At 69.0% G+C, this 92,689-nt stretch carries 87 protein-coding genes and 1 tRNA gene (1 of these 88 cut by a window edge); 33 read left to right on the top strand and 55 right to left on the bottom strand.

Annotation, left to right across the window (positions count from 1 at the left end; all coding sequences use genetic code 11):
* Positions 1-204: 204 nt before the first annotated feature.
* From NBE95_RS13000 to NBE95_RS12980, 5 genes are read right to left on the bottom strand one after another with little or no spacing between them, the layout of a single operon-like run.
* The gene (locus NBE95_RS13000) at positions 205-975 is read right to left on the bottom strand and encodes an enoyl-CoA hydratase-related protein (RefSeq protein ID WP_289895851.1); all 771 of its coding nucleotides are present in this window, start codon (positions 973-975) and stop codon (positions 205-207) included.
* A 6-nt stretch (positions 976-981) separates the two neighbouring features.
* Entirely contained in the window at positions 982-2,109 is a 1,128-nt protein-coding gene (locus tag NBE95_RS12995) for an acyl-CoA dehydrogenase family protein (protein WP_289895850.1), read from the bottom strand.
* Positions 2,106-3,287 (bottom strand): acetyl-CoA C-acyltransferase, encoded by a 1,182-nt coding sequence (locus NBE95_RS12990; RefSeq protein ID WP_289895849.1) that lies wholly within the window; start codon positions 3,285-3,287, stop codon positions 2,106-2,108. The genes NBE95_RS12995 and NBE95_RS12990 overlap by 4 nt, the downstream gene beginning before the upstream one ends.
* A gap of 11 nt (positions 3,288-3,298) precedes the next feature.
* A complete protein-coding gene (locus tag NBE95_RS12985) occupies positions 3,299-4,066 on the bottom strand; it encodes a 3-hydroxyacyl-CoA dehydrogenase (RefSeq protein ID WP_289895848.1) in 768 nt (255 codons plus the stop codon).
* A 9-nt stretch (positions 4,067-4,075) separates the two neighbouring features.
* Positions 4,076-5,743, bottom strand: coding sequence for an acyl-CoA synthetase (locus NBE95_RS12980; protein ID WP_289895847.1), 1,668 nt, complete (start codon positions 5,741-5,743; stop codon positions 4,076-4,078).
* 143 nt (positions 5,744-5,886) lie between these two features.
* Here NBE95_RS12980 and NBE95_RS12975 point away from each other — a divergent pair, with 143 nt between their 5' ends.
* Positions 5,887-6,873: an AraC family transcriptional regulator gene (locus tag NBE95_RS12975; RefSeq protein ID WP_289895846.1), complete on the top strand. Its 987-nt coding sequence runs from the start codon at positions 5,887-5,889 to the stop codon at positions 6,871-6,873.
* Here NBE95_RS12975 and NBE95_RS12970 read toward each other — a convergent pair.
* The 6 genes from NBE95_RS12970 to NBE95_RS12945 form a co-directional block, all read right to left on the bottom strand.
* Positions 6,870-7,811 (bottom strand): helix-turn-helix domain-containing protein, encoded by a 942-nt coding sequence (locus tag NBE95_RS12970; RefSeq protein ID WP_289895845.1) that lies wholly within the window; start codon positions 7,809-7,811, stop codon positions 6,870-6,872. The two genes, NBE95_RS12975 and NBE95_RS12970, sit on opposite strands and share 4 nt — an antisense overlap.
* Before the next feature lie 111 nt (positions 7,812-7,922).
* Positions 7,923-8,333 carry a type II toxin-antitoxin system VapC family toxin gene (locus NBE95_RS12965; RefSeq protein WP_289895844.1) on the bottom strand — a complete coding sequence of 137 codons (411 nt, stop codon included), beginning with the start codon at positions 8,331-8,333 and terminating at the stop codon, positions 7,923-7,925.
* Complete coding sequence (locus NBE95_RS12960) at positions 8,330-8,569, bottom strand: AbrB/MazE/SpoVT family DNA-binding domain-containing protein (RefSeq protein ID WP_289895843.1); 240 nt, start codon at positions 8,567-8,569, stop codon at positions 8,330-8,332. Before NBE95_RS12960 ends, NBE95_RS12965 begins: the two co-directional genes overlap by 4 nt.
* Before the next feature lie 84 nt (positions 8,570-8,653).
* Positions 8,654-9,760: a ParB N-terminal domain-containing protein gene (locus NBE95_RS12955; RefSeq protein ID WP_289895841.1), complete on the bottom strand. Its 1,107-nt coding sequence runs from the start codon at positions 9,758-9,760 to the stop codon at positions 8,654-8,656.
* Positions 9,757-11,061 carry an AAA family ATPase gene (locus NBE95_RS12950; RefSeq protein WP_289895840.1) on the bottom strand — a complete coding sequence of 435 codons (1,305 nt, stop codon included), beginning with the start codon at positions 11,059-11,061 and terminating at the stop codon, positions 9,757-9,759. The genes NBE95_RS12955 and NBE95_RS12950 overlap by 4 nt, the downstream gene beginning before the upstream one ends.
* Before the next feature lie 342 nt (positions 11,062-11,403).
* Positions 11,404-11,640: a hypothetical protein gene (locus tag NBE95_RS12945; RefSeq protein WP_289895961.1), complete on the bottom strand. Its 237-nt coding sequence runs from the start codon at positions 11,638-11,640 to the stop codon at positions 11,404-11,406.
* Here NBE95_RS12945 and NBE95_RS12940 point away from each other — a divergent pair.
* The 7 genes from NBE95_RS12940 to NBE95_RS12910 all read left to right on the top strand — a co-directional run bounded on the left by NBE95_RS12940 (position 11,545) and on the right by NBE95_RS12910 (position 17,639).
* Positions 11,545-12,219 (top strand): DnaA N-terminal domain-containing protein, encoded by a 675-nt coding sequence (locus tag NBE95_RS12940; RefSeq protein ID WP_289895839.1) that lies wholly within the window; start codon positions 11,545-11,547, stop codon positions 12,217-12,219. The genes NBE95_RS12945 and NBE95_RS12940 overlap by 96 nt on opposite strands.
* A gap of 94 nt (positions 12,220-12,313) precedes the next feature.
* A complete protein-coding gene (gene bioB / locus NBE95_RS12935; RefSeq protein ID WP_289895838.1) occupies positions 12,314-13,282 on the top strand; it encodes a biotin synthase BioB in 969 nt (322 codons plus the stop codon).
* The gene (locus NBE95_RS12930; RefSeq protein ID WP_289895837.1) at positions 13,279-14,400 is read left to right on the top strand and encodes an 8-amino-7-oxononanoate synthase; all 1,122 of its coding nucleotides are present in this window, start codon (positions 13,279-13,281) and stop codon (positions 14,398-14,400) included. Before bioB ends, NBE95_RS12930 begins: the two co-directional genes overlap by 4 nt.
* Entirely contained in the window at positions 14,397-15,017 is a 621-nt protein-coding gene (gene bioD / locus NBE95_RS12925) for a dethiobiotin synthase (protein ID WP_289895836.1), read from the top strand. The genes NBE95_RS12930 and bioD overlap by 4 nt, the downstream gene beginning before the upstream one ends.
* Positions 15,017-16,300, top strand: a complete 1,284-nt coding sequence (gene bioA / locus NBE95_RS12920) for an adenosylmethionine--8-amino-7-oxononanoate transaminase (RefSeq protein ID WP_289895835.1) — start codon at positions 15,017-15,019, stop codon at positions 16,298-16,300. The genes bioD and bioA overlap by 1 nt, the downstream gene beginning before the upstream one ends.
* Positions 16,297-16,899, top strand: coding sequence for a pimeloyl-ACP methyl esterase BioG family protein (locus tag NBE95_RS12915; RefSeq protein WP_289895834.1), 603 nt, complete (start codon positions 16,297-16,299; stop codon positions 16,897-16,899). The genes bioA and NBE95_RS12915 overlap by 4 nt, the downstream gene beginning before the upstream one ends.
* Entirely contained in the window at positions 16,896-17,639 is a 744-nt protein-coding gene (locus tag NBE95_RS12910) for a methyltransferase domain-containing protein (protein ID WP_289895833.1), read from the top strand. The genes NBE95_RS12915 and NBE95_RS12910 overlap by 4 nt, the downstream gene beginning before the upstream one ends.
* Here NBE95_RS12910 and NBE95_RS12905 read toward each other — a convergent pair.
* Genes NBE95_RS12905 through dld form a run of 7 tightly spaced genes read right to left on the bottom strand, consistent with a single transcriptional unit; the run spans position 17,636 to position 25,362 of the window.
* Positions 17,636-18,301, bottom strand: a complete 666-nt coding sequence (locus NBE95_RS12905) for a GntR family transcriptional regulator (protein WP_289895832.1) — start codon at positions 18,299-18,301, stop codon at positions 17,636-17,638. The two genes, NBE95_RS12910 and NBE95_RS12905, sit on opposite strands and share 4 nt — an antisense overlap.
* Positions 18,302-18,355: 54 nt before the next feature.
* Positions 18,356-18,925, bottom strand: a complete 570-nt coding sequence (locus NBE95_RS12900) for a 2'-5' RNA ligase family protein (protein ID WP_289895831.1) — start codon at positions 18,923-18,925, stop codon at positions 18,356-18,358.
* A 50-nt stretch (positions 18,926-18,975) separates the two neighbouring features.
* Entirely contained in the window at positions 18,976-19,632 is a 657-nt protein-coding gene (locus NBE95_RS12895; RefSeq protein WP_289895829.1) for an LUD domain-containing protein, read from the bottom strand.
* Positions 19,629-21,032 carry a lactate utilization protein B gene (locus NBE95_RS12890; protein ID WP_289895828.1) on the bottom strand — a complete coding sequence of 468 codons (1,404 nt, stop codon included), beginning with the start codon at positions 21,030-21,032 and terminating at the stop codon, positions 19,629-19,631. The genes NBE95_RS12895 and NBE95_RS12890 overlap by 4 nt, the downstream gene beginning before the upstream one ends.
* Positions 21,029-21,799 carry a (Fe-S)-binding protein gene (locus NBE95_RS12885; protein WP_289895827.1) on the bottom strand — a complete coding sequence of 257 codons (771 nt, stop codon included), beginning with the start codon at positions 21,797-21,799 and terminating at the stop codon, positions 21,029-21,031. The genes NBE95_RS12890 and NBE95_RS12885 overlap by 4 nt, the downstream gene beginning before the upstream one ends.
* A gap of 9 nt (positions 21,800-21,808) precedes the next feature.
* Positions 21,809-23,575 (bottom strand): L-lactate permease, encoded by a 1,767-nt coding sequence (locus tag NBE95_RS12880; protein ID WP_289895826.1) that lies wholly within the window; start codon positions 23,573-23,575, stop codon positions 21,809-21,811.
* Positions 23,563-25,362, bottom strand: a complete 1,800-nt coding sequence (gene dld / locus NBE95_RS12875; RefSeq protein ID WP_289895825.1) for a D-lactate dehydrogenase — start codon at positions 25,360-25,362, stop codon at positions 23,563-23,565. Before dld ends, NBE95_RS12880 begins: the two co-directional genes overlap by 13 nt.
* Before the next feature lie 216 nt (positions 25,363-25,578).
* On the opposite strand from dld, the gene NBE95_RS12870 reads away from it, so the two are divergent.
* The 12 genes from NBE95_RS12870 to recN all read left to right on the top strand — a co-directional run bounded on the left by NBE95_RS12870 (position 25,579) and on the right by recN (position 38,972).
* On the top strand, positions 25,579-26,352 hold the full coding sequence (locus tag NBE95_RS12870) for an FCD domain-containing protein (protein WP_289895824.1): 774 nt from the start codon (positions 25,579-25,581) through the stop codon (positions 26,350-26,352).
* A 61-nt stretch (positions 26,353-26,413) separates the two neighbouring features.
* A complete protein-coding gene (locus tag NBE95_RS12865) occupies positions 26,414-26,680 on the top strand; it encodes a hypothetical protein (RefSeq protein WP_289895823.1) in 267 nt (88 codons plus the stop codon).
* Between the two features lie 114 nt (positions 26,681-26,794).
* Positions 26,795-28,171, top strand: coding sequence for a GntP family permease (locus NBE95_RS12860; protein ID WP_289895821.1), 1,377 nt, complete (start codon positions 26,795-26,797; stop codon positions 28,169-28,171).
* A complete protein-coding gene (locus NBE95_RS12855; RefSeq protein WP_289895820.1) occupies positions 28,168-28,716 on the top strand; it encodes a gluconokinase in 549 nt (182 codons plus the stop codon). Before NBE95_RS12860 ends, NBE95_RS12855 begins: the two co-directional genes overlap by 4 nt.
* 246 nt (positions 28,717-28,962) lie before the next feature.
* Entirely contained in the window at positions 28,963-29,874 is a 912-nt protein-coding gene (gene murB, locus NBE95_RS12850) for a UDP-N-acetylmuramate dehydrogenase (protein WP_289895936.1), read from the top strand.
* A 118-nt stretch (positions 29,875-29,992) separates the two neighbouring features.
* Positions 29,993-30,916 (top strand): D-alanine--D-alanine ligase, encoded by a 924-nt coding sequence (locus NBE95_RS12845; RefSeq protein ID WP_289895819.1) that lies wholly within the window; start codon positions 29,993-29,995, stop codon positions 30,914-30,916.
* Positions 30,904-31,911 (top strand): cell division protein FtsQ/DivIB, encoded by a 1,008-nt coding sequence (locus NBE95_RS12840; protein ID WP_289895818.1) that lies wholly within the window; start codon positions 30,904-30,906, stop codon positions 31,909-31,911. The genes NBE95_RS12845 and NBE95_RS12840 overlap by 13 nt, the downstream gene beginning before the upstream one ends.
* Positions 31,912-31,932: 21 nt before the next feature.
* Positions 31,933-33,267: a cell division protein FtsA gene (gene ftsA / locus NBE95_RS12835; protein WP_289895817.1), complete on the top strand. Its 1,335-nt coding sequence runs from the start codon at positions 31,933-31,935 to the stop codon at positions 33,265-33,267.
* Positions 33,268-33,485: 218 nt separating this feature from the next.
* Positions 33,486-35,144 carry a cell division protein FtsZ gene (gene ftsZ, locus NBE95_RS12830; RefSeq protein WP_289895816.1) on the top strand — a complete coding sequence of 553 codons (1,659 nt, stop codon included), beginning with the start codon at positions 33,486-33,488 and terminating at the stop codon, positions 35,142-35,144.
* 238 nt (positions 35,145-35,382) lie between these two features.
* Complete coding sequence (lpxC, locus tag NBE95_RS12825) at positions 35,383-36,324, top strand: UDP-3-O-acyl-N-acetylglucosamine deacetylase (protein WP_289895815.1); 942 nt, start codon at positions 35,383-35,385, stop codon at positions 36,322-36,324.
* Between the two features lie 128 nt (positions 36,325-36,452).
* Complete coding sequence (locus tag NBE95_RS12820) at positions 36,453-37,295, top strand: outer membrane protein assembly factor BamD (protein ID WP_289895814.1); 843 nt, start codon at positions 36,453-36,455, stop codon at positions 37,293-37,295.
* A gap of 33 nt (positions 37,296-37,328) precedes the next feature.
* Positions 37,329-38,972 carry a DNA repair protein RecN gene (gene recN / locus NBE95_RS12815; RefSeq protein WP_289895813.1) on the top strand — a complete coding sequence of 548 codons (1,644 nt, stop codon included), beginning with the start codon at positions 37,329-37,331 and terminating at the stop codon, positions 38,970-38,972.
* Here the strand turns inward: recN and NBE95_RS12810 are convergent.
* The 5 genes from NBE95_RS12810 to NBE95_RS12790 form a co-directional block, all read right to left on the bottom strand.
* Positions 38,969-39,295 (bottom strand): hypothetical protein, encoded by a 327-nt coding sequence (locus NBE95_RS12810; RefSeq protein WP_289895812.1) that lies wholly within the window; start codon positions 39,293-39,295, stop codon positions 38,969-38,971. The genes recN and NBE95_RS12810 overlap by 4 nt on opposite strands.
* Before the next feature lie 81 nt (positions 39,296-39,376).
* On the bottom strand, positions 39,377-40,252 hold the full coding sequence (mmsB, locus tag NBE95_RS12805; protein ID WP_289895811.1) for a 3-hydroxyisobutyrate dehydrogenase: 876 nt from the start codon (positions 40,250-40,252) through the stop codon (positions 39,377-39,379).
* Positions 40,249-41,256, bottom strand: a complete 1,008-nt coding sequence (locus NBE95_RS12800) for an enoyl-CoA hydratase/isomerase family protein (protein WP_289895810.1) — start codon at positions 41,254-41,256, stop codon at positions 40,249-40,251. The genes mmsB and NBE95_RS12800 overlap by 4 nt, the downstream gene beginning before the upstream one ends.
* Complete coding sequence (locus NBE95_RS12795) at positions 41,257-42,402, bottom strand: acyl-CoA dehydrogenase family protein (RefSeq protein ID WP_289895935.1); 1,146 nt, start codon at positions 42,400-42,402, stop codon at positions 41,257-41,259.
* Between the two features lie 122 nt (positions 42,403-42,524).
* A complete protein-coding gene (locus tag NBE95_RS12790; protein WP_289895809.1) occupies positions 42,525-44,024 on the bottom strand; it encodes a CoA-acylating methylmalonate-semialdehyde dehydrogenase in 1,500 nt (499 codons plus the stop codon).
* A gap of 108 nt (positions 44,025-44,132) precedes the next feature.
* On the opposite strand from NBE95_RS12790, the gene NBE95_RS12785 reads away from it, so the two are divergent.
* The 4 genes from NBE95_RS12785 to NBE95_RS12770 all read left to right on the top strand — a co-directional run bounded on the left by NBE95_RS12785 (position 44,133) and on the right by NBE95_RS12770 (position 47,079).
* Positions 44,133-45,026: a LysR family transcriptional regulator gene (locus NBE95_RS12785; RefSeq protein WP_289895808.1), complete on the top strand. Its 894-nt coding sequence runs from the start codon at positions 44,133-44,135 to the stop codon at positions 45,024-45,026.
* 96 nt (positions 45,027-45,122) lie between these two features.
* The gene (locus tag NBE95_RS12780; protein WP_289895807.1) at positions 45,123-45,560 is read left to right on the top strand and encodes a CBS domain-containing protein; all 438 of its coding nucleotides are present in this window, start codon (positions 45,123-45,125) and stop codon (positions 45,558-45,560) included.
* A gap of 107 nt (positions 45,561-45,667) precedes the next feature.
* Entirely contained in the window at positions 45,668-46,165 is a 498-nt protein-coding gene (gene coaD / locus NBE95_RS12775) for a pantetheine-phosphate adenylyltransferase (protein WP_019353366.1), read from the top strand.
* Between the two features lie 53 nt (positions 46,166-46,218).
* Positions 46,219-47,079 carry a DUF2189 domain-containing protein gene (locus NBE95_RS12770; RefSeq protein ID WP_289895806.1) on the top strand — a complete coding sequence of 287 codons (861 nt, stop codon included), beginning with the start codon at positions 46,219-46,221 and terminating at the stop codon, positions 47,077-47,079.
* 47 nt (positions 47,080-47,126) lie between these two features.
* On the opposite strand, the gene NBE95_RS12765 is transcribed toward NBE95_RS12770, so the two are convergent.
* The 8 genes from NBE95_RS12765 to pyrC form a co-directional block, all read right to left on the bottom strand.
* A complete protein-coding gene (locus tag NBE95_RS12765) occupies positions 47,127-47,621 on the bottom strand; it encodes a polymer-forming cytoskeletal protein (protein ID WP_289895805.1) in 495 nt (164 codons plus the stop codon).
* The gene (locus tag NBE95_RS12760; protein ID WP_289895804.1) at positions 47,611-48,900 is read right to left on the bottom strand and encodes a M23 family metallopeptidase; all 1,290 of its coding nucleotides are present in this window, start codon (positions 48,898-48,900) and stop codon (positions 47,611-47,613) included. Before NBE95_RS12760 ends, NBE95_RS12765 begins: the two co-directional genes overlap by 11 nt.
* Positions 48,901-49,332: 432 nt before the next feature.
* A complete protein-coding gene (locus NBE95_RS12755) occupies positions 49,333-50,727 on the bottom strand; it encodes a helix-turn-helix transcriptional regulator (RefSeq protein WP_289895803.1) in 1,395 nt (464 codons plus the stop codon).
* Positions 50,728-50,788: 61 nt separating this feature from the next.
* Entirely contained in the window at positions 50,789-51,994 is a 1,206-nt protein-coding gene (locus tag NBE95_RS12750) for a multidrug effflux MFS transporter (protein ID WP_289895802.1), read from the bottom strand.
* A gap of 63 nt (positions 51,995-52,057) precedes the next feature.
* Complete coding sequence (locus NBE95_RS12745) at positions 52,058-52,420, bottom strand: DMT family protein (RefSeq protein WP_289895801.1); 363 nt, start codon at positions 52,418-52,420, stop codon at positions 52,058-52,060.
* Positions 52,417-53,916, bottom strand: a complete 1,500-nt coding sequence (locus NBE95_RS12740; protein WP_289895800.1) for a replicative DNA helicase — start codon at positions 53,914-53,916, stop codon at positions 52,417-52,419. Before NBE95_RS12740 ends, NBE95_RS12745 begins: the two co-directional genes overlap by 4 nt.
* A 234-nt stretch (positions 53,917-54,150) precedes the next feature.
* Complete coding sequence (locus NBE95_RS12735) at positions 54,151-54,822, bottom strand: orotate phosphoribosyltransferase (RefSeq protein WP_289895799.1); 672 nt, start codon at positions 54,820-54,822, stop codon at positions 54,151-54,153.
* Positions 54,819-55,862, bottom strand: a complete 1,044-nt coding sequence (gene pyrC, locus NBE95_RS12730; protein WP_289895798.1) for a dihydroorotase — start codon at positions 55,860-55,862, stop codon at positions 54,819-54,821. Before pyrC ends, NBE95_RS12735 begins: the two co-directional genes overlap by 4 nt.
* Before the next feature lie 139 nt (positions 55,863-56,001).
* Here pyrC and NBE95_RS12725 point away from each other — a divergent pair, with 139 nt between their 5' ends.
* Complete coding sequence (locus tag NBE95_RS12725) at positions 56,002-56,298, top strand: antibiotic ABC transporter (RefSeq protein ID WP_289895797.1); 297 nt, start codon at positions 56,002-56,004, stop codon at positions 56,296-56,298.
* A 78-nt stretch (positions 56,299-56,376) separates the two neighbouring features.
* On the opposite strand, the gene gap is transcribed toward NBE95_RS12725, so the two are convergent.
* The 6 genes from gap to NBE95_RS12695 all read right to left on the bottom strand — a co-directional run bounded on the left by gap (position 56,377) and on the right by NBE95_RS12695 (position 62,531).
* Positions 56,377-57,378 (bottom strand): type I glyceraldehyde-3-phosphate dehydrogenase, encoded by a 1,002-nt coding sequence (gap, locus tag NBE95_RS12720; RefSeq protein ID WP_289895796.1) that lies wholly within the window; start codon positions 57,376-57,378, stop codon positions 56,377-56,379.
* A gap of 234 nt (positions 57,379-57,612) precedes the next feature.
* Positions 57,613-57,756, bottom strand: coding sequence for a hypothetical protein (locus NBE95_RS12715; protein ID WP_019352124.1), 144 nt, complete (start codon positions 57,754-57,756; stop codon positions 57,613-57,615).
* A 115-nt stretch (positions 57,757-57,871) separates the two neighbouring features.
* Positions 57,872-58,924: a FliG C-terminal domain-containing protein gene (locus tag NBE95_RS12710; protein ID WP_289895795.1), complete on the bottom strand. Its 1,053-nt coding sequence runs from the start codon at positions 58,922-58,924 to the stop codon at positions 57,872-57,874.
* 60 nt (positions 58,925-58,984) lie between these two features.
* The gene (gene purB / locus NBE95_RS12705; protein WP_289895794.1) at positions 58,985-60,301 is read right to left on the bottom strand and encodes an adenylosuccinate lyase; all 1,317 of its coding nucleotides are present in this window, start codon (positions 60,299-60,301) and stop codon (positions 58,985-58,987) included.
* A 406-nt stretch (positions 60,302-60,707) separates the two neighbouring features.
* Positions 60,708-62,114 carry a type I glutamate--ammonia ligase gene (gene glnA / locus NBE95_RS12700; RefSeq protein ID WP_289895793.1) on the bottom strand — a complete coding sequence of 469 codons (1,407 nt, stop codon included), beginning with the start codon at positions 62,112-62,114 and terminating at the stop codon, positions 60,708-60,710.
* Between the two features lie 78 nt (positions 62,115-62,192).
* Positions 62,193-62,531 (bottom strand): P-II family nitrogen regulator, encoded by a 339-nt coding sequence (locus tag NBE95_RS12695; RefSeq protein WP_289895792.1) that lies wholly within the window; start codon positions 62,529-62,531, stop codon positions 62,193-62,195.
* Between the two features lie 153 nt (positions 62,532-62,684).
* Between NBE95_RS12695 and NBE95_RS12690 the strand changes: the two genes are divergently transcribed.
* The 3 genes from NBE95_RS12690 (at position 62,685) to NBE95_RS12680 (ending at position 65,796) form a co-directional block, all read left to right on the top strand.
* The gene (locus NBE95_RS12690; protein WP_289895791.1) at positions 62,685-64,202 is read left to right on the top strand and encodes an NAD(P)H-hydrate dehydratase; all 1,518 of its coding nucleotides are present in this window, start codon (positions 62,685-62,687) and stop codon (positions 64,200-64,202) included.
* Between the two features lie 72 nt (positions 64,203-64,274).
* Positions 64,275-64,359, top strand: a tRNA-Leu gene (locus tag NBE95_RS12685).
* Between the two features lie 243 nt (positions 64,360-64,602).
* Positions 64,603-65,796 carry a hypothetical protein gene (locus NBE95_RS12680; RefSeq protein WP_289895790.1) on the top strand — a complete coding sequence of 398 codons (1,194 nt, stop codon included), beginning with the start codon at positions 64,603-64,605 and terminating at the stop codon, positions 65,794-65,796.
* A 28-nt stretch (positions 65,797-65,824) separates the two neighbouring features.
* Here NBE95_RS12680 and NBE95_RS12675 read toward each other — a convergent pair whose 3' ends face one another.
* The 12 genes from NBE95_RS12675 to NBE95_RS12620 form a co-directional block, all read right to left on the bottom strand.
* The gene (locus NBE95_RS12675) at positions 65,825-66,907 is read right to left on the bottom strand and encodes a hypothetical protein (RefSeq protein ID WP_289895789.1); all 1,083 of its coding nucleotides are present in this window, start codon (positions 66,905-66,907) and stop codon (positions 65,825-65,827) included.
* 4 nt (positions 66,908-66,911) lie between these two features.
* A complete protein-coding gene (locus NBE95_RS12670) occupies positions 66,912-68,570 on the bottom strand; it encodes an FAD-dependent oxidoreductase (protein WP_289895788.1) in 1,659 nt (552 codons plus the stop codon).
* 94 nt (positions 68,571-68,664) lie between these two features.
* The gene (locus NBE95_RS12665) at positions 68,665-69,480 is read right to left on the bottom strand and encodes a class I SAM-dependent methyltransferase (protein WP_289895787.1); all 816 of its coding nucleotides are present in this window, start codon (positions 69,478-69,480) and stop codon (positions 68,665-68,667) included.
* A gap of 34 nt (positions 69,481-69,514) precedes the next feature.
* Positions 69,515-71,491: a polysaccharide pyruvyl transferase family protein gene (locus tag NBE95_RS12660; RefSeq protein ID WP_289895786.1), complete on the bottom strand. Its 1,977-nt coding sequence runs from the start codon at positions 71,489-71,491 to the stop codon at positions 69,515-69,517.
* A 241-nt stretch (positions 71,492-71,732) separates the two neighbouring features.
* Positions 71,733-72,518, bottom strand: coding sequence for an ABC transporter permease (locus NBE95_RS12655; RefSeq protein ID WP_289895785.1), 786 nt, complete (start codon positions 72,516-72,518; stop codon positions 71,733-71,735).
* An 18-nt stretch (positions 72,519-72,536) separates the two neighbouring features.
* Entirely contained in the window at positions 72,537-73,217 is a 681-nt protein-coding gene (locus NBE95_RS12650; RefSeq protein ID WP_289895784.1) for an ABC transporter ATP-binding protein, read from the bottom strand.
* Positions 73,217-74,587 (bottom strand): hypothetical protein, encoded by a 1,371-nt coding sequence (locus tag NBE95_RS12645; protein WP_289895783.1) that lies wholly within the window; start codon positions 74,585-74,587, stop codon positions 73,217-73,219. The genes NBE95_RS12650 and NBE95_RS12645 overlap by 1 nt, the downstream gene beginning before the upstream one ends.
* Before the next feature lie 12 nt (positions 74,588-74,599).
* On the bottom strand, positions 74,600-75,172 hold the full coding sequence (locus NBE95_RS12640; RefSeq protein WP_289895934.1) for a hypothetical protein: 573 nt from the start codon (positions 75,170-75,172) through the stop codon (positions 74,600-74,602).
* A 66-nt stretch (positions 75,173-75,238) separates the two neighbouring features.
* Positions 75,239-76,381, bottom strand: a complete 1,143-nt coding sequence (locus NBE95_RS12635; protein WP_289895782.1) for a hypothetical protein — start codon at positions 76,379-76,381, stop codon at positions 75,239-75,241.
* Positions 76,382-76,732: 351 nt separating this feature from the next.
* Positions 76,733-77,545 carry a glycosyl hydrolase gene (locus tag NBE95_RS12630; protein ID WP_289895781.1) on the bottom strand — a complete coding sequence of 271 codons (813 nt, stop codon included), beginning with the start codon at positions 77,543-77,545 and terminating at the stop codon, positions 76,733-76,735.
* Positions 77,546-77,735: 190 nt separating this feature from the next.
* Complete coding sequence (locus tag NBE95_RS12625; protein WP_289895780.1) at positions 77,736-81,170, bottom strand: pyruvate carboxylase; 3,435 nt, start codon at positions 81,168-81,170, stop codon at positions 77,736-77,738.
* Between the two features lie 95 nt (positions 81,171-81,265).
* The gene (locus NBE95_RS12620; RefSeq protein WP_289895933.1) at positions 81,266-81,715 is read right to left on the bottom strand and encodes a nucleoside deaminase; all 450 of its coding nucleotides are present in this window, start codon (positions 81,713-81,715) and stop codon (positions 81,266-81,268) included.
* A 108-nt stretch (positions 81,716-81,823) separates the two neighbouring features.
* On the opposite strand from NBE95_RS12620, the gene NBE95_RS12615 reads away from it, so the two are divergent.
* Positions 81,824-83,227 (top strand): pseudouridine synthase, encoded by a 1,404-nt coding sequence (locus NBE95_RS12615; RefSeq protein ID WP_289895779.1) that lies wholly within the window; start codon positions 81,824-81,826, stop codon positions 83,225-83,227.
* 135 nt (positions 83,228-83,362) lie between these two features.
* Here NBE95_RS12615 and NBE95_RS12610 read toward each other — a convergent pair whose 3' ends face one another.
* Together NBE95_RS12610 and NBE95_RS12605 are read right to left on the bottom strand one after the other, a co-directional pair.
* Positions 83,363-83,539: a hemin uptake protein HemP gene (locus tag NBE95_RS12610; protein WP_289895778.1), complete on the bottom strand. Its 177-nt coding sequence runs from the start codon at positions 83,537-83,539 to the stop codon at positions 83,363-83,365.
* Between the two features lie 190 nt (positions 83,540-83,729).
* A complete protein-coding gene (locus NBE95_RS12605) occupies positions 83,730-84,668 on the bottom strand; it encodes a zinc ABC transporter substrate-binding protein (protein WP_289895777.1) in 939 nt (312 codons plus the stop codon).
* Positions 84,669-84,748: 80 nt separating this feature from the next.
* Between NBE95_RS12605 and NBE95_RS12600 the strand changes: the two genes are divergently transcribed.
* The 4 genes from NBE95_RS12600 to NBE95_RS12585 all read left to right on the top strand — a co-directional run bounded on the left by NBE95_RS12600 (position 84,749) and on the right by NBE95_RS12585 (position 87,217).
* A complete protein-coding gene (locus tag NBE95_RS12600; protein WP_289895776.1) occupies positions 84,749-85,243 on the top strand; it encodes a Fur family transcriptional regulator in 495 nt (164 codons plus the stop codon).
* The gene (locus NBE95_RS12595) at positions 85,243-86,010 is read left to right on the top strand and encodes a metal ABC transporter ATP-binding protein (protein ID WP_289895775.1); all 768 of its coding nucleotides are present in this window, start codon (positions 85,243-85,245) and stop codon (positions 86,008-86,010) included. The genes NBE95_RS12600 and NBE95_RS12595 overlap by 1 nt, the downstream gene beginning before the upstream one ends.
* 6 nt (positions 86,011-86,016) lie before the next feature.
* On the top strand, positions 86,017-86,799 hold the full coding sequence (locus NBE95_RS12590) for a metal ABC transporter permease (protein ID WP_289895774.1): 783 nt from the start codon (positions 86,017-86,019) through the stop codon (positions 86,797-86,799).
* A 208-nt stretch (positions 86,800-87,007) separates the two neighbouring features.
* Entirely contained in the window at positions 87,008-87,217 is a 210-nt protein-coding gene (locus NBE95_RS12585) for a hypothetical protein (RefSeq protein ID WP_017999724.1), read from the top strand.
* Positions 87,218-87,544: 327 nt separating this feature from the next.
* Here NBE95_RS12585 and NBE95_RS12580 read toward each other — a convergent pair whose 3' ends face one another.
* The 4 genes from NBE95_RS12580 to NBE95_RS12565 all read right to left on the bottom strand — a co-directional run.
* Positions 87,545-88,213 carry a YjbF family lipoprotein gene (locus NBE95_RS12580; protein WP_289895773.1) on the bottom strand — a complete coding sequence of 223 codons (669 nt, stop codon included), beginning with the start codon at positions 88,211-88,213 and terminating at the stop codon, positions 87,545-87,547.
* On the bottom strand, positions 88,210-90,408 hold the full coding sequence (locus NBE95_RS12575; protein WP_289895772.1) for a YjbH domain-containing protein: 2,199 nt from the start codon (positions 90,406-90,408) through the stop codon (positions 88,210-88,212). The genes NBE95_RS12580 and NBE95_RS12575 overlap by 4 nt, the downstream gene beginning before the upstream one ends.
* Positions 90,409-90,501: 93 nt before the next feature.
* Positions 90,502-91,500 (bottom strand): hypothetical protein, encoded by a 999-nt coding sequence (locus NBE95_RS12570; protein ID WP_289895771.1) that lies wholly within the window; start codon positions 91,498-91,500, stop codon positions 90,502-90,504.
* Between the two features lie 127 nt (positions 91,501-91,627).
* A protein-coding gene (locus NBE95_RS12565; RefSeq protein ID WP_289895770.1) for an L-serine ammonia-lyase crosses the window boundary here: on the bottom strand, positions 91,628-92,689 show its 3' portion. The gene runs 321 nt beyond the window's last position; only the last 1,062 of its 1,383 coding nucleotides appear in the window; its start codon lies beyond the right edge, outside the window; its stop codon occupies positions 91,628-91,630.

Here is a 92,689-nt window from a genome sequence, read left to right as displayed (position 1 = left end):
TGGCCTTGGGTCATCGGGAAAGCAGAAGCGGATGATTCCGTCACCAGAATCGCTTGGGGATTCGCAGAGCCGCTTCGGCGGACAGCTTCGGGAATCCGGAATCGGCCGCGGGCCGACCGGGGCTTCGCCCCTGCCCATCCGGCCCGTGGACAGAGCCGGATGGCGTATTTGGAAAATACGGAAAAGCCAGTCGTCCCGCCGGGGTCAGTCGGCGTGGAACTCCGGCTTGCGCTTTTCCAGGAAGGCATTCATGCCCTCGCGCTGGCCGGACGTGCCGAACAGCCGGTGGAACAGCCGCCGTTCCCAGGCGACGCCCTCGGCCAGCGACAGCTCCTCGGCCCGCATCACCGCCTCGCGCGCCAGCCGCGTCGCCGGCCGCGAATAGCCGGCGATCTGCCGCGCCGCCGCCATCGCCTCGGGCACCACCTGATCGTCAGGCACCACCCGCGCCACCAGCCCGGCGCGCAGCGCCTCGGCCGCGTCCATCATCCGGCCGGTCAGATGCAGGTCCATGGACAGCGCCCGGCCGATCAGCCTGGTCATGCGCTGCGTGCCGCCCATGCCGGCGATCACGCCCAGCTTGACCTCGGGCTGGCCGAACTTGGCACCCTCGCCGGCGATGGCGAAATCGCACATCATCATCAGTTCGCAGCCGCCGCCCAGAGCATAGCCGTTCACTGCCGCGATCTTCGGCGTGCGGGTGGCGGCGAAGCGGTCCCAGGTCGAGAAGAAATCCGCCTCGACCATCTCCTCGGCGGTCTTTTCGGCCATTTCCGAGATATCGGCGCCGGCGGCGAAGGCGCGGTCCGAGCCGGTAACGACGATGGCGCCGACACCCTTGTCCGCATCAAGCGCCTCGGCCGCCGCCGTCAGTTCCTCGGCCAGCGCCGTATTCAGCGCGTTCAGCGCCTGGGGCCGGTTCAGGCGGATCAACGCCACGCGGCCCTCGCGGGTGATCTGGATCAGGTCTGCCATGGGTCCTCACAGGTTGCGGGCGATGACGAGGCGCTGCACTTCGCTGGTGCCCTCGTAGATCTGGGTCACACGCACGTCGCGATAGATGCGCTCGACCGGGTAATCGGCCAGATAGCCATAGCCGCCATGCAGCTGGATCGCCGCCGAACAGACCTTCTCGGCCATTTCCGAGGCGAAAAGCTTGGCCATGCTGGCCTCGGTCAGGCAGGGCTTGCCGGCCTCGCGCAATTGCGCCGCGCGCAGCACCATCAGCCGCGCCGCGTCGATCTGCGTGGCCATGTCCGCAAGCTTGAAGGCCACCGCCTGGTGCTCGATGATCGGCCGGCCGAAGGTGATGCGTTCCCGCGCATAGGCCAGGGCCGCCTCATAAGCGCCGCGCGCCATGCCGACCGCCTGCGCGGCGATGCCGATGCGCCCGCCTTCCAGGTTCGACAGCGCGATCCGATAGCCCTCGCCCTCCTCGCCCAGCCGGTTCCCGACCGGCACCCGCATCCCGCTGAACGCCAGCGCGCAGGTGTCCGAACTGTGTTGCCCCAGCTTGTGCTCGACCGAGACCACCTCGTAGCCCGGCGTATCCGTCGGCACGATGAAGGCAGAGATCCCCTTCTTGCCCGCCGCCGCATCCGTCACCGCAAAGACGATCACCACCTTGCCGTTCTTGCCCGAGGTGATGAACTGCTTCGCCCCGTCGATGACGTAATGGTCGCCCTCGCGCCGCGCCTTGCTGCGCAGGTTCGACGCGTCCGAGCCCGCATGCGGCTCGGTCAGCGCGAAGCCGCCGATCCATTCGCCGCTGGCCATCTTCGGCAGGAAGCGCGCCTTCTGCTCGTCGGTGCCGAAGCGCAGGATCGGCACGCAGCCGACCGAGCTGTGCACCGACATGATGGTCGAACACGCCCCGTCCGCCGCCGCGATCTCCTCCAGCGCCAGCGCATAGGCGACGGCGCCGGTCTCGGAACCGCCATGGTCCTCGGGCACCAGCATGCCCAGGAAACCCAGCGCGCCCATCTCGGTCAGCTCGGCGCGCGGGAATTCATGCGCGCGGTCGCGCGCAGCCGCACCGGGCGCCAGCCGCCCCTGCGCGAAATCGCGGGCGGCGTCGCGGATCTGCTCCTGTTCCTCGGTCAGCATCATTGCATCCTTTCGATGGCCACCGCCGTCGCCTCGCCGCCGCCGATGCACAGCGACGCGATGCCGCGCTGGCCGCCATGCGTCTCCAGCGCCGCCAGCAGCGTCACCAACACCCGCGCCCCCGAGGCGCCGATGGGATGGCCCAACGCGCAGGCGCCGCCATGCACGTTCACCGCATCATGCGACAGGCCAAGGTCGCGCATCGCCGCCATGGCGACCACGGCGAAAGCCTCGTTCACCTCGAACAGATCGTAATCCGAAAGCGCCGTGCCGGTGCGTTCCAGCAAGCGCCGGACCGAGCCGATGGGCGCGGTCGGAAACAGGCTGGGCTTGTCGGCAAAGGTCGCATGGCCAAGAATCCGCGCCCGCGGGGTCAGCCCGCGCCGCTCGGCTTCCGAGGCCCGCATCAAGACCAGCGCCGCTGCCCCGTCCGAGATCGAGGAACTGTTCGCCGCCGTCACCGTGCCGTCCTTGCGGAAGGCGGGCTTCAGCGTCGGGATCTTGTCCAGCCGCGCCTTGCCCGGCTGCTCGTCGGTATCCACCACGGTCTCGCCGCCGCGCCCCCTGACCGTCACCGGCGCGATCTCGCCCGCGAAATGCCCCGCGGCGATCGCCTTCTGCGCCCGGGTCAGCGACGAAATCGCGAATTCGTCCTGCGCCTCGCGGGTGAACTGATAGGCTTCCGCGCAATCCTCGGCGAAGGTGCCCATCAGCCGGCCCTTGTCATAAGCGTCCTCCAGCCCGTCCAGGAACATGTGGTCCATCACCTGGCCATGCCCCATGCGATAGCCCGTCCGCGCCTTCGGCAGCAGATAGGGTGCGTTCGACATGCTCTCCATGCCGCCCGCCACCACCACCTCGGCCGAGCCGGCCAGGATCAGGTCATGACCCAGCATCGCCGCCTTCATGCCCGAGCCGCACATCTTGTTGACGGTCGTGGCGCCGGCGCCCAAGGGCAGGCCCGCCCCCAGCGCCGCCTGCCGGGCCGGGGCCTGGCCCTGGCCGGCGGGCAGCACGCAGCCCATGATGATCTCGTCCACCGCCTGCGGGTCCAAGCCCCCCAGCGCGGCGCGGATCGCGGTCGCGCCCAGCGCCGCGGCCTCGACCCCGGCGAAATCGCCCTGGAAGCCGCCCATCGGCGTGCGGGACGCGCCCACGACGACAATCGGATCAGTAGCCATGATGAACCCCCTTATTTCGGTGCCATGCGCAGCGCGCCGTCCAGCCGGATGACCTCGCCGTTCAGCATCTGGTTCTCGACGATATGGCGCACCAGCGCCGCATATTCCTCGGGCCGGCCCAGCCGCGGCGGAAACGGCACATTGGCGCCCAGGCTGTCCTGCACCTCCTGCGGCAGCCCGGCCATCATCGGCGTGGCGAAGATGCCCGGCGCGATGGTCACCACCCGGATGCCGTGCCGCGCCAGTTCCCGCGCCGCCGGCAGGGTCAGCGCCGCCACGCCGCCCTTCGAGGCCGCATAGGCCGCCTGCCCGATCTGCCCGTCATAGGCCGCGATCGAGGCGGTATTGACGATCACCCCCCGCTCGCCGCCGGCGCCCGGCTCATTGCGCGACATGGCATCGGCGGCCAGCCGCAGCATGTTGAATGTGCCGATCAGGTTGATCTGGATGGCGCGGGCAAAACTCTCCAGCCCGTGCGGCCCGTCGCGCCCGACGATCTTCTCGCCCGGCGCCACGCCGGCGCAGTTCACCGCCACGTCGATCCGGCCGAACGCCGCCAGCGCCGCGGCCACCGCCGCCGCGCCCTGTTCGCCGCTGGTCACGTCGGTCCTGACGAAGCGCGCCGCCGCGCCCAGTTCCGCCGCCATGGCCGCGCCGGCCTCGGCGTTCACGTCCAGCAGCACCGCCCGCGCGCCCGCCTCCACCGCCATGCGCGCCACCGCCGCGCCCAGGCCGGAACCGGCGCCGGTGACCAGAAAGGTCTTGTCCTCGATCTGCATGATGCGTCCTCAGTTCCGGGCCAGTTTCTCGACTTCCGCCTTGCGCAGGATGAAGCGCTGGATCTTGCCGCTCGGCGTCTTGGGCAGGTCGGCGACGAAATCGATCATCCGGGGATAGGCATGGGCCGACAAGCGTTTCTTGACATGCTGCGCCAGCTCCTCGCGCAGCGCCTCGCTGCCCTCGACGCCCTTGGCCAGCACCACGAAGGCTTTCACGATCTCGGTCCGCTCGGGGTCGGGCACGCCGACCACCGCCGCCTCGATCACCGAGGGATGCTCGATCAGCGCGCTTTCCACGTCGAAGGGCCCGATGCGATAGCCCGAGGAGGTGATGACGTCATCCGACCGGCCGATGAAGCTGATCGAGCCGTCCGGCTCGAACTCCACGCTGTCGCCGGTGCGATAGTAACCGCCCGCCAGCGCCGGAGTCGCCTGGTTCAGATAGCCCGAGAACCACATCAGCGGCGAGCGCTTCATGTCGATGGCCAGCACGCCCGGCTGGTTCGGCCCCAGCTCGCGGCCCTCGTCGTCCAGCACCACGACGCGATACCCCGGCATGGCGAGGCCGGCCGAGCCCGGACGCACCGGATGTTCCAGCCCGTGATGGTTGTTCACGCACATGCCCATCTCGGTCTGGCCGTAATGGTCATGGATCGGCACCGACAGATGCTCGGCGAACCAGCGGATGATCTCGGGGTTCAGCGGCTCTCCGGCGGAACTCACCACCCGCAGCTGCGCCTTGACCCCCTCTGCCGGCGCGGGCCCCGCCGCGATCAGCAGCCGGTAGGCGGTGGGCGATCCGGCAAGGCTGGTCACCCCCATGCGCCTGATGATGCGATAGGTGGTCTCGGCGGTGAAGCCGCCCTCGTAGAAGATCGTCGGCTGGCCCAGCAGCAGCGGCCCGGTCAGCGCATAATAAAGCCCATAAGCCCAGCCCGGATCGGCGATGTTCCAGAACACGTCCGTCTCGCGCAGGTCGATCGCGTCACGCATATAGCCACCGAAGGCCAGAAGCGCCCGCAACGGCACCGGCACCCCCTTGGGCAGGCCGGTGGTGCCCGAGGTGGACATCATCATGAACAGGTCTTCGCCCCGGCGCAGCACCGGCTCGAACGCATCCGAAGCCGAGGCCAGCCCGTCGCGGAAATCGACATCCTGCGGCGCCAGCGCCTCGCCCTCGCCGCGCACCGTGGCGACCAGCGGGCAATCCTCGACCTCGTCCAGCTTGGGCCGCTGCGCGGTATTGGTGACCACCAGCTTGGCGCCGCTGGTCTTCAGCCGGTGCTCGATGGCCTTGGGACCGAAGGCGGTGAACAGCGGCTGATAGACCGCGCCCAGCCGCCAGGCGCCCAGCACCACCGCGACCAGCTCGACCGTGCGCGGCAGCAGCCCGGCCACCACATCGCCCGGCCGGACGCCCTTGTCGCGCATCAGGTTCGCCGCCCGCGCCGACATCTCGCGCAGCTCCTCGAAGCTGTATTCCGTCAGCGCCTCGTCGGCCGACAGGCAGCGCAGCGCCACCCGGTCCGCGCCGCAATGGCGGTCGCAGCATTCGACGCAGGCGTTCAGCCCGGTCTCCAGATCGCCGCGCAGCCCGGCAATGGCGTCCTCGATGCGGAATTGCGCCACGGCCTGGTCGTAACCGGGGCGCGACCGGGACAGGGTCGTTCCAGACATGTCTCTCCTCCTCACACTCTCCGCCCCCCTCATGCTTCAGGCGGGTGCGGCTCCTCGAGCTTGCCGGCAGCTTAGCGCCGGCTGCATTGCAAACAATGACATTCGCGGCCAGAATAACTGAACGTTTTTGCAATAGGGCCGCCATGGAGCGTCGTACCATCACCCCCGGCTTCGTCGAGGACGCGCTGGACTGCCTTCACCGCCGCGGCCTAGATCCGCGCCCGCTGCTTGCCGCCGCCGGCATCGACCCGGCGCTGGCCGAGCCGGTGTCGAACCTGCAATACGGCAAGCTCTGGCTCGCCATCGCCGACCAGATCCGCGACGAGTTCTTCGACGAGGCCGCCCGCCCGTTGCGCCCCGGCAGTTTCCAGTTGCTCTGCCATGCGGTCCTCAATGCCGGCACGCTGGAACGCGCCCTGCGCCGGGCGCTGCTGTTCCTGTCCGTCACCCTGGACGACCCGACCGGCACGCTGCGCCTGCGCGACGGCCAGGCCGAGATCCTGCTCAGCGACGCCGGCCCGCCGCGCCGCGCCTTCGCCTATCGCACCTATTGGCTGGTCCTGCTGGGGGTGATGTGCTGGCTGATCGGCCGCCGCATCCCGCTGATGCAGGTCGATTTCGCCTGCCCGGCGCCGGAAAACCGCCGCGACTATCACCAGTTCTTCGGTGCGCCGGTGCATTTCGACCAGCCCGCCAGCCGGCTCCGCTTCGCGGCCAGCTACCTGTCGCTGCCGACCATCCGCGACGAGAAGGCGCTGCAGGGCTTCCTGCGCGGCGCGCCGGCCAACATCCTGCTGCGCTATCGCCACGACCAGGGGCTTTCGGCCCGCATCCGCAGTCGGCTGCGGGCGGTGCCGCCCGAGGACTGGCCGGATTTCGACCGGATCGCCGCCGACCTGCGGCTGTCGCCCGCCACCCTGCGCCGCCGGCTGCGGGCCGAGGGCCAGGGCTTTGCCGCCATCCGCGCCGAGATCCGCCTGATGCACGCCCGTCAGCTTCTGCGTGACACCGATCTCAGCGTGGCCGAGATCGCCGCCCGGCTGGGCTATGGCGAACCCAGCGCCTTCCACCGCGCCTTCCTCAAGCTGGCCGGCACCACGCCCGCCGCCTTCCGCCGCGAGGCCGCCTAGCCCGCCAGCACCCACAGCCGGAATCGCCGGCCGCCGGTGATCTCGCGTGCCAGCCCCAGGTCGCGCATCCGCGCCAGCATCCGCTCGGCCGTGTCGCGGCTGATGCCGGCGCTGGCCTCCAGCATGGCCGCGTTCAGGATCGGATGGGCGACCAGCGCCTGGATCACCCGGGCCGGATTGTCGCCCTTGATCCCGGCCATCGCCGCATGCGCCCGGCCCTGCCACTCTGCGACCCGCGCCAGTTCGTGCCGGGCGTCCTGCAATCCGGCCGTCACCGCCGCCAGATGCCGGGCCATGCGCTCGGCCGGGGTGCCGGAATCGATCCAGACCGCGCGGCCGTGCCGGCCCAGCGGCACGAAACGCAGCGCCTCGCATCCCTCGGCCATGGCGCGCGCCGTCCAGACCGCCGGTTCGGCCAGCAGCTCGGGCGCCGACAGGCCGCAAAGCCGCCACAGCACCCGCAGCGCCGACGCCCGCAGCAGCGGCGCCAGCCCGGCGATCCCCGCCGCCAGCTCCTGGAACTCGGCCGCCGCCGCATCGAAATCCCGCCCGGTCGGCCGCGCCGCCAGCCGATCGTCCAGGCCCGAGACCTCGGCCCGGTGCAGGCCCAGAAAGCCGCGCAACGCCTGCGGATCGCCCTGCCCTTCCAGCCGCCGGATGCCCCAGCGCGCCAGCCGCATCGCCTCCAGGTCGGCGCCGGCCCGCGCCTCCATCAGGTCGCGGCCGATCTCCTCGCGCCGCAGGGGCGTGCCCTGCGCCCACAGCATCGCCTCGACCTCGATCAGCGCCAGCCGCCGGTTGGCGCCGGTCCGCGCCTCGGGCTCCAGCGCGGCGATGGCGCCGTCGAGCCGCCCCAGCGCGAAACCGGCCCGCGCCAGCGCCGTCGCCAAGCCGCCCTGCGCGGAAAGCCAGTCGCGGGCGTCAAAAAGCTGGTGCACGGCGGAATTTTCGTGATAACCTGGCGTGGAAGCGGAGCACATGTTTCCCGACCTGCGAAAGCATCTACCCGCAGAATAGCCCCTAAATGCGGATCACTGGAACCCCCGGTTTCACCTCTCGGGCGCGATCACCGTCAGCTTCGGGAAATAGCTCTGATAGCGCCCGGAATCGCGGGTCAGCAGCCGATAGCCGCGGATGGCGGCATGGGCGCCGATATAGAAATCCGGCAGGGGCGAGCGACGCTCGCCGCCGCGCCGCCGATAGGCAAGATAGGCCTTGCCCGCCAGGAACCCCGCCGGCCAGGGCAGCGCTTCGCGGTGGAACACATCCTCGGGCAGCAGCGCCTCCAGCGTCTCGACGCGGCTATGCGCCACCGACAGCTCGGCATAGATCAGCGGGTTTATCACCAGCCGCGCCCCCTGCCCCAGCCCGGCCAGCGTCCGCATGGACCAGTCGGCCCAGTGCGGATCGTTGGTCGAGATGTCGATCAGGATGTTGGAATCGACCAGGACCGGCGTCATGCCCGGGTCAGCGCCATGATCTCGTCGGTGGAAAGCCCGGTATCGGCGCTGCCGCGCAGCCCGGCCAGCGCCGCGCCCAGCCGACGGTCGCGGGCCCGCGGCCCCTGCCCGGCGGCAATGACGCGCACCACGCCATCCTCGCCGATCAGGAACTCGACCTCGGTGCCCGGCTGGAAGCCCGCGAAGTCGCGGACGTCCTGCGGGATGGTGACCTGGCCCTTGGTGGTGATGCGCATGCGATTCTCCTTGGTAATACCCATGGTAATACCGCACCCATCCCCGGTCAAGACAGGCGCCTGAGACCTTCCCCGCGGGGAAGGTCAGTCCAGGCTCTCCAGCATCGCCCGCACCGCCGCCTCCAGCCGGCGCCGGTCCACCGCCGAGAAATCCCGCGCCAGCCGGATCTCCAGCCGGCCGTTGGCGGCGGTGCATTTGGCGCTGCCCTGCGGCCGCTCGATCTGGAAGGTGGTGCGGGCCTTCCCCGCGGGGACGGTCGGCCCGGCGCTGCGCGGCGGCGCGGCCTCGGTCTCGTCCCCGCCCTGCCCGGCATAGCGGCGCAGGATCTCCAGCTCGTCCTTGATCGAACGCGTGTCCCAGTCCTTGAGCTCGGCGCGGATCGCGGCGGCGATGCCCGGCACCTCGTCCAGCCGCTGCGCCAGCGCCAGCCCCAGCGCCCGTGGGATTTCGGCGGCATACATCAGCGACTCGCCAAGCGCCTCGACCAGGCGGATGAAGCTGCGGATATAGCTGCGCTTCTGATAGCCCGCCGATTTGAACAGGATCGCCACCGCCTTTTCGGGGTCGTGCTCCTCGGTCAGCGGATCCATGGCGTAATGCAGCGCCAGCTGCGCCATCTCGGCGAAGGAGATGTCCTTGCGCACCAGGTTCTCGTCCACCATGCGCCGATAAAGCTGCTCCAGCTCGTCGCCGCGCGCGGCGATGCCGGCCGGAATGCGGCCCCATTTCCCGGCATCGCCGGTCTCCTCCAGCAGCTGGCGATAGGCCGACAGCCGGCGCCAGCCCTGGATCAGCTCGTAGCGCCCCTCTCCGGCCGGTTCGACCCGGATCGGGTTCGACAGACCGATGTCGCGGATCGATTCCACCAGTTCGGCCAGCTCGTAATCCGGCCCCGGCGCCCGGTCGCGGATCAGCTTGCGGGTGTCGATGGCATCGAGCGGGATCATGTCGGTGATCAGCCCGGCGCGCTTCAGTCGCACATGCTCCTGGGCCAACGCATCGTTCTCGGCCCGGATCTGCGCCTCGATGCGGGCGCGGTCACGGGTCGACTCGGCGGTCTCGACGATGGCGGTCGCCATGGGACCGCGGCGATGTTCCTTGTCGTCCTTCCCCGCGGGGAAGGTTTCCGGCGTCTCCGCGGCCGGATCGTCCGGCATCTCGATCTCGAATACCCGGCGCTTCCTGCTCATGCCTCGCCCTCCAGCTTGTCCCAGGCCGCGGCGACCCGCGTCTTGAACTCCTCATAGGCCTGGTCGAAGGTCGCCCGCGCCCGCCGCCAGGTGCCGCGCGTCATCTCGCGGTAGTCGATCTCGTAGATCGAGCTGAGGAACCGGCCGGATTGCTCGACCGCCCGGGTCAGCTCGATCGGATGTTCGGCCATGTGCTGGCCGAAAACCTGCTGGAAGGCACCATACATCGCCTGGTGCAACTCGTTCGACGGCTCAAAACGCGTCATCAGGAAGCGGATGTCGGCAAAGGCCTTGGGCAGCCGGATCTTCCCCGTGGGGAAGTTCTCGAACCCGTGCGCCAGATCCTCCAGCGCCTCCGAGAGCTGGCCGATGAAGCTGGTGGTCGAATCGTATTCCCAATAGCCGGGCCCCGAGGGGATATAGAGCATGTCGGCGGCGAAGACGGCGTTCATCGACTGGTAGCCGATGGCCGGCGGGCAGTCGAACAGGATCAGGTCATAGGCATCGTCCGCCAGGCTGTCGAGGAAGCGCGACACCGCGCCGAAGAAGGTCCATTCCGGGTTCAGGTGCCGGTATTGCGCGCTGGCGAACTCGACGAAGGCGGCGTTGGCGCAGCTGGGGATGATGTCGATGGTCGGCCAGGCGGTCGGCTTGATGAAATCGGCCGGCCGCAGCGTGCCGAGGCCCATGTCGCGGATCGAGGCCGGCAGCTTGCGCTGGGGCAGGGCGGTGCCGCTTTCGGCGCCGCGGGCGGCGGCGTTCATGCGGTCGGTCTCGCGCTCCAGATCGCGGGCCATGATGCCCCAGACGGTATGGTCCTCGCCGACATCGGTCAGGCCCATGCTGTGCGACAGCGTCGCCTGCGGGTCGAAATCCACCACCAGGATGCGATAGCCGTCCAGCGCCGCCGCATGGGCGAAATGCAGCGCCACCGTCGACTTGCCGGCGCCGCCCTTGAAATTGGCGATGGCGGCGCGGAAGGCGCGCTTGCCCTCGGGCCGCCAGGGCATCAGCGACTTGCGGTTGATGCGGATGCGACGGCGCAGCTCGTTCACCTCGTCCAGCGAGAACCAGCGCTGGCGGCCGTCCTCCTCGACTTCCCCGAGGGGAAGGTTCGGGTCGGCGGCCAGCTTGCCGCGGAAGGTGGACTGGTTGATGCGGAAGATCAGCTCGGCCACCTCCCAGCTCGAGAAGCGGCGCAAGGTCTTCTCGTTGGCCGGGCTGAAGGTCTGGCGCCGGATCCAGCCCTGCATCTTCAGCGATTGCGCCTGCAGCTTGGCGAGGTCTTCATGCGTGTACATAGGATGCCTGTATTTATAGGACGCAGATTTTCTTCTGTTTCGCTTTTACGCCGGATTTGCAGTTTTGGCAAAACCCGTTTTCAATCAGAGTGTCAAAACCGGGAAATGCCGGGTTTCCAGGGCGATACCCGGCGAATCGGCGGCGCCGATTCGGTGCCGGAACCGGGGAACGCCAACGCCGGATTGGGGGACGCCCGCCTCGAAAGCCGGGCGGATTGGGGGACAAAACCCGGCAATGGGGTGTCATCCAGACTGTCCCCCTATACCATTGATACCGTTTTTTCTTTGAAGATTGAGGCGAGAAATCCGGCTCTGGGGCAAAGCGCTTGACAGAATCGGAAATCAGGACGCAAATACGAAACAGATGGCGAAAAGCGTTTCAGACGGCAGCAGATCGTCGCCGCCATCCAGGGTCACCGACGAAAAGCCGGGGCTCTTCGGGCAGTGAAGAAGGCAGCCGGCCAGAGCCGGGCAGGAGCAGTTATGCAGGTGATCCGCGCCGTCGGCCGAGAGGCCGCGGCAAAGAAATATGATTTGCTCAGTGCGATGATGGCGCACGGGCTTGCCGGCGACAAGCATCGCCAGCGGCTCATCTTGCGGCTCATGGCCTTGATCACCACCAGATATAACTGGCAGCGCGACGAATTGACCATCGGCCAGCGCGAGATCGCGCGGCTGTGGTGCGTGGACGAGCGCACCGTCAAGCGCGAGATGGCCAAGCTGCGGGCGCTTGGCTGGATCGAGATCAAACAGCAGGGCGCGCGCGGGCGGGTGTCGGTGCTGAGCCTCAATCTGGAGCGCATCCTGCTGGACACCAAACGGGAATGGGACAATATCGGCCCGGATTTCGTTGCGCGGCTCGGCGGCACCCAGCCCGAGCCGGCCAGCAATGTCGTGCCGCTGCACCGGCCCGAGCCGATGCCGGCGCAGGGCGTCTGGGCCGAGGCCCGGGCCCGACTGGCCGAGGAGGACCGGGCGCTGTTCGATGCCTGGTTCGCAGGGCTGGCCGAGGCCGGGGCCGCCGATGGATGCCTGACCTTGTTCGCGCCGACGCGTTTCCATGCCACCTATGTGCAGACCCATCTGCTGGATCGGCTGCGCGTCGCCGTGCAGCGGTGCGACGGGCGGATCGCCAAGGTGCGCGTGCTGGGGCCCTAATCTTGGCCGGTAATAATAGATAATATATCCATCTTATCGGATGCTGCCGGCGCTTTTATAGATACCTCTTGAAACGAGGCTCAGGAGGACATCCATGCCCCAGCAGGCGCCGCAGCGCACCGCGCAAGAAATCTATAATCTTCCCTTGATGGATCTGCTGTTTCAGGCCCAGACCGTGCACCGGGCGCATTTCGACCCGAACCTGGTGCAATGTTCGAAACTGCTGTCGATCAAGACCGGCGGTTGCCCCGAGGATTGCGCCTATTGCGCGCAATCGGCCCGCAATGGCGCGGAACTGCCGGCCTCGAAGCTGATCGAGGTGCAGCAGGTGCTGGCCGAGGCCAAGCGCGCCCGCGATGCCGGCGCCACCCGCTATTGCATGGGTGCCGGCTGGCGCTCGCCCAAGGAGCGCGACATGCCGGCGGTGCTGGCGATGATCCGCGGCGTCAAGGCGCTGGGGATGGAGACCTGCATGACCCTGGGCATGCTGGACATGGACCAGGCGCTGCGGCTGAAGGACGCCGGGCTCGACTATTACAACCACAATATCGACACTTCGGAACGCTATTATTCCGAGATCATCACCACGCGCAGCTTTCAGGACCGGCTGGACACGCTGGACCGGGTGCAGGCGGCCGGGATCAATGTCTGCGCCGGCGGCATCGTCGGCATGGGCGAGACGGCCGAGGACCGCATTTCCATGCTGGAAACGCTGGCCGGGCTGGAGGTGCCGCCGCAATCGGTGCCGATCAACATGCTGATGCCGATGGCGGGCACGCCGCTGGCCGACGTGCCGAAGCTCGACCCGATCGAGATGGTGCGCACCATCGCCACGGCGCGCATCCTGATGCCCACATCCTATGTGCGGTTGTCGGCGGGACGCTCCGAGATGAGCGACGAGCTGCAGGCCATGTGCTTCCTGGCCGGGGCCAACTCGATCTTCGTCGGCGACACGCTGCTGACCGCGGGCAACCCCGGCGAGGACAAGGACGCGGTGCTGTTCGCCAAGCTCGGCCTGCGGGCCGAGGTGCTGGAAGGCTCGGCCGAGGGCTGCGCGGCATGAGCTTTCCTCGGCACGCGGCGGCGCTGGACGCCCTGACGCAGCGGGGCCGGCTGCGGCATCGGACGCCGGCTGCGGGGCTGGATTTCGCCTCGAACGACTATCTGGGGCTGGCGGGGTCGGACCTGCTGGCCGCCGCGGCGCGGGATGCGCTGGCGCGCGGCGTGCCGGTCGGGGCAGGGGGGTCGCGGCTGCTGCGCGGCAACCATGCCGAGCATGAGGCGCTGGAGACCGAGGCGGCCGCGTTTTTCGGCGCCGAGGCGGGCCTGTATATGGGCGGCGGTTTCCAGGCCAACCAGGCGATCTTTGCTGCGCTGCCGATGCAGGGCGATCTGGTGCTGCATGACGCGCTGGTCCATGCCAGCGCGCATGAGGGGATGCGGCTGGGCCGGGCCGAATGCCGCGGTTTTGCCCATAACGACGCGGGCGACGCGGCGCGGGTGATCGCGGACTGGCGCGACGCCGGCGGGCGCGGCCGGGTCTGGATCGCGGTCGAAAGCGTCTATTCGATGGCGGGCGATCTGGCGCCACTGCAGGCACTCGCGGCATTGGCGGCGCGCGAGGATGCGGTGCTGGTGGTGGACGAAGCGCATGCGACCGGCGTCTTCGGCCCGCAGGGCAGGGGGCTGGCGCATGGGCTGGCCTGCCCGCTGGTGACGCTGCATACCGGCGGCAAGGGGCTGGGCGCCTCGGGCGCGCTGGTCTGCGCCGACCGGCTGCTGGTCGAGACGCTGGTGAACAAGGCGCGGCCCTTCATCTATGCCACCGCGCCCTCGCCTTTGTCGGCGGCTGTGCTGCGGGCGGCCTTGCGGGCGCTGCAGGAGGTGCCGGCGCTGGTCGAGGCCGCGCGGGCCCGCATGGCGCTGGCCCATGAGGCGGCGCGGCGCTGCGGCATCGCGGCGCAAAGCCAGATCGTTCCGGTGATCGTCGGCGAGGATCAGCGGGCGCTGGCACTGGCCGCGGATCTGCAGGTGCAGGGCTTCGACATCCGCGCCATCCGGCCGCCGACGGTGCCGAAGGGGACGGCGCGGCTGCGGGTCTCGGTCACCGGCCATGTCGGGGCCGAGGATATCGCGGCGCTGTTCGCGGCCATCGCGGCGCAGGAAAGGGCGGCGGCATGAGCGTGGTGGTGGTCGCCGGCACCGATACCGGCATCGGCAAGACCGTGTTCAGCGCCGGGCTGACCCGGGCGCTTGGCGCGACCTATTGGAAGCCGGTGCAGTCCGGGCTGGAGGAGGAGACCGACAGCGAGGCCGTGGCGCGGCTGTCGGGCCGGCCGGTTCTGCCCGAGGCCTATCGGCTGCGGCTGCCCGCCTCGCCGCATCTGTCGGCCGAGCGCGAGGGGGTGGAGATCGACCCGGCGCGGCTGGTGCCGCCAAGCCTCGATGGCCCGCTGGTGGTCGAGGGGGCCGGCGGGCTGATGGTGCCGCTGACCCGGCGGCGGCTTTATCTCGACGTGATCGCGGATTGGGGGGCGCCGGTGGTGCTGTGCTGCCGCACCGCGCTTGGCACCATCAACCATGCGCTGCTGTCGCTGGCTGCGTTGCGGGCCGCCGGCTGCCGGCTGGCGGGCGTGGCCTTCATCGGCGAGGAGGCCGAGGACAGCCGCCGGGTGATCTGCGGGATCGGCGCGGTCAACGACCTGGGCCGGCTGCCGGTGCTGGAGCAGGTGACGGCCGAGACTCTGGCCAAGGCCTTTGCCGGCATCGACACCGACGCGATCCGGGGGGCGCTGTGATGCGGGATCTGGATTTCGACCGCCGGCATCTGTGGCATCCCTATTCCTCGATGCGCGAACCCGCGCCGGTGCATGAGGTCGCGGCGGCGGCCGGGGTGTGGCTGGAACTGGCGGACGGGACGCGGATGATCGACGCCATGTCGTCCTGGTGGGCGGCGGCGCATGGCCATCGCCATCCGCGGCTGGTCGAGGCGATGCAGGCGCAGCTGGCCCGGCTGCCGCATGTGATGTTCGGCGGGCTGACGCATGGGCCCGCCGTGGGGCTGGCGCGGCGGCTGGTCGCCATGCTGCCCGCCGGGCTGGACCGCGTTTTCTACAGCGACAGCGGCTCGGTCGCGGTCGAGGTGGCGCTGAAGATGGCGGTGCAGGCGCAGCTTGGGCTGGGCCATTCCGGGCGGGTGGCTTTCGCCTCGGCCCGCGGCGGCTATTACGGCGATACCTGGAAGGCGATGAGCCTCTGCGATCCCGAGACCGGGATGCACCGTCATTTCGGCGCCGCCCTGCAGGTGCAGCATTTCGTGCCGCGCCCGCCCGTCGCCTTCGGCGCGGAATGGCCCGAGGATCCGGCGCAGAACGGGCTTGGCGCGGTCGAGGCGCTGTTTGCGAAGCAAGCCGATCAGATCGCCGGCTTCATCGTCGAGCCGCTGGTGCAGGGCGCCGGCGGCATGTGGTTCTATCACCCGCGCTGGCTGGCCGGGGTTCGGGAATTGTGCGACCGGCATGGCGTGCTGCTGATTTTCGACGAGATCGCCACCGGCTTCGGCCGTACCGGCACGCTTTTCGCCATGCAGCGGGCGGGGGTGGTGCCGGACATCCTGTGCCTCGGCAAGGCGCTGACCGGCGGCATGATGAGCTTTGCCGCCACCGTGGCCTCGGGCCGGGTGGCCGAGGCGATTGCCGACGGGCCGGCACCGGTGCTGATGCACGGCCCGACCTTCATGGGCAATCCGCTGGCCTGCGCCGTGGCCTGCGCGAGCCTCGACCTGCTGGCGGACGGCGCGTGGCAGGCGCAGGTCGCGGGGATCGAGGCGGGGCTGCGGCGCGGCCTTGCCCCGGCGCGCGCCCTGCCCGGCGTGCGGGACGTGCGGGTGCTGGGCGCCATCGGCGTGATCGACCTGCAAGAGCCGGTGGATATGGGCCGCGTGCATGGCTTTTGCCAGAGGAGCGGGGTCTGGCTGCGGCCCTTCGGTCGGCTGCTCTACTGCATGCCGCCCTTTGTCGCCACGCCCGACGAGGTGGCGCGCATCGGCGCGGCGATGGTCGAGATCGCGGGCTGGCGATGAGGGCGGAGTGGCTGCGCCGCACCGGCGCCGAGGAGCTGATCGTGGTGCTGACCGGCTGGGCGGTCGGGTCCGCGCCGCTGCGGCATCTGGCCGGGCCGGCCGACGTGCTGGTGCTGTCGGATTACCGCGACCTGACACCGCCGGACTGGCCCCGGGGCTATGCGGCGCTGGATCTGGTCGCCTGGTCCTTCGGCGTGGCGGCGGCCTGCCACATGCCGGGCCTGCAGGGCTTTCGCCGCAAGGTGGCGGTCTGCGGCTCCTGGGCGCCCTGCGACGACGCGCTGGGCATCCCGCGCGACCGGATGCGGGCCACGGCGGCGAACCTCTCGGCGGCCTCGCTGCGGCAATTCGCGCGGCGGGCGGGGTGTCCGGTGGACCCGGGCGCCGATCTGGCCGCGCTGCGCCAGGAGCTCGAGGCGGTGATGGCCCGGGACAGCGGGCGGGATCCGGGATTCGACCGCATCTGGCTGGGCGCTGCCGACCGGATCTTCCCGCTGCAGAACCTGCGTCGCGCCTGGCGGGGCGGGCCGGTCGCGACGCTGGATTGCGGGCACAATCCCTTCGCGCAATGGCGCGACTGGGACGGGGTGCTGGCATGAACGCGCTGGCCGGCCGGGTGGCGCGGTCCTTCGCGCGCGGCATGCAGACCTATGACGACGCGGCGCTGGCGCAGCGCCGGATCGCGGCGCGGCTGTTCGCGGCATACCGCCGCGCCGCGCCGGGGCATCGCCCGGCAAGGGTGCTGGAGGCGGGCCATGGTTCGGGCCACCTGACCCGGCATCTGCTGGGGCTGCGGCCCGGGCGGCTGTGGCTGAACGACCTGGCGGCGCCGCACCTGCCGGGCGTCGCGGCGGATTACCTGCCGGGCGATATCGCCGCGGTGGCGCTGCCCGAGCGGGTGGAGCTGGCGGCCTCGGCCTCGATGATCCAATGGGTTCCCGATCCGGCGCAGGTCGTGGAGCGGCTGTGCCAGGCGGTGGCGCCGGGCGGCTGGCTGGCGCTCTCGGGCTTCGCGCCGGGGCATTTTCCCGAATTGCGCGACCTTGGCAGCCGGGCGGCGGCGCCGTCCTATCTGAGCGGGGCGCAGATGGCGGCGCTGCTGCCGCCGGGCTGGCGGGTCCGCGGCGCGGGGGAATGGCGCATCGTGCTGCATTTCCCCGGCGCGCTGGAAGTCTTGCGGCACCTGCGCGCCACCGGGGTCAACGGCTGCGCCGGGCAGATCCGCTCGGCCGGGGCGCTGCGCGATTTCATGGCGCGATACGAGGCGCGGCACGGCGGGGCGCAGGGCGTGGCCCTGACCTATGTGGCAAGCTGGCTGCTGGCCGAAAACCGCGCCTAGCCGTGGATGGCGAAGGCGTCGCGCTTGCCGTCGCTGGCCGGCGCCGGGCGGCGGCCGATCCAGCGCACATGGCGCGCCAGCGTGGCGCAGGCAGCGTCCACATCGCCCTTGCGCAAGGCGGCCAGGATGGCGCGATGGTCGTGATCGGTGCGCGTTTCCCAGTTCGACTGCCAGGCGGCGAACAGGAAACGGGCGCTGGCCGCATGCAGGTCGTCGATGGTGGCCAGCAGGCGCGGCATGGCGCAGGGGATCAGGATCAGCTTGTGAAAGCGGCGGTTCGCCGCCTCCCACGAACGCACGTCGCGGGAAGCGTCGCCGGCCTTGGTCGCCTCCTCTGCCGCATGCAGGATGGCCGGGGTCAGATGCGGCGCGGCATGGCGCAGCGCCAGTTCCTCCAGCGCGGCGCGCATCTCGGCCACCTCCTTGACCTCGGGCAGGTCGAAGGCGGCGACGCGCACGCCGCGGCGCGGCTCGCTGATCGCCAGGCCCTGGGCTTCCAGCCGGCGGAAGGCCTCGCGCACCGGGACGTGGCTGGCGCCGAATTCCTCGGCGATATGGTCCTGGCGCAGCCGCTCGCCCGGGCCGATCTCGCCCGATACGATGCGGTCGGCCAGCACGCGGCTGATGCGGACCGCCAGGGTTTCTTCCGATCCTGTGCTCATGGCGGCATGGATAAGCCGGGGGGCGGGGTTTGTCGATAAGGCTTCCGGGCCGTTTCAGGACAGCCGCCAGCGCGCCAGCGGCACATGCCGGCCAAGGCCCTGCAGGCTGTCGATCAGCGTAAGCTCGTCCACCCGCCAATGCACCGGCGGCACGGCGATGCCCTCGGGCGGCAGCGGCTTGCCATAGGCCAGGGTCACATGCGGCGTGACCCGGTGCTTGGGCGCGCCGAGCCCGGCGGCGGCGAGGCGTTGCCAGAGCGTCTGGCACAGCGCGTCGGGGGCGGGGCTTTCCTGCCGGCCGACCAGCACCAGCGGCCGGTCGCGGCGGCGCGGCGGGCCGAAGGTGGTCAGCTGGTCCAGCACCAGGTCGAAGGCGGGGAAATCCAGCCCGTCCAGCGGCCGGCCGAGCGCCTCGACCATCCCGGGCGCCAGCTGCGGGCTGCGGATCACCGGCAGGATGGTCATGTGCAGCGTCGCGCGGCGGAAGCGGTCGCGGCGCTGGGCAAGGCGCCAGGCATCCTCGATCCGCGCCGCCACCGCGGGCGGCGGGACGACGACGAAAAGCAGGAAATGCTCGCGGGGGATGTCCTGCGGCGTTCCCTGCGCTTGCGGAGCGTCTTGCATGGCGGGCCTCCCATCGGATGGGGCCATGCTAGGGCAGAACGCGGCGGCGGTCAGCCCGGCTCGGTGCCGAGATCGGCGATGAGGATGACATGCAGGAAGCCCGGGCCATGGGCGCCGCGCACATAGCTGCCCTCGATGTCGGTGGTGCCGCTGGGGCCGGTGATCAGGATGGCGTTGCGCGGCACCGCCCCGGCCGAAAGCCGGGCCGCGTAATCCTCGAGATGCGGCAGCAGCGTCGATTCGCGCAGCAGCACGACATGGTGCAGCGGCAGGAAGGCCAGCAGGATCGGGTTCTGCGGCCCGGAATGGATGACCAGCGAGCCGCTTTCGGCGATGCCGTGCAGCGCCAGGCCGAGGGCGGCGGGCTCGTCCGGGGCGGTGCCCGGATGCGGGGCAAGGCCGGACCAGTCCAGCGCCGCCAGTTCCGGCGCGGGCTGCATGGCGAAGCGGGGCGTCAGGCCGTGGGCGTCGAGATAGCGGGCCATGGCCCGCGGCAGCTCGGCCAGGCTGCCGATGCGGTCGATGCTGGTGCCAAGCGCCGCGGCCTTCTGCGCGAAGGCGTCGGGCAGGCCCGGCGCGGCCAGGCGCGGGCGGGCGGCGTCGGGATCGTCGAGCAGCGCGGCGGCCTCGGCCGCGATCTGCGCCGGCGGCTTGCCGGGGCCGAGGGCCGCGCGGATGGCGGACAGGATGCGGTCGCGGGCGGTCATTTGCGGGCCTTCTGCTGGGCGCGGTATTGGTCCATGAAGCTGCGGGCCGCCGGGCGCGGCAGGTCGCGATGCGCGGTCCAGCCGCCGGCCAGCGGCAGGCGCGCGATCCAGCCGGACCTGCCGAACAGCCGCATCAGCGGCAGGCCGATGCGGGTCGCCAGGCGATAGAGCCGGGGACGGCGGGCGAGCTGCGCCCACAGGCCGATGCCGGCGCGGAGCGGGCCGGGCTCCAGCCCCTCGCGCCAGCTGCGGCGGCGCCAGGCGCGCAGCAGCGTCGGCAGCGGGATGCCGACCGGGCAGACCTCGGCGCAGCGGCCGTTCATGGTGCAGGCATTGGGCAGGTCGCGCGAGGCGGCGAGCCCGTCCAGCACCGGCGTCAGCACCGAGCCCATCGGGCCGGGATAAGTGCCGCCATAGGCATGGCCGCCGATCTGGCGATAGACCACGCAATGGTTCATGCAGGCGCCGCAGCGGATGCAGCGCAGCATCTCGCGGAACTCGTCGGCCAGCATTTTCGTGCGGCCGTTGTCGACCAGCACGATATGCATCTCCTCGGGCCCGTCGGCATCGCCGGGGCGCCTGGGGCCGGCGTGGAAGGTGGTGTATTGCGTCATCTCGCCGCCCGTCGCGGAGCGGACCAGCAGCCGCAGCAGCGCGAAGGCATGCGCGGTCGAGGGCACCAGCTTCTCGATCCCCGCGGTCACGATATGAATGCGCGGCGGCGTGGTGGTCAGTTCGGCATTGCCCTCGTTGGTGACGGTGCAGGTGGCGCCTGTATCGGCGATCAGGAAATTCGCGCCCGAGATGCCGATATCGGCGGACAGGAATTTCTCGCGCAGCACCCGGCGGGCGCTTTGCACCATGGTCGCCGGATCCTCGGCGGCGGGGGGCGGCTGGTGGCCGGCCTTGAAAAGCTCGGCCACCTGCTCGCGGGTGCGGTGCATGGCCGGCCAGATGATATGCGAGGGGGCCTCGCCCGCCAGCTGGATGATGTGCTCGGCCAGGTCGGTCTCGACCCGCTCGATCCCGGCATCGGCCAGGGCGTGCGGCAGGCCGATCTCCTCGCCCAGCATGGATTTGGCGCGCGTGACCAGCTTGGCGTCGGCGGCCAGGCAGATGCGGGTGACGATGGCGCGGGCCTCGGCATCGTCGGCAGCCCAGTGGACCTGCGCGCCGCGGGCGGTGGCGTTTTTCTCGAACAGTTCCAGGTAATGGTCGAGATGGGCGACGACGTGATCCTTGATCGCCCGACCGCGGGCGCGGGCGGCGTCGAATTCCGGGAAAGCCGCCAGCGCCGCGGCGCGCTTCCTTTCGGCATTGCCGGTGGTGCGGTCGATGGCGAGCTTCAGAACCGGGTCGGCCAGGGCCGCCCTGGCGCGGTCCTTGAACGGCGCGGTCATGGCGCCTCCTCGCCGATCGCCGGACCCTCGGCGCGGCCGGCCAGCACCTCGACGGTATGGAAGCAGCGGGTTTTCGCGCCCCGGCGGTTGAGCTTGCCGGCCATGTTCATCAGGCAGCCCAGATCGCCGGCCAGCAGCAATTCGGCGCCGGTCTCCTCGATGGCTTCCGCCTTTTCGGTGACGATGGCGTTCGAGATGTCGGCATATTTCACGCAGAAGGTGCCGCCGAAGCCGCAGCAAACATCGTTGCCGGGCAGGCCGCGCATCTCCAGCCCCTCGACATGGGACAGCAGCGCGCGCGGCTGGGCGGCGATGCCCAGTTCGCGCAGGCCCGAGCAGCTGTCGTGATAGGTGGCGGAGGCCTGAAGCCTCCGCCCCGCGGGCGCGTAGCCCATGACATCGGCCAGGAAGCTGGTGATCTCATGGGTTTTCGCCGCCATGGCCCTGGCGCGGGCGGCCCAGTCCGGGTCGCCCGCCAGCAGTTCCGGATAGCCATGCACCATGGTCGCCGCGCAGGAACCCGAGGGCAGGACGACATGGTCGTACCCCTCGAAGGCCGCGATGGTCTGGCGGGCCAGATGCGCCGCGTCGCGGTCGTCGCCGCTGTTCAGCGCCGGCTGGCCGCAGCAGGTCTGGGCCTGCGGCACCTCGACCACGCAGCCCGCTTCCTCAAGAAGCTGAAGGGTTGCGAAGCCGATCTGCGGACGGATGGCGTCGACAAGGCAGGTCACGAACAGACCGACCGTCGGTTTTGGCTCTCCGGGCATGGTTTTCCCCTAGTTGGTCACGGCGGCCGGCACGGCGCCGCGGCTGCGCGACATGAAGAACAGCACGGCGGCGGCCCAGATCGCGGCGGCGACCCACCACATCGGGTTGCCGGTCAGCAGCGCGAAGCCGATCAGCCCGCCCTGCACCACATAATAGGCCATGGGGATCAGGGTCTGGCGGATGATCGCGCCTTCGCGGTCGGTCAGGCCGACGGTGGCCGAGGCGGCGACGACGTTATGCACGCAGATCATGTTGCCCGCCGCGCCCCCGATGGCCTGCAGCGCCACCACGGTGCCCGCGCCCGCCGCCCCGAGGCCGATCTGTTCGGCGGTCGAGAACTGGAACAGCGAGAACATCATGTTGCTTACCGTGTTCGAGCCGGCGACGAAGGCGCCCATGGCGCCGATCAGCGGCGCGAACATCGGCCAGGCATCGCCCACCACCGACGAGACGCCCTGCGCCAGCACGATGGGCATGCTGGCATGGCTGTCCGAGGCCGAGTTCAGGAACACCTGCACCATCGGCACCGCCAGCAGCAGCGCCGGCGCGGCGGCGATCATGGTGGTGCCCGAGGCCTTCAGCGCCCGGCCGTAATCGCGTCCCGACATGCCATGCAGCAGGAGGGTGAACAGCGAGGCCAGGATCAGGATCGTGCCCGGCAGGTAAAGCACCTGCACCGAGGCCTTGATGCCCGAGCCGAACAGGTCTTGGAAGGCCAGCGTCATCTCGGGCGAGGTGAGCCAGGCCTTGATCGGCGCGACCGAGCGGGTGATGACCAGCAGGGCGACCACGAAGACATAGGGCGCCCAGGCCTTGACCAGCGACATCACCGGCTTGTGGGCGTGGTGATCCTCCAGATCGTCCAGCTTGCCGACCCAATCCGCGTTCCAGTCGCGGCGCGGCGGGAAGTCGAAGCGGTCCTTGGGGATCAGGAAGCCGCGTTTCGCCGCCGGCACCACGATCAGCAGCCCGATGATCCCGCCCAGCAGCGAGGGGAATTCCGGCCCCAGCGTCGATGCGATGATGTAATAGGGCACCGTGAAGGCCAGCCCGGCGAACAGCGCGAATTTCCAGATGCGGAAGCCCTCGGCAAACGAGCGGTTGGCGCCGAAGAAGCGGGTCAGCATCCCGACCAGGATCAGCGGGATCAGGAAGCCGATCAGCCCGTGGATCATCGCGACCTTGGCGGCGATCTGCAGCAGGTAGTCGCCGAAGGCCATGGGCGCGATGGTGGCCTCGACGATCTGCTGGTCGGCCAGGCCGGTCTTGACCCCCACCAGGATCGGCGTGCCGACCGCCCCGAACGAGACCGGCGTGCTCTGGATGATCAGCGTGACCATGACCGCGGCCATGGCCGGGAAGCCGATGGCGACCAGCAGCGGCGCGGCGATGGCCGCCGGCGTGCCGAAGCCCGAGGCGCCCTCGATCAGCGAGCCGAAAAGCCAGGCGATGATGATCGCCTGCACCCGCCGGTCCGGCGAGATCGACGTGAAACCGGCCCGGATCGAGCGGATGCCGCCGCTTTCCTCCAGCGTGTAGAGCATCAGGATGGCGCCGAACACGATGTAAAGCAGGCTGAGGGCGGTGACGACGCCGTTCACCGTGGCGCCCAGAACCGTGTTCAGCTGCGTGCCCCAGATCAGCAGGGCGGTGGCGACGGTGACCAGATAGGCCACCAGCATCGAGAACTTGGCCGATTTCGCCAGCACCACCAGCAGCACGAAGACCGTGGCGATGGGCAGCAGGGCCAGGATGAATGTGATTAGTCCAGCCATCTTTCCTCCTCAGATGGGGCGGGCGGTTCCGCCGTTGCGGGTGCGCAGTCCTGCGCGGTCGTCTTGGATGGCGCGGCCTGGTGCCAATGCGCGCATTTCGAGGTCTGGCCGATGCCGGGGTTCAGGCTGTTGGTCGGGTCAAGCTGCCGATAGAAGCCCGCCAGCTCCGGCTTGGCGCGGTAAAGATGGCCGACATTGTGCTCGGCCGGGTATTCGGCGCCGCGTTGGTCCAGCAGCCGCCACATCTCATGTTCCACGGCAAGGCAATCGTGGCCTGCCTTCACCACGTAATCCTGATGGAAGACGTGGCAGAAGAAATGCCCATAATAGAGCTTTTTCGCGAGTTTCGCATCCAGATCGGGCGGCAGGCGCTCGACCCAGTCGCGGTCGTTGCGGCGCAGCGCGATGTCCAGCGCCACGATGTCCTGCACCGCGCCGGCATGGATGGCGCGATAGCGCACCGCGGCGCCGGCCACGGCGAAACGGTGCAGGAAGGCGGCCTTGCCCTCCTCGGGGGTGCATTCGAACATGTCGCCCCGCGCCGAGGGGAACAGCCCCGACAGATAGTCCCGCGCCTCGGCGATGCCGGCGCCGCCCATGCGCAGCAGCAGGTGGTGTTCGTAGCGGTCGCGGAAAGCGTTCATGCGCTTGGGCAGATGCTGGGGCATCAGCGCCGCGATCCCCTGCGCCAGCCGGTCCGACAGCGTGGCGCCCAGCCCCAGCCGCTCGGTCAGCGCATCCATGCGCGCCTTGGCGGCGAACAGGGCCGGCATGCGGTCGGTGCCGGCATGGCGGATGAACAGGAAGGTGTCCTTGCCGTATCGCGCCGCCACATCATAGGCTTCGCGGTGGATGTATTCGCCGGCGATGGGCAGGCTGCGGAAACGGCCCAGGATATGCCGGCGGATCTCGGTCAGTTCAGCCGGGTCGTTGCTGCCGATGTAGAAGACCGCCGTGTCCTTTTCGGCCGCGAAGGTGTCCAGCCGCACGGCGAAGACCGCCAGCTTGCCGGCGCAGCCCGAGGATTCGTGCAGCCGGCGCGGATCGGCGTTGAAGCGGGCGGGCGTCGCGGCCTCGATGTCGCGGACATGCTCGGCATAGTCGCGGTCCGAGGCCCAGGCGTCGGTGGGCGCGGGGGCGGGCAGGTCGCCCGCCTCGACCCGGGCCAGGATCTGCTCGGGCGTGTCGCCCAGATCAAGGCCCAGATGGTTGACCAGCGCCACCGAGCCGTCCGCGCGCACCTCGGCGTAAAGGCTCATCTCGGTATAGGCCGGGCCGCGCTGGATCAGCGCGCCGCCCGAATTGTTGCAGATGCCGCCCAGAACCGAGGCGCCGATGCAGCTCGAGCCGATCACCGAATGCGGCTCGCGGCCCAGCGGGCGCAGGCGCTTTTCCAGCGCGTCCAGCGTGGCGCCGGGCAGGCACAGCACCTGTTCGCCGGCGCCGAGCAGATGGATGCCGCGCAGGCGCATGACCGAGATCAGCACGATCTCGCGGTCGTAATCCTGGCCCCAGGGCGTCGAGCCGCCGGTCAGCCCGGTATTCGCCGCCTGCAGGATCACCGCCCGCCCCGAGACGACGGCGGCATTCAGCACCCGCCACAGCTCGACCAGCGTGCCGGGCCGGACCACCGCCGCGACCGGCCCCTCGCCATAGCGGAAACCGCGGGCATAACGGCGGGTGGCGCGGGGCGCGGTCAGCACCTGCGCCGCGCCGACGATCTGGCGCAGCCGGTCCAGCAATTGCCCACGGTCTGCGGCTGCCGCGGCCTCGCCGGGTTGCGTCATGGCTTTCCCCCCCTCGCGTCGCGCGGCCCGCTGCCGCGCATGGCGCGGCCCGAGCAGATCGCTTTACCTTCCCCTTTACTGTGGTAAAATAATTTGACCATTTGGGTCAAGCGGGAAATCCATTGCACCAGATCCGGCGGTTCAGCTATCTTCCAAGGCCGGATGCCGCAGGCTAAAGCCCTGAAATCCGGGCAGCCCCTCAAGGAGGAGTCGAGCATGGCCAGCGAAGTGAACAAGGGCGCCCCTGCCGCGGAAACCACCGCCCGGCATATCGAGGATCTGATTCTCGAAGGCTCGCTGCGCCCCGGCGACCCGCTGCTGCCCGAGCGCGAGATGGCGCTGCGCCTGAACGTCTCGCGGCCGACGCTGCGCCAGGGCATCCGCCTGCTCGAGGACAAGGGGCTGATCGTCGCCGATCCGGCCGGCGGGCGGCGGGTGGCGCCGCTGGCCACCTCGATCACCGATCCGCTGATCGAGCTGATGGCCTCGCGCGGCGAGGTGGTGGACGACTATCTGGAACTGCGCGGCACGCTCGAGGGCATGGCGGCGAGCCTGGCGGCGACGCGGGCCAATGACGTGGACCGCGCGACGCTGACCCGCTGCATGCAGCGCATCGCCCGGGCCCATGACGAGGCGGATTTCCGCGACGAGGCCGAGGCCGATGTCGACCTGCATGTCGCGGTCTACGAGGCCAGCCACAACGTCGTGCTGCTGCAGATCATGCGGGCGCTGTCGGGCATGCTGCGCAAGGGCGTGTTCCACAACCGCGAAAAGCTCTATGCCCGGCCCGAGGTGCGCGACGTGCTGCGCGCCCAGCACCGCGCCATCTACGATGCGATCATCGCCCGCGACCCCGAGGCGGCGGCCCGCGCCGCGCAGGATCACATGAGCTATACCCGGCGCGTCCGCGCCGAGATCATGGCCGCCGAGGCGCGGCTGGAAATCTCGCTGCGCCGCATCGAGGGCGGCAGCCTGACCAGCCGGAACTGAACGGCTTTGCCGGTTCCGGCATCTGTGCCATCATGATCCTGCAACCTCAGGGAGATGGCGCATGGACAGGATGGACAGGCTGGCCGCCCGCATCGACGGTCTCGAGGGGCGGCTGATCGCGCAGCGCCGCACGTTGGGCAGGCTTTTGGCGCTCTCGCCCGAAAGCGTCCGGGCCGAGCTGCTGGAATGGCTGGAAAACCGCGAGGTGATGCTGGACGGCCAAGAGGATCCCGGCGCGCTTTCCGGTCCCGAGGCGGCATTGGAACTGGCGCTTTCGGACGAGATGCGGCTGCTGCACGAGCATCTATCCGCCGCGGCGCGGCGCTAGCGCTTTCAAGCGGCGCCCGTTAACGCTAACACGGCCGGACCGCCGCGAATCCGCGCAGGACCGCGGCCGAAAACCGGGGCTGACCCGACGACCATTTCGCTAGGAGGAGCTTTCATGAACCCTGTCGAGCCCGTCCACAGCACGCCGGTGCTTCTGCTCATCGCCGCGGCGGCGGTGCTGGTGCTGCTGGTGTTCATCATGCGGTTCCGGCTGCATGCCTTCGTCTCGCTGGTGCTGGTCAGCCTGCTGACCGCGATCGTCGCCGGCATTCCCATCGGCGAGGTGATCCCGACGCAGCTGCAGGGCTTCGGCGCGACGCTGGCCACGGTGGCGCTGCTGGTCGGATTCGGCGCCATGATCGGCCGGCTGCTGGAGATCACCGGCGGCGCGCAGGTGCTGGCCGACCGGCTGATCGGCCAGTTCGGCGCCGACCGCGCGCCCTTCGCGCTGGGCGTGGCCTCGCTGCTGTTCGGCTTCCCGATCTTCTTCGATGCCGGGCTGGTGGTGATGCTGCCGATCATATTCAGCGTCGCCTATCGCTTCGGCGGCTCGGTGCTGCTTTACGCGCTGCCGGCCGCCGGCGCCTTCGCGGTCATGCACGCCTTCCTGCCGCCGCATCCGGGGCCGGTGGCGGCCGGCGACCTGCTGGGCGCCGATATCGGCCTGCTGGTGCTGGTCGGCCTGGCGGTGGCGCTGCCGACCTGGTTCCTGGGCAGCTATCTGTTCGGCCTCTGGGCCGGCAAGCGCTTCGTGCTGCCGGTGCCGGAACTGCTGGGCGCCACCGAGGCCGGGCAGCATGACCGCCTGCCGCCGACCTTCGGCACCGTGATGCTGGTGCTGCTGCTGCCGCTGGTGCTGATCTTCCTCAACACCGGGCTCAGCACCCTGGTCACCATGGGCGCCGTCGCCGGCGACGCTTTCTGGGTGACGCTGCTGCGGCTGATCGGCCAGACCCCGGTGGCGCTGCTGATCACCGTGATCGTCGCCATGGTCCTGCTGGGCCGCGGCCGCTCGGCGGTCGAGATCGAGAAGCTGATGGACAGCGCCCTCGGCCCGATCTGCGCCATCATCCTGGTGACCGGCGCCGGCGGCATGTTCGGCGGCGTGCTGCGCGCCAGCGGCATCGGCGAGGCGCTGGCCGGCAGCCTCGACGCCATCGGCATGCCGCTGATCGTCGCGGCCTTCGTGATCTCGATGGCGCTGCGGGTGGCGCAGGGCTCGGCCACGGTGGCGCTGACCACCACCGCCGGGCTGATCGCGCCCACGGTGGCGGCGACCACCGGGCTTTCGGAATTCGACCGCTGCTTCCTGGTGGTGGCCATCGCCGGCGGCGCCACGGTGCTGAGCCATTTCAACGATTCCGGCTTCTGGCTGGTCGGCCGCTTCCTGCAGATGGACGAGAAGACCACGCTGAAGACCTGGACGGTGATGGAGACGCTGCTCGGCGGCATCGGCTTCGGCTTCGCCCTGATCGGCTGGTGGCTGCTGTGAGCGCGGCCCTGCAGCACATCGTCGTCATGGGCGTGTCCGGCAGCGGGAAAAGCACCACCGGCGGCGCCCTGGCCAAGCGGCTGGGCTGGCCCTTCATCGAGGGCGACAGCTTCCACCCCGCCGCCAATGTCGCCAAGATGCGGGCCGGCACGCCGCTGACCGATGCCGACCGCGAGCCGTGGCTGCACGCGCTCGCCGCCGAGATCGGCCGCAACCAGGCGCGCGGGCAATGCTCGGTCATCGGCTGCTCGGCGCTCAAGCGGGCCTATCGCGACATCCTGCGCCGCGGGGCGCCGTGGGTGCGTTTCCTGCATGTGCACGGCGCGCGCCGGATCCTCGAGGATCGCCTTGCCCATCGCGAGGGGCATTTCTTCCCCGCGAGGCTGCTCGATTCCCAGCTCGCCACCCTGGAGATGCTGGCCGAGGACGAGGACGGCGCCCTGGTCGACATGGCGCTGCCGGTCGAGAAGCAGGTGGATGCGGCGCTGCGCCTGCTGTCGGGGCCGGGACAATGCATCGGACCGGCGCATCGGCCGGTGCCCTGAATGGTTGCCGGGCGGCGGATGACCATGCCGCGGCGCGCCTGATCCCGACGCGCGCGCGCGCCCCGCGGGTTTTCCGGTGCACGGCCTGTGTACGCGCGGTGTACGCAGGCCGGACGCGGATCACGGCCGGATCCCCGGCGATTGCTGGGGAAAATCCGCGCCGCCGCGCTTTGCGGCATCCGCCCGGCAACGCACGCCCGATTGACGGCGCGCGCAACGCTGATTAACCACCGCGCCATGACCCGGATGCTTCCCGCGCCGCGCGGCGCCCTGACCCCGAACCGGCCCCTGGCCGAGCTGACCTGGCTGCGCGTCGGCGGCCCGGCGGACTGGCTGTTCCAGCCCGCCGACGAACAGGATCTGGCCGAATTCCTCGCCGCGCTCGACCCTGCGGTGCCGGTCTTCCCGATGGGCGTCGGCTCGAACCTGATCGTGCGGGACGGCGGCATCCGCGGCGTGGTGATCCGCCTGGGTCGCGGCTTCAACGGCATTGAAATCGCAGGGGAAACCGTCACGGCCGGCGCCGCGGCGCTGGACGCCCATGTCGCCCGCAAGGCGGCCGAGGCCGGGCGCGACCTGACCTTCCTGCGCACCATTCCCGGCAGCATCGGCGGCGCCGTGCGCATGAATGCCGGCTGCTACGGCAGCTATGTCGCAGACCACCTGCTCTCGGTCCGCATCGTCACCCGCCGGGGCGAGATCGCCGAGTTGCCGGCCGCCGACCTGCGCCTGGCCTATCGCCATTCCGAGATCCCCGAGGGCGCCGTGGTCATTCAGGCGACATTCCGGGCCTCTGCCGGGGAACCCGCTGAACTCGTTGCGAAAATGGACGACCAGCTTGCCCGGCGCGATGCCAGCCAGCCGACCCGCGACCGCTCGGCCGGCTCGACCTTCCGCAACCCGGCCGGCTATTCCTCGACCGGACGCGCCGATGACAGCCACGCGCTGAAGGCCTGGAGCCTGATCGACGCCGCCGGCCTGCGCGGCCACCGGCTGGGCGGGGCGCAAATGTCTGAAAAACATCCGAACTTCCTGCTCAACGCCGATGGCGCCACCGCCGCCGAGCTCGAGGCGCTGGGCGAGCTGGTGCGCGCACGGGTGCGGCAATCCAGCGGCCATGACCTGCAATGGGAAGTCATCCGCATCGGTGAGCCGTAACCCGCCGTTATCCCCGGAAATCTTGCCCAAGACGCGAAAAGGGACTTTTGCGATTCCGCCTTAGCCGCTATCCTGCCGTAATAAATTCCCGGATCAACCGGGGCATGAGGCAGAAAAATTGGCGGGCAGGTCGAGCAGGACAGCCCCGAAAGTCGTGGTCCTGAAGGGTGGGCCCTCGGCCGAACGCGAGGTTTCCCTCTCGTCCGGGCGGGAATGCGCGAACGCGCTGCGGCAGGCGGGCTATGAAGTCGTCGAATTGGATGCGGGCAGGGATCTGCCCGCGCGTCTGGCCGAGCAGGCGCCGGACGTGGTCTTCAACGCGCTGCATGGCCGTTGGGGCGAGGACGGCTGCGTCCAGGGCCTGATGGAATGGCTGGGCATCCGCTATACCCATTCCGGCGTGCTGGCCTCGGCGCTCGCCATGGACAAGTCGCGGGCGAAACAGGCGTTTCGCGAGGCGGGCATCCCCGTCGTCGAAAGCGTCATCGCCGATGCCGAGGAGGTGCGCACCCGCCACGTCCTGCCGCCGCCCTATGTCGTCAAGCCGAATGACGAAGGCTCCTCGGTGGGCGTCTACATCGTCCACGAGGCCGCGAACGCCCCGCCGCAGCTTTCCGACGCCATGCCGGCGCGGGTCATGGTCGAGACCTATGCCCCGGGCCGCGAGCTGACCGTGGCGGTGCTGGGCGACCGCGCGCTCGGCGTGACCGAGATCGTGACCGAGGGCTGGTATGACTATGACGCGAAATACAAGCCCGGCGGCTCGCGCCACGTCCTCCCGGCCGAGATCCCCGGCGACATCGCCGCGGCCTGCCGCGACCTGGCCGTGCGCGCGCATCAGGCGCTGGGGTGCCGGGGCCTGACACGCAGCGATTTCCGCTGGGACGATGCGCGCGGCCTGGACGGGCTGGTGATCCTGGAAGTGAACACCCAGCCCGGCATGACGCCCACCTCGCTGGCGCCCGAACAGGCGGCGCATGTCGGCATGGATTTCCCGGCGCTCTGCCGCTGGATCGTCGAGGAGGCGCTATGCCGGGCCTGAACCCCTTCCAGCGCGGGCAGGGCGACGGCGGCCGGCCGGCGCCGGTGCGTCATGTGCCTTCGCGTCCCGCGCCGCAGCCGCAGCGCCCGGTGCGCAAGGATCCGGCGCCCTCGCGCCTGGCCTATCGGCTGAACCGGATGATGCTGCGGCCGCTGGTGCGGCGGCTGGTGCATGTCGGCCTGCCGGCCTTTCTGGCGGCGCTGGTGGCCGGGATCTGGCTGTCGGACGACACCCGCCGCGCCAACCTGACCGGCGGCATCGACGCCATCGTGGACCGCATCCAGCACCGCGAGGCCTTCATGGTCAAGATGATGACCATCGAGGGCGCCTCGCCGGTGGTCGACAAGGGGCTGCGCGCCATGCTGCCGGTCGACCTGCCGGCCTCGAGCTTCGAGATCGACCTGGAAAAGCTGCGCGAGCGGGTGCTCAAGCTCGACGCGGTCGAGGCGGTGGACCTGCGCATCAAGCCCGGCGGCATCCTGTCGGCCGTGGTGACCGAGCGGGTGCCGGCGGTGCTGTGGCGCCATGCGCGCGGCGTCGAGATCCTGGACAAGACCGGGCATCGCGTCGCCTCGGTCACCGCGCGCGACATCCGCGGCGACCTGCCGATCATCTCGGGCGAGGGCGCGGCCCGCGCCGCCGCCGAGGCGCTGGCGCTGATCGACGCGGCCGGGCCGATCCTGCCGCGCCTGCGCGGGCTGGAACGCATGGGCGAGCGGCGCTGGGACGTGGTGCTGGATCGCGGCCAGCGCATCAAGCTGCCCGAGACCGGCGCGCTGCAGGCGCTGGAACGGGCCATTGCGCTGGACCACGGCCAGCACATGCTGGAACGCGACATCACCGTCGTCGACCTGCGCAAGCAGCAGCGGCCGGTGGTGCGGCTGGGGCTGGAGGCGCAGAACGCCATCCGCCGCGCCCGCGGCCAGCCCGAGCTTGGCGCGGATAGCCAGCCCGTCGCGGCCAAGGCGGCGAACGGCAAGAAGAAAAGCGGCTGACAGTCTGGAGGGGCAGGAAAGATGAAGGATCTGTACGAGGGCCAGCGGGCGATGCGCAACATGCGCCGCCAGGCCATGCAGCGCGGCGTCATCGCGGTTCTGGACATCGGCACCTCGAAGATCGCCTGCCTCGTGCTGCAATTCGACGGTCCCAGCCAGTTCCGCGAGACGGACGGAGTCGGTCCGATGGCCGGCCAGTCGAATTTCCGCGTCATCGGCACCGCCACCACCCGCTCGCGCGGGATGCGCCACGGCGAGATCGAGACCATGGCCGAGACCGAACGCGCCATCCGCACCGTGATCCAGTCGGCGCAGAAGGTCGCGGGCGTCCGCGTCGATCACGTCATCGCCTGCGTCTCGGGCGCGCGCCCGTCCAGCTATGGACTGGCCGGCGAGATCGTGCTGCCCGCCGGCAAGGTGGGCGAGGGCGACGTGGCCCGTGTTCTGGCCTCGTGCGAGGTGCCGGATTTCGGCCGCGGGCGCGAGGTGCTGCACGCCCAGCCGGTGAACTTCGCCCTGGACGGCCGCTCGGGACTGTCGGACCCGCGCGACCAGTCCGGCAGCCGGCTGGCCTGCGACATGCATGTGCTGACCATCGACGGCGACGCCGCCGGCAACCTGGTGCATTGCATCCGGCGCTGCGACATGGAACTGGCGGGGGTGGCCTCGGCCTCCTATGCCTCGGGCCTTGCCGCGCTGGTCGAGGACGAGCAGGAACTGGGCGCCGCCTGCATCGACCTGGGCGGCGGCACGACCGGCGTATCGGTCTTCATCAAGAAGCACATGATCTTCGCCGATGCGGTCCGTGTCGGGGGTGAGCTGATCACCCAGGACATCGCCAAGGGCCTGCGCGTCAGCCATGCCGTGGCCGAGCGGCTGAAAACCCTGCATGGCGGGCTGGAGGCCACCGGCCGCGACGACCGCGAGATGATCGAGCTTGGGGGCGAGACCGGCGACTGGGACACCGACCGCCGGGCCGTCAGCCGTGCCGACCTGATCGGCATCATGCGCCCGCGGGTCGAGGAGATCCTGGAAAACGTCGCCGGCATCCTCGATGCGGCGGGGTTCGATTCGATGCCCTCGCGCCAGATCGTGCTGACCGGCGGCGGCAGCCAGATCCCGGGGCTGGACGCGCTGGCCTCGCGCATGCTGGGGCAGAACGTGCGCATCGGCCGGCCGCTGCGCATCCAGGGCCTGCCGCATAACGCGACGGCGCCCGGCTTCTCCTCGGCCATCGGGCTGGCCCTGCTGACCGCGCATCCGCAGGACGAATGGTGGGATTTCGACATGCCCGCCGAACATTATCCGGCGCGCAGCCTGCGTCGGGCCTATCGCTGGTTCCGCAACAACTGGTAGACAGGCGGAACCCGGATGCGGTGGTGTGGGCCGGGGTTCACACCAGATGCTGGAGAATGGGCAAGATACCGCCGAAATCATATCGGCCAACCGCCATATTTGGTGGTTTGACCGTGTTTTTCGGGTGACGCTGGGGCCGAATCTGGCTAGGCTGGCCAGCACACGGGGATTCGACCGGACTGCGCACATGTCCGGCGCAAACATGAGGCAGGCGAGACATGGAACGGCAGATCCACCTGATGCTGAACGATGACCAGGAACTGAAGCCGCGCATCACCGTCTTCGGCGTCGGTGGTGCAGGTGGCAACGCGGTCAACAACATGATCGACAAGCAGCTGGAGGGCGTCGAGTTCGTCGTGGCGAACACCGATGCCCAGGCGCTGCAATCCTCCAAGGCCGACAGCCGCATCCAGATCGGCCCCAAGGTGACCGAAGGGCTGGGCGCCGGCGCCAAGCCCTCGATCGGCGCCAAGGCCGCCGAGGAAACCATCGAGGACATCGTCGACCACCTGATGGGCGCGCATATGTGCTTCATCACCGCCGGCATGGGCGGCGGCACCGGCACCGGCGCCGCGCCGATCATCGCCCAGGCCGCCCGTGAAATGGGCATCCTGACCGTCGGCGTGGTGACGAAGCCGTTCCAGTTCGAGGGCACCAAGCGCATGCGCCAGGCCGAGGAGGGCGTCGAGGCCCTGCAGAAGGTCGTGGACACGCTGATCATCATTCCGAACCAGAACCTGTTCCGGCTGGCCAACGAAAAGACCACCTTCACCGAAGCCTTCGCCATGGCCGACGACGTGCTCTATCAGGGCGTCAAGGGTGTCACCGACCTGATGGTGCGCCCGGGCCTGATCAACCTCGACTTCGCCGACGTGCGCGCGGTGATGGACGAGATGGGCAAGGCGATGATGGGCACCGGCGAAGCCTCGGGCGAGAACCGCGCCGTGCAGGCCGCCGAGAAGGCCATCGCCAACCCGCTGCTGGACGAGATCAGCCTGAACGGCGCCCGGGGCGTGCTGATCAACATCACCGGCGGCTACGACCTGACCCTGTTCGAGATGGACGAGGCGGCCGAAAAGATCCGCGAGAAAGTCGATGCCGATGCGAACATCATCGTCGGCTCGACCATGGACCCGTCGATGGAAGGCACGATCCGCGTTTCGGTCGTGGCGACCGGCATCGACGCCTCGGCGGCCGAGATCCCGGCGCCGCGCCGCGGCATGAAAGAGCCGCTGACCCAGAACCCGCCCGTCACCCAGAAAGCGGTCGAGGACGATCTGCCGGTGCCGCCGCGTCGCGTGGCCCCGGCCGCCGAGACCGCCCCGCAGCCGGTCGCCGCGCCCCAGCCCATGGCCGCGCCGCGCGTGCAGCCCTCGGCCCCCGCCGCGCGCTACGAGGAAGAGGACATGCCGCGTCCGGCCTACCAGCCCGACCCGCGCCAGCCTTCCGCTCCGGGCCGCGATCCGCTGAACGGCGATGCCGGCGGCTTTGTCGCGCCCAGCCGCGCGCAGCAGGCTCCGGCCGGCACGCCTTCGGACGCGGTGATGCAGCGCCTTGCCGCCGCCGTGCAGAAGGCGCCCGAGCGGCAGGCCGCCGCCCAGGGCCGCGCGGCCCAGCCGCAGCAGCAGCAGGCCGCCGCCGATCCGGCACGCCCGCATGGCCGCATGGGCGGTCTCAGCCGCATGCTCGAGCGCATCTCCGGTCATGGCGAGCAGGCCGAGAAGCCCGCGCCCTCGACCATCGCCGAACGGGTGAGCGAGCGCGTCGCGGCCCGCAACCGCACGGGCTTCGATGCCGGTTTCGACGATCTGGCCAGCCCGGACCGGGCCGGCGACAATGTCGAAATCCCCGCCTTCCTGCGCCGCCAGGCGAATTGAGGCGTTCACATTATTTCAGCCCGAAATCGGAAAGGACCGCCCCAGGCGGTCCTTTTTTCCTTATGAAATCATTGACCTGCGTGCCGTGCCCCCGGGGTCGGTGCCGCGCTGCGGCGATTGTTTCACCCCGTCACAAAACGTTAATTGAGCAACCGGCGCCGCATGCCTAACTGAAGTTCACCCGGCGGGAATCCCCCGCTGCGGATAACGATAGTCACCAGATTCGGCAGGCAAGACCATGCAAACCACCATCGCTCAGAAAGCCCAGTTCCGCGGCGTCGGGCTGCATTCGGGTGCGGCCGTGCGTCTGACGATTCTGCCGGCTCCGGCCGATCACGGCATCGTCTTCCTGCGCACCGATCTGGGCCGCGCCCGGATTCCGGCGCGCTGGGACCATGTCACCCCCTCGCAGCTCTGCACGCTTCTGGACAACGGCCTGGGCGCGACCGTCTCGACGGTCGAGCATGTGATGGCGGCGCTGTCGGGCACCGGCATCAACAATGCCGTGGTCGAGGTGAACGGGCCGGAAGTGCCGATCCTGGACGGCTCCTCGGCGCCCTTCGTGCAGGGCATCCTCGAGGCCGGGTTGCGCCAGCAGCCCGATGCGCCCCTGCGCGCCATCCGCGTGCTGCGCGAAGTCGAGGTGCAGCAGGGCGAGGCCTTCGCCCGCCTGTCGCCCGCCGACCGCCTGGAGATCCATTTCGACATCGACTTCGCGGATGCGGCGATCGGCCATCAGGAAAAGCGCCTCGACATGGCCAATGGCAGCTTCGTGCACGAGTTGATGGACAGCCGCACCTTCTGCCGCCAGGCCGATGTGGTGAAGATGCAGCAGAACGGCCTGGCGCTTGGCGGCACCTATCTGAACGCCGTGGTCATCGACGGCGACAAGGTGCTGTCGCCCGGCGGGCTGCGCCACCGCGACGAGGCGGTGCGCCACAAGATGCTGGACGCGGTGGGCGACCTGGCGCTGGCCGGGGCGCCGCTGCTGGCGCGCTATACCGGCCACCGCGCCGGCCACGCCATGACCAACCGGCTGTTGCGGGCGCTGTTCGCCCAACCCGAGGCTTGGGAATGGGTGACGCTGACCCCGGCGATGGAAAGCCGCCTGCCTGGCGCCGGGGTGCTGGCGGCGGCCGCGCATCTTGTTCCCCATACCCGGCAACTGGCCGTCGCCTGACGGTGACGGCCGCCTTGCCGATTTGCGGTTTTGGCATTTTGCGCAGGCAGATTTTCTGTGCTAGGACGACCGGGCCGCGTGGGCCTTCCGCTCGTGCGGCGGCATGAATTTCTGACGGGCAGGGTGGAATGACAGGCATCAGATCGGGTTCCTTGGTCGCGGCTGTGCTGTCGGTCGGCCTTCTGGCAGGATGCGGCGGCGGGGCGGGCAATCAGCCCGAATCATTCGAGAATTTCACCGCCGAACAGATCTACAAGCGCGGCGAATACGAGCTCGAGAATTCGCGCAAGCCCAAGGACGCGGTGAAGTATTTCTCCGAGGTCGAGCGGCTTTATCCCTATTCCGATTGGGCCAAGCGGGCGCTGATCATGCAGGCCTATTCCTATCATCGCGCCCGCGACTACGAAGAGGCGCGGGGCGCCGCGCAGCGCTTCATCGACACCTATCCGGGTGACGAGGATGCGGCCTATGCGAAATACCTGCTGGCGCTGTCCTATTACGACCAGATCGACGAGGTCGGCCGCGATCAGGGCCTGACCTTCCAGGCCCTGCAGGCGCTGCGCGAGGTGATCGAGCAGTATCCCGATACGGAATATGCCCGCTCGGCGATCCTGAAATTCGACCTGGCCTTCGACCATCTGGCGGCGAAAGAGATGGAGATCGGCCGCTACTACCTCAAGCGCGGCCATTACCCCGCGGCCATCAACCGCTTCCGCGTCGTGGTCGAGGAATATCAGACCACCACCCACACGCCCGAGGCGCTGATGCGGCTGGTCGAGGCCTATCTGGCGCTTGGCCTGAACGATCAGGCGCAGACGGCGGGCGCGATCCTGGGCCACAACTTCCAGTCCTCGCCCTTCTACGAGGATGCCTATGCGCAATTGCGCGGCCATGGCCTGAAGCCCGAGGCGCGCGGCGACAGCTGGCTGACGCGGGTCTACCGTCAGGTCATCCAGGGCAAATGGCTGTGAGGCGGCGCTGAAGCGCGCCCTGCAGGTGGGGTCATGCTGCGTTCCCTAGACATCCGCGACATGCTGCTGATCGACCGGCTGGAGCTGGAGTTCCAGCCGGGCCTGAACGTGCTGACTGGCGAGACGGGGGCGGGGAAATCGATTCTGCTCGACTGCCTTGGCTTCGTGCTGGGCTGGCGTGGCCGTGCCGATCTGGTGCGGGCCGGCGCCGGCCAGGGCGAGGTGACGGCGGTCTTCGACCTGCCGCCCGGCCATCCTGCCCGCACCCTGCTGGACGAGGCCGGTTTTCCGGTTTCGGACGAGCTGATCATCCGTCGCGTCAATGCCGGCGACGGCCGCAAGACCGGCTGGATCAACGACCGCCGCGCCTCGGGCGAGGCGCTGCGGACGCTTTCGGAATTGCTGGTCGAGCTGCATGGCCAGCATGACGACCGCGGGCTGCTGAATCCGCGCGGCCACCGGCTGCTGCTCGACGCCTTCGCCGGGGTGGATCTGGGGCCGACCCGTGCCGCCTGGGCCGCCCGGCGCGAGGCGCGCGCCGCGCAGGCCGCGGCCGAGGCGGCGCTGGCAGCGGCCAAGGGCGAGGAGGAATTCCTGCGCCATGCCGTGGCCGAACTGGACAAGCTCGACCCGCAGCCCGGCGAGGAAGCCGAACTCGACACCCGCCGCCGCGCCATGCAAGGCGCCGAGCGCATCCGCGCGGACGTGGCGCGGGCCGCGCAGGCCTTGGGGGCGGAGGGCGCCGAGGGCGCGATGCTCGATGCCGTGCGCTGGCTCGACGGCGCTGCCGAACGGGCGGAAGGCCGGCTGGAAGCCCCGGCTGCGGCGCTGCAGCGGGCGTTGATCGAGCTGGGCGAGGCGGTTTCGGGCGTCGAGGCGGCGCTGGAGGCGATGGATTTCGACCCGCGCGACCTGGAGGCGGCCGAGGAGCGGCTGTTCGCTTTGCGTGCGCTGGCGCGCAAGCATGACGTGCTGGCCGACGATCTCGCGGGGCTGGCCGATGAGTTGCGGCTGCGGCTGTCCCGAATCGATGCGGGCGAAGGAAACCTGGCGCGGCTGCGCGAGGCCGTGGCGGCGGCCGATGCTGCCTATGACGCCGCGGCAGCGGCCCTGTCGGACCGGCGCGTCACGGCCGCCCAGCGGCTTGATGCCGCGATGGCGGCCGAACTCGCGCCGCTGAAGATGGAGCGCGCGGTGTTCGAGACCCGGCTCTCCGGGGCCGATCCCGGCCCGGAGGGCTGCGACGGCGTGGCTTTCACCGTCGCCACCAATCCGGGCGCGCCGGCGGGGCCCTTGGACCGCATCGCCTCGGGTGGCGAGCTGTCGCGCTTCCTGCTGGCGCTGAAGGTTTGCCTGGCACGCGGCAACGACGCGCTGGTGCTGATCTTCGACGAGATCGACCGTGGCGTCGGCGGCGCCACCGCCGATGCGGTCGGCCGGCGTCTGGCCCGGCTCGCCGAGGGGGCGCAGGTGCTGGTCGTCACCCACAGCCCGCAGGTCGCGGCGCTTGGCGGCCATCATTTCCGGGTGGCGAAATCGGTCGAGGGCGGCATGACCACGTCGCGCGTCGCCGCCCTGACTGCCAGCCAGCGCATCGAGGAAATCGCCCGCATGCTCTCGGGCGAGGAGATCACCCCCGCCGCCAAGGCGGCGGCGCGGGCGCTGCTGCAAGGCTAGTCCATGATCCGGTCCACCTGCCGGATAATGGACAGGATCTGTGCGTTTTCGGGATTATAGCGGATCAGCTTGCCGTCCACGATGCCATAAAGGCTGCCCGCGGGCGGCAGGCTCATGCCATAAAGCCCCGGCCGGGTGACCTGGTGCAGCCGCGCCTTGTCCAGCCGGTCGCCGACCCGCGGCGGGGCCGGCTGGCTGGCCGCCTGCGCTGCCGGTTCCGCAAGCGTGTCGACCGCCCGCCCCACCTGTTCGGCCAGCGCGACCGAGGTGAGGATGACGGCCATGCCGGCCGCGACGAACAGGTGCTGGCGATTGCGAAACATGGCTGTCAGCCTGGCACAGGGAACTTGATCGAAGGCTCAACGCCGCAAGCCCCCGATCGGCTCCCTCACAAGAACGAGAAATCAGCCCGGGCGATGCCGTTTCTCGAACCTTGGCAACATGGCGGAGAAATCGCGGCCCTTTCCGTCCTCGTCCTCGACGAAGCGGGCATAGAGCGCGGCGGCAAGCTCGCCCATCGGGGTGTCGGCATCGGCGGCCTCGGCGGCCTGCTGGCTGAGCCGCAGGTCTTTCAGCATCAGCTCGGCGGCAAAACCGGGCTTGTAGCCGTTGTCGGCCGGCGATTGCGGACCGACGCCCGGCGCCGGGCAATAGGCGTTCATCGACCAGCTGTAGCCCGAGGAAGTCGAGACCACGTCGAACATCTTTTGCCGGTCCAGCCCCAGCTTGTCGGCCAGCGCGAAGGCCTCGCAGGTGGCGATCATGGTCACGCCCAGGATCATGTTGTTGCAGATCTTCGCCGCCTGACCCGCGCCCGAGACGCCGCAATGCACCGCCTTCTGGCCCATGATGTCGAAAAGCGGCTTCACCGTGTCGAAGGCTTCGGCGCTGCCGCCGACCATGAAGGTCAGCGTGCCGGCGGTGGCGCCGCCGACCCCGCCCGAGACCGGCGCATCCAGCGCGCCCAGGCCCGCCGCCTGGGCCCGCGCCGCCGCCGCGCGGGCGCTTTCCACATCCACCGTCGAGCAGTCGCAGAATACCGCGCCCGGTTGCATGGCCGGGACGATCTCAGCCGCGACCGCGCGCAGGATGGCGCCGTTCGGCAGCATGGTGATGACGACCTCGGCGCCCGCGGCCGCCTCGGCGGCGCTGGCGGCCTTGCCGACGCCATCGGGCATCGGTGCGGTCAGGTCGAAGCCTGCGACCTCATGCCCGGCCTTGGCCAGATTGGCCGCCATCGGGCCGCCCATGTTGCCCAAGCCGATGAATCCGATCTTCATGTCCGGTCCTCCCATTCGATTTCGTCCTTGCCCAGCGGCGCCAGCATCGCCGCGACATGCGCGGGGCCGGCATCGGCTGCCCATTGCGGGTTGCGGTCCTTGTCGATGATCTGCGCCCGCACGCCTTCCAGGAAATCGCTCTCGGCCGTGGCGCGGGCGGTGAAGCGCAGCTCGCGCGCCAGACTGTCGCGCAGGCGGACGTCAGCGCGCGCCGCACGCACCAGCGCCAGCGTCGCCGCCATCGACAGGGGCGAGTTGCGGCGCAAGGGTTTCAGCGCCGCCTCGTCCCCCGCCGCCTCCAGCGCGGCCATGATCTCGGCGACGCTCGGACCGCCGAAGGCGGAAAGGTCGCGGCGCTCCAGCGGCGCCTCGGGGCGGGGGCGGCTTTCGATCGCCGCCACGTCGCCGGTCTCGGCCAGCCGCTCGATCAGCGCCGGCCATTCCGTCTCGGGGATGTAGGCGTCGGCAAAGCCGGCGAAGATCGCGTCGCCCGGCCCCATGCGCGCCCCGGTCAGGCCCAGATACTCGCCGACATGCCCCGGCGCATGGCCCAGCAGCCAGCTTCCGCCCACGTCCGGGATCAGGCCGATGCCGGTCTCGGGCATGGCGATCTGCGTGCTGTCGCCGACGATGCGGTGGCTGGCATGGCCACCGACGCCGACGCCGCCGCCCATGACGAAGCCCTGCATGAAGGCGACGATAGGCTTGGGATAGTCCTTGATCCGGGCGTTCATGCGGTATTCGTCGCGGAAGAAGTCGCGCCCGACCCGATGGTCGCCCTCCAGCCCGGCGCGATAGACCGCGGCGATGTCGCCGCCCGAGCAGAAGGCGCGCTCGCCCTCGGCGTCGATGACGACCAGCGCCACCTCGGGATCGTCCTGCCATTCGCGCAGCGCCGCGTCGATGGCCAGTGCCATGTCGTGGCTCAGCGCGTTCAGCGCCTGCGGCCGGTTGAAGGTCAGCCGCCCGGCGCGGCGGTCCTTGCGGATGATCATATCGGCCATTCAGTCACGCTCCGCCAGCAGGGCGCGGCCGACGATCAGCCGCATGATTTCATTGGTGCCTTCCAGGATCTGGTGCACGCGCAGGTCGCGCACGATCTTCTCGATCCCGTAATCGGCAAGATAGCCGTAACCGCCATGCAGTTGCAGGCACTGATTGGCGACCTCGAAGGCGCGGTCGGTGACGTGCAGCTTGGCCATGGCGCAGAACTTGGTGGCGTCGCGTTCGCCCCGGTCCAGCTTCCAGGCCGCCTGGCGCAGGAAGATGCGCGAGGATTGCAGCGCCGTCTCCATCTCGGCCAGGCGGAATTGCAGCGCCTGGAACTGGTCGAGGGTCTGGCCGAAGGCGCGCCGCTCGCCCATGTAGCGCAGGGTCGCGTCCAGCGCCGCCTGCGCGCCGCCAAGCGCCCCGGCCGAGATGTTCAGCCGCCCGCCGTCCAGCCCGGCCATGGCATAGGCGAAGCCGCGGCCCTCCTCGCCGATCAGGTTTTCCTCGGGGATGATGCAATCGTCGAACTGCACCTGCGCGGTCGGCTGCGCCTTCCAGCCCATCTTGTGTTCCAGCGCGCCGAAGCTGAGGCCGGGCGTGCCGGCCTCGACCACCATGGTCGAGATGCCACGCGGCCCGTCCTGGCCGGTGCGGACCATGACCAGATAGCAATCCGAATAGCTGCCGCCCGAAATGAAGGCCTTGGTGCCGTTCAGCTTCCAGCCGCCCTCGACCCGTTCGGCCCGGGTGCGCAGCGCCGCGGCATCCGAGCCCGAGCCCGGCTCGGTCAGGCAATAGGAAAACACCGTCTCCATGCTGCACAACCCGGGCAGCCAGCGCGCCTTGTTCTCGGCCGTGCCGAACTTGTCGATCATGCCGCCGCACATGTTGTGGATCGACAGGAACGAGCCGACCGAGGGGCAGGCCATGGCCAGCGCCTCGAAGACCAGCGTGGCGTCGAGCCGCGAAAGCCCGGTGCCGCCGTGCTCCTCGTCGACATAGACGCCGCCGAAACCAAGCTCGGCGGCCTTGTGCCACAGCGCGTGCGGGATGGTGCCCGCCTCTTCCCAGGCGCGGGCATGGGGTGCGATCTCCGCCGCCCCGAAATCCCGGGCCAGATCGAATATCGCCTGCTGCTCTTCGCTCAGCGCGAAATCCATGCTCACTCCCCCATGTCTTTCGTGATGATGTCTTGCCCGGTCATGGCCGGAAAATGTTGCGCGAGTTTTGCAGGCTCGCGCAGAAATGGGCAGGGGCGGCACCGCCCCCGCCCGAAAATGGCTTAGTCCATCGCCTTGAAGTTCAGCGCCACGCCGTCCTTGATGCCCGAGAACCAGCGGGCGGTGACGGTCTTGGTCTTGGTGTAGAAGCGGAAGGCGTCCGGGCCGTACTGGTTCAGGTCGCCGAAGGCCGACTTCTTCCAGCCGCCGAAGCTGTAATAGGACAGCGGCACCGGGATCGGGAAGTTGATGCCGACCATGCCCACGTTCACCCGGCTGGCGAAGTCGCGCGCCGTGTCGCCGTCGGCGGTATAGATCGCCGTGCCGTTGCCATAGTCGTTGTCCATGACCAGGTTCAGCGCATCTTCATAGCTCTGCGCCCGCACGGTGGACAGCACCGGGCCGAAGATCTCTTCCTTGTAGATCTCCATGTCGCGGGTCACGTTGTCGAACAGCGACGGGCCGCAGAAGAAGCCGTTCTCATAGCCCTGGATCTGCAGCCCGCGGCCGTCCACGACCAGCTTGGCGCCCTGTTCCACGCCGGACTCGATCAGCCGGCCGATGCGCTCCTGCGCGGCCTTGGTGATGACCGGGCCGAAATCCACGTCCTCGCCGGCGGTATAGGGGCCGACCTTCAGCTTTTCGATCTTGGGGATCAGCCGTTCGATCAGCGCGTCGGCGGTCTTGTCGCCGACCGGCACCGCGACCGAGATCGCCATGCAACGTTCGCCCGCCGCGCCGAAGCCGGCGCCGACCAGCGCGTCCGCCGCCTTGTCCAGATCGGCGTCGGGCATGATCAGCATGTGGTTCTTGGCGCCGCCGAAGCATTGCGCGCGCTTGCCGTTGGCGGCGGCGCGGCCATAGATGTATTGCGCGATCGGGGTCGAGCCCACGAAGCCCACCGCCTGCACGGTCGGATGGTCGAGAATCGCGTCCACGATCTCCTTGTCGCCGTTGACGACCTGCAGCACGCCGTCGGGCAGCCCGGCCTCTTGCGCGAGCTTCGCCAGCATGATCGAGGTCGAGGGCACGCGCTCGGACGGCTTCAGGATCATCGCGTTGCCCGAAGCCAGCGCCGGGCCCATCTTCCACAGCGGGATCATCGCCGGGAAGTTGAAGGGCGTGATGCCCGCGACCACGCCCAGCGGCTGGCGCATCGAGTAAAGGTCGATGCCCGGCCCGCCATTGTCGGTGAACTCGCCCTTGAGCATGGCGGGCGCGCCCATGCAGACCTCGATCACCTCAAGGCCGCGCTGCACGTCGCCGCGCGCGTCGGGCAGGGTCTTGCCGTGTTCGCGCGCGACCAGCTCGGCCAGCGCGTCCATGTTGTCCTGGATCAGCTGGCCGAATTTCATCATCACCCGGGCGCGGCGCTGCGGGTTGGTGGCGGCCCAGGCGACCTGCGCCGTCTCGGCGCTTTTCACCGCGGCGTCCAGCTCGGCCGGGGTGGCCAGCGGCACCTTGGCGATCACCTCGCCCGTGGCCGGGTTCATGACATCGCTGAAGCGGCCCGAGGTGCCCTTGACCTCTTTGCCGTCGATCCAGTGGCTCAGTTCTTCCATGGGTGCCTCCCGAGGGTTTCGCATCTTCGGGCGGATCATAGACTTGCAGCATTGCCGGAAAAAGAGGAAGTCTGGCAAAAGCGTTTTGCATTTCTGCAAAGGTTGGGAATGGACTGGGACGATCTGCGCATCTTTCTGGCCGTGGCGCGCGCCGACAGCCTGTCGGGGGCGGGGCGGCGGCTGGGCATCGACGCCTCGACCGTGGGCCGGCGGGTGGCGCGGCTGGAAAGCGCGCTGGGGGCCAAGCTGTTCCTGAAGACGCCGCAGGGCTATGCGCTGGCCCCCGAGGGCGAGCGCCTGCTGCCCCATGCCGAGACCGTCGAGGCGGCGCTGAGCGGCGCCGAGGAGGCGTTGAGCGGGCCCGGCGACCTGACCGGGCAGCTGCGCATCGGCGCCCCGGACGGTTGCGCGAACTACCTGCTGCCGCAGCTATGCGCGCGTCTCTCGGAAGCGCATCCGCGGCTGGAGATCCAGATCATCGCCCTGCCGCGGGTTTTCAACCTGTCCAAGCGCGAAGCCGACATGGCCATCGCCGTCTCGCAGCCGCAGGCCGGCCGGCTGGTGGTGCAGCGGCTGACCGACTACCAGTTGCACCTGGCCGCGCATGAGGATTATCTGCGCGCCCATCCGCCGCTCCGCCGGCGCGAGGATCTGCGCGGCCATCGCATGATCGGCTATGTCGCCGACATGATCTTCGACCGCGAGTTGGACTACCTGACCGAGACCGGGGCGGAATGGGCGCAGCTGACCTCGAACTCGGTCTCGGTGCAGATGCAGGCGATCCGGGCCGGGGCGGGGCTGGGCATCGTGCATGACTTCGCGATTCCCTTCTGTCCGGGGGTGCGGCGGGTGTTGACCGACCAGATCTCGCTGACCCGCAGTTTCTGGCTGATCCGCCATGCCGACGACCGCCGCTCGCAGCGGATGAACCGGCTGGCGGATGCGCTGGCGCAGGGCATCCGGGCCGAAGTGGCGCGGCTGCAGGCGCTGGTCATACCTTGATCGCTGCACTGCAACAGCGGACTTGACGCAAGCGCGGGTTGAGGTGACGCTGTGCGTCAGAGGCAGCCTTCGCCCGCCCGACCCGAGGAGGAACAAATGCTCGTCAACCAGATCCTGTCGATGAAAGCCAGCGGCGAAATCTTCACCGTCGCCCCGGATGCCAGCGTGGCCGATGCCGCCAAGCTGCTTTCGGACAAGCGCATCGGTGCGATCGTGGTGTCCGAGAATGGCAGGATCCCGCTGGGCATCCTGTCCGAGCGCGACATCGTGCGCGAACTGGGCAAGCGCGGCGCCTCGGTCCTGGACCTGCCGATCTCGGAGTTGATGACCCGCAAGCTGATGACCTGCACCACGGGCGAGGACGCGCTGGCGATCCTGGACCGCATGACGCAGGGCCGGTTCCGCCATATGCCGGTGGTGAACGAGCAGGGCGAGATGGTGGGCCTGGTCTCGATCGGCGACACGGTTTCGGCCCGGCTCAAGGAACTCGCCGCCGAGAAAGAGGCGCTGACCGGCATGATCATGGGGAACTGAGACCCGGCGCCCGCCCGCCGCGCGGATCGGCAGGCAGGCGCATGGCCTTGCATTTCCTTGCCGAACTTTGTTTGACTGCAGGAATTCGGCGAGGAGACCCACCCATCATGCGCATCGGGCTTTACCCAGGCACCTTCGATCCCATCACGCTGGGCCATCTCGACATTATCCAGCGGGCGCTGGAACTGGTGGACCGGCTGGTGATCGGCGTCGCCATCAACCGCGACAAGGGTCCGCTTTTCGCGCTCGAGGACCGCGTCGCCATGGTGCGCGAGGAATGCGACCGCATCGTCGCGGCCCGCACCAGCGGCGAGATTGTCGTCCACCCGTTCGAGAACCTGCTGATCGACTGCGCCCGCGACGTCGGGGCCACGGTGATCGTGCGCGGCCTGCGGGCGGTGGCGGATTTCGAATACGAATTCCAGATGGTCGGCATGAACCGGGCGCTGGATTCCAGCATCGAGACGGTGTTCCTGATGGCCGATGCGCGGCGCCAGGCCATCGCCTCGAAACTGGTCAAGGAGATCGCGCGGCTGGGCGGCGACGTGTCGAAATTCGTCTCGCCCGCGGTCAAGGACGCGCTGATCGACCGTTTCGCGCGCTGAGGCTTTTTCTTTACCATCGGCCTGCTAACCTCGCCCCGTTGACGGAGGAGCAGATGGCAGTGACCGATTCGGACCCGAAGCCCATTCCCACGCCGATCCCCGAGCCCGAGCGACGGCCGCTGCCCGATCCCATGCCAGACCCCGGGCCGGACGAGATTCCCTTGCCCGAGCTGATCGGCTTCGACGCCATCCCGGCGGTTCTGGCGGCGGGATGGCGGGATTTCCGCCGGGCGCCGGCCTTTGGCCTGCTGTTCGCGGCCTTCTATGTCGCGGGTGGGCTGGTGCTGACCGCGGTGGCCACGGCGGCGGGGCAGGAATGGTGGCTGATGCCCTTCATCGTCGGCTTCCCGCTGATCGCACCCTTCGCCGCCGTCGGGCTTTACGAGGTCAGCCGGCGCATCGAATCCGACCGGCCGCTGATCTGGCGCGAGGTGCTGGCGGTGGTGGTGGCGCAGAAGGACCGGCAGGTGCCCTCGATGGCCATGGTCATCCTGTTGATGTTCATGTTCTGGGTTTTCGTCGCCCATACCACCTTCGCGCTGTTCATGGGCGTCTCGGCGCTGACCAACATCACCTCCTCGGCCGAGATGCTGCTGCAGGGCCGCGGTCTGGTCATGCTGCTGACCGGCACGGTGGTCGGCGCGGGTTTCGCGGCCGTGCTGTTCTCGATCACCGTGGTCGGGTTGCCGCTGATCCTGGACCGCGAGGTCGACCTGGTGTCGGCCATCATCGCCAGCTTTCAGGCGGTGGGGGCCAACCTGACGGTGATGCTGGCCTGGGCGCTGGTCATCGCCGGGATGCTGTTCGCCGGCATCCTGCCGCTGTTCCTGGGGCTGTTCATCGTGCTGCCGGTGCTGGGCCATGCCAGCTGGCACATGTATCGCCGGATGATGCCGGATCCGGAACCGGCATGAAACAAGGGCGGCCCGGCGGCCGCCCGTTCTGCCGGCTTATCCTTGGCTCACTCGGCGTCGCGTGCGACGGGCGGGGCCAGTTTCGGCGTCACGCCATTGGCCAGCGGATCCTCCTGGCGCTGCACCGAACCCTCGAAATGCGCGCCGGATTCAATGGCGATGGTCTTGTGGATGATGTCGCCCTCGACGCGGGCAGTTGCGGTCAGGCGCACCTTCAGGCCGCGCACGCGGCCGACGACGCGGCCGTTCACCACGACCTCTTCGGCGACGATCTCGCCGCGGATGGTGGCGCTTTCGCCGACGATGAGCTGATGGGCGCGGATGTCGCCCTCGACGGTGCCTTCGACCTGGACGTCGCCCTGGGTCTGGATGTTGCCGGTGACGGTCAGGTCCGAGGACAGCACCGAAGGCGTGGTGCGCGTGCGCGCCGCGGGAGTCGAGGCGGGAAGGTCGTAACTCGTGTCAAGGCTGCGCGCGGGCTCGGGCTCGGGGGTCGGCTGGGTGCGGGGGCCGGGTTCGGTCACACGGGTTTTAGAAAACATTCTGGGCTGCCTTGATGAAGCTCATGGGATTCACGGCACGGCCGTTCACGCGAACCTCGTAGTGAAGATGCGAGCCGGTCGATCTGCCGGTATTGCCCATATCACCGATCCGGCTGCCGCGCGATATCTTTTGGCCGGCCTTCACGCGAATCTTGGACAGGTGGCCATAGCGGGTCTCGGTGCCCAGCTCATGCTGGATCTTGATCAGGTTGCCATAGCCGCGCTGCCAGCCGGCGAAGATCACCTTGCCCTCGGCCGTGGCGTAGACCGGCGTGCCGACCGGCGCCGCCATGTCAATGCCCTCGTGCGCGCGTCCCCAGCGCCGGCCAAAGGGCGAGGTATAGCGGAAGGCCGACTGCACCGGCATGGCCAGCGGCATCTTCTCGACAGCGATGCGATAGCTGTTCATCTGGTCCAGGGTGATCAGGATCTCGTTGGCCTTCGCCTCGCCCTGGCTGATCTCGGCATTGCCGCTGGAGGAATAGCCGACCGGGTTCAGCGGCCCGCCCTGGCCGGAATAGCCGCGGCGCACGGTCTGCAGGATGTCGTCGGGATTCATGCCGACGCTGCGGAACATGTCGTCCAGCGGTTTGACCGAAACCGTGACCGCGTCCTCGAGCTGGGTCAGGATTTCGTCGTTGCGGGCGACGATCTGGTCGCGTTCCAGGGTGACGGCCTCGGCCAGGCGGCGGGCATCCTCGGCCTGCTGCACGGCATCGGCGCGGTCGGTGGCTGCCTGCTTCAGCTCGCCCGACAGGATGTCCAGTGCCGCCTGCAGCTCGGTGGTGCGCGCCGCCGGCAGGCCGCCGGGGTGATCCGCATCGTCCCGGGCCTGGTGCTGGGCGGTGACCGCTTCTTGCAGGCTGGCCTGCACGGCGCCCAGCCCGGTTTCCAGCTCGCGCCGCAAGGCCTCGGATTCCAGCAATTGGGACTGCATGCGCGAAACCTGGTCCAGCGCCACCGCGAAGCGGTTCTGCGCCGCCACCGCTTCGGCGGCGCGGCTGTCGCGCTCGGCCGAAAGATCCGTCAGGCGGGCCTCGAAAGCGTCCTGCGAGCGGCGGGCCTGATCGCGCGACGACCCGGCGCTGATCGCGTCGATCGCCAGGATCGAGCTGGCGATGATGCTCCAGCCAAAGACCAGCGCGATGCCGCCCAGGGCGATCAGCTGGGTGACCGGACGCAACCGCAGGAAGCGGGTGGTCTTGTCCGACTTCAGGAAGAGGCGCTGCTCTGGCAGCCAGCGCTCGAGCACCGAATTCAGGCTATGGGTGATGCGCAATGTCCCGGGTCCATCTTGTTTTTGTCGGACCAGCCGAGCAGGGCGGTCGTGACGCTGCGCATGGATAAATCCGACCTGTGCTCAAAGCGCAACATTGCTGAAATATATGCGGGGTGGGTGGGCGGATTGATGCCGACGCCTGCGATCCGGTCGGGTGGATCTTTGCCGGTGCTGTCAGAGCCGGGTTTCGTCAACCTGCGATTGTTATTCTAGGTAACAGGGCCAAGCCATGGGGTTCGCGGCAGAAACCGGCCGCCAAGCCGCATCGGCCCTGGCGCGGGCCGCACAGCTTGCGCCGTTTCTTGCCGGGCGCGGAAAACTGCCTTTCAAACGGGCAGAGCCGGATCCGGCCCCGATTTCCCACCCGGCAGGGTGTGGCGAATCCGTCGCGCCCCCGGAACCTAACCGCAGCGGCGGCGTTTGCGACCGCTTTCAGGCGATCTCATAAGGCAGCGGCCCCGGCCGGTCGGCAGGAATACGGATGTGCCGGTCCACCGGCGGCACCGAGCGCTGATGGCAGTTCGGCCGCGGACAGATCCGGCACGAGACGCCGATCGGCTCGAACAGCTGCGGATTGCCCAGGTCCAGCCCGTCGGCATAGACCAGATCGCGGGCATGGCTGACCTCGCAGCCCAGCCCGATGGCGAAGCGCCGCACCGGCGCGCCGAAGGCGCCCGCAGGTTTGGACACGTCCCGCGCCAGCAGCAGGTAGCGTTTGCCGTCCGGCGTCTCGGCCAACTGGCGCAGGAAGCGGCCCGGCGTCTCGAAGGCCTGGTGCACGTTCCAAAGCGGGCAGGCGCCGCCGAAGCGGGCGAATTGCATGCGCGTGGCCGAATGGCGCTTGGTAATTGTGCCGGCCTGGTCGACACGGACGAAAAAGAACGGCACCCCACGGTCGCCGCCGCGCTGCATGGTGGACAACCGATGCGCCACCTGCTCCAGCGAGGCGCCGAACAGATGCGCCAGCCGCTCCAGGTCGTGCCGCTCGACCCGCGCGGCTTCGAGGAAGCGGGCATAGGGCATCATCGCCGCGCCGGCGAAATAGTTCGCCAGCCCCAGCCGGGCGATGTCGCGGGCCGAGGCGCTGCGGAACCGTGCCAGCTCCAGCGTCGCCTCCAGCAGGTCGCCGCGGCTTTCCAGCGCCAGCAGGTGCAGCAGCTGGAACGCCTGGGTCGCAGTCTCGGCCGCCCCGTTCAGGGTGATGCGCTTGTCCTCGCGCAGGTAGACCGCGCCGCTGCCCAACTCGGCCTGCGTCACCTCGATGCCGCGCTCGGCCAGGCCGGCGATGGCGCGCTCCAGCGGTCGCAGGTTGGGGCGCGAACGGGCGAAATGTTCGGCCGCGCGGTCCACCGCGTCGATGTAGTTGTCGCAGTAATGGAAGAAGTCGCGCACCTCCTCCCAGGGCGAGGGGGTGGCATTCTGGGCACCGGCGCCAAGCGCCTCGTCCAGCGCGGCCAGCCGCTCCTGCCCCTCGCGATGGGCGCGGTAGAGATCGAGGAAGGCGCGGGCCAGCGCCGGCGCGTTGGTCGCCGCCAGCCGCAGGTCGGCGCGCGGCGGCGGGCTGTCGAACAGCGGATCGGCCAGCGCCTCGGCCATGTCCATGACCATGCGCTCGGCATCGCCCACCGCCATGGCGCCCAGATCGACCGAGAATTCCGAGGCGAGCTTCAGCAGCACCCCGGCCGAGACCGGGCGGTGGTTGTTCTCCATCTGCGACAGATAGGGCAGCGAGACGCCCAGCCGGTCGGCAAAGGTGCGCTGCGTCAGCCCGGCGCGCGAGCGTGTCTCGCGCAAGGCGACGCCGGCATAGATCTTTTGGGTGGCCATTGGACCTCCTGCTTTTGCAAAGACAGGGATATGCTTTGCAAAGGCCCTCGGGCAAGGGGCTTCAACCGCGGCGGATCAGCTGCCGCTCGCGGATCATCACCCAGAGGATGAACAGGATCGAGGCGACGGCCGAGGCGGCCATGATGACCAACAGCGGCACTGCGCCGCTGTCGTCATGCAGCAGTGCCCCGGCCAGAGCCGCCAGCCCCGCGCCGCCCGCTACCGCCATGGCGCCGCCCAGGCCGCTGGCGGTGCCGGCCAGTTCCGGCCGCACGCTCATCATGCCGGCATTGGCATTGGGCAGCAGCATGCCGTTGCCCAGGCCCATGAAGCCGACCGCGCCGAAGAACACCAGGGGCGTCAGCCCGCCGGCCAGATCGACCAGCAATGCCGCCAGCAGGAAGGCCGAACAGATCACCGCCCCCGCCAGGATCATCCGATTCATGCCGATCCGGGTCGAAAACCGGGCCGAGATGAAATTTCCCAGCGCATAGCCGATCGAGGGACCGGCGAACCAGTAGCCGACCTCGGCCGGCGTCAGGTGCAGCACCACCTGCCCGACGAAGGGCGCGCCGCCCAGATAGGCATAGAACGACCCCGCGCTCAGCGTCGCGGCCAGCGCATAGCCCCAGAAGCGTTGCGAGCGCGCCAGAACCGGATAGGTCGCGACCTGCTGGCGCAGCGGCACGCCGCCGCCGCGCGCCGTCTCGTCAAGATCCCAGGCGCACAGCGCCATTACGCCCAGCCCGGCCAGGCCCATGGCAACGAAGCTGGCCTGCCAGCCCAGCGTCTCGTCCAGCACGCCGCCCAGCGTCGGCGCGATCATCGGCACCAGCGACATGCCCATGGTGACATAGCCGATCATGCTGGCTGCCTGATCGGCCGGGACGATGTCGCGCACCACGGCGCGGCTGATGACGAAGCCGGTCGTCACCACCGCCTGCAGCAGCCGGAACGCCATGAACCAGCCGGCATTGGGCGCCAGCAAGGTGCCCAGCGTCGCCAGCAGGAAGATCGCGAAGGAGCCAAGCACCACCGGCCGGCGCCCGAAACGGTCGCTGATCGGGCCGCAAAGCAGTTGCAGCACCGCGCTGACCGCCAGGAAGGCCGAGACCGACAGCTGCATGAAGCCGTATTCGACGCCGAAATCCCGCGCCATCGCGGGCAGCGAGGGCAGGAAGATGTTCATGGACAGCGCGCCCGTGGCCGAGATCGAAACCAGGGTGATCAGGCTGGGCCGGCGCGGGGCGGAGGAGAGGGCGGTCATGCCGCCTAGATTGCCCGAGCGGCAGGCGAAGGCAACCGCCTGTTTGCGCGATGAAGTCTCGCCTCAATGCGCCGCCGCGCCGAACCGGTGAAAGATCAGGAAGGCGCCGAAGCAGATGAAGGCGAAGCCGAGGCCGATATTCCATGTCAGCCGCTCGCCCAGCCAGAGCCAGGAGAACAGCACGAAGATCGACAGGCTGATCACCTCCTGAATGGTCTTGAGCTGGGCGGCGCTGAAATGGCCATAGCCGAAACGGTTCGCCGGCACCTGCAGCAGGTATTCGAAGAAGGCGATGCCCCAGCTGACCAGGATCACGACGAGAAGCGGCGCGGCCTTGAACTTCAGGTGCCCATACCAGGCGACGGTCATGAACAGGTTCGACAGGATCAGCAGGCCGACGGTGACAACCGGCACCGGCAGGTTCATTCGGAGCGGTCCCAGTTGCGATGCTTCTCGAGATTGCCGAAACGGGTGAAGCGGCCCTCGAAGGACAGCTCGACCGTGCCGATGGGGCCGTGGCGCTGCTTGCCGATGATGATCTCGGCCTTGCCGTGGCAGGACTCCATGATCTGCTGCCAGGCCGCCATCTTGTCCAGGTCGTGGTCGGCGGGCTTTTCGCGCTCGCGGTAATATTCCTCGCGGAAGACGAACATCACGATATCGGCGTCCTGTTCGATCGAGCCGGATTCGCGCAGATCGGACAGCTGCGGGCGCTTGTCCTCGCGGCTCTCGACCTGGCGCGACAGCTGCGACAGGGCGATGACGGGAATGTCCAGTTCCTTGGCGACGGCCTTGAGGCCCTGGGTGATCTCGCTGACCTCGTTCACCCGGCTGTCCTTGGCCGAGGCGGCGCGCAGCAGCTGCAGGTAGTCGACGATCAGCAGGTCAAGGCCCATGGTGCGCTTGAGCTTGCGCGCCCGCGCCGCCAGCTGGTTGATCGGCAAGGCCGGGGTGTCGTCGATATAGAGCGGACAGTTCTGCAGGTCATGCGCGGCCTTCACGAAGCGGCGGAACTCGTCCTCGGTCATGTCGCCGCGGCGGATCGATTCGCTGGGCACCTCGGCCGCCTCGGAGAGGATGCGCGCGGCCAGCTGTTCGGCCGACATCTCCAGGCTGAAGAAGCCGACGACGCCGCCCGCCACCGTGCCATGCGTGCCGTCGGGCAATTCGCCCAGCCGATGCACCTTGGCGACGTTGAAGGCGATGTTGGTCGCCAGCGAGGTCTTGCCCATCGACGGCCGCCCCGCCAGGATGATCAGGTCCGAGCGGTTCAGCCCGCCCATCTTGCCGTCGAGATCGACCAGCCCGGTCGAGACGCCGGAAAGGCCGCCGCCGCGGCTGAAGGCGGCATTGGCGGCGTTCAGCGCCCCGGTGACGGCGGCCAGGAAGCTCTGGAAGCCGCGCTCGGCCACGCCCTGTTCGCCGAGCTTGTAGAGCACCTGCTCGGCCTCCTTGATCTGCTCCTCGGCGGAATCGCTGACCGAGACGGTCGAGGCGCGCGAGGCGATGTCCTGCCCTAGCCCGATCAGTTCGCGCCGCAGGGCGAATTCGCGGATCATCTGCGCGTAATCGCGCGCGGCGTGGGACGAAATCGCCGCGCCGGCCAGCCGGGCCAGATAGGCCGGGCCGCCCAGTTCCTTCAGGCCGGCGTCATGCTCCATGAAGGCCTTGACCGTCACCGGGCTGGCCAGCGCGTTCCGGCCAATGCGTTCGGCGCAGATCTCGTAGATGCGGCGATGGACCGGGTCGTAGAAATGCCCGGCCTTGATGATGCGCGAAACGTGGTCATAGACCTCGTTATTGGTCAGGAGCGCGCCCAGCAGCTGCTGTTCGGCCTCGATCGAGAACGGCACCGCCTGTCCGGCGACGGCCTCGGCGATCTCGCCGGGTTTCCTGACTTCGACGGCGCGCAACTCGCTCATCCCCTTGTCTCCGACCTTCGACTCGGCTGGGGGCCGTTATCCACCTTATGCGCCCCGGGGTCCATCGGGATATGCTGTGGATAAGCTGTGGGCAGAATGCCGCGCCTGCATTGGTGGCAAGGGCGGCAGGGGTATTTGGGCAACAGAGAAGGACGCGCGGTTCTCCGCCTTCTTCGTTGCCCAAAAACCCTGCGGCCGGGCGGCCGGGCGAGGCGCCCGCAGGCCGGGGCCGGGTCAGGGATGCGCCGCCTGCCAGGCGCGCGGATCGGTCAGGAAGCTCTCGACCTCGGAAAGCGTCGCCTCGTCGTAGAAGCCCTGGGCCTTGGCCTCGGCCAGCACGTCCCACCAGGTGCAAAGATGATGCAGCCGCACGCCATGGTCGGCCAGGCGCTGCGTGGTTTCCGGGAAGATGCCGTAATAGAAGATCACCGCGGTATGGCCGCAGGTCGCGCCGGTCTCGCGGATCGCGTCGACGAAGCTCAGCTTCGAGCCGCCGTCGGTGGTCAGGTCCTCGACCAGCAGCACGCGCTGGCCCTCGGTCATCGCGCCTTCGATACGGGCATTGCGGCCATAGCCCTTGGGCTTCTTGCGCACATAGGTCATCGGCAGTTCCAGCCGTTCGGCGACCAGCGCCGCGAAGGGGATGCCCGCCGTTTCGCCGCCGGCAATATTGTCGAAGGCGTCAAAGCCCGCGTCGCGCAGCACGGTGGCCGACAGGAAATCCATCAGCGTCGAGCGGATGCGCGGATAGGAGATCAGCTTGCGGCAGTCGATATAGGTCGGCCCCTTGAGGCCCGACGCATAGGTATAGGGCTCGGCCGCGTTGAAATGCACCGCCTTGATCTCCAGCAGCATGCGGGCGGTCAGGCGGGCGATTTCCTCGCGCGGGGGGAAGGGCAGGGTCATGCGGGATCCTCGACATGCCAGTAAAGCGGAAAGCCGGGATCGAAGACGGTGACGGTCTCGTCGCCGGCGGGAATATGGGTCGGGTAGGCGGCGGGCGTGTCGCGTTTCACCAGCCGGATGCGGTCCGGGTTCGGCTCCATGCGGTAGAAGCCGGCGCCGTTCAGCGCGGTGAAGGCCTCGAGCCGGTCGAGCGCGCCCTCCTCCTCGAAGACCTGCGCCAGGATCGACATGGTGTTCGGCGCGGTGAAGCAGCCGGCGCAGCCGCAGGCCGATTCCTTGGCGCGGTCCGGGTGCGGCGCCGAGTCGGTGCCGAGGAAGAAGCGCGCATCGCCCGAGGTTGCCGCCTTGCGCAGCGCCAGGCGATGGGTTTCGCGCTTGGCGACCGGCAGGCAATAGTAATGCGGCCGGATGCCGCCCGCCAGGATATGGTTGCGGTTGATGACCAGATGATGGGTGGTGATGGTCGCGCCGATGTCGGTGTTGGCCGCGACGTAATCCACCCCGTCCGCGGTGGTGATATGTTCCATCACCACGCGTAGGCCGGGTGTGGCGCGGCGGATCGGATCCAGGACGCGGTCGATGAACACCGCCTCGCGGTCGAAGATGTCCACCGCCGGATCGGTGACCTCGCCATGGAAGCACAGCGGGATGCCGGCCCCGGCCATGGCCTCGAATACCGGGCGAACCTTGTCGAAATCGCGCACGCCCGAGGCCGAATTGGTGGTCGCCCCGGCCGGGTAGAGCTTGACCGCCGAGATGATTCCCTGGGCATGGGCGGCCAGCACATCGGCCGGATCGGTGGTTTCGGTCAGATAGAGCGTCATCAACGGACGCAACGTCACTTCCGGGCCCAGGGCGGCGCGGATCCGGTCGCGATAGGCTGCGGCCTGCGCCCCGGTCACCACCGGCGGCACCAGGTTCGGCATGATGATCGCCCGGCCGAAATGGCCGGAAAATGAAGCCACTGCCTGCAGCATGGTGCCGTCGCGCAGGTGCAGGTGCCAGTCGTCGGGACGTCGGAGCGTTACGGATTTGGTCATGATTTCCCCTGTATACCGGGTGCGGCATCAAGGCCATAGCGCAATCACTTGTACCAAAGAAGCGCTTGGCATTCCTGTATCATGGGCGCAGCCTGCTTGCCTGCTCGACGTGCGAAGGGAATTCGGAATGGGCTTCGGAATGATGAATTTTTCGGCCATGCAGGCGCCGCTGCTGCTTTGGCAGCAGATGGCCCACATGGCCTGGGAATCGCAGATGGTCATCGCGTTGCGCACCGCCGGCATGATGGGGATCCTGCGACAGGATGCCTCGGAGCCGCAGCGCATGGTGGTCGAAAAGGCCGATGCCGCGACCGAGGCTTTGCATGCCGCGCTGCGCGCGGCAGGGCGCGGCGCGCGCGCCGACAGGGTGATGGCGGCGGCGCTGCGGCCCTATCGCAAGCGCACCCGGGCGAATGTGCGGCGCCTGTCGAAATAGCCCGCCTCGGTCAGGAGCGCCCGAATGGAAAACGCGCCCCGTTGGGGCGCGTTTCCGTTATCGCTTGCTGGGATGGGTTCAGATCAGCTTGCCCATCGCCACGGCGGTGTCGGCCATGCGGTTCGAGAAGCCCCATTCGTTGTCGTACCAGCTGAGGATGCGGACCAGCTTGCCCTCCATCACCTTTGTCTGGTCCATGTGGAAGACCGAGCTGTGGCTGTCGTGGTTGAAGTCCGAGGAGACCAGCGGCTCGTCGGTATAGCCCAGGATGCCCTTGAGCGGGCCGTCGGCGGCGGCCTTGATCGCGGCGTTGATCTCCTCGACCGAGGTGTCGCGCTTGGCTTCGAACACCAGGTCCACCACCGAGACGTTGGGGGTCGGCACGCGGATGGCGACGCCGTCCAGCCGGCCCTTGAGCTCGGGCAGCACCAGGCCGACGGCCTTGGCGGCACCGGTCGAGGTCGGGATCATCGACAGCGCCGCGGCGCGGGCGCGGTACAAGTCCTTGTGCATGGTGTCCAGCGTCGGCTGGTCGCCGGTATAGCTGTGGATGGTGGTCATGAAGCCGCGGGCGATGCCGATGCTGTCATTGAGCACCTTGGCGACCGGCGACAGGCAGTTGGTGGTGCAGCTGGCGTTCGAGACGACGATGTCGTCCTTGGTCAGCGTGTCGTGGTTCACGCCGAAAACGATGGTCTTGTCGGCATTGTCGCCGGGGGCCGAGATCAGCACGCGCTTGGCGCCGGTCGACAGATGCGGCTGCACCTTGTCCTTCGAGGTGAAGATGCCGGTGCATTCCATGATGACGTCGATATCGCCCCAGGGCAGTTCGGCCGGGTTGCGGATGGCGGTGACCTTGATCGGGCCGCGGCCGACGTCGATCGAGTCGCCCGAGACCGTCACCTTGGCGGGAAAGCGGCCATGGACCGAGTCGTAGCGCAGCAGATGCGCGTTGGTTTCGACCGGGCCCAGGTCGTTGATCGCCACGACCTCGATATCATTGCGCCCCGATTCGATGATCGCGCGCAGCACGTTCCGACCGATACGACCAAAGCCGTTGATCGCCACCTTGACAGCCATGGGGGTTCCTCCGCCGCTGATGAAGTTTCGCGGTGCAAATAGCCCGCATCGTCGGGGGAATGCAAATGCCTGAAACCGGCTGCGACCGAAACAGCGCCGAAAATCGCATGTTAGCGACGCAAGCCGGCGGGGCCCGACCCCATGCGGGCCGTCGCCGACCAAGATCGGCCAGCCCCGTGCCTTCAGGCCAGCCGTTCTGCCGGCGAATCGAGAGGGGCGGGGCCGCCCCGAAGCCTAGCGCCAGAAACTGAGATATTCGATCAACCCGGCGAATTGCTTGCCCAGGAAAAGCGGCATGCCCCAGTGCAGGAACAGGGCGTCTGCGACGAAAAGCCCCAGGATCAGCAGGCCCAGCACGATGGCGATCTGATTTGTCATGCCTCTTTCCCGTAGCCCGGCTTCAAGCGGCCCGTCGCGCGGCCAGGGCGCGCGCTTCGGCCAGAGTGCTAGGGCAGAGCCGCGCTGCAGGCAAGGCCCTGTCCCGGCGCCCGGTCTAGCCGGGCGTCTCCTCGCCCGCCTCCCCGTCCTCCTCGAGCTCCGGGGCGATCAGGAACAGGTCGCCCGCGGCCTCCATGCGGCGGATGGTGGCGACCACCTCGTCCATCGCCTCCTCGGCATCGCGGGTCGAGATCTTGCCGAGTGCTTCCATTTCCTCGCGCATCGACTCGGCCAGGCGCGAGGAGATGCCGCCCAGCAGGAATTCCACGGTCTCGCGTGCCTCCCCCTTGGCGCCGGCCAGCGCCTTGAGCAGCACGGCATTGTCCGTCTCGCGCGTGACGCGGGCGATGTCGCGCGGGTCGATGCGGTGGGGGATGTGGGCCCAGGTGAAGATGGTCTTGCGCACCTCGCCGGCGAAGGCGGCGTCGTCATCGTCCAATCCGGCCAGCACGCTGTCGCGCATGGACGAGGGCGAGAAGTTCAGGATCGCCCCGACCTTTTCGCCGGCCTTGCCCTGCAGCGGCGGCTGCGGCACCGCATCGGCGGCCTGGATCAGCGCCTTGCCGATGCGCCGCAGCGCCTCGGCCTCGATGCCGCCGGTCAGCGACATGGCATAGGCGATCCGCCGCGCCAGGGCGGGGTCGAGCAGGCCGAAGACTTCGGCCGCGCGCGGCACCGGCAGCTTGGAGAACATCACCGCCGCGATCTCGACCGCCTCGGTCCGCGCCAGCTCGGCCAGCAGCGCCGGCCCCATCGCGGCGATGCGGTCCCAGGGGTCGCCGGCGCCGTTCAGCGCCGCCATGCGCCGCAGCCGGTCGCTGGTGTCGGGCGAGAGATGGCCGTCGAGCAGGTCCAGCGTGCCGTCGATGTCGCCGGGAAAGGACAGGCCCACCGCTTCCAGCCGGTCGCAGAATTCGGCCACGATGGCGTTGCGGGTCTCGCGGTCGATGACGCCCATCAGCGCCATTTCCTGGGCCAGGTCGGTCTGCAGCCCGGGCGGCAGCCGGGCGAGGTCGATATCCTCGCCCTCGGCCAGCACCAGCCGCACGATCACCGCCGCCTTCTGCCGGGCGGTCAGCCCCGCCCCCCCGATCGCCGGAACGCCCATGGATTGCCCCCGATTCATCCGTCCTTGGGGGCAATCTGGCAGGAAAAGGCGAAGGTCCGGTTAACGCGCGCCGGACCCGCCGAAGACGCGGGCGAAAATCGTGTCCACATGCTTGGTGTGATAGCCGAGGTCGAACTTCTCCTCGATCTCGGCGGGCGAGAGCGCGGCGGTGACTTCGGCATCGCCCAGCAGCTCGGTCTTGAAATCGGCGCCCTGTTCCCAGACCTTCATGGCGTTGCGCTGCACCAGGCGATAGGCGTCCTCGCGCGACACACCCGCCTGGGTCAGGGCCAGAAGCACCCGCTGCGACATGACCAGACCCTTGAACTTGTTCATGTTCTTCAACATGTTCTCGGGATAGACCACCAGCTTTTCGATCACCCCCGCCAGGCGGTTCAGGGCGAAGTCCAGGGTGATCGTCGCATCGGGGGCGATGCCGCGCTCGACCGAGGAATGGCTGATGTCGCGCTCGTGCCAGAGCGCCACGTTCTCCATCGCCGGCACCACCGCCATGCGCACCAGCCGGGCCAGGCCGGTCAGGTTCTCAGTCAGCACCGGGTTCCGTTTGTGCGGCATGGCCGAGCTGCCCTTCTGGCCGGGGCTGAAATATTCCTCGGCCTCGAGCACCTCGGTGCGCTGCATGTGGCGGATCTCGACGGCGATGTTCTCGATCGAGCTGGCGATCACGCCCAGCGTGGCGAAGAACATCGCATGGCGGTCGCGCGGGATGACCTGGGTCGAGATCGGCTCGGGGCGCAGGCCCATTTTCGCGCAGACATGCTCCTCGACCGCCGGGTCGATATTGGCGAAGGTGCCGACCGCGCCCGAGATGGCGCCGGTCGCGACTTCCTCGCGGGCGCGTTCCAGCCGTTCGCGGCCGCGGGCCATCTCGGCGTAGAAGCGGGCGAAGGTCAGGCCCATGGTGGTCGGCTCGGCATGGATGCCGTGGCTGCGGCCGATGCGGACGGTGTCCTTGTGCTCGAAGGCGCGTTTCTTCAGCGCGGCCAGCACCTTGTCCATGTCGGCCAGCAGGATGTCGGCGGCGCGCACCAGCTGCACGTTCAGCGTGGTGTCCAGCACGTCCGAGCTGGTCATGCCCTGGTGGACGAAACGCGCCTCCTCGGCGCCGATATGCTCGGCCAGATGGGTCAGGAAGGCGATGACGTCATGCTTGGTCACCGCCTCGATTTCGTCGATGCGGGCGACGTCGAACTCGACATCCCTGGCCTTCCAGACCGCCTCGGCATTCTCGCGCGGGATCACCCCCAGATCGGCCTGGGCGTCGCAGGCATGGGCCTCGATCTCGTACCAGATGCGGAACTTGGTCTCGGGCGACCAGATGGCGACCATTTCGGGGCGGGCATAGCGCGGGATCATCGGAAGCTCCTTGGGTTTGCGGGGCTTTTAGCGGCTTGCCCCCGAGGCCGCAACCAAAGGGTGCGGCGGTCCGGGGCGGCGGGAAGGGGCTGTCGCAAATCTTCCATCGCCGGGCGTACAGCGGGCGTACACCGGGCGTACACAGGGCGTCTGACGACGGCCGGCGTGAGCGGGTCCGCGCCGCGGGGCCGGGCGCGGCCGGAACGTGTCCGGAAACACGGAGAGCCGGGGAGAAGGGCGCGGGGTGCGCGCAGCCTGGGCCCGGCACGGGCGGTCGCCTTCCCCGCTCCGACCGAAAGGGGGGACGCGCCGCAGCCGCTCGGGGCGAGGGCAAGCCGTGCCGGGCCTGCCGGCCATGGAGAAGCCGCCCCGAGGGGCGGCTTTCCGTCATTGTCGCGGCTGCGGATCAGCAGCTGTAATACATCGCATATTCGATGGGATGCGGGGTGTGCTCATAGGCATAGACCTCTTCCCATTTCAGCTTGATGTAGCCTTCCAGCTGGTCGCGGGTGAAAACGTCGCCGGCGAGCAGGAAGTCCATGTCCTTTTCCAGCTCTTCCAGCGCCTCGCGCAGGCTGCCGCAGACGGTCGGGATCTCGGCCAGCTCCTCGGGCGGCAGGTCGTAGAGATCCTTGTCCGAGGCCGGGCCGGGGTCGATCTTGTTCTTGATGCCGTCGAGGCCGGCCATCAGCAGCGCCGCGAAGGCGAGATAGGGGTTCGCGGCCGGATCGGGGAAACGCGCCTCGACGCGCTTGGCCTTGGGCGATTCCGTCCACGGAATACGCACGCAGCCCGAGCGGTTGCGGGCCGAATAGGCGCGCAGAACCGGGGCCTCGAAGCCGGGGATCAGGCGCTTGTAGCTGTTCGTCGCCGGGTTGGTCAGCGCGTTCAGGGCTTTCGCGTGCTTCAGGATGCCGCCGATGAAATACAGCGCCTCTTGCGAAAGATCGGCGTATTTGTCGCCCGCGAACAGCGGCTTGCCGTCTTTCCAGATCGACATGTTCACATGCATGCCCGAACCGTTGTCGCCCTTCATCGGCTTCGGCATGAAGGTCACCGTCTTGCCATAGGCGGCGGCGACGTTGTGGATGACGTATTTGTATTTCTGGATGTTGTCGGCCTGTTCGACCAGCCCGCCGAAGATCATGCCCAGCTCGTGCTGGCAGGTGGCGACCTCGTGGTGGTGCTTGTCGACCTTGATGCCCATGCGCTTCATCGTCGACAGCATCTCGCCGCGGATGTCCTGGGCTGTGTCGATCGGGTTCACCGGGAAATAGCCGCCCTTATGGGCCGCGCGATGGGCAAGGTTGCCGTCCTCGTAGACGGTGTCGGTGTTCCAGGCGGCATCGACCGAGTCGAGCTCGAAGGAGACCTTCTGCGGCGTCACCGAATAGCGCACGTCGTCGAACAGGAAGAACTCGGCCTCGGGACCGAAATAGGCGGTGTCGCCGATGCCCGAGGATTTCAGATAGGCCTCGGCCTTCAGCGCCGTGCCGCGCGGGTCGCGGGCATAGGGCTCGCCGGTGTCGGGCTCGACGACGTTGCAATGCACGCAAAGCGTCTTTTCGGCATAGAACGGGTCGATATAGGCCGAGGCGGCGTCCGGCATCAGCTTCATGTCGGACTGGTCGATGGATTTCCAGCCGGCGATCGAGGAGCCGTCGAACATGAAGCCTTCCTCGAAGAAGTCCTCGTCCACCAGATCGGCGACCAGCGTCACATGCTGCAGCTTGCCCTTGGGATCGGTGAAGCGGACGTCGACATATTCGACCTCTTCCGTCTTCATCAGATCCAGAACGTCCTTGACTGTCATTGGGATCCTTCCTCCATCAGTCGGCCCGGCGCCGCCGCCGGGCAGGTGTCGGTTGTTGCGGGAATGCGGGTCCGGGGATCAGACCGCGTCGTCGCCGGTCTCGCCGGTGCGGATGCGGATGGCCTGTTCGACCGGGATGATGAAGATCTTGCCGTCGCCGATCTTCTCGGTGCGCGCGGCCGAGATGATGGCATCGACGGCGGCCTCGACCATGTCGTCGGGCAACACCATCTCGATCTTCACCTTGGGCAGGAAATCCACCACATATTCGGCGCCGCGATACAGTTCGGTATGGCCCTTCTGCCGGCCGAAGCCCTTTACCTCGGTGACCGAGAGGCCCTGGACGCCGACTTCCTGAAGCGCCTCTTTCACATCGTCCAGTTTGAAGGGCTTGATGATGGCTTCGACTTTCTTCATCGCCTGATCCTTCTCTCGCGACTTGCCTGCGCCCTGATTGGCGGGTTTGATGATGCGCGTCCATGCGGCTTGATGGGGAAAGCGGCATGCGGGCGGGGAATCCGGGGCATGTGCCCTGATATTGAGCAGGTTGCCTGAATTATGTGCGACAGAATGGTCCCGAAGCGCGAGATCCTGACGACTCGGCAGATGCGGGCGGTCGAGGCTGCCGCCATCGGCAGCGGCGAGATCACCGGCGCGGCGCTGATGGAGCGGGCGGGGGCGGGCGTGGTGCGCGAGATGCTGGCGCTGTGGCCGGAACGCGAGCGCCCGGGGCGGGCGGTGATCCTGTGCGGCCCCGGCAACAATGGCGGCGACGGCTATGTGGTGGCGCGGCTGCTGGCCAAGCGCGGCTGGCAGTTGCGGCTGGCGGCGCCGGCCCCGCCGGCCAGCCCGGATGCGCAGCTGGCCGCGGCCTGCTGGCCGGGCGAGATGGTGGCGCTGTCCGATCTGGGCCCCGAGGATTTCCCGGCCGGCGCCCTTTGCATCGACGCGCTGTTCGGCACCGGGCTGGCCCGGCCGCTGGCGCCCGGGATCGCGGCGCCCCTGCGGCTGGCGGCGGCGCGGGGCTGCCGGATCGTCGCGGTGGACATCCTGAGCGGGCTTTGCGCCGACAGCGGCCGGGTGCTGGGCGGGCTGGACCTGCCCGAGGCGGCGCTGACCGTCAGTTTCCAGCGCGCCAAGCTGGGCCATGTGCTGGCGCAGGGCGGCGCGCTCAGCGGCGCGCTGCGCATCGTCGATATCGGCCTGGACGGCTGGATGGCGGCGGCGGGCGAGCCGGCGCGGCTGGCCGGGCCGGTGCCGGCGCTGGCCAAGCGGGCCGGGCACAAATACGACCACGGCCATGCGCTGCTGCTGGGCGGGGGCCCCGGCCGCGGCGGCGCGGCGCGGCTGGCGGCGCGGGCGGCGCTGCGGGTCGGCGCCGGGCTGGTGACGCTGCTTTGCCCGCCCGAGGCGCTGGCCGAGAATGCCGCGCGGCTGGATGCGGTGATGCTGCGCCCCCTCGCCGACCGGACCGGGCTGGAGCGGCTGCTGGAGGACCGCCGCTTCAACGCGCTGTGTCTTGGCCCCGGGCTGGGGCTGGACCGGGCGCGGGGGCTGGTGCCGGCCGCGCTGGCCTCGGGTCGGGCGGCGCTGCTCGATGCCGATGCGCTGACCGCCTTTGCCGATGCGCCCGAGGCGCTGCTGGCCGCGTTGCATCCGCGGGTGGTGCTGACCCCGCATGGCGGCGAATTCGCCCGGCTGTTTCCCGATCTGGCGCAACGGCTCGAGGCGCCCGCCGAGGCGGGGCCGGCGTTTTCGCGGCTGGATGCGGTGCGGCTGGCGGCCGAGCGGGCCGGCTGCGTGGTGCTGCTGAAGGGGCCGGACACGGTGATCGCCGCGCCGGACGGTGCGGCGCGCGTCGCCGCGGCGGTGGGCGAGGCGGCCGCGCCCTGGCTGGCGACGGCCGGATCGGGCGACGTGCTGTCGGGCATCGTCACCGGCTTGCTGGCGCGCGGCTTCGCGCCGCTGCAGGCCGCCGCCATCGGCGCCTGGCTGCATGCCGAAGCGGCCCGCCACTTCGGTCCCGGCCTGATCGCCGAGGATCTGCCCGACCGGGTTCCGGCGGCGCTGCGGGGCCTCGGCGGCTGAACTTTCCGCTCGCAAGCCGGAAAGGGCTTTGCTAAGAGGGGCGCCGATCCGCCGCCCGGCGCGGATCGCGATGCGGGTGTGGCGAAATTGGCAGACGCACCAGATTTAGGTTCTGGCGCCGCAAGGCGTGGGGGTTCAAGTCCCTCCACCCGCACCAAGCAATCCCAGGCGGGATCCCACCGATCAGCCGGACCGGCCCGATTCCGCCGCCCGGCCGCACCGGCTTGCGCGGCTATTCGCCTTTGCCCGGCCGCGGCGGCGGGCGCGGGTTGATCGGCGCCGGGCCTCTGCGGTAGCCAATGGGAAGCGGCTTGCCGGCCGCCATGATCCGGCCGCGCCGTGATCGCGCATCCGGGTGCCGGACCGTTCCGGAAAAAAGCCGTCTCGACAGGATCAGAACATGCTGGACGCCGTCGGAAGAGCTTGCAGGATCCTTGCCCAGGAAGGGGTTTCCGGGGCCGTCAACCGGCTCAGATACCGCCGCGACGGGCGGCTCATGCAGGGGCGGCGGGTCGGCGCCGGGAGGCAAGGCTTCGTCCTGCTGGGCGAAGGCAGGCTGATGGCGGGCTTTCGTCGCGAACTGGCGCGCCGGGGACTGCTTGGGCAGGTGTCGCGGCCCGGGGCGACGCGCAAGATCTTCTTCAACCCGCATCCGGCCGAATTCCACGATCCCAAGCTGGCGGCGGCGGTGCTGGACGACGACTATTTCGCCGCCCTGCATCCGGGCGACGAGGAGGCGCGGGCCGGGCTGTGCTCGGGCTGCCCGCTGATCGTCACCTCGGTGGCCGGGCTGCATCGCGTACAGGCCCTGGGCGCGGCGCTGCGCGACGTCACGCTGATCCCCGGCCAGGCCCGGCGGCACGGGCTGCGGCTGGCGGTGGGGCGCTGGCTGGTCTATGCCGACGCGCTGGCGCCGGACGATTACCTGGCCGACCTGCTGGCGCTGACGCCGCCGATCCGCAGCCGCGACCGCATCTGCATCAGCCTGCCGGAATATACCGGACGGCGGGCGCATTTCGAAAGCGCCAATCCCTCGGACTTCCGGCTGTTCAACGGCATTCGGCTGCTGCCGGCCTGGCAGGGCTGCGCCTGGAGCTACAAGGCCATCGCCGCCAAGGCGTTGCAATCCGGCGCCCGGCGGCTGACCATCTGCGAGGACGACGCCTGGTTCGCCGCGGATTTCTCGGCCTGTTTCAAGGCGATCAACCGCTATCTGGACCGCAGCCGCTGGGACGTGTTCAACGGCGTCATGACCCGGATCGAGGGCGAGCCGGACATCCGCCTGCGCCGGCGCCTGGGCCGCAACCACATCATCCACACCCCGCACATGATGGGCATGGTGTTCAACGTCTACAACCGCACGGCGCTGGAATGGATGGCGGACTGGAGTCCCGATGCCGGCGGGGCCGGGACCAACACCATCGACGAATGGATGAACGCCATGCCGGGGCTGAAGGTGGTCTCGGCGGTGCCCTTCATCGCCGGCCATCGCGAGGATGCGCATTCGACGATCTTCGGCTTCAAGAACGCCCGCTACAGCGGCATGATCCGCGCCACCGAGCGCGAGATCCTGTCGCGGATCGAGCCGGTCTGAGGGCGCGGCGGCCGCGGCCGGCGGCGGATCATTCCGCGGCCAGCGCCGCCTCGCCCAGCAGATGCCGGCGCAGCGCCAGCGCCACCTCGGGGATCTGCGCCAGCCGGTGCAGTTCGGCGGGCCGGATCGGCTCGCGCCTTTCGGGCAGCTGCGACAGGTCGCGGTCGTAAAGCGCCAGGCCCATGGCCTGCTCCAGCGCCCGGGTCTCGGGCTCCAGCGCCCCCATCAGCGTCTGCGCCTCGGCCCGGGTCAGGAAATGCGCGCTGCCCTTGCCGTGTTTGAGCAGGGCGCGCTGCGCCGTCCGGATCTCGGCCGAGGCGCCGGCGCTGCGGGCCATGTCGGTCAGCAGCGAATGCAGATACAGCGCCTCGCGGCTTTGCGAGGAATTGGCCATCTTCGGCCGCTGGACCAGCCCGCCGGTCAGGCCGAGCGCGGCGAAGAAATCGTCCACCACGTCGCCCTTGTGCAGCAGCGCCCGGTCGAAACGCCGGATCAGCACGTTCTCGGGGCCGAAGACCTCGACATAATGCAGCAGGGTGCGGGCGAAGTTGACCTTGCCGCCGGCCACGATCCTTTTCAGGATGTCTTCCTGCCGGGACAGGGTGAAGGTGCCGCCGGCCTTGACATATTCGTTGGTCAGGCTGTGGACGAACTGGTCGGGCCGCCGCACATAGGCCAGCACCGTCACCCGCTGGCCCAGGCCGCGCAGGAAATCGGCCAGCCGCGCGATCTCCTCGGGCTCGGTCAGCTGCGAGGACAGGTGCTCGGCCGAGAAGACGATCTTGCGCACCGAATCGAAGGGCAGGCCCCCCTCGTAGGCATAGTCCCCGAAGCTGGTCCGGGCCTGCCAGCGCGAATTGTCCCGCCAGCGCCGGCGCTGCGGCGTCTGGGCGGCCAGCACCAGCCCGACGCTGTTGCCCGAGGAACCCGGCGCGCTGGAGGCGAAATGGCAGTCGAAATGCACGCCGATCCGGGCGAGACCGGCGCTGTTGGCCTTCAGCGTCTGCTGGATCGAGGTGGTGCCGGTCTTTTCCAGCCCGATATGCACCACCACCTCGCGGCCGGCCGCGCCGGCGGGGGTTTTCCTGACTCTGGCGAACTGTCCCAGCATGGTCTTACCTTCCCGGCAGAAGATGGTGCTTTTCGGCGGTTTCCAGGACGCCGTTCCTGATCTTCTGGCGCGACAGGGCGTGCAGCGTGCCGCCGGTCCTTTGCGCCAGGGCCACCGCGACGCCGGCGCTGGCGCCGAGCGTCATCCAGATCGGCTCCATGCGGATCGAGCCGAAGGCGACGTGGCTGGCCGAGACGGCATTGACCACCAGCAGGTTGCGCGCCTCCTCGCGCCGGGGCAGGATCAGCTCCATCGGCAGCTGGAACTTCAGGATCTTCTTCGAGAAGAACTGCCCCTCGCGCACCGGGCGGGTGCCCTGGGCGTTGACATACCAGCGCGCCGGCTTGCAATCGAGGTGATAGGCGCCCTGGCCGAGCGAGCCCTCCTCGTCGGCGGTCTCGTCCATCAGGTCGTGCACGGTGACGACCTTTTCGCCCGAGAGCCTGCGCCCCTCGCGCACATAAAGCGCCGGCGGGAAGCCGTCGCGATATTCGTCCAGCGGATACCAATAGCGGCGCATGATGGTCTGGATCTCGGCCGGGACGGCGGGGTCGGTGCGCAGGAACCAGATCACCCCCTGGGTATAGTCGCGGAATTCCTGCAGGATGCGTGCCCTTCCGGCGGCCGAGGCGGCGATCCAGCCTTGCGACAGCAGCGGGTTGTTGGTCGGGACCAGGTTGCCCGAGTTCAGGTCCACCTTCTGGCTGGGCAGCTGGGCGATGTGCAGATAGCCGTTGCGGATCGAATCGTTGCGAGCCGTGTTCACCAGCCCCGAGCCGGTCCGGTCGGCGCCGATCAGCCGCCGGAACAGCTCGTAATTCGCCGGGTCGTAGTTTTCCGGCGGCGCCAGTTCGCGCATGTTGGCCGGATCGCCGGTCAGCGTGACCCGAAAGCAATAGGCCTGGACCCGCCAGTCGCCGGCGCCTTGCTGCAGCGGCTCATAGGGTTCCAGCCAGGGCAGGGGCTTGCCGTCGCGGAACGGATCGACCGGCGCGGCAAGCCCGCCATACATCGGTCCCGGCTTGCCGACGCCGCCGCGGACCTCGTCATAGCTGTCGCGGGGTTCGCGGCCGACGACATGCGAGATCTGCGCCAGGGGCATCAGGTCGCCCTCATAGGTGCCGTCCACCCACCAGGTCGCGGAAATGCGCTGGCCGGTGCTGGTTTCCGCCTCGACCACCTGGCCGCCGAGCTTGCGCAGCCGGTCCAGCCGGCAATCCGTCAGCACCCGCACCCCGGCCTCGCGCAGCAGGTCCTGAAAGATCTCGCCGCAGATCTTCGGCTCGTGCCGGATGGTCATGATGCGCTGGCCGTAATGGGCGCTGCAACGGGAAAAGAACTCGCGCACCAGCCCCTTGATCAGGCTGGGCACCGGCGCGTCCGTGGCGTTCAGCCCCGAGGTCAGCAGCCCGCCGACATGGCCGGTCGGCTCGACCAGAACCACGGACAGCTCCGAGCGGGCCGCGGCGATCGCCGCCATGATCCCGGCCGGGCTGGCGCCGTAGACGCAAAGATCGGCGGCGATCTGCCGTGGCCCCCGCGACGAGACCGCAGCCGGTTGGCTTGCGGCGGCGGCGGCGGCCGGCGGGACGGGTTGGGCGGACTCGGCCGCTTCCCTGTTTGCCAGAAATCCCTGGCCCCGGAAGATGTTGCGAATGTTCATGTCTTTCCTGCTTCCGCCGTTCCGGAACCGTCCCGGCCAAGTCGCGCGGCTGCGCCTGTTTCGGTAAGGACCGCGTTTCGCGGAACGGTCCGGCTCAACCCTTGATCAGCACGCCGAAGCGCTTGTTCACGATGCAGACGAAATCGTGCAGCTCCATGCGCATCATGCAGCGGAAACCCTCGCGCGAGGATTCCGAGTAATAGAGGTCGTCCACGATGATGATGGATTGCGGCGCCATCCAGCCGATCAGCGACTTGAAGGCGCGCAGCATGCTGTCCTTGTCGTGCATGGCGTCGATGAAGGCCAGGTCGATCGCCGCCGTCCCGGCCAGATGGCCGGGAAAGCAGGCGAAATCGCCCTGCACCACCCGCGAGCCGGGATCGACCAGATTGACCGAGGCCTGGGCGATCTGCGCATAGTCGGAAATCTCGAAAGAGAGCAGCGTGCCGCCTTCGGCCCGGCGGGCGGCGGCGGCGAGATACATGGACGAGATGCCGAAGCCGGCGCCGTTCTCGACCAGCAGCTTCGCGTCGATGCTGCGCGCAAGATTGTAAAGCACCGCGCCATAGGCCGGCGAGACCGAAAGCAGGTCCGCCGTGACCTGCCCCTCGGCCCCGCCGCCGGCGTGATGCTGGCCGGCATAGCTGGGATGCAGCGGCGCCGGCGCGTAATGGCGCAGCGCGATGCGGCGGCGGCCGATCGCGGCCAGTTCGGCCGGGTCGACCGGGGCCTCGAGCACCTTGCGAAACCGCGCGCGGTTCCAGCGGGGCGAGGATTCGCGCAGATAGGTGACCGCGACGCGGCTGCCCTCCGCCGCGGCCTCGGGTGCGCGGTTGGTCTCGGGTGTGCGGTTGTCTTCGGACGCACGGTTGTCTTCGGGGGTGGGTTCCGCATCGGCGGGCTGGGTCATGTCGGGCCTTTGTTCCGCGGCCGGGCGCCAGTCGTCATGCATCGGCGCGCCAGCTTTCCATCCATTCCTGCGCCGCGTGCCGGATGGCGGGCGCCGCCGCGAAGGGGGCCGCATCCAGCAGCGCCGCGATGTCTATCGGCTTGCGGGCGGACAGGAAGCGGTCCGGCGCGATGCTGTCCTCGTCGAGGCGCAGCAACTCGGAAAGATCCACCGCCTCCGGCGCCTTCTCATGGCCGATGGAGCGATAATAGTCGTCGAACTTGATGCCGTCACCGTGGATCTGCGTGCTGGAGCCGGTCACCGTGGCCAGGCAGGCGGGAATGCCATAGGCCTGCGCGATGATCACCCCGTGCAGCGAGGAGGAGATGATGCGCTCGCAATCCAGCATCTCGTCCAGGAAGGCCTCGATCTCGTCATAGCCGATGCGGCGGATGTCGATGCGCTTGATGCCGGGGGCGACGGGCGTCGCCATGTCCTCATGGGTGAAATGCAGGATCAGCCCGGTCTTGCAGCGCGGCGGCGCCTTGCGCGGATACAGGACCGGCAGCAGCCAGGCCGGGTCGCCATAGACCTCGGGGCAGGTGCCGCCATTGGCCAGCACCAGGTCGCGGGTCAGCGGCCCGCGCACGGCGTGGTAATGCGCGCCGGCCGCCAACTTATCGCCCGAGTTCGGCGTGCCGCTGCCCCAGACATCGCTGCCGTCGCGGGCATATTTGATCACCGAGCCGATGGCGCAAAGGCCGACGCCGCGCCCCTCCCATTGCGGCGGGATGCCGGTCACATGCTCGACGATATAGGGGTTCACGATATCGCCCAGATTGCCCGGATAGGGCTGTTCCCACCAGAACAGCTTCACCCGTTCCCCGGGGGCGATGCCGCGTTCCTCGGCGCGCCGGTCCAGCGAGGCGCGGAACAGGCGGCTGCGCGAGAAGCTGATCACCGCCTCGTTGCCGGTGGCGGCGATCGCCTCGGCCAGCGCATCGGTCTGCGCCCAGTCCTTGGCGTCGATCGCCTGCAGCAGCCGGAAGCGCAGCGCATAGGGGTGCAGGTGCTCGTTGTCGCGATAGCGTTTCAGGTTGGCGGTCAGAATTTCGGGATCCGGGAACTTGGCCGAGATCTCCAGCAGCCGGTGATAGCTGGCAAAATCCTCGGGGTCGCGGGCCAGAAGCGCGTGGTAATAGTCGCAGACCAGGTTGCGCCGGCCGGCGCGGGCGGCGTCCGAGATCAGGTCCAGGATCACCGCCTTCTGGCTTTCCGGGCGCAGGATGTCGGGCCGGTGCTGCAGCACCTTGCCCTTGAACTCCTTCACGTTGCCGCTGTCGCCATGCAGGAAATAGGCGCCGGGATTTTCCGGGTCCTGCGGGCGGGCGATGTCGTTGGGCGACAGCACCAGCAGCCGCGGGCGGGCGGTGGTGCGGCGGAACGCTTCCTCCAGGATGTAGTCGTCGGTGAAGTCGCCGCGGGTGTCGCGCTCGACCCGCTTGCATTCATAGAGCAGCTCCAGCGTCTCGCGCGTGTAGTTCAGGATCAGGTAGCCCGGATGGAAGCGGCGGGCGTAAAGCGAGAAGTTCTCCTGCGGCAGGAAGCGGAAGCCGCGCATGAAGACCGCAAGGTCATAGGCGCGGCTGGCCAGGTTGTCGACGTTGCGCAGCAGCCTGGTGTCGACATCCACCCACATGATGGTGCTGCGGTGCTTGAGCAGCATCTTGCGGTAGAAGCGGACCTTGGCGCGGCAGATCTCGCTCCAGCTGGCGTTTTCGGGGAAGCTGATCGGCTGGATGTCGTGCAGCATGCCCAGCTCGTCGCAGCGGGCGCGCAGCTCGTCGGCCTTTTCCTCGTAATAGCCGCCCTCGGTATAGAAGCTGACGATGGTGATGCGCTGCCTGGGGATCTCGCGCCGGCGCCGCAGATAGCGCAGCACCGATTCCGGCAGGATCTTCTTGGCCAGGGTGACGGACAGCGGGGCCGGGGTCGCGCGAAAGAGATTGGTCTGGATATTCGTCTCGGTCATGGCTGCAGCTCTTTTCAAGAGGCTTGACCGCCGCGGAAAGTGCGGCCGGTCGGGAAGGCGGGACGGTCGGAACCGGAAACTCGTTGCACAACAGCGCCGGATCGCTCCGGCAGGGCCCCGGTGCGCCCGGGGAGGCGGCGGCGCGGCGCGGGCCCTTCCGGCCCCGGCATCCGGGGCCCTGAAGTCCGACCGTCGCGGCCGGGTGGAAGCGGGGGCCGGACCCCGGGGGATCGGCCGGCGGTCATCTTTGCGCCAGGTCGCGGTGCCATTTCGTCAGCAGCGCCAGGCCGGCGCCGAACAGCACCGCGGCCAGCAGCGCGACATAGAGCGGCTCGACATAGCCGGCCCGGTAGGTCGAATAGAAACCCGAGCGGCTGGTGCCGACGATGTGGATCAGCGGGTTGAACCAGAGATAGTCCCGAAACGGCATCGGGATGCTCTCGAACGAGATGAAGATGCAGGAGAGCAGGAACAGCGGCCGGGTGATGATCGCCCAGACATTCGCCCAGACCGGGAAGCGCCGCATCAGGAAGCAGTTCATGCAGCCTACGCCCAGGGCCAGGCCGGCCGACATCAGGAAGGCCAGCACCACCTTGGGCAGGTCCAGGATCAGCTCGATATTGTCGTAATAGATGATCCCGCTGACCACGATGACGAAGACCAGCGCGTGGATCATGCAGGCCAGGACGAAGCGGGCGATGATCGCATCGACGAAGGTCACGCCGGGATAGAACAGCAGCTGCTTCGAGAAGGACAGCGATTGCGCGATCTTGCGGCTGATGTCGAGGAACATCATGAAGGGCAGCAGCCCCGAGGCATAGAACAGCGCGAAGCTGGAGCCGATCGGCGGCACCCGCACCGCCAGCGAGAAGATGACCGTCAGCAGCGCGATGCCGCCCACCGGCTCGAGCACGGTCCAGATGAAGCCCCCCGGCGACTTGCCGTACGAGGTGGACATCTCGCGGAAGATCAGCGCCCCGATGGTCCGCAGGGCGGGCATCCGGCGCAGCGGGTGGGACTGGGGCATCAGGCCTTGCATCATCGGCTAGTCCTCGTCCTCTTCGTCGCCGCTGGTGCCCATGTTCGCCTCGTGCACGCGGATGGCTTCCTCGACATCGTCGAAATAGCTCAGCCGGCCCTGGTGCAGCACCGCGGCCGCGTCGCAGACCTTGCGGATCAGCCCCATCGAGTGCGACACCATGATGGCGCCGCTGGTCTTCAGCCGGTTGCGGAAATAGGTCTGGCTCTTGTCGCGGAAATTGCCGTCCCCGACCGAGGTCACCTCGTCCACCAGATAGGTGTCGAAATGGATGCCCATCGAGACGCCGAAGGCCAGCCGCGAGCGCATCCCCGAGGAATAATGCCCGAAGGGCAGATACAGGTGATGGCCCAGATCCGAGAAATGCGCGACGAAGGCCAGCAACTGCTCGGGATCGACATTGTAGACCCGGGCGATGAAGCGGGTGTTCTGGGCGCCGGTCAGTTCCGGGTGGAAGCTGCCGGCGAAGCCCACCGGCCAGGATACCGTGCCGGTGGTGACCACCCGGCCGCGATCGGGGCGCACCACCCCGGCGATCATGCGCAGCAGCGTCGACTTGCCGGCGCCGTTATGGCCCAGCAGCCCGACGCTGCGGCCGGCGGGGAAGGTCATGTTCAGATCGCGCGCGACGACGGTGGTCCGTCCGCTGACCGTGAAGCTCTTGGAAAGGTTTTCCAGCCGGATCATCAGTGGCGGTCGCGGTTGCTGTAGCCGATCAGCACCAGGCTGAGCCAACCGATGAAGATGAAGGTGACGGCCAGGACGGTGATCATCAGCCGCCGCGGCCGGGTCGCGGTTTCCGACAGGGTCGGCTCCACGAAGGTCGCCAGGTAGCGGCTGTCCTGCTCGGATTTCGCGCGCGCCGCCTCGACCCCCGACAGCGCCAGGCTGTAGCTTTTCTCGGCCAGTTCCAGGTCGAGCTGCAGCTTGGTGTACCTGTCCAGGATCTTGCTGAAGCTGGCATCCTCCGATCCCGGCGCCTCGCCGACGAAGTTCTGCCGTTCCTGCTCGATGCGGCGCTTGAGCACGTCCACCCGCAGCTCGGCCTGGGTCAGGCGCACGTCGGCGGTGCCCTGCTTGCGCAGCGTCTCGACCTGGATCATCGCCTCGGTCAGTTCCTGCGACAGGCTGGTGACGACGCTGGCATTGATGCTCAGCACCGATTGCGGGTCGATCAGCTTGGACTGGTCGCGGAACTGCGCCAGCGCCACCCGGGCCTCGGCCAGCCGCGCCTCGGTCTGGGCCAGGTCGCGCTGCGCATAGCGCAGCGAATTCTCGCGCGCCTCGTCCGAGATGGCGTTGACCAGGTGGCCGGCGGCCTTGTGGATGCCCCTGGCGATGCGGTTGGCGTCCTCGGCGGTGAAGGCGCGCACCTCGATCTCGATCATGCCGGTGGCGGAATCGACGCTGATCGTCGCCATGCGCCGCCAATATTCCACCAGTTCCTCGAGGCTGGCGCCGTCATGCAGGGCAAAGACCGGGTCCATGCGCGGCTTGGTATAGATGGCGCGCAGGTCGATCTCGCGGTCGAGCTGGGCGACGAAATTCGGGCTGCGCAGGTGCTTGTAGACGATCTGCGCATCGGTGGTGGCATTGCCGACCGAAGACAGGCCGATCCCGGCCAGCAGGCCCAGGTTCGGGCTTTCCTCGTCGCGGACCACGAACGAGACCTCGGAGACATACTGGTCGCGCGCGATCAGGAACATGTAGCTGCCGACCAGCAGCGCCGGCAGCAGGAACAGCAGCAGGAAGCTGCCCAGCACCAGGCTGTGGACGCGGGTCCAGCCGGCCCGGCCGACCGGCGGCAGCACGCGCGGATTGGCGGCCGGGGCGCTGGCGGGCTTGCTCTCGGCGGGTTTGGCCGGAGCGGGATTGACCGGCGCAGGTTTGGCCGGAGCGGGTTTGGCCGGTGCGGGCTTGCCGGGCGTCGGCTTGCTTTTCCCGGGCCGACCTTCGCCGGGCCGACCCTCTCCGGGCTTGCCTTCCCGGGCCTTGGTCTCCCTGGCCTGGCCTTCCTTGACCGGCGGGTTGCGGTCCGGAGTTTCAAGATCTTTCACGAAGACCACCGATCATTGTTTCCCAGCGCTGCGCGCCGCGCAATCATAGGCCGCGACGGCTTCGGCCAAGGCCGCCTCGACCGCGTCCATCACCGGGGCGGGGATGCGGTCATGTTCGACCAGCGCCGCCAAGTCGCGGTGGCGCAGGTCCGGACCGACGGCTTGCGGCAGGCGTTCGGGCAGGCCGACGCCGGCGGCATAGTCGCGGTATTTCATCTGGTCGCCGCTGACCGCGTCCTCGAACCCCTCGAAGGTGATCAGCCCGACCGGGATGCCATAGGCCTGGCAGGTGATGTAGACATGCATGGCGCTGGTCAGCACTGCGTCATAGCCCAGCAGCGTGCCGATCAGCGCCTCGATCTCGGGGCGGCGCGAGACCAACACCGAAAGCTCGTCCACCTGTTCGGGAAGCCGCAGCGAGATCTTGCGATGCGCGAAATGCCGGATCAGCGCCAGGCGGCCGTTGGTCCGCCCGGACCGCGCCAGCGGGATGAGCCGCGGCAGGATCGCCGCCGGATCGCCGAAGCGGTCGATGCGGGGGCCGCCGGCCTCGGCCAGCAGCCGGGCCGAATGCGGGCCGCGCAGCGAGACATAGGTGGCGTCCGGCGCGATCTCGGCATCGGCGCGGCTGAAGCCGGCGCCGACCAGGATCTAGCTTTTCTGCGCAAAGCGCCCGATCGAGCCCACCGCCATCAGATGCGGCCCGGCCTTGATCTCGTCATGGCGCTGGAAGCGCACCGGCCGGCCCGTCACCTGCTGCACGATCAGCGGCGACAGCCAGTCGCCGTAATTGCCGGGATAGGGCTTGTCCCACCACAGCAGCGGCAGCGCCTCGCCGGTCCCGGCCTCGGCATGGTCCAGCAGCGCCCGGGCGGCGCCGATCACCGCGCGGTCGGCGTGGTTCAGCAGCCGGCGCGCGGCGATCTCCTCGATCCGGGCGTTCACCGCCTCGGCCCGGCCCTGGCGGGCGTCGTGGACCAGGTTGTAGATGCTGCGCTGCGAGATCCCGCGCGACGCCGGCAAGCTGGGCGAGAGATATTCGGTCAGCCCGATCTCGTCCGATAGCCGGCGCAGCGGAATGGCGATGCGTTGCGGCAGCGCGCCCTGCACCCGGCGCGCGGCGCGCAACGCCGCCGAGCGGGCGCCGGCCGTGCCGCGGGGCTCGGCGGCGCGGCGGTTGCGGTCGTGCTGCGCCGCCTGTCCCTTGAAGGTGGCGACATTGCCGCTGGAGCCGAAATAGAAGAACGGCCGGCGCCCGGCCTCGGGCAGGTCGGCGCGTCCCAAGAGCATCGAGGAGGGGATCATCTGGAAGGTCAGCCGGTCGGCATTCTTGCGCCAGGCCTCCTCGAAGAAGAAATCGTCGGTGGCGCGCAGCCGCATGCTGTCGCAGGCTTCGCGCGCGTCGCGGATATAGCCGCGCGCCGCCGGGGTGATGTTGATGCCCCAGAAGCAGGGCTCCCAGAAGCGGGCGCTGTTGGCATAGCCGATGCGCATCGGATGGCCGAAGCCGCGCTGGAAGCCGATGATGTCGGCCGAGAAGCCGGAGACGAAATCGGGCAGGTAGTCGATGTCGCAATCGACGTCGATCCAGAACACCTTGCGCTGCGGGTTCCGTTCGCAGACCGCATGCAGGAAGGGGATCTTCCTGCGGCAGATCTCCAGCCATTCCTCGCCCGGGGCCTTGTCGACCTCGACGATCTCATGCGCCAGGCCCAGCCGGTCCAGCGACCGGCGCAGGTTCCGGGCGGATTGCGCGTAATAGTCGTCCGGAGTGTGGAATGAGCAGAAAAGCACATCTTCTGGAAGCGGCCCACCGAAAGCCATGATCTGATCTCGTTCTTGTTCTTGGTGCCCGTCAGGCAAGGACAAAAGGGCTGCAGCCGACCGTCACACAGTCGGCAGCCTTGCTAAACCGTCGCGTTCAGTTGGCGCAACCGGGGGTGGCGACCGTGGGCAGGATCGGGCGGATGCGGTCGATACGCCGCTTAAAGAATCGGCATCCCGCCGATGGCGGGGCTTGTCCTTGCCCGGCGGGCAGTATGGCAGAGCCCGGTTTTTGCGGGCCCGATGCGTCGCCGCCGGGGCTTTCCGGCCATAGGCGGGAACCTGCGCGAGCGGCGGGCCGCCACCCGGAAAAAGGCCGGGTCAATGCCCGGCGTAAAGCCGGAAAACCGGCGACGGCCGCCCCGAACCGTCGAAAAACGCCGAGGTGGACAGGCTGCGGCCGTCGCCGAACGTGCCGCCCGAGAACCAGCAATAGCCCCGAATCCACGGCGTGCGGTCCATATAGGCGAGGATGTCGGTCATGAAGCGCAGGCTTTCCTCGACCCCGTAACGGTTGCGCTTGCGCCCCTGGGCCGAGCGCCAGTCGGCCACGCCGATCTCGGTCACCCAGATCGGCCGGCCGTAAAGCCGCCAGGTATCCTCCAGCCGCTCGACCACCTGTTCCAGGTTCGGCGCCGAATAGGAATGGAAGCCGATGGAATCGATCTTCAGCCTGCGGCGTTCGGCCTGCAGCATGAAATTGGTCATCCAGCGGCCGCGCGAATTCACGCAGGAGGGCGAGACGATCTCGTCCGCCCGGTCCTGGAATTTCGGCCATGCGTCCAGCGCCTCGGGCACCGACAGGTTGGCCTGGTTGCGGCCGTCGGGCTCGTTGAAGCCGAACAGGATCGGCGCGCGGCGGTCGAGCAGCCGCAGCCGCTGCGGCGTGCGTTTGGGGTTCCAGCCCCAGACCATCGGCGCGAAGGGAATGTCGATGTCGGGATGCGGCGACAGGCTCCAGTTGTAATACCAGTCGCAGCCCAGATCGGGGCGCCAGGCGTGGGCGGGACCGCAAAAGCCTTTCTTGCCGGCGGGGCGGAAGGCGGCCCCGGCCGGCGCCGCGGCGAGGCTCAGCGCCGCAGCGGCGCCGATCTTCAGCAGCGCGCGACGGGAAAGGGGAAATCTGTGCTGCACTGTCCTGAACCGCTGACCTGTGGCATCATCGGCCCCATGACTTCGGCAATGGCGCCCCGGCGGTCAACCGCGGATTGAGAGGAAGGCGGCCGCTTCGCCAAACCGGCGGATATCCTCTCACACCGGGCCGGGGAACGGGCCGGCTTTCGCCGGCGCAGCGGCCCGCCGTTTCCAGCGGGCCGCGAGGGTGTCACTCCAGCTCGACCATCAGGTCTTTTGCGTCGATCTGCTCTCCCGCCCTGACGTGCAGGGCTTTCACCACCCCGGCGCGGTCGGCATGGATGCCGGTTTCCATCTTCATCGCCTCGATGGTCAGCAGCAGGTCGCCGGGATTGACCTTCTGGCCCTGCGTGACGGCGACCGAGGCGACGACGCCGGGCATCGGCGCACCCAGATGGCCCTCGTTCGCCGGGTCGGCCTTGGGACGGGCGGCGGTCTGCGATTTGACCAGCCGGTTCGGCACCCGGATCACCCGCGGCTGGCCGTTCAGCTCGAAGAACACCTTGACCTCGCCGGTCTCGTCGGTCTCGCCCACGGTCTGCAGCCGGATCTCCAGCGTCTTGCCGGGGTCGATCTCGGCCTCGATCTCCTCGCCCGGCTCCATGCCGTAGAAGAAGCTCCGCGTCGGCAGCGTCCGCACCGGGCCGTATTGCCGGTGCCGGCCCATGTAGTCCAAAAAGACCTTGGGATACATCAGATAGCCGTTCAGATCCTCGTCATCGACCGCCTTGCCTTCCAGCTGGCGGATCAGGTCGGCGCGGGTGGCCTCGAGGTCGACCGGCGGCATGGCGGCGCCGGGACGGGCGGTCAGGGCAGGCTCGCCCTTCAGCACCTTCTTCTGCAGGGCGGCGGGCCAGCCCCCGGGCGGTTGGCCCAGGTTGCCCTTCATCATGTCGACGACCGAATCGGGGAAGGAGACCTCGACCGCCGGATCCTCGACCTGCGCCCGCGTCAGCCCCTGCGCCACCATCATCAGCGCCATGTCGCCCACCACCTTCGAGCTGGGCGTGACCTTGACGATGTCGCCGAACATCCGGTTCACCTCGGCATAGGCATGGGCGACCTCGTGCCAGCGCTCTTCCAGGCCAAGGCTGCGGGCCTGGGCCTTGAGGTTGGTGAACTGGCCCCCCGGCATCTCGTGCAGCCAGACCTCCGAGGCCGGGGCCTGCAGGCCGCTCTCGAAGGCGGCATATTGTTCGCGCACCGCCTCCCAGTAGTTCGAGATCCGGCGGATCGCCTCGATATCCAGGCCGGTGTCGCGCCCGGTATGGCGCAGCGCCTCGACCACCGAGCCCAGGCAGGGCTGCGAGGTATTGCCGGAAAACGCGTCCATGGCGCAATCCACCGCATCCACCCCGGCCTCGGCCGCGGCCAGGATCGAGGCGCCGGCGATGCCGCCGGTGTCATGGGTGTGGAAATGCACCGGCAGGCCGATTTCTTCCTTCAGCGCCCGCACGAGAACCCCGGCCGAGGCGGGCTTCAGAAGCCCCGCCATGTCCTTGAGCCCCAGCACATGCGCCCCGGCGTCGCGCAGCTCGCGACCCATCTTCAGGTAGTATTGCAGGTCGTATTTCGACCGGGCCGGGTCCAGCAGGTCGCCGGTATAGCAGATCGTGCCCTCGCAGATCTTGCCGCTCTCGATCACCGCATCCATGGCGACGCGCATGTTCTCGACCCAGTTCAGGCTGTCGAAGACCCGGAACACGTCCACGCCGGTCTTGGCCGCCTGGCGGACGAATTCCTGCACCACGTTGTCGGGATAGTTGGTATAGCCGACGCCGTTGCTGGCCCGCAGCAGCATCTGCGTCATCAGGTTCGGCATCCGCGCCCGGATGTCGCGCAGCCGCTGCCAGGGGCATTCCTGCAGGAAGCGATAGGCGACGTCGAAAGTCGCGCCGCCCCAGCATTCGACCGAGAACAGGCCGGGCAGGTTCGCGGCATAGGCCGGCGCCACCCGGATCATGTCGATCGAGCGCATGCGCGTGGCCAGCAGCGACTGGTGGCCGTCGCGCATCGAGGTGTCGGTGATCAAGAGCCGCTTCTGATCCAGCATCCAGTCGGCGACGGCTTTCGCCCCCCGTTCCTCCAGAAGCTGCCTTGTGCCCGGCGCCGGTTCGGCCTTGGCCACGGGCGGCACGGGAATGCGCGCCTCGGCCGGCGGCAGCGGCCGGCCGGCGGTCTCGGGATGGCCGTTCACGGTGATGTCGGCGATATAGACCAGCAGTTTCGTCGCCCGGTCGCGGCGCTTGTGGAACGCGAACAGGTCCGGTGTGGTGTCGATGAACTTGGTGGTATAGGTGTCGTCGAGGAAGGTCGGGTGTTTCAGCAGGTTGATGACGAATTCGATATTCGTCGCCACGCCGCGCACCCGGAACTCGCGCAGCGCCCGGTCCATCCGCGCGATGGCCTTCTCGGGCGTCTGGGCGTGCGCCGTGACCTTGACCAGCAGAGAATCGTAATAGCGGGTGATGACGCCGCCGGAATAGGCGGTGCCGCCGTCGAGGCGAATGCCGTTGCCGGTGGCCGAGCGATAGGCGGTGATGCGGCCGTAATCCGGGATGAAGTTGTTCAGCGGATCCTCGGTCGTGACCCGGCATTGCAGGGCATGGCCGTTCAGGTGCACGTCCTGCTGGCTGGCGACGCCGGTGGCCTGCGCCAGCGTCGCGCCCTCGGCGATCAGGATCTGGCTCTGCACGATGTCGATGCCGGTGACCTCCTCGGTCACGGTATGCTCGACCTGGACGCGCGGGTTCACCTCGATGAAGTAGAACGCCTGGCTGTCCATATCCATCAGGAACTCGACGGTGCCGGCGTTCTGGTAGCCGACGGCGCGGCCGATCCGCAGCGCCAGCTCGCAGACCTCGGCGCGCTGCTCGGGGGTCAGATAGGGCGCCGGGGCGCGCTCGACCACCTTCTGGTTGCGGCGCTGCACGGTGCAGTCGCGTTCATAAAGATGGTAAAGCCCGCCATGGCCGTCGCCCAGAAGCTGCACCTCGACATGGCGGGCGCGCAGGATCATCTTTTCCAGATAGCCCTCACCATTGCCGAAGGCGGCCTCGGCCTCGCGCCGGCCCTCGCGCACCTTCTCGGGCAGCTCCTCGGGGCCCATGATCGGCCGCATGCCGCGCCCGCCGCCGCCCCAGCTGGCTTTCAGCATCAGCGGATAGCCGATGGTCGCGGCCTCGGCCTTGATCGCCTCCATGTCCTCGCCCAAGACCTCGGTGGCCGGAATGACCGGCACGCCGGCGCCGATGGCGACGCGCCGCGCCGAGGCCTTGTCGCCGAGCGCCCGCATGGTGTCGGCGCTCGGCCCGATGAAGGTGATCCCCGCCGCCTTGCAGGCATCGACGAAATCGGGGTTCTCGGACAGAAGCCCATAGCCCGGATGGATGGCATCGGCGCCGGATTCCTTCGCGACGCGGATGATCTCGGGGATCGACAGATAGGCCGCCACCGGCCCCAGGCCGCCGCCGATGCGGTAAGCCTCGTCCGCCTTGAAGCGGTGCAGGCTCAGCTTGTCTTCCTCGGCATAGACCGCGACCGTCTTCTTCCCAAGCTCGTTTGCCGCCCGCATCACCCGGATCGCAATCTCGCCACGGTTCGCTACTAGAATCTTATGGAACATCCGTCCCCCCATGTTCGCCCGGCGGGCATCCTATCCATGCTGCGGTGCAGCGCAAGCACCCTTCGCGACGCTTTCGTGACGCGGGGTTTCTCATTTCAGCGGCGTTGGCGAAAGAATTCTTGCAGCAGGCGGCGCGATTCTTCTGCCGAAATGCCGTCGATGATCTCTGGCCGGTGGTGGCATTGCGGATGGTCGAAGACCCGCGCGCCATGGCGCACGCCGCCCATGCGGGGATCCTCGGCGCCGTAGTAAAGCAGCGCGATGCGCGCGGCCGAGATGGCGGCGGCGCACATCGGGCAGGGCTCCAGCGTCACCCAGAGCCGCGCGCCCGGCAGCCGTTCCGAGCCGATGGCGGCGCAGGCGGCGCGGATCGCCAGGATCTCGGCATGGGCGGTGGGGTCGCGCATCTCGCGCGTGCGGTTGCCGGCGCGGGCCAGCACCGCGCCGTCGGCCCCCACCAGCACGGCGCCGACCGGCACCTCGCCGCGCCGGGCGGCGGCGCGGGCCTCATCAAGCGCTGCGGGCATGTGCGAGGCGAAATCCATGCGCGCTTTTCGCGCGGCGGCGACCGTCGCGCAAGAACTGCTTTCCATCTTCATGCGTTGGGCGTAGAGAGCCCGCTTTGCCACCGCAGCGATGCGCAGGAGATCGCCATGACCGAAGACCGTCCCGAAGACCGCCCTGAATCCGTCCCCAATTCGCAGACCGACCGCATCGCCAAGGTGATGGCCCGCGCCGGCGTCGCCTCGCGCCGCGAGGCCGAGCGCATGATCCTGGAAGGCCGGGTGTCGGTGAACGGCCAGAAGATCGACAGCCCGGCGCTGGACGTGACCTCGCAGGACAAGATCCGCGTCGACGGCAAGCCGCTGGACGAGCCGCAGGAGACGCGGCTGTGGCTTTATTACAAGCCGGTGGGGTTGGTGACCTCGGCCTCGGACGAGAAGGGGCGGCAGACGGTGTTCGACGCTCTGCCGCGCGACCTGCCGCGGGTGATGACCGTCGGCCGGCTGGACCTGAATTCCGAAGGGCTGCTGCTGCTGACCAATGACGGCGAGCTGAAGCGCCGGTTGGAGCTGCCGACCACCGGCTGGCTGCGCCGCTATCGCGTGCGGGTGAACGGCCAGCCCAATGACCTGACCTTCGCGCCGCTGCGCCGCGGCGTCACCATCGAGGGCGAGGAATTCGCGCCGATGGAGATCAATCTCGACAGCCAGCAGGGTGCCAATGCCTGGCTGACCGTCGGCATCCGCGAGGGCCGCAACCGCGAGATCCGCCGCGCCATGTCCCATGTCGGGCTGATCGTGAACCGGCTGATCCGCATCGGCTACGGCCCGTTCAAGCTGACCGGGCTGGAAGAGAACGAGGTGCGCGAGGTCAAGCGCAAGGTGCTGCGCGACCAACTGGGCGGGCTGTTGACCGGCGAGGCCGAGGAAAAGCCGCGCAGCTTCCGCGAACGCGGCGCCGCCCATGCGGAGGAGGGCGAGCGTCCGCGCAAGCCCCGCGCCGAGGCCGGCCGCAGGCCCTTCGCGCCGCGCGAGGACGGCGAGCGCCGCCCCTTTGCCCGGCGTGAGGAGGGTGACCGGAAGCCTTTCGCGCGTCGCGAGGACGGCGAGCGCAAACCCTTCGCCAAGCGGGCGGAGGGCGACCGCAAGCCCTTTGCCAAGCGCGAGGATGGCGAGCGCAAGCCTTTTGCCCGCCGTGCGGAGGGCGATGGCAAGCCGGCCCGCGACGGGGCCCGCAAGCCCTTCGGCAAGGGACCGCGCGACGAGGCGCGGCGCGACGGCGATCGGCCGCAGCGCGGCGGCAAGCCGGCTTTCAAAGGCGGCGTGAAGGCCGAGGGCGAGCGCGGTTTCAAGCCGCGCGGCGACAGGCCCGAGGGCGGTTTCAAGCCGCGTGGCGACAGGCCCGAGGGTGGCTTCAAGCCGCGGGGCGAGGGCCAGCCCGACCGGCCCTTCAAGCCCGGCCCGAAACCCGGCTCGAAACCCGGTGCCCCCAGAACCGGGCGCGCGCCCGGAAAAGGCCCGCGACCGGAGGGGAAAGGCCCGCGGCGCGGCTGATCGCGCCTTTTGGGGATAAGGTCAGGCTGCCTGCGCCGCTTTGCAAAGAGCGGCGATCACGGCGATCTGCCGGCGCGGCAGCGTCGCGCCAAGGGCGCCGGCCTCATGCGGCGGGCCGGGCCGCCCCCTTGCTGTTCACTTGGTCAGGATAAGTTTGCCGGCGCGGGTGATGCGCAGGTTGTAGACCTGATCGCCCAGGACGATCAGCGCCTGATTGCCGCCAGCGGTCAGCATTTCCGCATGATATTCGGGAAGGCGCTGCAGGGCGGTCACGCCGGGACGCGTGAATTCGGCGGGGCGGGTCGCGGTCATGTCCAGTTCCTCATTTCTGTCGCGGTGATCGTAACCTGACAAATTTCCTAAGGGATGTCAAAGAAAAATAGTCGGGAATTGCCGCGCCGGTTAGGAAGTTGATTCCGAAACCGAAAAAGCGGGCGACTCTGCGTCGTCCGCCTGATCCGTCCCCGGCTGCTGGTCGCGATCGGCCAATGCGATTCCGGTGCTAGCCCTGTCCCAGACAGTCGGTCAGGGTCTGGGCCATGCCGCGCAGGATCACCCCGTAAAGCGCCGCGCCGGACTGGCTGCCGCGGCCCTCGGGATCCAGCGGCGCGCCCTGGCGGACCGGGCTGCCCTCGGTCACGGCGGCGATCAGCTTGGGGTCGTGATTCGCCTCGGGGAAGGCGCAGACCGCGCCCTGCTCGGCGATTTCCTCGCGAATCGCCCTGAGCCGCGCGGCCGAAGGGGTCGAGGCATCGCCCAGGCTGACCGGGATGGCCGGCTCCAGCCCGTAATGGCCGGTGAAATAGCCATAGGCGTCATGGAAGACCACGAAGCGCTTGCCCTGCGCCGGGCCGAGGCCGGCCTTGAGCTCGCCATCCAGCGCCGCGATCTCTGCCGCCGCCTTTTCGGCATTGGCGGCATAGGCGGCGGCATGGTCCGGGTCGCGCTCGGACAGCGCGGCGGCGATGGCCTGCAGCCAGGCCTGGCCGTTGGCGGGGTCCAGCCAGGCATGCGGATCGGTGCCGGAATGCGGGTGGTCGTGCCCGTCCCCGGCATGGTCATGCGCCCCGCCATGGTCGTGGCCGTTCCCGCCGCCATAGTCGCGGCGATGCGTCTCGGGTCGGTCGAGCAGGGTCAGCGAGCGGCTGCCCTTGGGCAGCGCCGAGGCGCCGCGTTCCAGCCAGGGCGTCAGCGACGGCCCGACCCAGATCAGCAGCTCGGCATCCTGCAGGCTGCGGGCCTGGCTGGGGCGCAGCTGATAGTGATGCGGGTCGCCGCCCGCCTCCAGCAGCACCTCGGGGGCGCCCAGATCGCCCATCACCTGCTGGACGAGCGAGCCGATGGCGGGAATGTCGGTCACGACGCGCGGCACCTCGGCCCGGGCGGGCAGGGCGGTGGCGCCAAGCGCGGCGGCGAGAAGCAGAGAGGGATATCGGATCATGTCAGGCTCACTTGCGGAAACGCGAGAGTTATTTATGTTATATCGTAACTCGTCAAGCAGAATTGTAATGGTATAACATCATGCCCACCGATCCCGCCCCGGCCGATCCCTTTCACGAGCACGACCACGCGCATTGCGCCGCCGCCGTGCTGCGCCGCGCCGAGGAGCAGGCCAAGGCCGAGGGCGTGCGCCTGACCCCGGTGCGGCGTCGCGCGCTGGAGATCCTGCTGGAATCGCATCGCGCCATGGGCGCCTATGAGGTGCTGGAACGGCTGTCGGCCGAGGGGTTCGGCAAGCAGCCGCCGGTCGCCTATCGCGCGCTGGATTTCCTTGTCGAACAAGGACTTGCCCATCGCGTGCAGCGGCTGAACGCCTATGCCGCCTGCCTGTCGGCCGAGCGCGACCATTCCCCCGCCTTCCTGATCTGCCGCGGCTGCGAGCAGGTGGCCGAAGCCGACGGGCCGGAATTGCGCGCCGCGCTTCAGGGCCTTGCCGGCGCCGGGGGGTTCCGCATCGAGCGCTCGACGGTGGAACTGCTGGGCCTCTGCGCCCGCTGCACCGAAGCGGGGCTCTGATGGTCGACCTGATCCGCGCCGCCGATCTGTCGGTCAGCCATGCCGGGGCCGACCTGCCGGTGCTGAACCGGGTCGATTTCCACATCCGCCCGGCCGAGATCGTCACCGTGGTCGGCCCGAACGGCTCGGGCAAGTCGACGCTGGTGCGGGCGCTGCTGGGCCATGTGGCGCTGTCCTCGGGCCGGGTCGAACGGGCGCCGGGCCTGCGCATCGGCTATGTCCCGCAGCGCGTGCATGTCGAGCGCGCCATGCCGATGACCGTGCGCCGCTTCCTGTCGCTGCCGCACCGGGTCGGCGACGCCCAGGCCGCCGCCGCGCTGGCGCGGACCGGGGTGCAGGGGCTGGAATCGCGGCAGATCACCCAGCTTTCCGGCGGACAGTTCCAGCGCGTGCTTCTGGCCCGGGCGCTGCTGGGCGATCCGCAGCTTCTGGTGCTGGACGAGCCGACCCAGGGCCTGGACCAGCCGGGCATCGTCGCCTTCTACAAGCTGATCGAGGAGGTGCGGGCCGAGACCGGCGCCGCCGTGCTGATGGTCAGCCACGACCTGCTGGTGGTCATGCGCGCCTCGGACCGGGTGGTGTGCCTGAACGGCCATGTCTGCTGCGAGGGCACGCCGCAGGCGGTCAGCGCCGCCCCGGCCTATCGCGCCATGTTCGGCGCGGAATCGCAGGGCACGCTGGCGCTTTACCAGCATCACCACGATCACGACCACGACCATGTCGCAGAGGGCCACCTGCATGGCCCGGCCTGCGCCCATACGCATTGAGGCCCCATGCTTGACGATTTTCTGACCCGAGCCGTGCTGGCGGGGCTTGGCCTTGTGCTGGCGACAGGCGCGCTCGGCTCCTTCGTGGTCTGGCGCCGCATGGCCTATTTCGGCGATTCGACCGCGCATGCGGCGATTCTCGGCGTGGCGCTGAGCTTCGCCTTCTCACTGCCGATCTATCTGGGCACGCTGGGGGTGGCGGTGGCCATGGCGCTGATCGTGGCGCAGCTGACCGCACGCGGCCAGTCGATGGACACGGTGCTGGGGGTGCTGGCGCATAGCGCGCTGGCGCTGGGCCTGGTGGGGGTCAGCTTCGTGCCCTCGCTGCGCACCGGGCTGGACGCCTTCCTGTTCGGCGACATCCTGGCGGTGACGCGGGCCGACCTGGCCTGGATCTGGGGCGGCGCGCTGCTGGTCCTCGGCCTGCTGGTCTGGCGCTGGCAGCGGCTGGTGACGGCCTCGGTGAACGAGGAACTGGCGATGGCGGCGGGAATCGATCCGGCGCGCGAGCGGCTGATCCTGTCCCTGGCGCTGGCGCTGGTGGTGGCCATCGCGATTCGCATCGTCGGCGCGCTGCTGATCTCGGCCATGCTGATCGTGCCGGCTGCGGCCGCACGGGGATTCGCAGCAACGCCCGAGCAGATGGCCGGTTCCGCCACCGCCATCGGGGCGATCGCGGTCCTGGGCGGGCTGGGGGCCAGCCTGTGGCTGGACACGCCCGCGGGCCCGTCGATCGTCGCGGTTTCAGCGGTGATTTATGCTTTCAGTCTGGTGGTTTGCCGGAAATAGCCCGCAGAATCCAGGGGCAGGGAACCGGCAGGTTTCGGCCGGTTCGGCGGCGGTATCTCGCCGAACTCGTAAGGTGTTGGCTATTATGCAACAGTTGCCTGTGACGCGCATGATTCCCCGATCAAGACCGCTTTCCAAGTCCTTGGGTTTATGCGACTGTCTCAGCGATGTTGCTGGAAACGGCAGCCTTCAAAGTACTGAACGGAGCATGATCATGACCAAATTCGCTACCTTCGCCCTGGCCCTCGGCCTGACGGCTTCGTCGGCTCTCGCCGGCGGCTACGTTGCCCCCGTCGTGGAAGTCGAGCCGGTCGTCGTCGACGAGAAGCCCGCTTCGTCGAACGCTGGCCTCGTCGTTCCGGCCCTGCTGCTGCTGGGCGTCATCGCCGCCGTCGCTTCGGACGACGACGACAGCTGATAACTGAGCGGGACTTCGGTTCCGCAAGGTTCTCAAAGGGGCTGACCTTGGGTCGGCCCCTTTTTCATGCGTTCTGCCGCCGGCATGGCAGGCCATTCGGGACAGGGCCCGGTGTTCCGCCTTTGGCCTGTCTGGGGACCGGTTTTCGGGCGCCCGGGACGGGTGCGGAAGCGGCCGGCCGTTCCGGGCGGCGGCGCCGTGCCGGGGCCGCGGGGCCATGGGATCGCGGAGCCGGAATGCGGCTGCCTGTGCGCCAAGCTGCATCAGACACGCAAGAAGCCGGCCCGGGGGCCGGCTTTCGCGTCCTTGCCGTCGCCTGGGGCCTGTTCAGGGCCGCAGGGTCTGGATGGTGACATAGCCCAGACGCGGCCCCAGCCATTGGCGCGAGACCGGCAGGTGGCCGCCCTGCGGCATGTAGCTGTTCTGGAAGCTGGCGCCGTGGCCTTCGCAGCTTTCCGCCACCACGCCGGCTTTCGGGCCGGGACCGACGGTGCAGTCGAAACGCAACGGCCGCTCCAGCCCGTCGCCGCTGTAATAGCGCATCACCCGCGGGGCCGAGCCTGCGCGGCCGGCGCGGATCAGCGGCTCGGTCTGCGGCTCGGCCACCGACAGGTCGTTGCCCAGGCCGCGCGTGCCGACGACCAGGCCGTCGCGCAGGATCAGCGCCTCTTTCGAGGGCGCCATATAGGTCCGCATGGCGCCGTTCTGCCCGGTCATCGCCAGGACCTGGCTGCGGCCCAGCGATTCGAACCCGACCAGGATCAGCGGCGCCGGGTTCACGCGCAACGCCTCGGCGGCCATCTGCTCGGGCGTGCGGGCGGGGGCGGGGGCCTCGGCCTCCTTGTCGCCGCGCACCCGCGCCACGGTGCCGCCGGCCGCCTTGGCGGCGATCAGCAGCGGGTTGGTGTCGTTGCCGCTGTCGTCGTTGCCGCAGGCGGCCAGTCCGGCGACCAGCAGCGCCGACAGCGCCGCCTTGTGGATGCGGGTCGTGATCATCGCCAGAAGCCCCCCCAGCCCTGATAGAGTTTGACCGATTGCGCGTCGCGGACCTTGTCGTAGAGCCGGCCGTTCACGTTCACCCGGGCGCCGCCGTCGCGCGACAGCGAACGCAGGGTGCTGCCGGCCCGGTCGCGGGTCGGCGTGCCGATCGCCCAGGAGACCGGGATCGAGAGGGTGATGCCCTTGTCGAACGAGCCCTCGCCGAATTCCTCGTCGCTGAGGTCGGTCTTGGTGGCGAAGGCGCCGATGCGCCAGCCATTGGCGAATTCGCGGGTCAGGGTGAAGGTCGCGCCCTTGTCGCCGGCCAAGTACTTGCCGACATCCAGCTGCGCGGTGAAGCCGTTGGCGAATTCGTAATAGGCCGAGACATGGCCGGTGGTGACCTCGTAGTCGCGGAAGCCGAAGACATCCTCGAAGTCGCGCTTCTTCACCCGGTTGACCTCGGCGCCGAAGGCCAGCGGCGAGTTCGCCGGCTTCCACAGCACCTCGCCCGAGACGCCGCCATAGGCGCGCTCCAGCAGGCCGACGGTCATGCGGGTATAGACCGCCTCGGTCGGCTGGGCATACCAGGCCAGCGTCAGCTCGGGGATGGTCGGGCTGTCGTTGCCGGTATACATGCGGGTGTCCGACCGGACCCGCGGCACGCCGTTCAGGTATTCGTTGGCCGGGTCCGAGACATAGTCCTCGGGCGTGTAATGCTCGCCGCGCTGGCCGGGAATGCCCGGCCCGCGCTGTTCCATGCTGCCGAAGGCGCGCTGGCGCACGGTGCCCGACAGGATCAGGCCCGGCATCAGCTCGTAGCTGGCCTTCAGCTGCGCGCCGACCTCGTAGCGCAGCGGGTCCTGCGGGTCGAAGACCCCGATGTCCAGATAGGGCGCCAGGTTCCAGCGGAAGCGCGGGAACAGGCCCGGCGTGGTCACCAGGTCGCCCGGCCGCGGATCGGCATCGACCAGTTGCGAGGCGCTGGCGATGCGGCCGGCCTCGGTATTCTCCAGCCGCTCGACATCCGAGCGCTTCAGCACCACCGAGGAGGTCGCCATGCCCTCGGAATTCGAGGTGATGACCAGCGTCTCGACCGAGGGCGGCAGGGCGCGGGTCATCAGCCGCGCGGTGCGGCCGATGGCCTCGGATTGCTGGATATAGCGGGTGTTGCGGATGCGGACCTCGGCGCGGCTGCCGGACAGCGCCATGGATTCCAGCATCTGCCCCTCGTCGGCCAGCGCGTCGGCCAGCGCGGTCTGGATCGCCGGCTGCGCGGTCGGATCGGCCGACCAGGCGCCCGACCAGCCCTCGGGATCGGCCGAAGGCGCGGGGCGCGGCCGCACCGGCGCCGGGGCCTTTTCCAGCCCCGAGGGGAAGGGCGCGTTGCGCGGGTTCAGCGCAAAGCTGAACTGCGCCCCGAAGGTGTCGCCGCCCAGCGTGTACAGCCCGACCTGATAGCTGGGGCTGAAGGTGTAATAGGCGCCGACGTTGAACCGGCCCGGATCGCCGTCGCCCTGGGGCGCGTCGAAGACGCTGCCGTCGGCCCGGCGATAGAAGGCGGTGTATTTATCGTTGGAATATTCGGCGACCAGCCGCAGCTTGTCCGTCGCCTGCCAGGTGACCGAGCCGAAGGGCCGCGCCTTGCCGCGGAACCACTGGTCCACGTTCGGCTTGCCGCCGGTGTCGGTGATGTCGATCACCCGCGAGTTGCCGGCCATGGTGCCCCAGCCGATGCCCAGGCTGGCGCGGATTTTCGGGGTGATGGTCTTGGTGGCGACGATGTATTCGCCGGAATAGATCCCGGTGCCCAGGAAGTCCTGCAGGCCGACCGCGACGGCCGGGCGCCAGCCCGCCTCGTCCAGAACCTGGAAGCGCAGGTCGAAGGAGCGGTCCCAGAGATGGCCCAGTTCGTTGTGGTCGTTGATCCCCTCGACCCGCGAATAGCGCAGCGCCGTGGTCAGCCGCGGATGCAGCTGGAAGACGATGTTATGCCGCCGGCTGCGGTCGGTATAGGACACCGTGCCGCCCAGCGTCGCGTCCGGCAGCATCTCGGCCGTGGGGGTATCGACACCGCCGGGCAGGCCATAGCTGTTCAGCACATCGCCGATCATCGGATCGGTGCGGGCCGGGCCGCTGCCAAGGCCAAGCAGAAGCGCCACCGGCACGGTCGAGGCCAGCAGGCGACGGGTAAGGATCGAATGGGCGCGCATCGGCGGGTCCTTTCAGGTCGTGGCCCGCAGCCTGTGCTGGCGGGTTGGCCGGCGCCGCGCGGGGATCGGCCCGCGCGGCGCCCGGATCTTGGCTTATTCGCTATCGGTATCGGCGGCGGGCGGGGTCGCCGGCAGCACCAGCGCCGGCGCGGGAACGCCGCCGGTCGTGCCGGTGGTGCCGGTGCCGGAGGTTGCGCCGGCCGTGGTCCCCGAGGTCGTTCCCGAGGTCGTTCCCGTCGCCGTCCCGGTCGAGGCGTCCGAGCCGCCAGCCGCGCCGCTGCCGGTCGCGCCGGAAGGGGTGGTCGCGATCGTGCCCTCGGTGCCCGAGGCGCTGCCCGACCCCGCGGCCGGGGTCGTGCTGCTCGGCGGCGGGGTGGTCGGCGCCCCTGTCGTCGGGGTGCCGGTCGTCGGGGTGCCGGTCGACGGCGCACTGGTCGACGGCGTTTCCGCCGCCGGCGTCGTGGTGGTGGTGCCCGGCTGCGCGGTGGGCGCGGTTCCGGTCGCGGGCTGCGTCTCGGCCGGCTTGCTCTCGGCCGGTTTCGTCGCCGGCGCGGCCGGCTTCGGCTGGGTCTTGGGCTTCGGCGCCGCCGAGGAGGCGCGGGTCTGTGCCTTGGGCATGGCGTCGGTCGGGATGGCGCAGCCGGCCAGGCGCTGGCTGCCGACGCGCAGATTGGCGGTGAAGGGCGTCTTCCGGTCGCCACTCTCGCAGGATTGGGCGCGGATGTTCAGCGCGAAGATCTGGCCGTTCATGTTGCCGATGAATTCCACGCCGCTGGCATAGGTCATGCGGCGCACGGTCACGCCGACGGATTTCGCGCCGGGCCGTTCATAGACCGCGGTCTTGTCGGCGGCTGTCACCGTCCAGCCGCTGCCGGCGGCGCGGAACATGGCGGTGGCCATGGTGCTGGCCTCGGCGGTGGCGACGGGCTTTTGCTCGGTCCCGGTCTCGATCGGCTGTTCCAGCGGCGAGACGCCCGGCGGGCCGGTATGGCCGGCGGCCTCGGGTTCCGCGGCTTTCTGGAAGGGCAGTTCGCCACAGGCTGCAAGGGCGACTGTCATCGACAGCACGGCAAAGGCCGAACGGAATTTCATCTGCTCTGTCCCGGTTCCATGGGTTTTGCTTATGATTATTGGCTACAGGAAGCCCATGGTTTGGGCAAGCGCCGAGAGGCCCCCGCAGCTTGCGGGGGCGGCGTTTGCGCGAAGTTTCGCAACCGTTTCAGCAGTTCGGCACGTTGACGGCGAGTCCGCCGAGCGAGGTCTCCTTGTACTTGTCGCTCATGTCGCGGCCGGTCTGGCGCATGGTCTCGATGGCGGCGTCCAGCGGCACGAAATGCTGGCCGTCGCCGCGCAAGGCCAGGCTGGCGGCCGAAACCGCCTTGATGGCGCCCAGGCCGTTCCTTTCGATGCAGGGCACCTGCACCAGCCCCCGCACCGGATCGCAGGTCATGCCCAGGTGATGCTCCAGTGCGATCTCGGCCGCGTTCTCGACCTGGGTGACGCTGCCGCCCATCGCGGCGCAGATCCCGGCCGCGGCCATGGCGCTGGCCGAGCCGACCTCGGCCTGGCAGCCGCATTCCGCGCCCGAGATGCTGGCATTGTGCTTGATCAACCCGCCGATGGCGGCGGCGGTCAGCAGGAACTCGTCGAGCTGGCGTTCCGAGGCGCCCGGCACATGGTCCAGCCAGTAGCGGATCACCGCCGGCACCACGCCGGCCGCGCCGTTCGTCGGCGCCGTCACCACCTGACCGCCGGCGGCGTTCTCCTCGTTCACCGCCATGGCATACATCGACATCCAGTCGTTGATGACATGCGGCGCGGTCAGGTTCATGCCCGCCTCGGCCTGCAGGGCCTCGCGGATGCCGGCGGCGCGGCGACGGATCGACAGCCCGCCGGGCAGGATGCCGCGGGCTTCAAGGCCCCGGTCCATGCAGTCGCGCATCACCTGCCAGATCCGGTGGATGCCGGCGGAAATCTCGGCATCGCTGCGGAACACCCGCTCGTTCTCGCGCTTCATCTGGGCGATGGACTTGCCCGATTTTTCGGCCATCTCCAGCATCTCGGCGGCCGAGGCGAAGGGGAAGGGCACCTTGGGCGAGGCGTCGGTGCGGGTGTCGTCGCCGCGCGCCGCCAGCTCGGCCTCGGTCATCACGAAGCCGCCGCCGATCGAGTAATAGATCTCGCGGAAGATCACGTCGCCCTGCGCATCGGTCGCCATCAGCACCATGCCGTTGGCATGGCCGGGCAGGGCGCGATCGTAGTCGAAGATCAGGTCGCTTGC

It is taken from the genome of Paracoccus sp. TOH, assembly GCF_030388245.1.
Taxonomy (GTDB): Bacteria; Pseudomonadota; Alphaproteobacteria; order Rhodobacterales; family Rhodobacteraceae; genus Paracoccus; species Paracoccus simplex.
The sequence above is the reverse complement of the archived record's forward strand: the minus strand, read 5'-3'. Positions and strand labels throughout refer to the sequence as shown.

What these genes read in the sequence shown, in the direction of transcription:
- NBE95_RS13000 (WP_289895851.1), bottom strand. Translation starts at nt 975, where the DNA reads ATGGCAGACCTGATCCAGATCACCCGCGAGGGCCGCGTGGCGTTGATC.
- NBE95_RS12995 (WP_289895850.1), bottom strand. Translation starts at nt 2,109, where the DNA reads ATGATGCTGACCGAGGAACAGGAGCAGATCCGCGACGCCGCCCGCGAT.
- NBE95_RS12990 (WP_289895849.1), bottom strand. Translation starts at nt 3,287, where the DNA reads ATGGCTACTGATCCGATTGTCGTCGTGGGCGCGTCCCGCACGCCGATG.
- NBE95_RS12985 (WP_289895848.1), bottom strand. Translation starts at nt 4,066, where the DNA reads ATGCAGATCGAGGACAAGACCTTTCTGGTCACCGGCGCCGGTTCCGGC.
- NBE95_RS12980 (WP_289895847.1), bottom strand. Translation starts at nt 5,743, where the DNA reads ATGTCTGGAACGACCCTGTCCCGGTCGCGCCCCGGTTACGACCAGGCC.
- NBE95_RS12975 (WP_289895846.1), top strand. Translation starts at nt 5,887, where the DNA reads ATGGAGCGTCGTACCATCACCCCCGGCTTCGTCGAGGACGCGCTGGAC.
- NBE95_RS12965 (WP_289895844.1), bottom strand. Translation starts at nt 8,333, where the DNA reads ATGACGCCGGTCCTGGTCGATTCCAACATCCTGATCGACATCTCGACC.
- NBE95_RS12960 (WP_289895843.1), bottom strand. Translation starts at nt 8,569, where the DNA reads ATGCGCATCACCACCAAGGGCCAGGTCACCATCCCGCAGGACGTCCGC.
- NBE95_RS12955 (WP_289895841.1), bottom strand. Translation starts at nt 9,760, where the DNA reads ATGAGCAGGAAGCGCCGGGTATTCGAGATCGAGATGCCGGACGATCCG.
- NBE95_RS12950 (WP_289895840.1), bottom strand. Translation starts at nt 11,061, where the DNA reads ATGTACACGCATGAAGACCTCGCCAAGCTGCAGGCGCAATCGCTGAAG.
- NBE95_RS12940 (WP_289895839.1), top strand. Translation starts at nt 11,545, where the DNA reads ATGCAGGTGATCCGCGCCGTCGGCCGAGAGGCCGCGGCAAAGAAATAT.
- NBE95_RS12945 (WP_289895961.1), bottom strand. Translation starts at nt 11,640, where the DNA reads ATGCTTGTCGCCGGCAAGCCCGTGCGCCATCATCGCACTGAGCAAATC.
- bioB (WP_289895838.1), top strand. Translation starts at nt 12,314, where the DNA reads ATGCCCCAGCAGGCGCCGCAGCGCACCGCGCAAGAAATCTATAATCTT.
- NBE95_RS12930 (WP_289895837.1), top strand. Translation starts at nt 13,279, where the DNA reads ATGAGCTTTCCTCGGCACGCGGCGGCGCTGGACGCCCTGACGCAGCGG.
- bioD (WP_289895836.1), top strand. Translation starts at nt 14,397, where the DNA reads ATGAGCGTGGTGGTGGTCGCCGGCACCGATACCGGCATCGGCAAGACC.
- bioA (WP_289895835.1), top strand. Translation starts at nt 15,017, where the DNA reads ATGCGGGATCTGGATTTCGACCGCCGGCATCTGTGGCATCCCTATTCC.
- NBE95_RS12915 (WP_289895834.1), top strand. Translation starts at nt 16,297, where the DNA reads ATGAGGGCGGAGTGGCTGCGCCGCACCGGCGCCGAGGAGCTGATCGTG.
- NBE95_RS12910 (WP_289895833.1), top strand. Translation starts at nt 16,896, where the DNA reads ATGAACGCGCTGGCCGGCCGGGTGGCGCGGTCCTTCGCGCGCGGCATG.
- NBE95_RS12905 (WP_289895832.1), bottom strand. Translation starts at nt 18,301, where the DNA reads ATGAGCACAGGATCGGAAGAAACCCTGGCGGTCCGCATCAGCCGCGTG.
- NBE95_RS12900 (WP_289895831.1), bottom strand. Translation starts at nt 18,925, where the DNA reads ATGCAAGACGCTCCGCAAGCGCAGGGAACGCCGCAGGACATCCCCCGC.
- NBE95_RS12895 (WP_289895829.1), bottom strand. Translation starts at nt 19,632, where the DNA reads ATGACCGCCCGCGACCGCATCCTGTCCGCCATCCGCGCGGCCCTCGGC.
- NBE95_RS12890 (WP_289895828.1), bottom strand. Translation starts at nt 21,032, where the DNA reads ATGACCGCGCCGTTCAAGGACCGCGCCAGGGCGGCCCTGGCCGACCCG.
- NBE95_RS12885 (WP_289895827.1), bottom strand. Translation starts at nt 21,799, where the DNA reads ATGCCCGGAGAGCCAAAACCGACGGTCGGTCTGTTCGTGACCTGCCTT.
- NBE95_RS12880 (WP_289895826.1), bottom strand. Translation starts at nt 23,575, where the DNA reads ATGGCTGGACTAATCACATTCATCCTGGCCCTGCTGCCCATCGCCACG.
- dld (WP_289895825.1), bottom strand. Translation starts at nt 25,362, where the DNA reads ATGACGCAACCCGGCGAGGCCGCGGCAGCCGCAGACCGTGGGCAATTG.
- NBE95_RS12870 (WP_289895824.1), top strand. Translation starts at nt 25,579, where the DNA reads ATGGCCAGCGAAGTGAACAAGGGCGCCCCTGCCGCGGAAACCACCGCC.
- NBE95_RS12865 (WP_289895823.1), top strand. Translation starts at nt 26,414, where the DNA reads ATGGACAGGATGGACAGGCTGGCCGCCCGCATCGACGGTCTCGAGGGG.
- NBE95_RS12860 (WP_289895821.1), top strand. Translation starts at nt 26,795, where the DNA reads ATGAACCCTGTCGAGCCCGTCCACAGCACGCCGGTGCTTCTGCTCATC.
- murB (WP_289895936.1), top strand. Translation starts at nt 28,963, where the DNA reads ATGCTTCCCGCGCCGCGCGGCGCCCTGACCCCGAACCGGCCCCTGGCC.
- NBE95_RS12840 (WP_289895818.1), top strand. Translation starts at nt 30,904, where the DNA reads ATGCCGGGCCTGAACCCCTTCCAGCGCGGGCAGGGCGACGGCGGCCGG.
- ftsA (WP_289895817.1), top strand. Translation starts at nt 31,933, where the DNA reads ATGAAGGATCTGTACGAGGGCCAGCGGGCGATGCGCAACATGCGCCGC.
- ftsZ (WP_289895816.1), top strand. Translation starts at nt 33,486, where the DNA reads ATGGAACGGCAGATCCACCTGATGCTGAACGATGACCAGGAACTGAAG.
- lpxC (WP_289895815.1), top strand. Translation starts at nt 35,383, where the DNA reads ATGCAAACCACCATCGCTCAGAAAGCCCAGTTCCGCGGCGTCGGGCTG.
- NBE95_RS12820 (WP_289895814.1), top strand. Translation starts at nt 36,453, where the DNA reads ATGACAGGCATCAGATCGGGTTCCTTGGTCGCGGCTGTGCTGTCGGTC.
- recN (WP_289895813.1), top strand. Translation starts at nt 37,329, where the DNA reads ATGCTGCGTTCCCTAGACATCCGCGACATGCTGCTGATCGACCGGCTG.
- NBE95_RS12810 (WP_289895812.1), bottom strand. Translation starts at nt 39,295, where the DNA reads ATGTTTCGCAATCGCCAGCACCTGTTCGTCGCGGCCGGCATGGCCGTC.
- mmsB (WP_289895811.1), bottom strand. Translation starts at nt 40,252, where the DNA reads ATGAAGATCGGATTCATCGGCTTGGGCAACATGGGCGGCCCGATGGCG.
- NBE95_RS12800 (WP_289895810.1), bottom strand. Translation starts at nt 41,256, where the DNA reads ATGGCCGATATGATCATCCGCAAGGACCGCCGCGCCGGGCGGCTGACC.
- NBE95_RS12795 (WP_289895935.1), bottom strand. Translation starts at nt 42,402, where the DNA reads ATGGATTTCGCGCTGAGCGAAGAGCAGCAGGCGATATTCGATCTGGCC.
- NBE95_RS12790 (WP_289895809.1), bottom strand. Translation starts at nt 44,024, where the DNA reads ATGGAAGAACTGAGCCACTGGATCGACGGCAAAGAGGTCAAGGGCACC.
- NBE95_RS12785 (WP_289895808.1), top strand. Translation starts at nt 44,133, where the DNA reads ATGGACTGGGACGATCTGCGCATCTTTCTGGCCGTGGCGCGCGCCGAC.
- NBE95_RS12780 (WP_289895807.1), top strand. Translation starts at nt 45,123, where the DNA reads ATGCTCGTCAACCAGATCCTGTCGATGAAAGCCAGCGGCGAAATCTTC.
- coaD (WP_019353366.1), top strand. Translation starts at nt 45,668, where the DNA reads ATGCGCATCGGGCTTTACCCAGGCACCTTCGATCCCATCACGCTGGGC.
- NBE95_RS12770 (WP_289895806.1), top strand. Translation starts at nt 46,219, where the DNA reads ATGGCAGTGACCGATTCGGACCCGAAGCCCATTCCCACGCCGATCCCC.
- NBE95_RS12765 (WP_289895805.1), bottom strand. Translation starts at nt 47,621, where the DNA reads ATGTTTTCTAAAACCCGTGTGACCGAACCCGGCCCCCGCACCCAGCCG.
- NBE95_RS12755 (WP_289895803.1), bottom strand. Translation starts at nt 50,727, where the DNA reads ATGGCCACCCAAAAGATCTATGCCGGCGTCGCCTTGCGCGAGACACGC.
- NBE95_RS12750 (WP_289895802.1), bottom strand. Translation starts at nt 51,994, where the DNA reads ATGACCGCCCTCTCCTCCGCCCCGCGCCGGCCCAGCCTGATCACCCTG.
- NBE95_RS12745 (WP_289895801.1), bottom strand. Translation starts at nt 52,420, where the DNA reads ATGAACCTGCCGGTGCCGGTTGTCACCGTCGGCCTGCTGATCCTGTCG.
- NBE95_RS12740 (WP_289895800.1), bottom strand. Translation starts at nt 53,916, where the DNA reads ATGAGCGAGTTGCGCGCCGTCGAAGTCAGGAAACCCGGCGAGATCGCC.
- NBE95_RS12735 (WP_289895799.1), bottom strand. Translation starts at nt 54,822, where the DNA reads ATGACCCTGCCCTTCCCCCCGCGCGAGGAAATCGCCCGCCTGACCGCC.
- pyrC (WP_289895798.1), bottom strand. Translation starts at nt 55,862, where the DNA reads ATGACCAAATCCGTAACGCTCCGACGTCCCGACGACTGGCACCTGCAC.
- NBE95_RS12725 (WP_289895797.1), top strand. Translation starts at nt 56,002, where the DNA reads ATGATGAATTTTTCGGCCATGCAGGCGCCGCTGCTGCTTTGGCAGCAG.
- gap (WP_289895796.1), bottom strand. Translation starts at nt 57,378, where the DNA reads ATGGCTGTCAAGGTGGCGATCAACGGCTTTGGTCGTATCGGTCGGAAC.
- NBE95_RS12715 (WP_019352124.1), bottom strand. Translation starts at nt 57,756, where the DNA reads ATGACAAATCAGATCGCCATCGTGCTGGGCCTGCTGATCCTGGGGCTT.
- NBE95_RS12710 (WP_289895795.1), bottom strand. Translation starts at nt 58,924, where the DNA reads ATGGGCGTTCCGGCGATCGGGGGGGCGGGGCTGACCGCCCGGCAGAAG.
- purB (WP_289895794.1), bottom strand. Translation starts at nt 60,301, where the DNA reads ATGATCCCGCGCTATGCCCGCCCCGAAATGGTCGCCATCTGGTCGCCC.
- glnA (WP_289895793.1), bottom strand. Translation starts at nt 62,114, where the DNA reads ATGACAGTCAAGGACGTTCTGGATCTGATGAAGACGGAAGAGGTCGAA.
- NBE95_RS12695 (WP_289895792.1), bottom strand. Translation starts at nt 62,531, where the DNA reads ATGAAGAAAGTCGAAGCCATCATCAAGCCCTTCAAACTGGACGATGTG.
- NBE95_RS12690 (WP_289895791.1), top strand. Translation starts at nt 62,685, where the DNA reads ATGGTCCCGAAGCGCGAGATCCTGACGACTCGGCAGATGCGGGCGGTC.
- NBE95_RS12680 (WP_289895790.1), top strand. Translation starts at nt 64,603, where the DNA reads ATGCTGGACGCCGTCGGAAGAGCTTGCAGGATCCTTGCCCAGGAAGGG.
- NBE95_RS12675 (WP_289895789.1), bottom strand. Translation starts at nt 66,907, where the DNA reads ATGCTGGGACAGTTCGCCAGAGTCAGGAAAACCCCCGCCGGCGCGGCC.
- NBE95_RS12670 (WP_289895788.1), bottom strand. Translation starts at nt 68,570, where the DNA reads ATGAACATTCGCAACATCTTCCGGGGCCAGGGATTTCTGGCAAACAGG.
- NBE95_RS12665 (WP_289895787.1), bottom strand. Translation starts at nt 69,480, where the DNA reads ATGACCCAGCCCGCCGATGCGGAACCCACCCCCGAAGACAACCGTGCG.
- NBE95_RS12660 (WP_289895786.1), bottom strand. Translation starts at nt 71,491, where the DNA reads ATGACCGAGACGAATATCCAGACCAATCTCTTTCGCGCGACCCCGGCC.
- NBE95_RS12655 (WP_289895785.1), bottom strand. Translation starts at nt 72,518, where the DNA reads ATGCCCCAGTCCCACCCGCTGCGCCGGATGCCCGCCCTGCGGACCATC.
- NBE95_RS12650 (WP_289895784.1), bottom strand. Translation starts at nt 73,217, where the DNA reads ATGATCCGGCTGGAAAACCTTTCCAAGAGCTTCACGGTCAGCGGACGG.
- NBE95_RS12625 (WP_289895780.1), bottom strand. Translation starts at nt 81,170, where the DNA reads ATGTTCCATAAGATTCTAGTAGCGAACCGTGGCGAGATTGCGATCCGG.
- NBE95_RS12620 (WP_289895933.1), bottom strand. Translation starts at nt 81,715, where the DNA reads ATGGATTTCGCCTCGCACATGCCCGCAGCGCTTGATGAGGCCCGCGCC.
- NBE95_RS12615 (WP_289895779.1), top strand. Translation starts at nt 81,824, where the DNA reads ATGACCGAAGACCGTCCCGAAGACCGCCCTGAATCCGTCCCCAATTCG.
- NBE95_RS12610 (WP_289895778.1), bottom strand. Translation starts at nt 83,539, where the DNA reads ATGACCGCGACCCGCCCCGCCGAATTCACGCGTCCCGGCGTGACCGCC.
- NBE95_RS12605 (WP_289895777.1), bottom strand. Translation starts at nt 84,668, where the DNA reads ATGATCCGATATCCCTCTCTGCTTCTCGCCGCCGCGCTTGGCGCCACC.
- NBE95_RS12600 (WP_289895776.1), top strand. Translation starts at nt 84,749, where the DNA reads ATGCCCACCGATCCCGCCCCGGCCGATCCCTTTCACGAGCACGACCAC.
- NBE95_RS12595 (WP_289895775.1), top strand. Translation starts at nt 85,243, where the DNA reads ATGGTCGACCTGATCCGCGCCGCCGATCTGTCGGTCAGCCATGCCGGG.
- NBE95_RS12590 (WP_289895774.1), top strand. Translation starts at nt 86,017, where the DNA reads ATGCTTGACGATTTTCTGACCCGAGCCGTGCTGGCGGGGCTTGGCCTT.
- NBE95_RS12585 (WP_017999724.1), top strand. Translation starts at nt 87,008, where the DNA reads ATGATCATGACCAAATTCGCTACCTTCGCCCTGGCCCTCGGCCTGACG.
- NBE95_RS12580 (WP_289895773.1), bottom strand. Translation starts at nt 88,213, where the DNA reads ATGATCACGACCCGCATCCACAAGGCGGCGCTGTCGGCGCTGCTGGTC.
- NBE95_RS12575 (WP_289895772.1), bottom strand. Translation starts at nt 90,408, where the DNA reads ATGCGCGCCCATTCGATCCTTACCCGTCGCCTGCTGGCCTCGACCGTG.
- NBE95_RS12570 (WP_289895771.1), bottom strand. Translation starts at nt 91,500, where the DNA reads ATGAAATTCCGTTCGGCCTTTGCCGTGCTGTCGATGACAGTCGCCCTT.